The organism is Lentzea sp. NPDC051208 (assembly GCF_040682435.1).
GTDB classification, from domain to species: domain Bacteria; phylum Actinomycetota; class Actinomycetes; order Mycobacteriales; family Pseudonocardiaceae; genus Lentzea; species Lentzea kristufekii.
The window spans coordinates 113,106-228,448 of sequence record NZ_JBFBAW010000015.1; the positions used below are offsets into that span (position 1 = coordinate 113,106).

82 protein-coding genes and 2 pseudogenes (1 of these 84 only partly in view) are annotated in these 115,343 nt (G+C 69.1%); 32 read left to right on the plus strand and 52 right to left on the minus strand.

Translation table 11 applies throughout. The features are described from left to right. The 5 genes in view from AB0M48_RS32265 to AB0M48_RS32285 are tightly spaced (at most 15 nt apart) and all read left to right on the plus strand, a layout consistent with a single transcriptional unit that may run on beyond the window. Positions 1 to 1,066 carry the 3' portion of an FAD-dependent oxidoreductase gene (locus AB0M48_RS32265; protein ID WP_363849173.1) on the plus strand. Its footprint begins 530 nt before the window's first position, so 1,066 of the gene's 1,596 nt are visible here — the last part of the coding sequence; its start codon lies off the left edge, out of view; it ends in the stop codon at positions 1,064 to 1,066. Between the two features lie 15 nt (positions 1,067 to 1,081). Continuing rightward, positions 1,082 to 2,275, plus strand: a complete 1,194-nt coding sequence (locus tag AB0M48_RS32270) for a sugar ABC transporter substrate-binding protein (RefSeq protein WP_363849174.1) — start codon at positions 1,082 to 1,084, stop codon at positions 2,273 to 2,275. Continuing rightward, positions 2,272 to 3,159 (plus strand): sugar ABC transporter permease, encoded by an 888-nt coding sequence (locus AB0M48_RS32275; RefSeq protein WP_363849176.1) that lies wholly within the window; start codon positions 2,272 to 2,274, stop codon positions 3,157 to 3,159. The genes AB0M48_RS32270 and AB0M48_RS32275 overlap by 4 nt, the downstream gene beginning before the upstream one ends. Beyond that, positions 3,149 to 3,967, plus strand: a complete 819-nt coding sequence (locus AB0M48_RS32280) for a carbohydrate ABC transporter permease (RefSeq protein ID WP_363849178.1) — start codon at positions 3,149 to 3,151, stop codon at positions 3,965 to 3,967. The genes AB0M48_RS32275 and AB0M48_RS32280 overlap by 11 nt, the downstream gene beginning before the upstream one ends. Next, on the plus strand, positions 3,964 to 4,854 hold the full coding sequence (locus AB0M48_RS32285; protein WP_363849180.1) for an alpha/beta hydrolase: 891 nt from the start codon (positions 3,964 to 3,966) through the stop codon (positions 4,852 to 4,854). Before AB0M48_RS32280 ends, AB0M48_RS32285 begins: the two co-directional genes overlap by 4 nt. Here the strand turns inward: AB0M48_RS32285 and AB0M48_RS32290 are convergent. The 5 genes from AB0M48_RS32290 to AB0M48_RS32310 form a co-directional block, all read right to left on the minus strand. Further along, the gene (locus tag AB0M48_RS32290; protein ID WP_363849182.1) at positions 4,845 to 5,909 is read right to left on the minus strand and encodes a family 2 encapsulin nanocompartment cargo protein terpene cyclase; all 1,065 of its coding nucleotides are present in this window, start codon (positions 5,907 to 5,909) and stop codon (positions 4,845 to 4,847) included. The genes AB0M48_RS32285 and AB0M48_RS32290 overlap by 10 nt on opposite strands. Further along, positions 5,909 to 6,763, minus strand: a complete 855-nt coding sequence (locus AB0M48_RS32295; RefSeq protein ID WP_363849184.1) for a geranyl diphosphate 2-C-methyltransferase — start codon at positions 6,761 to 6,763, stop codon at positions 5,909 to 5,911. The genes AB0M48_RS32290 and AB0M48_RS32295 overlap by 1 nt, the downstream gene beginning before the upstream one ends. Before the next feature lie 245 nt (positions 6,764 to 7,008). Continuing rightward, positions 7,009 to 7,788, minus strand: coding sequence for an ion transporter (locus tag AB0M48_RS32300; protein WP_363849186.1), 780 nt, complete (start codon positions 7,786 to 7,788; stop codon positions 7,009 to 7,011). A 60-nt stretch (positions 7,789 to 7,848) separates the two neighbouring features. Next, positions 7,849 to 8,769, minus strand: a complete 921-nt coding sequence (gene zapE, locus AB0M48_RS32305) for a cell division protein ZapE (protein ID WP_363849188.1) — start codon at positions 8,767 to 8,769, stop codon at positions 7,849 to 7,851. A 280-nt stretch (positions 8,770 to 9,049) separates the two neighbouring features. Beyond that, on the minus strand, positions 9,050 to 9,226 hold the full coding sequence (locus AB0M48_RS32310; protein ID WP_363849190.1) for a hypothetical protein: 177 nt from the start codon (positions 9,224 to 9,226) through the stop codon (positions 9,050 to 9,052). Between the two features lie 232 nt (positions 9,227 to 9,458). Here AB0M48_RS32310 and AB0M48_RS32315 point away from each other — a divergent pair, with 232 nt between their 5' ends. Further along, positions 9,459 to 9,668: a hypothetical protein gene (locus AB0M48_RS32315; protein ID WP_363849191.1), complete on the plus strand. Its 210-nt coding sequence runs from the start codon at positions 9,459 to 9,461 to the stop codon at positions 9,666 to 9,668. Between the two features lie 119 nt (positions 9,669 to 9,787). On the opposite strand, the gene AB0M48_RS32320 is transcribed toward AB0M48_RS32315, so the two are convergent. The 12 genes from AB0M48_RS32320 to AB0M48_RS32375 all read right to left on the minus strand — a co-directional run bounded on the left by AB0M48_RS32320 (position 9,788) and on the right by AB0M48_RS32375 (position 29,080). After that, positions 9,788 to 11,056: a cytochrome P450 gene (locus AB0M48_RS32320; RefSeq protein WP_363849193.1), complete on the minus strand. Its 1,269-nt coding sequence runs from the start codon at positions 11,054 to 11,056 to the stop codon at positions 9,788 to 9,790. 238 nt (positions 11,057 to 11,294) lie between these two features. Beyond that, positions 11,295 to 13,259: an FAD-dependent oxidoreductase gene (locus AB0M48_RS32325; protein ID WP_363849195.1), complete on the minus strand. Its 1,965-nt coding sequence runs from the start codon at positions 13,257 to 13,259 to the stop codon at positions 11,295 to 11,297. Beyond that, positions 13,256 to 14,221 (minus strand): thioesterase domain-containing protein, encoded by a 966-nt coding sequence (locus AB0M48_RS32330; protein WP_363849197.1) that lies wholly within the window; start codon positions 14,219 to 14,221, stop codon positions 13,256 to 13,258. The genes AB0M48_RS32325 and AB0M48_RS32330 overlap by 4 nt, the downstream gene beginning before the upstream one ends. A gap of 25 nt (positions 14,222 to 14,246) precedes the next feature. Then, the gene (locus AB0M48_RS32335) at positions 14,247 to 17,567 is read right to left on the minus strand and encodes an amino acid adenylation domain-containing protein (protein WP_363849199.1); all 3,321 of its coding nucleotides are present in this window, start codon (positions 17,565 to 17,567) and stop codon (positions 14,247 to 14,249) included. 5 nt (positions 17,568 to 17,572) lie between these two features. Beyond that, entirely contained in the window at positions 17,573 to 22,372 is a 4,800-nt protein-coding gene (locus tag AB0M48_RS32340) for an acyltransferase domain-containing protein (RefSeq protein ID WP_363849200.1), read from the minus strand. Between the two features lie 224 nt (positions 22,373 to 22,596). Further along, positions 22,597 to 22,824: a hypothetical protein gene (locus AB0M48_RS32345; RefSeq protein ID WP_363849202.1), complete on the minus strand. Its 228-nt coding sequence runs from the start codon at positions 22,822 to 22,824 to the stop codon at positions 22,597 to 22,599. A 935-nt stretch (positions 22,825 to 23,759) separates the two neighbouring features. Next, complete coding sequence (locus tag AB0M48_RS32350; protein ID WP_363849204.1) at positions 23,760 to 24,449, minus strand: transposase; 690 nt, start codon at positions 24,447 to 24,449, stop codon at positions 23,760 to 23,762. Positions 24,450 to 24,468: 19 nt separating this feature from the next. Further along, positions 24,469 to 25,485 carry an LLM class F420-dependent oxidoreductase gene (locus tag AB0M48_RS32355; protein ID WP_363849205.1) on the minus strand — a complete coding sequence of 339 codons (1,017 nt, stop codon included), beginning with the start codon at positions 25,483 to 25,485 and terminating at the stop codon, positions 24,469 to 24,471. A 48-nt stretch (positions 25,486 to 25,533) separates the two neighbouring features. Further along, positions 25,534 to 26,145, minus strand: a complete 612-nt coding sequence (locus tag AB0M48_RS32360; protein WP_363849207.1) for a GNAT family N-acetyltransferase — start codon at positions 26,143 to 26,145, stop codon at positions 25,534 to 25,536. Between the two features lie 49 nt (positions 26,146 to 26,194). Next, positions 26,195 to 27,043, minus strand: coding sequence for a polysaccharide deacetylase (locus AB0M48_RS32365; protein WP_363849209.1), 849 nt, complete (start codon positions 27,041 to 27,043; stop codon positions 26,195 to 26,197). A gap of 782 nt (positions 27,044 to 27,825) precedes the next feature. Then, positions 27,826 to 28,578: an IclR family transcriptional regulator gene (locus AB0M48_RS32370; RefSeq protein ID WP_363849211.1), complete on the minus strand. Its 753-nt coding sequence runs from the start codon at positions 28,576 to 28,578 to the stop codon at positions 27,826 to 27,828. A gap of 334 nt (positions 28,579 to 28,912) precedes the next feature. Further along, positions 28,913 to 29,080, minus strand: coding sequence for a hypothetical protein (locus AB0M48_RS32375; RefSeq protein WP_363849213.1), 168 nt, complete (start codon positions 29,078 to 29,080; stop codon positions 28,913 to 28,915). A 1,120-nt stretch (positions 29,081 to 30,200) separates the two neighbouring features. On the opposite strand from AB0M48_RS32375, the gene AB0M48_RS32380 reads away from it, so the two are divergent. Both AB0M48_RS32380 and AB0M48_RS32385 read left to right on the plus strand, forming a co-directional pair. Continuing rightward, on the plus strand, positions 30,201 to 31,541 hold the full coding sequence (locus tag AB0M48_RS32380) for a nucleotide disphospho-sugar-binding domain-containing protein (protein ID WP_363849215.1): 1,341 nt from the start codon (positions 30,201 to 30,203) through the stop codon (positions 31,539 to 31,541). A 207-nt stretch (positions 31,542 to 31,748) separates the two neighbouring features. Continuing rightward, complete coding sequence (locus AB0M48_RS32385; protein WP_363849217.1) at positions 31,749 to 32,933, plus strand: hypothetical protein; 1,185 nt, start codon at positions 31,749 to 31,751, stop codon at positions 32,931 to 32,933. 390 nt (positions 32,934 to 33,323) lie between these two features. On the opposite strand, the gene AB0M48_RS32390 is transcribed toward AB0M48_RS32385, so the two are convergent. The 10 genes from AB0M48_RS32390 to AB0M48_RS32435 all read right to left on the minus strand — a co-directional run bounded on the left by AB0M48_RS32390 (position 33,324) and on the right by AB0M48_RS32435 (position 43,288). Continuing rightward, positions 33,324 to 33,671 (minus strand): leucine zipper domain-containing protein, encoded by a 348-nt coding sequence (locus tag AB0M48_RS32390; RefSeq protein WP_363849219.1) that lies wholly within the window; start codon positions 33,669 to 33,671, stop codon positions 33,324 to 33,326. A 115-nt stretch (positions 33,672 to 33,786) separates the two neighbouring features. Next, positions 33,787 to 35,268, minus strand: a complete 1,482-nt coding sequence (locus AB0M48_RS32395) for a multicopper oxidase domain-containing protein (protein WP_363849220.1) — start codon at positions 35,266 to 35,268, stop codon at positions 33,787 to 33,789. After that, on the minus strand, positions 35,177 to 35,824 hold the full coding sequence (locus AB0M48_RS32400) for a hypothetical protein (protein WP_363849222.1): 648 nt from the start codon (positions 35,822 to 35,824) through the stop codon (positions 35,177 to 35,179). The genes AB0M48_RS32395 and AB0M48_RS32400 overlap by 92 nt, the downstream gene beginning before the upstream one ends. A gap of 30 nt (positions 35,825 to 35,854) precedes the next feature. Further along, positions 35,855 to 36,757 (minus strand): nuclear transport factor 2 family protein, encoded by a 903-nt coding sequence (locus AB0M48_RS32405; protein ID WP_363849224.1) that lies wholly within the window; start codon positions 36,755 to 36,757, stop codon positions 35,855 to 35,857. 170 nt (positions 36,758 to 36,927) lie between these two features. After that, positions 36,928 to 37,962, minus strand: a complete 1,035-nt coding sequence (locus tag AB0M48_RS32410; protein WP_363849226.1) for an alcohol dehydrogenase catalytic domain-containing protein — start codon at positions 37,960 to 37,962, stop codon at positions 36,928 to 36,930. Then, positions 37,959 to 40,211 carry an SDR family NAD(P)-dependent oxidoreductase gene (locus AB0M48_RS32415; RefSeq protein ID WP_363849227.1) on the minus strand — a complete coding sequence of 751 codons (2,253 nt, stop codon included), beginning with the start codon at positions 40,209 to 40,211 and terminating at the stop codon, positions 37,959 to 37,961. The genes AB0M48_RS32410 and AB0M48_RS32415 overlap by 4 nt, the downstream gene beginning before the upstream one ends. Further along, positions 40,208 to 40,333 carry a hypothetical protein gene (locus AB0M48_RS32420; protein ID WP_363849229.1) on the minus strand — a complete coding sequence of 42 codons (126 nt, stop codon included), beginning with the start codon at positions 40,331 to 40,333 and terminating at the stop codon, positions 40,208 to 40,210. Before AB0M48_RS32420 ends, AB0M48_RS32415 begins: the two co-directional genes overlap by 4 nt. Further along, entirely contained in the window at positions 40,330 to 41,016 is a 687-nt protein-coding gene (locus AB0M48_RS32425; protein WP_363849230.1) for an O-methyltransferase, read from the minus strand. Before AB0M48_RS32425 ends, AB0M48_RS32420 begins: the two co-directional genes overlap by 4 nt. Beyond that, positions 41,013 to 41,780, minus strand: coding sequence for an L-tyrosine 3-hydroxylase (locus AB0M48_RS32430; protein WP_363849232.1), 768 nt, complete (start codon positions 41,778 to 41,780; stop codon positions 41,013 to 41,015). Before AB0M48_RS32430 ends, AB0M48_RS32425 begins: the two co-directional genes overlap by 4 nt. Beyond that, positions 41,777 to 43,288 carry an aromatic amino acid ammonia-lyase gene (locus AB0M48_RS32435; RefSeq protein ID WP_363849233.1) on the minus strand — a complete coding sequence of 504 codons (1,512 nt, stop codon included), beginning with the start codon at positions 43,286 to 43,288 and terminating at the stop codon, positions 41,777 to 41,779. The genes AB0M48_RS32430 and AB0M48_RS32435 overlap by 4 nt, the downstream gene beginning before the upstream one ends. 807 nt (positions 43,289 to 44,095) lie before the next feature. On the opposite strand from AB0M48_RS32435, the pseudogene AB0M48_RS32440 reads away from it, so the two are divergent. Together AB0M48_RS32440 and AB0M48_RS32445 are read left to right on the plus strand one after the other, a co-directional pair. Next, a pseudogene (locus AB0M48_RS32440) lies at positions 44,096 to 44,251 on the plus strand (aromatic amino acid lyase); the annotation flags it as partial. Positions 44,252 to 44,576: 325 nt separating this feature from the next. Then, complete coding sequence (locus tag AB0M48_RS32445; protein WP_363849235.1) at positions 44,577 to 44,786, plus strand: aldo/keto reductase; 210 nt, start codon at positions 44,577 to 44,579, stop codon at positions 44,784 to 44,786. Positions 44,787 to 44,967: 181 nt separating this feature from the next. On the opposite strand, the gene AB0M48_RS32450 is transcribed toward AB0M48_RS32445, so the two are convergent. The 4 genes from AB0M48_RS32450 to AB0M48_RS32465 all read right to left on the minus strand — a co-directional run bounded on the left by AB0M48_RS32450 (position 44,968) and on the right by AB0M48_RS32465 (position 57,586). Beyond that, a complete protein-coding gene (locus AB0M48_RS32450; RefSeq protein WP_363849237.1) occupies positions 44,968 to 50,169 on the minus strand; it encodes a type I polyketide synthase in 5,202 nt (1,733 codons plus the stop codon). Positions 50,170 to 50,309: 140 nt separating this feature from the next. Beyond that, a complete protein-coding gene (locus AB0M48_RS32455) occupies positions 50,310 to 55,889 on the minus strand; it encodes an SDR family oxidoreductase (RefSeq protein ID WP_363849238.1) in 5,580 nt (1,859 codons plus the stop codon). Then, the gene (locus tag AB0M48_RS32460; RefSeq protein WP_363849240.1) at positions 55,886 to 57,358 is read right to left on the minus strand and encodes an acyltransferase domain-containing protein; all 1,473 of its coding nucleotides are present in this window, start codon (positions 57,356 to 57,358) and stop codon (positions 55,886 to 55,888) included. Before AB0M48_RS32460 ends, AB0M48_RS32455 begins: the two co-directional genes overlap by 4 nt. 9 nt (positions 57,359 to 57,367) lie before the next feature. Further along, positions 57,368 to 57,586, minus strand: coding sequence for a hypothetical protein (locus tag AB0M48_RS32465; protein WP_363849241.1), 219 nt, complete (start codon positions 57,584 to 57,586; stop codon positions 57,368 to 57,370). 1,054 nt (positions 57,587 to 58,640) lie between these two features. Here AB0M48_RS32465 and AB0M48_RS32470 point away from each other — a divergent pair. From AB0M48_RS32470 to AB0M48_RS32490, 5 genes are all read left to right on the plus strand, one after another. Beyond that, positions 58,641 to 61,532, plus strand: a complete 2,892-nt coding sequence (locus AB0M48_RS32470) for a BREX system ATP-binding domain-containing protein (RefSeq protein WP_363849243.1) — start codon at positions 58,641 to 58,643, stop codon at positions 61,530 to 61,532. 290 nt (positions 61,533 to 61,822) lie between these two features. Then, complete coding sequence (locus AB0M48_RS32475; protein ID WP_363849245.1) at positions 61,823 to 62,302, plus strand: hypothetical protein; 480 nt, start codon at positions 61,823 to 61,825, stop codon at positions 62,300 to 62,302. Positions 62,303 to 62,319: 17 nt separating this feature from the next. After that, the gene (locus tag AB0M48_RS32480; protein ID WP_363849247.1) at positions 62,320 to 62,487 is read left to right on the plus strand and encodes a helix-turn-helix transcriptional regulator; all 168 of its coding nucleotides are present in this window, start codon (positions 62,320 to 62,322) and stop codon (positions 62,485 to 62,487) included. Positions 62,488 to 62,616: 129 nt separating this feature from the next. Then, complete coding sequence (locus tag AB0M48_RS32485; RefSeq protein ID WP_363849248.1) at positions 62,617 to 63,315, plus strand: helix-turn-helix domain-containing protein; 699 nt, start codon at positions 62,617 to 62,619, stop codon at positions 63,313 to 63,315. A gap of 117 nt (positions 63,316 to 63,432) precedes the next feature. Continuing rightward, positions 63,433 to 64,212, plus strand: a complete 780-nt coding sequence (locus AB0M48_RS32490; RefSeq protein ID WP_363849250.1) for a helix-turn-helix domain-containing protein — start codon at positions 63,433 to 63,435, stop codon at positions 64,210 to 64,212. A 10-nt stretch (positions 64,213 to 64,222) separates the two neighbouring features. On the opposite strand, the gene AB0M48_RS32495 is transcribed toward AB0M48_RS32490, so the two are convergent. The 3 genes from AB0M48_RS32495 to AB0M48_RS32505 are packed head-to-tail and all read right to left on the minus strand — an operon-like array spanning position 64,223 to position 75,551. Further along, entirely contained in the window at positions 64,223 to 65,140 is a 918-nt protein-coding gene (locus AB0M48_RS32495) for an acyltransferase domain-containing protein (RefSeq protein WP_363849252.1), read from the minus strand. Next, positions 65,137 to 70,401: an SDR family NAD(P)-dependent oxidoreductase gene (locus AB0M48_RS32500; RefSeq protein ID WP_363849254.1), complete on the minus strand. Its 5,265-nt coding sequence runs from the start codon at positions 70,399 to 70,401 to the stop codon at positions 65,137 to 65,139. Before AB0M48_RS32500 ends, AB0M48_RS32495 begins: the two co-directional genes overlap by 4 nt. After that, positions 70,401 to 75,551, minus strand: a complete 5,151-nt coding sequence (locus AB0M48_RS32505; RefSeq protein ID WP_363849256.1) for a type I polyketide synthase — start codon at positions 75,549 to 75,551, stop codon at positions 70,401 to 70,403. The genes AB0M48_RS32500 and AB0M48_RS32505 overlap by 1 nt, the downstream gene beginning before the upstream one ends. Before the next feature lie 369 nt (positions 75,552 to 75,920). On the opposite strand from AB0M48_RS32505, the gene AB0M48_RS32510 reads away from it, so the two are divergent. Next, the gene (locus tag AB0M48_RS32510; RefSeq protein ID WP_363849257.1) at positions 75,921 to 83,402 is read left to right on the plus strand and encodes a type I polyketide synthase; all 7,482 of its coding nucleotides are present in this window, start codon (positions 75,921 to 75,923) and stop codon (positions 83,400 to 83,402) included. A 211-nt stretch (positions 83,403 to 83,613) separates the two neighbouring features. Here AB0M48_RS32510 and AB0M48_RS32515 read toward each other — a convergent pair whose 3' ends face one another. Both AB0M48_RS32515 and AB0M48_RS32520 read right to left on the minus strand, forming a co-directional pair. Next, positions 83,614 to 83,916 (minus strand): molybdopterin cofactor-binding domain-containing protein, encoded by a 303-nt coding sequence (locus AB0M48_RS32515; RefSeq protein WP_363849332.1) that lies wholly within the window; start codon positions 83,914 to 83,916, stop codon positions 83,614 to 83,616. After that, entirely contained in the window at positions 83,862 to 84,308 is a 447-nt protein-coding gene (locus AB0M48_RS32520) for a molybdopterin cofactor-binding domain-containing protein (protein ID WP_363849258.1), read from the minus strand. The genes AB0M48_RS32515 and AB0M48_RS32520 overlap by 55 nt, the downstream gene beginning before the upstream one ends. Before the next feature lie 172 nt (positions 84,309 to 84,480). On the opposite strand from AB0M48_RS32520, the gene AB0M48_RS32525 reads away from it, so the two are divergent. Continuing rightward, positions 84,481 to 84,681, plus strand: a complete 201-nt coding sequence (locus AB0M48_RS32525; RefSeq protein WP_363849259.1) for a hypothetical protein — start codon at positions 84,481 to 84,483, stop codon at positions 84,679 to 84,681. A 185-nt stretch (positions 84,682 to 84,866) separates the two neighbouring features. On the opposite strand, the gene AB0M48_RS32530 is transcribed toward AB0M48_RS32525, so the two are convergent. The 5 genes from AB0M48_RS32530 to AB0M48_RS32550 all read right to left on the minus strand — a co-directional run bounded on the left by AB0M48_RS32530 (position 84,867) and on the right by AB0M48_RS32550 (position 89,782). Then, positions 84,867 to 85,637: an alpha/beta fold hydrolase gene (locus tag AB0M48_RS32530; protein WP_363849261.1), complete on the minus strand. Its 771-nt coding sequence runs from the start codon at positions 85,635 to 85,637 to the stop codon at positions 84,867 to 84,869. Positions 85,638 to 85,815: 178 nt separating this feature from the next. Continuing rightward, positions 85,816 to 86,262 carry a polyketide synthase gene (locus AB0M48_RS32535; RefSeq protein ID WP_363849263.1) on the minus strand — a complete coding sequence of 149 codons (447 nt, stop codon included), beginning with the start codon at positions 86,260 to 86,262 and terminating at the stop codon, positions 85,816 to 85,818. A gap of 142 nt (positions 86,263 to 86,404) precedes the next feature. Next, positions 86,405 to 87,049 carry a hypothetical protein gene (locus AB0M48_RS32540; protein ID WP_363849265.1) on the minus strand — a complete coding sequence of 215 codons (645 nt, stop codon included), beginning with the start codon at positions 87,047 to 87,049 and terminating at the stop codon, positions 86,405 to 86,407. Continuing rightward, complete coding sequence (locus AB0M48_RS32545; protein WP_363849267.1) at positions 87,046 to 88,269, minus strand: 2-isopropylmalate synthase; 1,224 nt, start codon at positions 88,267 to 88,269, stop codon at positions 87,046 to 87,048. The genes AB0M48_RS32540 and AB0M48_RS32545 overlap by 4 nt, the downstream gene beginning before the upstream one ends. 1,390 nt (positions 88,270 to 89,659) lie before the next feature. Beyond that, positions 89,660 to 89,782 carry a hypothetical protein gene (locus AB0M48_RS32550; protein WP_363849342.1) on the minus strand — a complete coding sequence of 41 codons (123 nt, stop codon included), beginning with the start codon at positions 89,780 to 89,782 and terminating at the stop codon, positions 89,660 to 89,662. On the opposite strand from AB0M48_RS32550, the gene AB0M48_RS32555 reads away from it, so the two are divergent. Beyond that, complete coding sequence (locus tag AB0M48_RS32555) at positions 89,730 to 90,863, plus strand: glycosyltransferase (protein ID WP_363849334.1); 1,134 nt, start codon at positions 89,730 to 89,732, stop codon at positions 90,861 to 90,863. The genes AB0M48_RS32550 and AB0M48_RS32555 overlap by 53 nt on opposite strands. A 126-nt stretch (positions 90,864 to 90,989) precedes the next feature. On the opposite strand, the gene AB0M48_RS32560 is transcribed toward AB0M48_RS32555, so the two are convergent. The 3 genes from AB0M48_RS32560 to AB0M48_RS32570 form a co-directional block, all read right to left on the minus strand. Then, entirely contained in the window at positions 90,990 to 91,256 is a 267-nt protein-coding gene (locus AB0M48_RS32560) for a hypothetical protein (RefSeq protein WP_363849269.1), read from the minus strand. Positions 91,257 to 91,493: 237 nt separating this feature from the next. Beyond that, positions 91,494 to 92,969: an aldehyde dehydrogenase family protein gene (locus AB0M48_RS32565; RefSeq protein ID WP_363849271.1), complete on the minus strand. Its 1,476-nt coding sequence runs from the start codon at positions 92,967 to 92,969 to the stop codon at positions 91,494 to 91,496. Between the two features lie 484 nt (positions 92,970 to 93,453). Continuing rightward, the gene (locus AB0M48_RS32570) at positions 93,454 to 93,843 is read right to left on the minus strand and encodes a cytochrome P450 (RefSeq protein WP_363849273.1); all 390 of its coding nucleotides are present in this window, start codon (positions 93,841 to 93,843) and stop codon (positions 93,454 to 93,456) included. Between the two features lie 20 nt (positions 93,844 to 93,863). On the opposite strand from AB0M48_RS32570, the gene AB0M48_RS32575 reads away from it, so the two are divergent. Next, entirely contained in the window at positions 93,864 to 94,070 is a 207-nt protein-coding gene (locus tag AB0M48_RS32575; protein WP_363849275.1) for a hypothetical protein, read from the plus strand. Positions 94,071 to 94,435: 365 nt separating this feature from the next. On the opposite strand, the gene AB0M48_RS32580 is transcribed toward AB0M48_RS32575, so the two are convergent. After that, complete coding sequence (locus tag AB0M48_RS32580; protein WP_363849277.1) at positions 94,436 to 95,449, minus strand: hypothetical protein; 1,014 nt, start codon at positions 95,447 to 95,449, stop codon at positions 94,436 to 94,438. A 263-nt stretch (positions 95,450 to 95,712) separates the two neighbouring features. Between AB0M48_RS32580 and AB0M48_RS32585 the strand changes: the two genes are divergently transcribed. From AB0M48_RS32585 to AB0M48_RS32595, 3 genes and pseudogenes are all read left to right on the plus strand, one after another. Then, on the plus strand, positions 95,713 to 95,871 hold the full coding sequence (locus AB0M48_RS32585) for a hypothetical protein (RefSeq protein WP_363849279.1): 159 nt from the start codon (positions 95,713 to 95,715) through the stop codon (positions 95,869 to 95,871). Between the two features lie 526 nt (positions 95,872 to 96,397). Continuing rightward, positions 96,398 to 96,610, plus strand: a pseudogene (locus AB0M48_RS32590) (Scr1 family TA system antitoxin-like transcriptional regulator); the annotation flags it as partial. 20 nt (positions 96,611 to 96,630) lie between these two features. Beyond that, a complete protein-coding gene (locus tag AB0M48_RS32595) occupies positions 96,631 to 96,825 on the plus strand; it encodes a hypothetical protein (protein ID WP_363849280.1) in 195 nt (64 codons plus the stop codon). 107 nt (positions 96,826 to 96,932) lie between these two features. Here AB0M48_RS32595 and AB0M48_RS32600 read toward each other — a convergent pair whose 3' ends face one another. Then, positions 96,933 to 97,184 carry a hypothetical protein gene (locus AB0M48_RS32600; protein WP_363849282.1) on the minus strand — a complete coding sequence of 84 codons (252 nt, stop codon included), beginning with the start codon at positions 97,182 to 97,184 and terminating at the stop codon, positions 96,933 to 96,935. Positions 97,185 to 97,284: 100 nt separating this feature from the next. Between AB0M48_RS32600 and AB0M48_RS32605 the strand changes: the two genes are divergently transcribed. The 3 genes from AB0M48_RS32605 (at position 97,285) to AB0M48_RS32615 (ending at position 99,817) form a co-directional block, all read left to right on the plus strand. Beyond that, complete coding sequence (locus AB0M48_RS32605) at positions 97,285 to 98,226, plus strand: pirin family protein (protein ID WP_363849283.1); 942 nt, start codon at positions 97,285 to 97,287, stop codon at positions 98,224 to 98,226. A 317-nt stretch (positions 98,227 to 98,543) separates the two neighbouring features. Next, entirely contained in the window at positions 98,544 to 98,945 is a 402-nt protein-coding gene (locus tag AB0M48_RS32610) for an SsgA family sporulation/cell division regulator (protein ID WP_319985033.1), read from the plus strand. A 62-nt stretch (positions 98,946 to 99,007) separates the two neighbouring features. After that, positions 99,008 to 99,817 (plus strand): helix-turn-helix transcriptional regulator, encoded by an 810-nt coding sequence (locus AB0M48_RS32615; RefSeq protein WP_363849285.1) that lies wholly within the window; start codon positions 99,008 to 99,010, stop codon positions 99,815 to 99,817. On the opposite strand, the gene AB0M48_RS32620 is transcribed toward AB0M48_RS32615, so the two are convergent. The 5 genes from AB0M48_RS32620 to AB0M48_RS32640 form a co-directional block, all read right to left on the minus strand. Beyond that, positions 99,811 to 100,743, minus strand: a complete 933-nt coding sequence (locus tag AB0M48_RS32620) for a glycoside hydrolase family 6 protein (RefSeq protein ID WP_363849286.1) — start codon at positions 100,741 to 100,743, stop codon at positions 99,811 to 99,813. The two genes, AB0M48_RS32615 and AB0M48_RS32620, sit on opposite strands and share 7 nt — an antisense overlap. A gap of 237 nt (positions 100,744 to 100,980) precedes the next feature. Next, positions 100,981 to 101,277, minus strand: a complete 297-nt coding sequence (locus tag AB0M48_RS32625; protein ID WP_363849288.1) for a hypothetical protein — start codon at positions 101,275 to 101,277, stop codon at positions 100,981 to 100,983. Position 101,278: 1 nt separating this feature from the next. After that, positions 101,279 to 102,877 (minus strand): glycerol-3-phosphate dehydrogenase/oxidase, encoded by a 1,599-nt coding sequence (locus tag AB0M48_RS32630; protein WP_363849336.1) that lies wholly within the window; start codon positions 102,875 to 102,877, stop codon positions 101,279 to 101,281. 38 nt (positions 102,878 to 102,915) lie between these two features. Continuing rightward, positions 102,916 to 104,433, minus strand: a complete 1,518-nt coding sequence (glpK, locus tag AB0M48_RS32635) for a glycerol kinase GlpK (protein ID WP_363849290.1) — start codon at positions 104,431 to 104,433, stop codon at positions 102,916 to 102,918. A 27-nt stretch (positions 104,434 to 104,460) separates the two neighbouring features. Continuing rightward, positions 104,461 to 105,216 carry an MIP/aquaporin family protein gene (locus AB0M48_RS32640; protein ID WP_090064073.1) on the minus strand — a complete coding sequence of 252 codons (756 nt, stop codon included), beginning with the start codon at positions 105,214 to 105,216 and terminating at the stop codon, positions 104,461 to 104,463. 243 nt (positions 105,217 to 105,459) lie between these two features. On the opposite strand from AB0M48_RS32640, the gene AB0M48_RS32645 reads away from it, so the two are divergent. Next, entirely contained in the window at positions 105,460 to 106,224 is a 765-nt protein-coding gene (locus AB0M48_RS32645) for an IclR family transcriptional regulator (RefSeq protein ID WP_319985039.1), read from the plus strand. A 25-nt stretch (positions 106,225 to 106,249) separates the two neighbouring features. Beyond that, on the plus strand, positions 106,250 to 107,743 hold the full coding sequence (gene glpK, locus AB0M48_RS32650; protein WP_363849338.1) for a glycerol kinase GlpK: 1,494 nt from the start codon (positions 106,250 to 106,252) through the stop codon (positions 107,741 to 107,743). Here glpK (AB0M48_RS32650) and AB0M48_RS32655 read toward each other — a convergent pair. Continuing rightward, on the minus strand, positions 107,740 to 109,116 hold the full coding sequence (locus tag AB0M48_RS32655; RefSeq protein WP_363849340.1) for an aminopeptidase P family protein: 1,377 nt from the start codon (positions 109,114 to 109,116) through the stop codon (positions 107,740 to 107,742). The two genes, glpK (AB0M48_RS32650) and AB0M48_RS32655, sit on opposite strands and share 4 nt — an antisense overlap. Before the next feature lie 595 nt (positions 109,117 to 109,711). Here AB0M48_RS32655 and AB0M48_RS32660 point away from each other — a divergent pair. The 5 genes from AB0M48_RS32660 (at position 109,712) to AB0M48_RS32680 (ending at position 115,048) form a co-directional block, all read left to right on the plus strand. Next, positions 109,712 to 110,302, plus strand: a complete 591-nt coding sequence (locus AB0M48_RS32660) for a hypothetical protein (protein WP_363849292.1) — start codon at positions 109,712 to 109,714, stop codon at positions 110,300 to 110,302. Then, the gene (locus AB0M48_RS32665) at positions 110,256 to 111,200 is read left to right on the plus strand and encodes a LysR family transcriptional regulator (protein WP_363849294.1); all 945 of its coding nucleotides are present in this window, start codon (positions 110,256 to 110,258) and stop codon (positions 111,198 to 111,200) included. Before AB0M48_RS32660 ends, AB0M48_RS32665 begins: the two co-directional genes overlap by 47 nt. 820 nt (positions 111,201 to 112,020) lie before the next feature. Continuing rightward, positions 112,021 to 112,848: an SDR family oxidoreductase gene (locus tag AB0M48_RS32670; RefSeq protein ID WP_363849295.1), complete on the plus strand. Its 828-nt coding sequence runs from the start codon at positions 112,021 to 112,023 to the stop codon at positions 112,846 to 112,848. Then, positions 112,845 to 113,816 (plus strand): aldo/keto reductase, encoded by a 972-nt coding sequence (locus AB0M48_RS32675; RefSeq protein WP_363849297.1) that lies wholly within the window; start codon positions 112,845 to 112,847, stop codon positions 113,814 to 113,816. Before AB0M48_RS32670 ends, AB0M48_RS32675 begins: the two co-directional genes overlap by 4 nt. Before the next feature lie 8 nt (positions 113,817 to 113,824). Continuing rightward, the gene (locus tag AB0M48_RS32680; protein ID WP_363849299.1) at positions 113,825 to 115,048 is read left to right on the plus strand and encodes a cytochrome P450; all 1,224 of its coding nucleotides are present in this window, start codon (positions 113,825 to 113,827) and stop codon (positions 115,046 to 115,048) included. The last annotated feature ends 295 nt before the right edge of the window (positions 115,049 to 115,343 follow it).

The window sequence follows — 115,343 nt, forward strand, 5'->3', positions numbered from 1 at the left end:
CACCGAGTACGTGACGGGCTTCGAGTCCACCCTGGAGACCGGCGAGCCCAGCGCGCCCGAGACCGCCCAGCCGGCGAACATGCAGGCGATGTCGGTGTGCTTCGCGATCGACCACGTCGACGGCGACCACACCATCGACAAGCCCGAGCGGTACGACTTCTGGCGCGAGTACCAGCCCTCCTACTGGGGCGACCGGATGCTGTCGTTCCGCTCCCCCGACCCGCGCACGCTGACCATCGCCGAGCGCACGTTCACCCCGAACCCGGACGACGACCCGCTGTCGGTGCTCTCCGACCAGCGGCTCAGCGCGGGTGACAGCAACCTGTGGACGTTCCGCCGCATCGCCGCGCGCCGCAACTTCGTCGAAGGCGCCTACGACAGCGACATCTGCCTGGTCAACTGGCCGATGATCGACTACTTCGAGTCGCCGGTGATCGACGTGCCGGACGCGGAGAAGCACGTCGCGGCGGCGCGGGAGCTGTCGAAGTCGGTGCTGTACTGGCTGCAGACCGAGGCACCGCGCGCGGACGGCGGCACGGGCTTCCCCGGCCTGCGGCTGCGCGGCGACGTCACCGGCAGCGCGGACGGCCTGGCCCAGGCGCCCTACATCCGCGAGTCACGGCGGATGAGGACCGAGTACACGATCGTCGAGCAGGACCTCTCACTCGCCGTGCGCGGCGACAAGGGCGCCGTGCAGCACGCCGACGCCGTGGGTGTCGGCATGTACCGCATCGACCTGCACCCCTCCACCGGCGGCGACAACTACCTCGACGTCGCCAGCTGCCCGTTCGAGATCCCGCTCGGCGCGCTCATCCCCCAGCGCGTCGAGAACCTGCTCCCGGCGGGCAAGAACATCGGCACCACCCACATCACCAACGGTTCCCATCGGCTGCACCCGGTCGAGTGGAACGTCGGCGAGGTCGCGGGCGCGCTCGCGGACTTCTGCCTGGCGCACCGAGTCACCCCTCGCGCGGTGCGCAACACCCCCGGCCTGCTCGCGGACTTCCAGCACCGGCTGGAACGCGACGGGGTCGAGCTCCGCTGGCCGGACGTGTCCGGTTACTAGTCCAGGGAGACAACGATGTCCCGCCTCACCGCTCTGATCGTCGCCGCACTGCTGGCCCTCACCGCCTGCGGCGGTTCCTCCGCGCAGTCCGGCCCCAAGTCGCTGCGCATGACCGTGTGGACCGCCAACGAGGCGCATCTCAAGCTGCTCAACGAGATCGCGTCCGAGTACAAGGCGTCGCACCCGGACGTCACCGAGATCAAGTTCGACTCGATCCCGGCCGACGGCTACACCACCACGCTCACCACCCAGATCGCCGGTGGCAACGCGCCGGACCTGGCGTGGATCCTGGAGGAGTCCGCACCGGACTTCGTCTCCTCCGGCGCGCTCGCGCCGATCAAGGCGAAGGTGGAGAAGGCCGACGAGCTCGTGCCGTCCGCCATCAAGCTGTGGGAGAAGGACGGCGAGCTCTACGCGTACCCGTTCTCCACCTCCCCGTTCGGGCTGTTCGTCAACACCGACCTGGTCGAGGAGCTGCCGAAGACCTGGGAGCAGGCGGTCGCGGCTTCCGCGGGCAAGAACCTCGTGCTGCCGGACTTCAAGTACCAGAACTGGGCGGTGCTCTCGGCGATCTGGCGCGGCTGGGGCGCGAACGCGTGGAGCGAGGACGGCAGGACGTGCGGCTTCTCCAGCCAGGAGATGAAGGACGCCATGACGTTCGTCCACAAGGCGATCTTCACGGACAAGGCGATCCCCGGACCCGGCACGACCGTGGACTTCTTCGCGGGCAACGCGGCCATGGCCGTCAGCCAGATCTCGCGGGCGGGCGCGCTGAAGGACGCCAAGTTCGGCTGGACGCTGCTGCCGCTGCCGCAGGGCCCGAAGGGTGACTACGCGGTGATCGGCCAGGCCGGCGTCGGCGTGCTGAAGCGGTCGAAGAACGCCGACGCCGCCGCGGACTTCCTGGGCTTCTTCACCAACGCGGCCAACTCCGCGAAGCTCGCCCAGTTCTTCCCGCCGGTCCGCCAGTCGCTGCTCAACGCCGAGACCCTGGCCAAGAGCAACCCGCTGATCAAGCCGGAGCAGCTGCAGTCGGTCGTGATCGACGGCATCAGCAAGGGCGTGGTGAAGCCCAGCCACCAGGGCCAGGAGGAGCTGAACCAGACGATCCGCGCGGCGCTCGACCCGTTGTGGAAGCCGGACGCGAACGTCGGCCAGGTGCTCGACGGCGTGTGCGCGAAGATCAAGCCGCTGCTGGAGCGCCCGTGACGTTCTGGACGTATCGCAGGCGCGACAACCTGGTCGGCTACCTGTTCGTCGCGCCTGCTCTGCTCGGCAGCCTCGCGTTCGTGCTCATCCCGCTGGGCATGGTCGGCTGGTACAGCCTCAACGAGTGGAACGTGCTCGGCGGGACGTTCGAGTTCATCGGCGGTGAGAACTACGCGCGGCTTCTCGCCGACGAGAAGCTGCGTGACTCGCTCGTCGCCACGGCCTGGTTCGCCGCCGGGCTGGTGGTGCTGAACCTGTCACTCGCCCTGCTGCTCGCCGTGCTGCTCAACCAGAAGCTGCGCGGCACCACGCTGTTCCGCACGTTGTTCTTCTCCCCCGTGCTGGTGTCGCTGGTGGCGTGGACGCTGGTCTGGCAGCTCATGCTGCAGCCGGAGGGCAGCGTGAACGGGCTGCTCGGCGTCTTCGGCGTCGACGGGCCGAACTGGCTGCGGGGCGAGACGACCGCGATGGTGTCGGTGGTCGTCGTGCAAGTGGTCAAGAACGTCGGGCTGAACATGGTGCTGTTCCTCGCGGCGCTGCAAGGTGTCCCGGCGCCGCTGTACGAGGCCGCGAAGATCGACGGCGCGGGCGCGTGGAGGCGGTTCCGGAGCATCACGATCCCGTTGATCAGCCCGACGATCCTGCTCACGTCGATCATCACGATCGTCGGCTCGTTGCAGGTGTTCGCGCAGATCGCGGTGCTCACCCAGGGCGGGCCGGGCACGTCCACGACCGTGTTGATCTACTACCTGTACCAGCAGGCGTTCCAGTTCCACCACTTCGGCTACGGCGCGACGATCTCGGTGCTGCTGTTCGTCATCGTCGCCGCCCTTACGTCGCTGCAGTGGCAGATGCGCCGGAAGTGGGTGCTCCATGAGTCGTAAGGTCGCCCTCTACGGGTTGCTGTGCCTGCTGTGCGTGCCGTTCGTGTTCCCGACGTGGTGGATGGTCACCTCGTCGATGAAACCGATCAGCGAGATCTTCTCCGAGTCGCTGCTGCCTTCGGAGTGGACGTTCTCCACGTACGAGACGGTGTTCAGGATGCAGCCCTTCGGGCAGCAGTACTGGAACAGCCTCTACATCGCGGTGGTCGTCACGGCCGGCACGATGGCCGTCGCGGCGCTCGCGGGCTACGCGTTCGCGCGCATCCGGTTCCCCGGCCAGAACGTGCTGTTCGTGGTGGTGCTGACCGGCCTGCTCATCCCGAGCGAGGTCACGATCGTCCCGTTGTTCCAGCTGTTCCAGTCGCTCGGGATGACGAACACGCACTGGCCGCTGATCATCGTGCCGATCTTCGGGGCGCCGTGCGTGCTGGCGATCTTCATCATGCGCCAGTTCTTCATCGCGCTCCCGCCGGAACTGGAGGAGGCCGCCCGCATGGACGGCCTGGGCCGCGCCGGAATCTTCTACCGGATCGCCCTGCCGCTGTCGCGGCCCGCGCTCGGGGCGGTCGCGATCTTCACGTTCCTGCACTCGTGGAACCTGTACCTGGAACCGATCGTGTACCTGTCCACACCGGACATGTTCACGCTCCCGCAGGCGCTGACCCAGTTCGTGGACATCTACGGCGGTCCGATGTGGAACGTCCAGCTGGCCGCCGCGACGATGACGGCCGTGCCGATCCTGGTGGTGTTCGTGGTGGCACAGCGGCAGTTCATCGAGGGTCTCGCGCACACGGGCGTGAAGGGGTGATCGATCCGGAGATCGCGGCGGTGGCCGACCTCTCCCGGCCACCGCTGACGCCGGACCGGATCGCGGAGCGGCGTTCGAACGGACGGTTCGCCACCGACGCCGAGCTGACGCGGGGCGGCACGGTGACGTTCAGCGAGCAGGACGCGGACGGCGTGCTCGTGCTGGTCCTGCACCCGGCCGGTCCGCCCGGTCCGCCCGTCCTGCACGTCCACGGCGGCGGGATGGTCGCGGGCACCCGCCGGTCGGATCTGCACGTGCTGGCGGAGTGGGTGTCGGAGCTCGGCGTCACGCTGGTCTCCCCCGAGTACCGGCTGGCGCCCGAGCACCCGCACCCGGCGCCGGTGCAGGACTGCTACCGGACGCTGACGTGGATGGCACGCAACGGTCTCGCCGCGCCGATCGTCGCCAGCACGTCCGCGGGCGGCGGGCTGGCGGCGGCGGTGACGCTCATGGCCCGCGACTTCGGCGGCCCGGCCGTCCGCGGCCAGCTGCTGATGAGCCCGATGCTCGACGACAGGTGCGAAACCCCGTCCAGCCACCAGTTCCTCGACGGCACCACCTGGGTGCGCACCTCGAACATCACCGGCTGGACGGCGTTGCTCGGCGACGCGCGGGGCGGGCCGGACGTGTCGCCGTTCGCCGCTCCGGCTCGCGCGGCCGTCCTCTCCGGCCTGCCGCCGACCTACGTCGACGTCGGCTCGGTGGACGTGTTCCGCGACGAGGCCGTCGGCTACGCGTCACGGATCTGGCAGGCGGGCGGAGACGCGGAGCTGCACGTGTGGCCGGGTGGCTGCCACGGCTTCGACCAGCTGGCACCGGAAGCGGCGTTGTCGCGCCGTGCCCGAGCCACGCGGATGGCGTGGCTCAGGCGGACGCTCTACCTGTAGCGCGGATGGGTGGTGTGCCATTCGAAGCCGCCGCCCATCCAGGCCTTGGTGGCCTTCAGGAACCGGTGCAGCTCCACCGACGGCACCGCGAGCAACGCCTTGTGCCCCGCCTCGAAGTCGCGCACCAGCTGGTTGTGCAGCTCCACGGTCCGTGCGGTGGCCTCGGCGATCGAGCACTCACGGTCCGCAGCGATCTGCAGCACCATGTTGCAGACCGGCTTCTCGTCGGCGGCGTCCTTCTCCAGCGACACGAGGTCGTTCACCATCACCGACGCCGTGCCCGCGGACGTGAGCAGCTGGCGCACGCGCGGGTCGTAGTACAGCGGCGCGGGCAGTTCGTAGCCGCCGACGGCGTCGATCAGCGTCATCGACGTGTAGAAGGTGTCGTGCTGCCTCGTCGCGAGGTACTGCCAGGCGGGCGGGTAGTCGCCGGTGTGCCGCCAGGCCGCGTACGCGCCCCACGACACGAACATCGCGAAGGTCGAGTAGCAGACCCGTTGCACCACTGTCGCCGTGCTTCGGGAGGCGAGGTGCGCGATGCCCGAGCGGAGGCCGACGAGGACCGGATCCGACGAGATCCTCTCCTCCAGGTCCAGGGTGAACTCGGCGGCGGGCGCGACCGGGTCCATCGCGGCCATCGCCAACGCCAGGCGCGGCGGCAGTTCGGCCGGGATCGCGCCCATCTCGGTGTCGTCCGCGTACAGGTCGTCGGCGGCCCACCACGCCGCGTTCAACCTCGCCGCGATCAGCAGCTGGTCGACGTCGTCGGTGTCGACGTGGGTCAGCACGGCGAGCCGGCCGAACATGCCGCCCAGGAACCGTTCCGGCTCCTCGAACCCGCACTCCTCCGCCCATGCGACGAGGCGTTCGTCCACCGCGGCCGCCAGCACGGCGTCCTCGCGTTCGAGCACCGGCACGTACAGCGGTGGCGCGGTGCCGTCACCCCAGGGGCGTTCCGCGTAGCCGGGTTCCGGCGCCAGTGCGACGGCCTCGGGCCGCCCGAGCCGGGCAGCGGAGGTGCCCAGCCCGGACGGCCCGGTGAGGAGGTCCTTCATCAGATGCGGTCCGCGACGATCAGCAGGTAGTGGAAGCTGCCTTCCTTGTAGGCGGTCAGGAACGGTTCCTCCACGCCGGTCGCGACCGACGACTGGGCGCGCAGCTCCCAGTACGGGATGGTGTCCGGCGTCAGGTCGACCACGCTGATCGGCACGAACCCGTTGTCCGCCAGCGCCCTGAAGTACTCGCTGCGCGGGTGGATGTTGCAGATGTAGTGCTGGTCGATCTGGCTGACGGCGCGCGACCGCAGGCCCGTCAGGTCGTTCGAGCAGCCGGTGATGCAGACGTACCGGCCGCCGGGCGCGATCAGGCGCGCGAACTCGCCGTACAGCTGCTGGAGGTCCACGTACATCGTGGTCTCGTTGGTCCAGATGCCGTTGAACGAGCCGGTCTCGAAGCCGGTGTCGAGCATGTTCTTGAAGTGGAACCGGACCTGGTCGGCGACACCGCGCTCGACGGCCTGGTTGTTGGCGAAGGCGACCTGCTCCTCGGAGATGCTGACGCCGTCGATCCGGGCGCCGAACCGGGCGTTGGCCATGAAGCTCGTGCCACCGCGGCCGGAGCCGCCGTCCATCAGGTGGCCGCCGACGGGGACGTCGCCGAACGCGTCGAGCAGCACCTCGGCCTGCGCGGTCTCCAGCCGGTGCATCTCGGCGATCATCACCTGGTCGCGCACCTCGGCGGGCGCCTCCAGCACCGCCGGGTCGTACTGGCCGAGCCCGTAGTGGTGGTGGTAGAGCCCGTCCACCTCACCGAGCTTGATGTTGACCGGGTCCTTCTCCTTGTTCCAGTACTCCGCGACGGAACGCTGGTAGTCGGTGCGCAGAACCGGCTTCACAGTGGGGCTCGCCATGACCTGAGTGGCTCCTGTTCGTTGGAACGCTCACTGCCGAACAGCATCTGACCTTTGCAGCTGATGGACCAATCGGCGATCCGCCGTTCAGGCTTGGTTCGGACACGAACGGGTACGCCAGACGTCGCGTTCCGGTAGGTCTCTTAACCCGTGCAAGCAGGTCGTCGACCCCACTTTCGAGGGTTTCCACGACCGACCGGATGACAGGACGAGTGAGAATTCCACACCACCTGGACGAAACCCCATCAGGCGTTCTGACGCATCGACCGGACTTCCTCCCGCAGCGCCCTGACTTCCTGCAGCAGCAGGTCGTCGTGGGACGCGGAACGGGGTGCGGGCAGCTGCTGCACGTCCGGCTCCATCGCGCTGCAGACCACGGCGATGAACAGGTTGAGCATGGTGAACGTGCCGACCATCAGGTAGCAGAGGAAGAAGATCCACGCGAGCGGCTGGTGCTCCATCAGGTCGCGCATGACGTCCGACCAGCCGTCGCCCGTGGTGATCTGGAACAGCGTCAGCAGCGTCGGCCCCAGGCCGGCGAACCGCGGGTCGCCGGAGTCGCCGAACAGGTTGCTCGCGATCACGCCACCGATGTACAGCAGCAGCATCAGCAGGCCGGTGAGCGAGATCAGGCCGGGTACGGACCTCACCAGCGCGGTCACGACCCTGCGCATGCTGGGCACCATCGCCACGAGCCGCAGCGCCCGCAGGATCCGCAGGGACCGCAGCACGCTGAGCGGCCCCGCGGCCGGCAGCAGCGCCACCGTCACGATGACGAAGTCGAACACGTTCCAGGGGTCGCGGAAGAACCGCCAGCCGAACGCGTAAAGCCGGGCGGAGATCTCGGCCACGAAGACGGCGAGCGCCAGGTGGTCGATGGCGCCGAGGAGGTCACCGTGCTCCGCGACGATCGAAGGTGAGGTCTCGGCTCCCAGGGTGGCCGCGTTCACCACGATCACGCCAATGATCATCCACTGGAACCGTGTGCTCTCGACGACCTCGCCGATGCGTGCGCGCAACGTCATGCCTGACTACTCCTTGCCGGGGGGACAAGGGCACTATCGGCCCGCAGGACCCCCAGCTGATCACCCGGTGGTGTTGATCAGCTCCAGCCTGCTGGCGGTGCGGGCGAGGTCACGCACCTCGCCACCGATGATCTCGCCGAGCAGGTGGTCACTCACGAGTGTCAGCCTGAGGTCCTCGTCCACCAACACGTCCACGACGTTCGCGAACCGCTGCCGGGCCTCTCCGTCGCGGGTCCGCAGCCGCGGCACGTCGACGATGACCCAGTCGTCGAAGCGTTCCGCGAGCACCAGGTAGTCCTGCGTCGAGGTCGGCTTCTCGCACAGGTCGCCGAAGTCGAACCAGATCTTCGTGCCGTCGGTCCCGAGCGCGGTGATGGCACGGCCGTTGACGTCGAGGGTGACCGGTGTGGCCGGCAGCGGGGCCGCCGTGACGATCTCGCCGGTCTCGAACCGCGACCGCGGGGCGCCGCGCCGGTGCCGGTAGTCGTGGGGGCCGTCGAGCTCCACGACGTCCATGAGCTCCTTGACCAGCGCGATGCCGGGCAGGAAGTGGTCGTGGTGCAGCGGGTTCGGCAGCAGGCCGTCCGGCGGGTAGTTGGAGGTGGCGATGATCATCACCTTGCGGTCTTGGAGCGCCTCCAACAGCCGTGTCATCAACATGGCGTCGCCGACGTCGTGCACGTGCAGCTCGTCGAACGCCAGCACCTTCGCCCGCCCGACCAGCTCCCGCACCGCCTTGGCGACGGCGCCGCGCTCGTGCAGCCGTGCGGAGATCCTCCGGTGCAACTCCCGGAAGAACGCGTGGAAGTGCACCCGCTTCTTCGGCTCCGGGAGCACGTCGAACAGCGCGTCCGCCAGGAAGCTCTTGCCGCGGCCGACCGGCCCGTGCAGGTAGACACCTCTGCGCCGCTCGCCGAGTTCCTCCAGGCGCGCGACGGCTTCCAGCTGTGCGGCGTCGAGCCGGTACCCCCGGCTCGACACGTGTTCACGAAGATCCACTGTTCCCCCAGGCCAGCTTACGATCGGGCCCGTGAGCAATGTCGAGGCCGAGCCCGCAGAAGTGACGTGCACCTCCACTGCGGCGGTGTGGAGGCGTTGACTCCGCGCGACGTCCCCCACGGTCCGGACGACGTCACCATGGACGTGGCCCCGCACCCGCACACGGTCCTGCGGACCGTCAGAAGTCTTGTCCGAAACGGCGGGAATCTGAGGTTGATGAGGGGAGCTTTCATAAACCTGAGGTTTATGAAAGCTCCCCTCATCAACCTGGTGCGAGGTGCTTGGGATGGTGGGACAGAACTTCTGGCCAGGTGCTTGGTCCGTACAACGCGTAGGACAGCTCGAAGGTGGCCCAGCCGTAAGGGCGCCAGTTCTCGACGTCGACCTCCGTGAGCCGGGTGGCGACCGCCGACAGCGGTTCGTTCGGCCGCGTGGTCACGGTCGCGTAGGCGCCTCACCGCAGCAGATCGAACCTTGGTTCTCGTAGAGCACGTTGTCCTCGGTCGACGTGGCCGCGGCCTGGCGGCCACACGAAGAGGATCGGCCGGCAACGCGACCCGACGCTCCCAGTACTTCACTGCGATTCTCTTCGATCGGGCCGGTTCCAGCAGCCGAGCACGCAGACCTGGTCGCGGGACGACGCCCGGTTCGCGGTCACGGCGGAAGGTCCAGTGCGTCTCGACATCGCCGAGGCCGATTCGCTCGGCCTCGGCGCGGACCTCGATCACCGCGACGGCACGCTGGTGCACGAGACCCAGGACCGCAGCTGCGGGGCAACGAGTGGGACGACTGGTGGGAAGACCCGCCAGAGTCCTGGAGATGCGCGTGGCAGGACACCCGCCAAGGTCGCCCTGTCCGTCTCCTTCGGACATTCGATGTGACTGCCCGAACCCTGCTTCTGCGATGCGCAGGCGGCCCCCCGTGCGGGACCGCCTCCTGCACGACCGTGGTCACGACCGCTATGACCGCCGTAGCTCCCGCGCGCTCCGCTCCGGCCAGCCTACTGGGCAGAACGGTCCGGTTGGTCGCGTGCGCCGTGCTGGCTCAGACCGGGGGCCGGGTTGTCCACCCACAGCCGCACGGGGCCGCGGAAGCACGCGTTCTCGTGATATCGCACGGCTTCGTCGTCCGCCAGCCGGAGATGTGGCAGGCGTGCCGTCAGCTCCTCCAGCATGACCCGCATCTCCAGCCGAGCCAGCGGAGCACCGAAGCAAGCGTGGATTCCCCTGCCGAAAGTGAGGTGCTGCTGGGAGTTGGACCGGTGGACGTCGAACTGGTCCGGGTCGGGAAACCGCACCGGGTCGTGATTCGCGGAACCGATGAGGAGGAGGAGCTTGGCGCCCGCCGGGACGTCGACCCCGCCGATGTTGACCTGCCTGGTGGTGATCTTGCGCCAGGTGTGCAGGCTCGGGTCGAAGCGCAGACCCTCCTCGACCGCGTTCGGGATCAGCAAGGGGTCGGCGCAGATCGCCTCCCACTGTTCTCGGTGCGTGAGCAGCCGCTGCACCGTGCTCGATGACGCGTTGGTCGTGGTCTCGTGGCCGGCGAAGCTCACCGCGTGGATGACGTTGACGATCTCCTCGACCGACAAAGCGGTGGGATCCGCGAGGTGCGAGCGGAGCAGATCACTGGTGAAGTCGTCCTGCAGATCTTCCTTGCGCGCAGCAACGAAGTCCGTGCAGTACCGCCAGTATTCGACCATTCTTCCCGCGATCCTGACCTGCTCGTCCGCCGTGGACCGTCCCCAGGTGAAGGCCATGCGGTTGAGGGCGAGGGCCTTGAGCGCTTCCGAATCCGACTCGGGGAAGCCGATCAAGCTGAACACGATCTTGGCGGGCAGCGGTGCCGTCAACTCGTGCACCAGGTCGAACCGTGATCTCGAGACGGCACCGTCGAGCAGTTCGGTGGTGTAGCCGCGGATGATCGGTTCGAGTCCTGCAACCCTCCGGGCGGAGAACGCCTTGACGTTGAACGCACGGACCCTGGTGTGCTTGGGCGGGTCACAGTTCGAGACGGTCGGGGTGGCGTGGAACCCGGCGTCGAGGATCTCCTTCGCTTCCTTCGCGAGCGGGTAGAAGGGAACCTGGGTGATCGCACCAGAGAAGCTCTCATGATCTGTGAGGATCCGTTTGACGTCCTCGTGCCTGGTCACCGGCCACATGTCGAGTTGCGGCTCGTAGAAGACCGGGCCTTCCTCGCGCAGGGTGGCGAGGGCCGGGTACGGGTCTGCGATGTACTCGGGAGCCAGCGGATCGAATCGCCCTTGCACAGGGCAACGGCCCCTGCTGCTGTCCAGCATCTCATCTCCACGAAATTCGACGAAGTGAACCGGAAGCCCAGAGGAACAACCTGCTTCTTCGGCGGCTTCCGACACGAACTCTGATCAGAAATCAGCTTCTCCGCTGAAGTGCCGGACAGCCTGATGGTTCGCCCAACCGCAATTGTCGGTCACGCAGCCACATGGCGGCTGATGGCCGGCCGGACCAGGGTGTTGACGGGGCCCGTCCTCACAGTCGCTCACCGAGCATTTCGGCCTCCCGAATCGACGTGAGCATGGTCCCCGGCGCATACGCGTCCCCGATGAGGTGGACGGGTACTCCCCTCGCCGACAACGGACGCGACAGCTCGTCGACCGGCTGGCGGGGAGTCGACCAGGTGAACAGGGCCACATCATCGATCTCGGTGAGCTGGCCGGTGAAGACGTTCGCACAGCGCAGCACATGGTCCTTGTACAGCAACGGTTCGGTCGACAACTCGATGCGCACGCCCGCCTCGTGCAGTCGCCGGTAGACGCCCAGGCGGCTCACGTACGGCACCGCGTCGCCCAGGGACGTCCTGGGCGTCATGAGCACCACGTCGCGGTAACGCCGCGCCAAGAGGTCGGCCACCGCGTAAGTCCCGGCCGAGTGGTCGAAATCGAACAGCACCGCTGTGCCGCCGTCAGCTCCGATGTCATCGCGGACCAGGTAGTCCCGCACGCTGACGCCCTCCTCGCTGTGGGCGCCAAGGGTGGGCGGTCGCATCATGTGCGCTCCGGTGGCGAGGACGACGACGTCGGGACCAGTCGCGAGTACCATCTCCTCCGTCACGTGCGCACCTTGCTCGACGCGCACGCCGTTGCGCTCCACCGACCACCGCTGGTGCTTCAGAGCGGCGGCGATGTCAGCCCGTCCCGGCAACAGCGACTCCACCCTCGCCTTACCGCCGAGGTGTGGTCCGGCCAGCAAGGTCACCTGGTGCCCCTGTTCGGACGCCGCCGCGGCGGCCTGGAGGCCTGCCACACCGGCGCCGACCACGGTGACCGCGCGTTTCCTCGTCGACTTGCGGACCAGGCGGGCGGCTTCACCATCGGTTCCGAGGTCCGGGTTGACCACACAAGCGATCGTGCGGCCACTGGTGACCTCTGCCCAGCAGACGTTGCAGTAGATGCACGGCCGCACCTCTCGCTCGCGGCCCGCCCGCACCTTGGCCGGGAACCCGGGATCGGCCACCAGCAGGCGTCCCAGGCCGACCAGGTCGCCGATCCCGCCCCGGACCACGGCCTCGGCTTCGGCGGCAGAGGTGACGCGGCCGAACGCCAGGACCGGGAGGCTCACCGCTGCCCTGAGATCCCGCTGGATCCCGAGATACGGACCAGGCGGGTAGTGCATGTCGGGCACGTGGTCGCCGAAGCTGAGCGAAGAGTTGCCCTGGCCGAACGCGAGGTAGTCCGGCGGTGTCTCCTGGCTCACCCGATTCGCGATGCGGGCCGACTCCTCCGCGGTGATGCCTCCCTCGACCAACTCGTCACCCGGCATCTTCAAGCCCAGCAGGAAGTCCGTCCCGCACACGGACCGGATGCCGGCCAGGACCTCGCGCAGGAACCTGGTCCGCCCGTCCAGGTCGCCGCCGTACTCGTCCTGTCTGGTGTTCGACCACGGCGACAGGAACTGCGTGATCAGGTGACCGTGCGCCGCGTGCACCTCGACGCCGGAGAATCCCGCACGCTGCAGGACAGCGGCAGAAGCCACGAACGCCTCGACGAGCATCCGGACCTCCGGCGTGGACATCACGTGCGGAACCGTCCAGCTGTAGGGGTCCGGCAGGGGCGACACCCCGATCGAACTGTCCGCCACAGGACCTCGCACCTGCTGCCTGCCCGAGTGCAGGAGCTGACCGACCATCCGGCAGTCGTGCTCCTCGACCGCGGCTGCGATGCGCCCGAACCCCGTGAGGTTGGCGGGTTCGTACGCCGCGAGACCCGTCTGCGGGGGCACTGAGCTCGGGTGGACGAACAGCCCCTCGGAGACCACCATCGCCGAACCACCGGCCGCGCGCTCGGCGTAGAAGGTGACCGTGCGATCAGTCACCAGCCCCTGACGCGCGTAGTTGTTCATGATCGCCGGGAACACGATCCGGTTCTTCAACCGTGCGTTGCCCACCTTCAGCGGAGAGAACAGGTGTGGATATCGGTCCTGTCCCCCGGTGGTCACGCCCGGATGCCTTCGCCCGCCGCGGAGACGATTTCGCGCAGCTCGCGGCCGATCTTGCCGATGTCCGGCTCGGCCCCGTCGAACAGCGCGCCGCCGTCGGCGTCCACGAAGATGGTGTTGATCTGGTCGCGGTGGATCGACCGCAGAGGTGCGGCGTAAGGCGACATCGCGTGGATCGCGGTCTCCTGCCGGCTGGCCTCGCCGACGGCGAGGATCGTGATGCTGCCGTCAAAACCGCTCGGGGGGTCGTAGGTGAGCATCGCCGAGAGGTTCGCCTTGTAAATGGCCATCCGGTTGCGAAAGACATCGAGGTCCATCCCGGACAGCAGGTCGTGCTCGTCGACGTAACGCACGACGAACTCGACCTGTGCGTCTTCGTCGAGGTCGTTCAACTCGTCCCACGGCAGGTCGATCCGCACCGCCAGCAGGCGTTCGATGATGTAGACGTAGTCCATGATCGCCCGCTGCTGCAACGAGGCGTCGTCGACCGGCAACTCCTTCCAGGGGCGGTTGAAGTTCGGCATCAGGTGCAGGACGAGGCCAGTCCGCTCTCCCTGCTCGTGGAGCTGGCGGGCCGTCTCGTACGCCGGCAGTCCGCCCATGCAGTTCCCCGCGACGTAGTAAGGGCCCTCCGGCTGGACGCGGCGCATCTGGCGGATGCCGTGCGCGGCCAACTCCGCGACCGTGCGGTAAGGCGCCTGCTCACCTTCCATGCCGGGAGTCTGCAACGCGTACACGCCCCAGGCCTCGGGGATGTGCGGCAGGTAGTTGTTCATGTAACTCACGCTGCCGTCCGTGGCCGGGTAGATGAACAGGATCGGGCCACCCTCCCGCAGCACCTTGACGTTCGACCCCTCCAGGTTGAGCAGCCGGTCGTTCCCGATGTTCTTGTTCTCCAGCAGCCGCAACAGCGCCAGCCGCTTGGTGTCGGACAGCTGGTGGAGCCGGTCGGTCGTGTTCATCACTGTCTCCTGGTTCGCTGGTTCGTCAGTTGAGGCCGTCGAGCAGGCGGGCGACTTCCTCGTCGGACATCGACTCGAGCTGGTCAAGTGCCGCGCTGATGGCGAGGTCGTCCTGCACGCCGCGAGTCAGGTCGTCGTCGATCCGCGCGGCGAGTGCCGTCACCGTGGGGTTCACGAAGAGGTTCTGCAGCTCCACCCGCACGCCGAAGCGCTCCTCGACCTGGAACAGCGCCCTGGTGGCCAGCAAGGAGTGCCCGCCCAGGTCGAAGAAGCTGTCGTGCCTGCCGACGCCGGTCCGGCCGAGGAGGTCGCCGTAGATCTTCGCGACGAACGTCTCGGTCTCGCCGACCGGCGGTTCGTACGGGGTGTCGGCCGGAGCCGACTCGGGGACGAGCAAGGAAAGCGCCTTGCGGTCGATCTTGCCGTTAGGAGTCATCGGGAGGATCGTGTGCATGACGAAGCGCTGCGGCACCATGTAAGCGGGAAGGACGGGAGCGAGCAGGTCACGTAGCTGACCCGCGGACACGGTGTCGCCGTCATGCGCGGCCACGTGGGCTACGAGCACGCCGTCCGCTGCAAGGATGACTGCGGCGTCGACGACTGCGGGGTGCCGGCGCAGCGCGTGTTCGACCTCGGCGGCCTCGACGCGGTGACCACGCACCTTGAGTTGCTGGTCGGTCCTGCCCAAGAAGGTCAGGGTGCCGTCTGCCAGCTCGCGGACCAGGTCACCGGTGCGGTAGACGCGCTCAGGCGCATCGGCCACCTCTGCCAGGTCCGCGAATCGCCGCTCGGTCTCCTCCGGCCGGTTCAGGTAGCCGTTCGCGACGCCCTCACCCGCGATGCACAGCTCGCCCGGCACTCCGGGTGGCACGAGCAGGCCGCGTCCGTTGACGACGTAGAACCGGGTGTTCTCGATCGGCTCGCCGATGCGGACCGGATCAGTCGCGTCGACCTTCCAGCGGGCGGACCAGATCGTCGTCTCGGTTGGCCCGTAGAGGTTCCACACCTCCTTGCACCCGCCCAGAAGCTGGTCGGCAAGGTCGCGGCTCATGGCTTCCCCGCCGCACAGCGCGGTGAGCCGGGAGAGCCCCTCCCAGCCGGAGTCGAACAGCATCCGCCACGTGGAAGGGGTCGCCTGCATGATCGTGGCACCACTGGTGTCCAGCAGATCGGCCAGGCGAGCCGGATCCGTCGCCTCCTCCAGGGTGGCGACGACGACCGTCGCACCGGTGACCAGCGGGAGCAGGAGCTCCAGCAGCGAGATGTCGAACGACAGGCTGGTCACCGCGAGGAACACGTCGTCCTGCCGGATCCCCGGCTTCACCGCCATCGCGTGCAGCAGGTTCAGCAGGTTGTCGTGCCTCACCTCGACACCCTTGGGCCGGCCCGTCGACCCGGACGTGTGCAGCACGTAGGCGGGACTGCTGGAGGCGGGCGGCTCAAGTGGCCTGTCCGGCGTCGCGCCCGGTGACCCGTCGGCCGGCAGCGGTTGGACATGTTCGGGCAGGCAGGCGGCGACGTCCGATCGTGTGATCGCCAGGGACATCCCGGTGTCCTCGACGATCCAGGCCATCCGCTCGTCGGGCAGGTCGGTGGCCAGCGGAACGAAGACCGCGCCCGCGCGCACCGCCGCCAGCACTGCCACCACCATTTCGGGGCCGCGTTCCAAGAAGATCCCGACTCGCCGGTCACGGCCTCCCGCGGCATCGATTCGACACGCCAATGCCGATACCGCGCGGTTGAGCTCCGCGTAGCTGAGCTCACGGCCGTCGCAGATGACGGCGATGCGCTCGGGGCCGGACTCGGCCCATGCCGCCACGAGCCGGTCGACCGTCGTGTCCCGTACGTGGTCCGACGCGGTGCTGTTGCGCATGCGGAGGTTTCGGCGCTCCAGCTCGGACATCAGGGAGACATCGCCGATCGGAAGGTCTGGGGAGCCGATCAGCGACGCGGCAAGATGCTGCCAACGACGAGCCATGGCCTCGATCGTCGATTGCTCGAACAGTGCCGTGTCGTAGTAGAAGCTCCCCAGCAATCCCCGTTCGTCGACACCGGGGTGGAAGTGCAGTTCGAGGTCGAACTGGACGCTGCCGGTGTCGAACGGGCGCAGCTCAGCCGTGGCATCGGGCAGCCTCAGCGGGTGGAACGCGTCCTGGAAGGCGAAGAACGCCTGGAACAGCGGGCTGCGGCTGAGGTCCCGGCTTCCAGCCACCTCGCTCACCAGCTTCTCGTACGAGTAGTTCTGGTGGTCCCAGGCATCAGCGCACACGGCGGCGGTCCTGCGCACCAGCTCGCGGAAACTCAGCTCGGGTGACAGGCCGACACGCAACACCAGGGTGCTGACGAAGCATCCGGCGGTCCGCTCGAATTCCGGGTCCAGCCGGTTGGCGTACGGCGTGCCGATCGAGATGTCCTCGCGCTCGGTGGAGTGCCACAGCAGCACGAGGTAGACGGCGAGCAGCGTGGCGAACCGGGTCGCCGCTTCCTCTTTGCCGAACTCCGTCAGCCGGGCGGTCAGCTCTGGTCGCAGGACGAAGTCGACCCGCGCGCCGACGTGGCCGCGCTGGGGCGGGCGTGGGTGGTCCAGCGGCAGTTCCAGCGGGGTGTTCCCCGACAACGCACCCACCCAGTGGTCCAAGTTCCTGGCGGAAGCGGGGCTGGCGGCATGTGTGCGTTCCCACTCGGCGTAGTCGGTGTAGTCCAAGCCCACGACCGCGGCGGGATCGTTCTCGCCATTGAGGATCTGAGCGATCTCCCGCACGACGAGCCCGGTGGTCCACCCGTCGGCGATCAGGTGGTGCAGGGTCAGCCCCCACACGTGTTCCTGTGCCCCGGTCCGCACGAGCATCGAACGCATCAACGGGCCACGAGCGAGGTCGAACGGCGCGATCAGGGCGGCCCGCAATTCCCGGTCGACCTCCTCGCGAGTGGCGCCGAGGAGATCGGCACTCCTCAGCACGGGTTTCGACTCCGGCTCGATGAACTGGACCGGTACTCCCCCGATCTCCTCGAAGGTCGCCCGCAGACCGGGGTGGCGGTGCCAGACGGTCTCCAGTGCGGTGGCGAGCCCCGACGCGTCGACCGGACCCTCGATCCGGTAGGTGACGGTGAACGTGTACGCCACTCCCGTCGGGTCGAGCCTGTTGAGGAACCAGATGCGATCCTGCACACCGGTCAGTCGACAGGCCGAGCGCCCGCCGAGCAGGTCCAGGAGCTCGGACTTGCGCTCTTTCACCGCATCCCGCTCGGCGGGATCGAGGGTTCCCGGAGCCGCCCGCAGTCGCAGCCGGTCTCCGGCCGGCGTCAGCTGCACGCCCCGCCTCAGGAGTTCCACCAGTGAGGTCATCGCGTTCACAGCTCCATCAAGTCCATCGATCCCACGACCGTCGCGGCGCCGGGCGCTGTCTGGCCGGTGCCCATCAACGCCTGTGCCTCAGCCGCGAGCGCGGAGATTCCGTGCGCCCGCAACACTCGGGAGACCGGGAGCGCCACGGTCAGATCACGCAGCACCAGGTTGTGAAGTTCCATCGCCATCAAGGAAGTCATGCCCAGCTTGCTGAGCTGGACGTCCCGCTGGATCTCGTCCTGCCGCAGGCGCAGCACCCACGCCACCCGGTTGGCCAGCCGGTCCTCGAACGCCGCACCGTCGTCGGCGCTACCCGCAGCCTCCTGGTGGACGACTTCTTCCGGCTCGGAGTACGAGCCCTCGTCGACTGCGCTCGCGATCTTCCGTCGAGCGCCAGGGGCACGGTCGAGCCAGTACCGTTCACGCTGCCAGGGATAGGTGGGCAGCGGGACCGTACGGCCACCGGCGGGCTGCACACGATCCCAGTCGATCTCCCACCCCGACGTGTACAGCGCCGCAACGGCCTCCAGCAGGCCCGTCCGCTCACCCCGCTTCTTGTGCGCCCTGGCGATCGTGGTGGCCGTCGCACCGACCGAGTGCAGCGTCGCGTCGATCGCCGGGCCGAGCACGGCGTGCGGGCTGATCTCCAGGAACACCTGGTTTCCTTGCTCGGCGAGCAGAGCGACGGCCGGCCCGAACATCACCGGTTCACGCAGGTTCCGCAACCAGTACGACGTCCCCAGCTCCTCGCCCGCGCGCATCGTGCCGGTGACGCTGGAGCAGAACGGCACCGAGGACGCGGAGGGCCAGACTCCGCGCAGTCCGGCGCGGAGTTCGCCGAGCAGCGGCTCCACCTGGCTGCTGTGCCCGGCCACGTCGACGACCATGCGCCGTGCGAACACCTTCGTGCGCTCGAGCTCGCTCAGCACCTCTTCGACCGCCTCGGGATCGCCTGCCAGCAGCGTCGAGGACGGACTGTTGCTCGCTGCGATCTCGATCCGGCCGTCCCATCGGCTGACGAGCTTCCGCGCCTCCTGGAGGCCGAGCTCGACCAGCGCCATCCCGCCCTGCCCGCGGATCGACGCGAGGAGCGCGCTCCGGCGGCAGATCACCAGTGCGGCGTCATCGAGGGACAGTGCGCCGGCAGCATGTGCCGCCGCGATCTCACCCATGCTCTGACCCACGACCGCGTCCGGTTCGACGCCCCAGGACCTCCACAGGGCTGTCAGCGCGACCTCCATCGCGAACAGGGCGGGCTGTACCTCCTCGATCAGCGCGATGTCCGCTTTTCCGCTCTCCCGCCGCAAGAACTCGAGGACGGAGAACCCGCTGATCCGTCGGATGGCCGCATCGCAGTCCTCGAGTGCGTCCCTGAACACCGGCTCCGTCGCGGCGAGCTCCAGGCCCATCCCCGACCACGCGGCGCCGTGCCCGGGGAAGACGAACACGACGGACGGTTTTTTCCACGTCGGAGCCAACGGCCGTGCTGCGGCTCCTTCGAGTGCATCGGCCAGTTCGGTCCGCGAAGCACCCACGACGGCCAGTCGTCGCGCGTGCGAAGAGCGACGGGCTGCCGTGTAGCCGATGTCCCCGAGGTCCGCGGCGGTCCGCACGACCTCGGCGAGTTCGGCGGCTCCCTCGGTGAGTGCGACCGGAGTGTGCGCGGACAGGGGCAGGACCACTGGCTCCTGCTCTTGTCCATCCAGTGCGTGCTGGTGTTCCCCAGGCTCTCGACCGGCCCGAGAGTGCACACGTGACCAATTCACGTCCTGCCCCTGGCAGTAGAGGCGGCCCAGGGAGTCGAGCAGCACCGGGCGGCTCGGCTCAGCGCGCCGGGCGGACGGCAGCACGTGACCTTCACGACCGGCCTCCGCCAGGCACTGCGTCACGTTGTGCACGAGGAGCGGATGCGGGTTCACGTCGATGAATTCGCGGTGCCCGTCGGCGACGAGCAGCCGCACCACCTCCGCGAAGAGGACCGGCTCGCGCAGGTTGTCACACCAGTAGTCGGCGTCCAGTTCGTTGCCGGCCAGCAGCTGGCCGGCAACCGTGGAGTAGAAGGGAATGACACCGAGATGTGGACGCACGCCGCTCAGCGCCGATCGCAGCTCGGGCAGCAGAGGATCCATCTGTGGTGAGTGCGACGCGTAGTCCACCTGGATCGGCCGCAGGGTGATCCCTGACCGCGCGAGTTCGGACGAGAGGTCCTGCATCGCGTCAGCCGCTCCGGAGATCACCGTTGCTTCGGGACCGCTGCTGACGGCGATCGAGATCTCGTCCGCGTGATTCTCGATCAACCGGCGAGCCTGCTCGGCCGGCAGCTCGATCACGGCCATCGTGCCCGACCCGGAAGCGGCGCTGTGCACGATCGTGCTGCGGACGCAGACGATCCGCACCGCGTCCTCCAGGCTCAGGCACCCCGCCACGTGGGCTGCCGCGATTTCGCCCAGGCTCTGCCCCACGACGGCACCGGGATGCACTCCCCAGGAGCGCCACAGACCGGCGAGGGCGACCTGCACGGCGAAGATCGCCGGCTGCACCAGCCGCAGATCCTCCAGCCAGGCTGGATCGTCTGCGAGCAGCACGTCCAAAACCGACACGTCGAGATAGGAGCGCATCGCGCGGTCGCAGCGCCGCAACGAGGCCAGGAAGGCCGGCTCAGGCAGCAGGTCCCTACCCATGCCGAGCCACTGCGATCCCTGACCGGCGAACATGAACACCGGCCTGCCGCGATCCGCTTCCACCAGGCCGGCAACCGTGCCGGGCAGGGGATGGCCGTCGAGGTGCGCGGTGAGCCGCCTCGCCAGATCGGCGTGGTCCTCCGCGGTGATCGCCAGCCGCCGCCTCTCCGCGACTCCCCGGGCCACGGCATCGGAGCGGAGCGCCGGCATCGTCGCACCGGATCGCCCGCACGCCGCGAGCAGCTCTGTCGCCGCAGCGCGAAGCCCGTCCTCGTCACCGGCCGAGAGTGGCACCAGGTGCGGCCCGCCCGTGCCTGCTTCCTGAAGGACGACGTGGCAGTTGGTACCGCCGAAACCGAAGGCGCTCACCCCGGCGAGCCCGGGACGGTTCCGCCGTGGCCACGGCGTGCGTTCCGAAGCGACCCGCAACCGCAGGCTGCCGAAGTCGATGTGCGGGTTCGGGGTCTCGAAGTGCAGGCTCGCCGGGATGGAACGGTTGCACAGTGACAGGACGGTTTTGATGAAGCCCGCCATCCCCGCAGCCGCTTCGAGGTGACCGATGTTGGTCTTCGCCGAGCCGAGCACCAGTGGACGGTCGGCCGGGCGCCCTGCCCCGAGCACCGTACCCAGCGCTCCCGCCTCGATCGGGTCGCCGAGCATCGTCCCGGTGCCGTGCGCCTCGACGTAGTCGACGTCCGCGGGGTCGATCCCGGCGTTGGCGTAGGCGTCGCGCAGGACATCCACCTGCGCGGCCGGGCTGGGTGCGGTCATGCCGTTGCTGAAGCCGTCGTTGTTGATCGCACTACCCCGGATGACGCAGTAGACGGGATTGCCGTCGGCCAGTGCGCGGGACAACGGTTTGAGCACCACCACGCCACCGCCCTCACCCCGCACGTACCCGTTCGCCCTGCTGTCGAACGCCTTGCACCGCCCATCCGGCGCCATCGCGCCGAACCGCTCCATCGCCACCATGCTGTCCAGCGCGAGGATCAGGTTGACCCCGCCGGCCAGTGCGAGAGACGACTCGCCGAGCAGGAGGCTCTGCCGTGCCTGGTGGATGGCGACCAACGCGGACGAACAAGCGGTGTTCAGGGTGATGGCGGGTCCGCGCAGCCCGAGGAAGTAGGAGACCCTGGCGGGGATGATGCTGAGGTCCTGACCCGTCGCGGTGTGCTGCGTGATCCCAGCGATGTCACCCGCGGCCAACTGGGCGTAGTCGTGCCACATGGCTCCGAAGAAAACGCCGGTCCGGGTGTCGCGGAGGCTGTGGGGCGCGATACCCGCGTCGTCGAGCGCCTCCCACGACAGTTCCATCGCCAGCCGCTGCTGCGGGTCCATCTCGGCCGCCTCACGCGGTGAGATGCCGAAAAACTGCGGATCGAAACCATCGACCTGGTCCAGAAAACCACCACGCCAGCTGTCGGCACGGCCGTCCACCGCAGAGGTCTCGACCTGAGCTGTGTCGGCGTGCCAACGCCGCGGCGGCGCGCTGGTGATGGCGTCCACCCCGTTCGACAGCAGCGACCAGTAGGCGTCGAGGTCACCGGCCCCTGGGAACCGGCAGGACATGCCGACAACGGCGATGGGGTCGTCGGGGCCGGTGCCGTGCGTGGCCGGAGCCGGAGCCGGGCGCGGCTCCTCAGGCAGCACCGCGCCGCTCACCGCCTGGGCAAGTGATCTGATGGTGGGGTTTTCCCACATCATCGTGGGTCGAAGCTGCCTGCCCAGTTCCGCCCCGAGATCCGCCAAAAGGCGGACCATGCGCACCGAATCGAGCAGGTATCGATTGAACCGTTCGTCCACGTCGACAAAGCGAGCAGGAGTGCCTGTGAGCTCCGAAAGACGTTCCTTGAGCCACTCTTCGACCGCAGTGGCGGAAAATTCCAAGTCGAACGACATCGCTTGCTTCCTTAACTCTCGATGAGTCGCAGACACTTCCCCACGTGATCCACACTGGAAGTGGATCATGCTCCGGTCAACGAACCGTCCCGAGGACCGGAACGCGGCAGTGCGATTCAAGACATCGTTCCGACCGGCGGTGAGCGCGATTGGCAGTTCCGCCGAAACCGCGTCCTCGTCCAGACCCGGCACACGGTTATCTGTCAGAAGAGGCGATTCGGACAAGCAGTCGCCTTCAGACGGGACCGGAGGCCTGCCACGTGCGCAGGCGGACGCAGAGTTCCACCAGATGGTCGTGGGGTGGAATTCGATCACGCCGGGTCACGGAGGGCCTTCACGCGACCTCGTCGTTTGAGCTCCCGCGATGATCGGGCTCGCCAATCGACGTTCACGTGATGCCAGAAGGGAGTCCGCTACCGACCTAGGGGCACGCAAAATCTCGGATCGACCTACAGCTTCCAGTTGGAGTTCTGCGAGCTCCGCCAGCAGGAGAAAACACCACATCGCTCATCCGGTTTTTCCGGAGGCAGGCACATCGCGCAGTGTGCTTCTCCCGCAGTGCCCGAGAAGTGCCACAGCGCGGCCCACAAACCCGACATGTGCGTCAGGCGGTTCCGCGAGGCCGTGGCGTTGGCGAGGAAGAACGGTTTCACCATCCGCCCGTCGTCGCGGATCAACACGACCTCCTAACGCACGATCTTCGAATCCCCGGCGCTCTCCACGCCGGGCAGCACATCGATCTGCAAATGCACTTCCGTGATCGGGAGTTGCGCCGATCTCTTGTCCTGCCGTCCTGCATCAGGGTGGCGAGGTGAGCGGTGGTCTGGTGGCGGACGGCGCGTTTGTCGCAGCGCGTGGCGACCGCACGGTGGCGTTTGAGCCGGTTGATGCCGCACTCCACTGCGTGACGCTGTTTGCAGGTCTCGGGTCGAAGGCGGGTGGCCGGCCGCCTTCGACCCCTTGGTCTTGCGGTGGGCGTCCTGGTGGGCCTTGGTCGGGATGGTCGCCTTGATCCCGTGGCGGCGCAGGTATTCCCCGGTTGGCTTTCGCGATGTGAGCCTTGTCCGCCAGTACACGATCCGGGCGGGTGCGGACCCGACCACCGGTCAGCCGCGGCACCTGGATGCCCTGCAGGACCGGGATGAACTGCGGGCTGCCGTGACGGTGCCTGACGGTCAGCACGATCGACAACGGCTTTTGCGCCGTTCAGTGGGGTTGCGCTCCTTGCGCCGCGCCAGCACGACCAGCGCGAAAAGCGCTCGCTCGTGGACGATGGCGTCAACCTTCCTGGCTGAAGCTCACCAAAGGAAGGCCCGGTGTCATCGTGGCGACAACGAGATCACCGTGCCCGGACGAACGCACCGCGGCATCGGCACCAGCGTGCCTGCCGGGATCGTCACGCACCCGGCCGTCGCGGCGCCATTGGTGCCAGCACGAAGGACGCGCTACCCCCGCCAGGAACGCGTTGCTCGTTCACACCCATCACCAAGGCGCAGTCGTACACCGCGCCTTGTCCAGCGAGGTTCTCCGACCTGCTCTCGTTCAACGGACACGTCCCCCGCGTACATCGCTGGTGCGTGTTGTGGTCAGGACTGTCGACATCACTGACCCATTAATCCGAACTGTCAGCGCGGAAGGACGACACCCCCAGCACAAGGATCGGCCTGCCTGCCGAGGGCAGGTCGAGGGAGTGGCCAGTTCTTGCGCATGAACGCCCCTGCAGTCCGCGGGTGCGCATCAGCCGCTCGACCCGCTTGCGGAACATCTGGATTTCCCGGCGGCGCGGCGTGACGTGCACCCGCGGGCTGCCGCATGTGCCACCGGAGATGGTGTGGATGTCTACGACCTCGGCGACCAGCTCTTCGTCCTGACGCTGCCGCGGCGAGCGGTCTGCCTGGCGTTGGACCCAGCCGCGGTAGGTGGAGGAGCGATGCCGAGGCCCGAGAGGTTGGGCTCGACCCCGAAGCGATCGCGAAGCTGCGTGACGAGCTTCACGACCATCGCCGGGCCGGGTCGATGTCCGAGGCGAAAATGCGCTCGCGGCCTTGGGCATCTCGTTGACGTGCTTGAGTTCCGCGTTCTCCCGCCGCAACCGACGCAGTTCCTCCGGCTCGCTGGTGGTGGGTCTGTCGTCGCGCTCGCCACGGCATGCCTCGTTCCGCCGGATCCAGTTGCGCAGTGCTTCGTGATGCACCCCGAGCTGCTCCGCCCGCCGACGGATCACCGGCTTCGGATCCGACTCCCGATGCAGCCGGGCCGCACGAGCACTCAGCTCGTCGGCGTACTTCTTCGGTGCCACCACGGACGACTTCCTTCAGGTCCTATCGGACCGTGCTCGGATGTCTCCGAGCTACCGGGGGAACCTCACACCTCATTGCCGCTGCGATGCCAGGCGGTCCCAGGCTCCTGACGTGGCCGACAGGGTCGTCGCCGGTCGGGACCAACGCGATGATCGGTGTCGACAGGCCGTTGTCTACATAGGACTGAATCCGATCGCGGCAGGCTTCAGGCGCGCCGTGCACGATCAGGTCGTCCACCACCTCGTCGGGAATCATCTCCAGCGCCTCGCGCCGGTCACCACGGTTCCAGGCGTCGTGCATCGGCTTGAGCGCCTCGCCGCGGCCAAGCCAGTCTTGGAACGCGGCGTAGGCGGGCACAGTCAGGTACTCCGCGACGAGTCGCCGGCCGAGCCGATGCGCCAGCGCCCTGTCCGCGGTGGGACAGACGAGGATCCGGGCGGCCAGCTCGACGCTCTGGCCGACTTCGTCACGTATTTGACGCACGTCACCGGGAGCGAGCCAGTTGGTGATCACACCATCGGCCTCCTTCGCGGCCAGTCGCAGCATTTCCGGCCTCAACGCGGCGAGCGCGATGCGGGGCGGCGGATCGACCGCGTTCTCCAAGCGGAAACCACTGACGGAGAACGTCTCGTACGTCTCGGTCACCTTCTCACCGCCCAACGCGGACCGCAGGAACAGCAGCGTGTCCCGGACCCTGCGGAGCGGGGTGGTGTACTCGGCGGCGTTCCACCGCTGCACGATCACCCGCGACGACGCGCCGATCCCCAACACGAACCGGCCGGGGGCCAGTCCCGCAAGGGTCGCCGCGTTCATCGCCAGGAGCGCCGGACCACGGGTGTACACGGATGCCACCGCGGTGCCCAGCCGCAGCTGCTCCGTCCACTGAGAGGCCAGCGCCAGAGGGGCGAAGGCGTCGGTGCCCGCCTTCTCGGATGTCCAGATGTCGGTGTACCCGAGGTCCGGTAGCTCCTCGACGATCTTCCGGTGGAGCGCGAGAGGCACCCCGGGCAAAGGAATGGTGATTCCCCACCGGCTCATAGGACCTCCTGGAGTTCCGCCGCCGGCCAGTCCGTGCACTCGTCGCCCTCAGGACTCCGCGGCGCGCTTGCTCGCCTGCGGCCGCCAGATCGGGTACAGCGACGGACCGCCTCGCAAGCTGATCGGCTCGCCCAGCCGCACCTGCCCGAGCCGCTCGTACAAAGCCAGGTTGCGCAGGCAACTGGCTTCGCCGTACACGCCCGCGTCCGCACCGTCAGCGAGGGCGAACTGAGCCTTCTTGAGCCTGGTCCCGAGCCCTTTGCCCTGCCACCCCGGGACTGTCGAGAGGAAAGTGCCGTAGAGGTGCGGCGGTACATCTCGTGGATGGTTGTCGTTGAGCAGGTTCACGAAAGCCACTGCCCGCTCAGCCTGGTCACCCAGCCGTTCCGTCAGCTGCCTGACGACGTCGGCGTGGTCCTCCTCGGTGGGCAGCACGCCCGGCGGGTAGAACAGCGAGACGGCGCTGAAGTCCTCCATCTCGAGCGCGAGGCCGCCACCAGCGAACGTCGATTCCACGATGACGGTGAAGAACTCCCGATTGGCGTCCGTGCGGCGTTCCGGGTCGGGGAAGATCCAGGAAAAGACGGGGTCGTCGTAGAAGGCTCGGGTGTAGACGTCGACCAGGGATTCGGCCTGGTCCTCGTGAACCGTGTTGATCATCGGCACGGTGCTCGGTCCTCTCGGTTCGCGACGAAGGCTCGGGGAGTCATCACTTTGCTGAAGGGGAACGGTCTGCCGCCGCGTGTTGCGCGACCTCGGCGTGGGTGGCCCACCAGACTCCGGTTCGGGCAGCGATGTGCGCCAGGAGCTCGTCGAGCACCCTGATACGTGAACGGTGCCCGATGATGTGCGGATGGAGCGCCAAGGTGAACAAGCCGCCTTCGGCGTAGGCGGCGTCGAACTCGTCCTGCCATATCCGCACCACTTCACGCGGTGCCAAGACCTGCTTTCCCAGGGCGTCATCAGGAAAGTAGGGGGCGTCGTCCCTGATCCAGGACACCGGGATCTCGGTCACCCCGGTCGCCTCACCCCGGTGCAGGAGCTCGTAGGGCTGGTCGTCGGCCATCAGGGAGGAGTCGTATTCGAGTCCGAGTTCCCTGATGATCGGCAGCGTGTGCACGGTGAAGTCCCAGTACGGCGTGCGCAGACCCACCGGCCTGACACCGGTAGCCGCCTCGAGCCCGTCCGCGCTGCGCAGAGCCAGCTCCCGTTCCTGGTCCGCGGTCAGCTCGCCGCATTTCTCGTGGATCCAGCCGTGCAGCCCGATCTCATGCCCGTCAGCTCGTACCGCGGCGAGCCCGGCGGGATCGAGCGCGGTGGAGACGACCGGGTAGAAGAACGTCGCGGGTACGGAATGCCGGCGGAGTGTCTCGAGAACTCGAGGCAGGCCGACACGCGCACCGTACTGGCCTTGCGACAGAAAGCCGGGTCCCGTCTCACCACGGGAAAGGGGAAGCGTCTCGTTGTCGACGTCGACCGAGATCGCGACGGCCACTCTCGCGTTCTGCGGCCAATTCTCCGGGGCCAGCCGGGTTCCCGCGTTCGTCTCGTCCACCATGGATCGCCAGTGCGCTTCCGACCACTCCCAAGGCGGAGAACCGGGGTTCGACATTTTACAGAACCTTTCCTGCTCAGGCAGCAAGAGCATCTACGAGCCCCAACAGACTTTCGTCCGCCGGAACGGTCATGCGCAATCCAGGGCTCGGCCGGACTGATCACTACCATTGACGCGATGAGCTGAGCAGGCGAACTACGCCTTCTCGACAGCGCCACACGGCCTCGGTTCCACGAGCAACTCCATCAAGCTTCTCGCGTTCACCCACATGCCATTTCCGAAACTTAGAAGGATGCCTCGGCCAGCGTTTTGGCCCGCACTCAGGTGCCTCACACTAGTTTGGGCGGCAATGAGCGCCAACGAGTCGTTCCAGCGTGCGGAACTCGCTTCCTGGAATTCACCCAGCTGCTTGCGCGGAATCTCCGCCGCATGCGAATGCGGGTGAAAGCATGCATCGTCACAAGCCGCACGGCGTCGCTGATCCCGCACACCAACGTACTGACGGGGCCGGAGCGGCAAGAAGACCTGTCTCCCCATGTCCGAGCCAGGGCAGCTACCCCGCCCCGTCACCTGACACATGTCTCCGGCCCTGAGCGACCAACCTGTTCTCGATGTGTTGCGCCGAGTCTGGCATCACGCACAGCGGCCCGGAATTTCTGGCAGAGTGAGCGCCGGGCACGCCGAGGGATTCGGATGGCCGCTCAAGGGATCAAGGTTTCTTGACGGTTCTGACTGATCGCACAGGTGGTTCGAAAGACGAATTCCACACCTGAATACCAGTACCGTCACGTCGCGACAGATCGAAGTCGTGAATCCCGCACACCTAGTGCGGCATGGTGCGCGAGCCGCCGGAGTTGTGGAGCCACCGCTCGCACGTCGAACCTGACGGAGGGACCGACCACTGTGATCACGACCGGCGGCGCAGTTCCGGAATCGCGCAGTGCGACAGCCAGGCTCGTCACCCCGAGCCGCCATTCGTCGATGTCCGCCGCAACGCCGCTCGCCTGCGCCGATACCAGTTCCCGCTGGAGCCGGCCCCTGTCCGTGATGGTGAGCTCCGTGTAGCGGTGAAGCTCAAGATCTTGTTCTGCCTGGGTCCACGCGTGCGCCAGGAGCAGCTTGCCCGCAGCCGTGCAGTGCAGAGGCAGCGTGTCGCCGAGGTGAGTCGCGAACCCCGCAGTCCGGCTGCCGCACACCCGCTTGACGACACGCGCGGCGCCTCCCGCACGGACGACCAGCAGAACCGGGTGCTTGACCGTTTCGTGAAGGTCGGTCAGATAAGGGAGGACGCGGTCGTAGAGCCCGGCCTCGACGTCCGCGCCGGACGCCGACAACCCCGCAACCTTGACCGTCAACTCGTAGCGCCCGGCAGCGGTCTTGACGAAACCCTCATCACACAGAAAGCCCAGCATCCGATGTGTGGTCGACTTCGGCAGACCCGCCTTCCGCGCCAGCTCGGCAACGCCGACCTCGCCCTGACAGAGACTGAAGGCCTCCAGAACGGCGAGCACCTTCGCCGCAGCGGCCTTGCCCGCCACGGTGTCTCCATCCGGCTGGCGGGTATCGCCTCCGGGCTGCGAACCCGTGCAGGACGTGCTGGTCGACAACACCGCCACCACCCCTCACCACCTCCTCGACGCGACCTGCGGAGGAGCAGTCACGACGGTATGGAATCTGGCCACGACGAACCTGCGGAACTCCGCAATCACCGGACCGCGCTCCACAGTGCGGTTTTCCGCAATCACCGCGATAGACCCAGGAGCGGCGTCACCCGAATGGGTGACCTCACCGGCGTGCAGGACAGCGAGGATCAAAACTCAATCTGCGGCGCAGCAACGATTTCTGGGAATGAATTCCACATTCTCACTCGCCTCAATTTTCGCAACGCTTTGCGGCGATCGAGCGGAGCGCGAACTTGACAAGGGCTTGCGTCACCAGGGATTTCAGCCGTGATTTTCCATCGCGCTGACGCAGAGCGCCGGTCGGCACGGAGAAGAACTCACTGCAGCCTGACCGGGTCACCGCACCGACGATCTTCACACTCAATTGAATCAGCGGGTGATCCGTCAGCCAGTCCCGATATCAGGCGCCTCGCACCTCCGGCAGCGCTCTGGCCTTCATCACCGCCCGCACCGCGGTCTTCCATCGGGCCCGGCCCCACCGGCGGCAAGCACCACAGATCGGACTGGGATCTCCCTGCAGTGCTGACACGGTGGCCGTCGTCGACGTTCCCCTGCGTCGTGCACGCCCTGACACGAGCTGGGCAGCGGCCCGCTCGCCAAAAGAGAACAAAGACGCACTCGCCACCGGCTGATCACCGACGTGCACTGACCTGCGGGGCCGACGACCACGCTGTTCCACAGGGCGGAATGACGCCTTGTTCACCACCGACGCGACAGCGATATTTCGAACACAGCACACTCTCGAAGGAGTTCTGTGAACCAGCAAAGCGCCAACCCGGTATTCCTCTTCGCCGGCCACGGCGGTTGTCTTCCGGGTGGCCTGCACGAGTTCGCGGACGACTTCGCGGGACTGCCTGCGCACTGGAGCAGATCAACGCAGCGTCCGCGGCCGTAGTCGGACCCGAGTTGGCCGAGTCGCTCACCGACCGCACAGCTCCGACGCTCCGACGCCTGGTCGAAGACGAGTTCGCCGCTCTCGCGGCCTCCAGGTGTCCTTCGCTCGAAGACGGGGTCTGGGCTGATCATCGAGCGCGATGAGGCACTGCGCGGAGCAGGTCCGCCGAACGGCGGCATGGTCGCCCTGCGCACCCCCCTGTGCTGGGCCGACGGGTCGTGCGGCCGGCGGATGTACGCGAAGTGCCGGCATGTCACCTCGTGCGCCCGGTCGCGTTCCTGGATTCACTGATGACGCTCGGAACGGCTGGTGCTGCTCCCCCTCTGAGGCCCGAACTCGCGTTTCTCGCTGTCGCAACGCAATGAGCGCTGAGGCCTGACCGGGTCGGGCGTTGGAGTTCGAAAGGACGCGGTAGATCATTCCGACAAGTGGAACGTCTAATGGACCGATCGCCATCGGCCCCGTTGAATAGCCGTAGCCATCGGCGATGACAGACTTCTCCAACGCCGAATCTCGCTTCTGGCCTTGCTGACGATATTGACGATCGATCTTCTCTTCACAATGCACCTCTGGAGGTCAAGGTATGACGCGCGTGGTCATGGCAGCGATTCCCTTTCCGGGGCACGTGAACCCGCTGCGCCCCATCGCTGCGCACCTGGTGGCCAAGGGGTATGACGTCACCTTCGTCACCGGTACCAATCTGCGCGACGCGGTCCTCAGCACGGGTGCCACCTTCCATCCGCTCAAGGGGCACGCCGACTACGACGGCCCGAACGTGTACCAGTCCTTCCCGCAGCTCACCTCGGCCGCACCCGGGGTCGATCAGATCGCCGTCTACCTCACCGAGGTACTGGCCAAGCCCATGCGGGAGCAGCACGAGGCCATCCAGGAAGTCCTGGCGCAACAACCGGACACGCCCACGGTCGTGCTGCACGAGATGTACTTCAACGGGCTGTGGCCCATCCAGCTGGGCGCGCCGGGCATCCGGCCCGCGCAGGTGATCGGTCTCGGTGTCACGGTACTTCCGCTGTACAGCGTGGACACGGCGCCTTTCGGCATGGGTCTGCTGCCCGACGCATCACCAAGCGGACGGGAGCGCAACGCTCGGCTCAACGCGGAGGTGCGCGCGGCGTTCTCCTCCGCGCAACGCCTCGCCGAGCAACTGGTCCGCGACTGCGGTGGCACCGGCACACTGCCCTCCTACTTCGACGCCCAGGTCGTGGTAGCCGACGAATGCCTGCACCTGTCCATCCCCTCCATGGAGTACCCGCGCAGCGACCTTCCGGATTCGGTTCGGTTCGTGGGCGTGCCTTGGGAGGAGGACCACCAGGACGTGCCACTGCCGCATTGGTGGGATGACGTGCTCAACGCCGAAAAGGTGGTTCTCGTTTCGCAGGGCACGGTCAGCAATGACGACTACTCGGAGCTGATGCTGCCCACGATCGAGGCTCTGGCCGGCCAGGACTGTCTCGTGATCGCCACCACCGGCGGCCGTCCGGTGAGCGACCTCGGTGATCTCCCGGACAACGTGCGCGCCGCCGAGTACATCCCGTACACGCAGCTGCTCCCGCATGTCGACGTGTTCGTCAGCAACGGCGGATTCGGCGGGATGCAGATGGCTCTCAGCCGTGGTGTGCCACTCGTTCTGGCGGGCGAGACTGAAGAGAAGAAGGATTCCACCGCGCACGCCGCGTGGACCGGCGCGGCCATCAACCTCGCGACGGGCAGGCCGCGCGCCTCTGACATCGGTGGCGCGGTACGCGAGGTGCTGCGCGATGACGCCTACCGCGCCGCCGCGCGACGGCTGCAAGCCGAGTACGCGGAGTACGACGCGCTTCGCATCATCACCGGCATCGTCGAAACGACTGGTGACACACCGGCGTCGCAAGGAACCCGCGCGATCGGCGACCTTCTTCACTCCTGAAGTGCGGACTCGGGAAACTCCTCGCAGAACTGGCGCGACAGGTGAAAACTGCCTCGAGGAACACAAAGCCGAGGTGAAGCACCCCAACCGTCCGCACGACCGGGAACCGGACCGAGGCACCCGACGGGCCGGACGATCTGGCCGCTCGATGACTCAGCGTGCTCGGCGGCCGAGTTCGCCGAGCACAGCGACCTTCCCGCAACTCAGATGAAGCACCTCTCCCAACTCTCGGCAGAACGGCATGTGAAGATGCACATTTCGCGCACCAGCGAGCGTCAGCGGCGGGACTTGCTAGCGGAATTGCTTTCTGACGACAAAGAGCTGATCGCGGCATTGGAGACGACGCTCACAGGAAGCGACGTGGTGGGCAATGTCGAGAACTTCGTCGGTGCCGTACCCGTACCTCTCGGGCTTTGCGGCCCCGTCCTGGTCAACGGACAACACGCCGTGGGCGAGTTCGTGGTTCCCATGGCAACGCTCGAGGGCACCTTGGTGGCCTCTTACAGCCGCGGCGCGAAAATGCTCAAAGCGTCGGGTGGCTGCGAAGTCGTCGTGACGGCCGACCGCTTCCTGCGGGGCATCCACTACCGAGTGGAGACCCTCCGCGAAGCGCAAGACCTGGTGACGTGGTGTCGAGCCCGGGAGCAGGTGCTCCTCGCCCTGGCGGAGAGCACCAGCGGTCATCTGCGTGCGCAGCGGTTCAGCTACGAACACGTCGGCTGCACCGTGCTGGTTTCAGTCGAATTCACCACCGGTGACGCAATGGGCAGCAACATGGCAAGCAAAGGGATAGCCGCGGTGTCGGAGCACATCGTTCAACACAGCGGCATCGAACTGGAAGAGTTCCTGCCGTACCCGGAGGACAAGAAACCCATTCCGGCACGCCTGAAAGGCAAGGCGGTGACGGCCCGGGCAGTTCTCTCGGCAGACGTCGTGGCGTCTCAGGGGCGAACGGATGTGCTGCGACTGGATCGATACATCCAGGCTTACCGGAGCACGCTGGCACTGCACGGCAGCTCGTCGCTCAACATCCACGTCGTCAACGGCATGGCAAGCCTGTTCCAGGCGTTCGGGCAGGACATGGCCTACCTGGGTGAGTGCGCGAAAGGAATCGTGGACTCCCGCGTGACAAGCAGTGGCGACTTGGAGATCTCCCTGACGCTGCCCACGCTCATCGTGGGAACGGTCGGTGGCGGAACGGGTCTGCCGGCCTTTCAGGCGACGCTGGGCATGGTCGGCTGCGTCGGCACCGGCAAGGTGGTCAAACTCGCCGAGATCATCGCTGCGGTGTTGCTGTCCGGCGAAGTCGGTTGCGCGGTCGCCCAATGCGCGAGCGAGTTCGTCTCCGCGCACGAGTCCCTTGGGCGCAACAATCCGGACGAGTTGAACTGAGCTTTCTCGCTCATTTCGTGCGTGCCCGGGACCACTGGTGACTGAGCACGGCTGATCGGTGGGTGGCTGTCGAGTGCGGTGTGACCGCGTTCCGCGTTGTAGTGATCAAGCCACTGCAGCGGTGCGGGTGCCGTTGTCGAAGCAGATCTCGCGGTAGACCCCTCGCTGTTCAAGCGCTCCACTTCGCCGTTCTGTCAGAGGGCGGATGTGGCTTGGTGGTCTTGTGGCGGGCGCCGACCACCGCACCGGCAGCGGCGAAGCACAGGAGATCGGGTAGTTCTCGGTCAGGACAGGTGAACGCGCGGAACGCCCTGCTCGGCGAACCAGGCGGCTGTGCGGAGCGGGAAACCCGCGCAGGTGCGGCCACGTTCGTCGGCGAGGATCTCGGGCCTAGGCCAGCCCGGAGTGGTCGTTGACCGCGGCGTGCCGTGCCGGTACCGGTGAGACCGTGCGGGCGGGTACGCCGGTGCGGGCAGGGCCACAGCGCGGCTGTGTTCGCGCCGCCACGACCCGTTCGTCCAGTTCGGCGGATGTGTGGAACGGCATGCGGTGCGGCCGGCTCGATCGATCGGCCAAGCCCGCTGGGCCCTCCTCACGGAGTCGGCGCACCCAGCGATGCGCGCCCTGCCGTGAGACACCGAGTTCGCCGGCCCAGTGCGCACCCGGTCTGGCAGCGGCGATCCGTGACACCAGGACCAGGCGTTCGTGGACGGTCAGGCGGGCGTTGGTGTGTTCCAACGAGGCCTCCGGGTGCGGTGGTGACCGACTTCGCAGTCACCACCGCACCCGGAGGCCTCACCCATGATCACGGCCACACACCGTCACCAACGTGTCAGCCCCGCGCCCGGCCTCCTCATCGGCGTGGCACGACTTCGAACTGGCCCATCATCGAGTGGGTCGCGTGGTCGAGGAAATGGCAGTGGAACGGATAACGACCGAGGTGGGAGTCGAACGTGGCCTGGATGCGGACGACGTCTCCGGGGAACAGGCGGACGGTGTCCTTCGGGTACGAGTCGTAGGCGGGCTCGGGCTTGCCGTTCCGGTCGAGGACTCTGAACTGCACGAGATGCAGGTGCACCGAGTGCTGGATGCCGAGAGCGGCGTCGTCGTTCACGATCTCCCAGATCTCGGTCGAGCCGTGCTCGATCGTCGCGTCCACGCGATCCGGGTCGAATCCCTTGTCGTTGATGACGAACTGGCCCTTCGCGAGATCGAGCCGCAGGACGAATCGCCGGGTCTTCGTGGCCCGTCCTCGCAGCGGGTTGTTCGCCGGCCATCCCGGAATCTCTCCCCGCACCAGCGGAATCCGTGTACGGGACCAGCTGGGGATGGCGATCTCCGGCTTGGACCACGAACCCTTGCCGCCGACCCGGAACTGCAGGATGTCCCGCTTGTTCTCGGAGAGGGCCGCCACGTTCTGCAGCGCGATGGCGGTGCCCGGCGGAACCGACCGGAAGTCCACCAGGACCTCGGCACGCTCCGCCGGCCAGACGTCGATCTCCTGCCGTACGGCGGGCACGCGCAGGAAGCCGCCGTCGGACGCGATCTGCAGGAAAGGCGCTCCGGTGGAGAGCCGGAACTTGAACATCTCCAGGTTCGAGCCGTTGATCAACCTGAGGCGGTACAGCTTCCGCTTGACCTCGAAGTAGGGCTGTGGCCGCCCGTTGACGAGAACCGTCGGCCGGTTCATGAAGTCGTCAGGTACGAAGACGAGCTGGCCCTTGCTGTCGAACTTCGCGTCCCTGAGCATCAGGGGGACGTCGTATTCGCCACTGGGCAACGGAAGTACCGCGTCCACGGGATCCGACAGCAGATACGCGCCGGAAAGGCCGCGGTAGACCCGTTCGCCTTCGAGATGATGCGTGTGGTCGTGGTACCAGAGCGTGGCGGCCCGCTGGTCGTTCGGATACCGGTACACCCTGGACTGGCCGGGTGCGATCGGGTCCATCGGATGCCCGTCACTCGACGCCGGGACGTCAGCGCCGTGCAGGTGCACCGTGGCAGGGCCGGGCAAGCCGTTGAACTGCCTGATCACCACGGCGCGACCACGCTGGGCGCGGATAGTGGGGCCGGGAAAACCCCCGTTGAAGGTCAGTGTCCTGGTCCGGATGCCGGGGAGGACCTCCAGTTCGGTCTCCGCGATCCGCATGTCGTAGAAATCGGTGTCCGCCGTGCTTCGCGTGGGCTTCAGCACCGGGGGGATCGACAACGGCAGCGAGAACGGCTGCACCTCCGGCGGGTCGTCAGAGAACGCGGACGCCAACTGTTTCGTCGGAAAGATCAGGGCCGCGCCGACGACGGAACCGAGTTTGATCGCATCTCTTCTGTTCAGCACGTCGATCACCTTCGGGGAATCGGGAGGCGAGCCGCAGGTGCAGGACGACCGCGGCCAGCAGGGAGAGTACGAACGAGTACTGCAACACGGTGATCGCCGCGGACATCGTGTTACCCCGCGAAATCGCGTTGCCGACGGTGAGCGCCGCCAGGGGGATCGTCACCGAGGCGCTGAGGACGGCCGACGTCGCCGCGAAGACCAGCACAGCGGTGATGCGCCCCGCCGTCGCCCACCGCCGGGTAGCGACCATGGCGAGCAGCACGCTCGCCATGGTCGCGTGCGCGGCGAGCATTGTGATGCCGGCGAAGTTGGGGACGGCGCACGCCACGATCGCAGGGGGCGGGGTGAGCGTCCCATCCGCTCCGGCGTGGTGTCCGGCATCGGCCGGAAGGAGAGACAGCGACCGCGGTCTCACGTCCAAATAGGACGACCAGTCCCGGATCTGCCATGCCATGACCGCCGCGAGGGCGATCGCGAGCAGGACCAGTGGGGTCGTGGGCCAGGAACCGCCCTGCGACGACGGGGACGCGGGCCGGACTGCGAGCTTTTCTTGCACAGAGCCACCTTCCCGCCCGCGTCCTCCGGATCAGTACATCGTGTTCGGGTTGGCCGAAGTCGGCGGAGTGGGCTCGATGACCACCCAGTGTTCCAGCAGTTTTCCGTCTCGGACGCGGTACAGGTCGGCGCCGACGCCGTTGTCCATGTCGAAGAGGTTCTCCAGGTGGACGAAGACCGCGACCAGGTCGCCCTCGGCGACGACGGTCTTCACGTTCGCGCGGTAGTCCGGCCGCGCGGCGAACGCGTCGTGGATGAACTGCTGCAGCGCTCCGGACCCGTTCGGGACGTTCGGGAAGTGCTGGTAGTAGGGGTTGTCCCCGATGTAGCGGTCCAGCGCCTGGAGGCGGAGCTCGTCATCGGGCTGGTTGACGATCTCGGCGAAGGCGGCTCGGGCGACGTGTTCGCTTTCGGCGTCCGTGGCGAACGGCAGCGACTTGGAGATCCTGGGCGAGCTGAGCGTGGAGAACATGTCGTTGCCCGTGCCCGGTGGCCGGACGGCCTCGTTGACTTCCCAGTGCTCGGCGATCTTGCCCTTGTCGAGGCGGAAGAGGTTGATCTTGGCGACACCCGCGTCGCCGGCCTTTCCGACGAAGTGGCTGTGTGTCACGACCAGGTCGTTCTGGGCGATGGTCCGCTTCACGGTGTAGCGGAGGTCCGGATTCTGGTTGCGCAGGCCCGCGTGGTACGCGCGGAACGCGGCCCGGCCGTCGGCGATCGCGGGGTAGTGCTGGATGAGGTCGGGGCGCACCACCTTGTCGAGGTGTCCGAGGTCCCCGCGGTTCAGCGCGGTGTAGAAGCCGAGGACGATCGCCCTGTTCACCCTTTCCTTCGGGGAGGCGATCGACTCGAACGCGCCCTGCTGGTGGGCCGGTGCGGCGGTGACGGCCGGGCTGACGGCGGCGATCACCGTGACGGAGAGGATGATCGGCACGACCACACGTGAGCGGGTTCGGGATCGGTAAGTCCTTTTTGGCATCTGACTCCTCGATTTCTGCGATTGTCGAAAATGTGGCTGTGCTTGACAGACGGCAGCTCTCGGCGTGCTAGGCCCTATCCCGCAGGTCCATTCGACTGTCGCGGGCGCGGCTTGCGGGACACGCCCTACAGCCGCACGAGCACCTTGGTGGCCGTGCGCGCGGCCATCTCCTCGTAGCCGGACACGATGCCGTCCAGGGTCACCGTCCTGTCGAAGATCGAACCGGGATCGAGCGTGCCGGCCAGTACCCGTTCGACGAGTTCGGGAAGGTAGGCGCGGACCGGCGTGAGCCCGCCGGTGAGGGTGATGCCGCGGAGGAAGACCGGGGTCACGTCGCCGAGCGGCGGGCTGCCCATGACGCAAACGGTGCCGCCGGCCCGGCACAGCGCGAAAGCCGTGTTCTGCGTCTGGGGACCGCCACCGCACTCCACCACCACGTCGGCGCCGAGCCCCTGCGTGGCGGCGTGAACGAAATCGATGGACTCGGCGACGCCTTCGGGTCCTCGGGCACGGAAGGTGTCGGTCGCACCGAAGTCACGGCCTTTGCTCAACCGCGTTTCGTGCCTGCCCACGAGGATGATCCGTCCGGCGCCCGCTTCCCGGGCCGCGAGCACGGTGCAGATTCCGATCGGCCCGTCACCGAGGACGGCGACCGACGAGCCCGGCTCGACCCCGCCCGTCCGGACGGCGTGGAAGCCGGTCGCCATCGTGTCGGTGAGGGCGAGGAGCGAGGACAGCCGCTCGTCGTTCTGGTCCACCGGCACCGCCACCAGGTTGGCGTCGGCGAAGGGTACGCGGACCGCTTCAGCCTGTGCGCCGTCACCGTCCACACCGAACATACCGCCCGCGGCGCAGGCATTGTGCACACCGGCCTGACACGCGGAGCAGGTTCCGTCGGCGAAGTTGAACGGCGCGACGACCATCGTCCCGCGGCGGAGCGTGGAGACCTCGTTGCCGATGTCTTCGACCACGCCGACGAATTCGTGACCGCAGCGAGGGCCGGTGACCGGACCGGGAAGTCCGTTGTAGCCGTGCAGATCCGTGCCGCAGATCCCGGCGACGACAACGCGGACGATCGCGTCACCGGGCGCTTGCAGCACCGCGTCGGGAACCGTTTCCACGGTCAACTCGTGCTTTCCGTGCAAGATTGCGGCCTTCATGAGGACACCTCTCGTTGGCCCGATCTGATCGAATCCGGTCGGACGGACGCGGAAAGCCGGACTCGCGGCAGCACGTCCTCCGTCCGGACGCACCGGCCGGTCGAGTGGTCCGCTGCGCCCGTGACGATGCTGACCAGCGCGGCCGCCGAGTCCTCGGCGGCCGTGAGACGTCCGGACTGCCGGGCCTTCACCGTCCACGCCAGGATGTCGTCTTCCCAGCGGTTGCCCGTCCGGCCGCGGTCCAGGTGGGACCGGGTCATCCCGGTGTCGACCAGGCCCGGGTCGAACGCCACCGCCACCCGCGCGGAGCCGGCCAGTTCGCCGGCCAGACTCGCGGTCACCGAGATCAACCCCGCCTTGGTGGCCGCGTAGGCGCTGGCGTGCGGCCAGCCGACCGTGCCCGCCCGGCTCACCACGTTCACCACGCGCCCGGTGAGTGCGGGCAGCACCGCCCGCGTCACCCGCACCGATCCGAAGAGCCCGACTTCGAAGGCCCGCCGCCACTCCGCCTCGTTCACAGTCCACAATGGACCTATCGGACCGGGAACACCCGCGTTGTTCACCAGCACGTCGAGGCCACCCAACTCGGCCACGACCTGGTCGACTCCGCGAGTCACCGAATCGTCGTCCGTCACGTCGAGGCGCACCCAGGTCGCGGTTCCACCGGCTCGCCGGATTCCGTCGACGGTCTCCACCAGGGCGTTCCGGTCGCGGCCGGCGACGGCGACGGACAGCCCGGCGGCGGCCAGCGCCTCCGCGAACGACCGTCCCAGCCCGCGGCCGCCGCCGGTGACCAGTACCCGCAGCGCCGGGGGCCGTACCCGCTTGCCGGTCGAGGAGCGCGGGATCGCCCGCACCCGCTCGATGGCCCGCACCCGTTTGTGCGGTGCGACGCGGTCAGCGACGTAGGCGGTGATCTCCGCGAGGGGGACCGGCTCGGCCAGCACGACATAAGCCTTCGGGATTTCCCCGGCGACCGGGTCGGGCACGCCCGCGACGCAGGCCTCGGCCACCGCGGGGTGGCCGGTGATCACCTCCTCCAGCTCGACCGGCGAAACCTGGTGTCCCTTGTACTTGATCAGCGTCTTCGCCCGGCCGGTGATCCGCAGGAAGCCGTGCGCGTCCCGGCTCACCAGGTCGCCGGTGCGCAGCCAGCCGTCCGCGTCCGCCGACGCGCGGGCGATCTGCGGTCCGCGCAGCCACAACTCGCCCGACTCCGCCTCGTCGCCGCCGGTGAACCGCACCTCCGTGCCCGGGACGAGCACGCCGGTGGAGCCGGGCGGGACCTCGACGCCGTCCGGGCTGAAGCTCACGCACCCCGCCTCGGTCATCCCGAAGCCTTGCACCACCGGGACACCGAGGACCGCGGCGCAGCGGTCGGCGTCCACCGAGGGCAGCGGCGCACCACCGGAGACGACCAGCCGCAGCGACGGCAGCGGCTCCCCGGCCGCGCCGAGCTCGGTCACCACGCTCGGCACCAGGTACGCCAGTGACACGCCGTACTCGGTGACGTCGCGGGTGAAGTCCGCGGCCGAGAACGGGGTCGCGCCGATGACCAGGGTGGCGCCCGCCCGCAGCGCCGGGTTCATCGCCATCTGCATTCCGTAGATGTGCCGCAGCGGCGGCACCGACAGGACGACGTCGTCGCCACGCACCCGGTGCAGGTGGGCGATCTGCCCGAGGTTGGCGGTCAGGTTGCGGTGCGACACCGGCACGAGCTTCGGCGCGCCCTGCGTGCCGCTGGAGCTCATCAGCACCGCCGTCCGGTCACCCCCGCGCGGAGACAGCGGCCGCGGTGGAGTGGCGACCGCCTCGTCCCACGACGTGCCGCTCGGTGTACGGGGGCCGACGCAGACGGTCGGCAGCGCAACCTCCGGCGGTCCGAGGGTCGTTTCCGCGATCAGAGCCTTCCCACCGACTCCGTCGATCGCGGTGCGCCACCGCTCGGCGGTGTCGCGCGGGTCGAGCGCGAGCACCACCGCACCGGCCGCGAGGATTCCGTGGTACGCGACCACGAACTCGGCGCTGTTCTCGGCCAGCACCACCACGGTGTCGTCATCGCCGACCCCCGACCGGCGCAACCAGGCCGCGAGCCCGGCGACGGCCGCGCGCAGCCGTCCGTACGTCCATTCGACACGCCCGCCCCGCGAGCGGTCCACCACCGCGACCCGGTCATCGTCCGCGGCGCCCGGCCGCAGGACGTAGTCACCGAGGTGCGCGTCGGCGGGTACCTCCCAGGCCACTGTCACGGGCACACCGGCACTTCGACGGCTTCCCGACCGGCCATCGCCGCGAAGCCCGCACCGACGTCGCCGAGCAGCACGGTGCGCTCGAACAGCGGCGACGGGTCGATCAGCTGCGCAGCCCTCACCGCTCCCCCAGGCCTTTCTTGCGGGCCAGGCTGAGCCCGTCCGCGACCGTCAGCAACACCGACTCGACGCGGTCGTCGTTGCGCACGTGTTCGTTGAACTCGCGGATGGCTCGGGCGTTGCCTTCCGCGTCGGGTGAGGCCGCCTCGCCGGCGTAGAGCACGTTGTCGGCCACGATCAAGCCGTTGGGGCGCAGCCGGGGCACGAGTTCTTCCCAGTAGGTGAGGTAGCCGACCTTGTCGGCGTCGAGGAAGGCCAGGTCGATGAACGGCTCCTCGGGAAGGCCGCGAAGGGTTTCGGCGGCGGGCCCGAGCAGTGGTTCCACCCGCTCGGCAACACCGGCGCGAGTCCAGGCGGCGGTGGCGATACCGGCCCAGCGATCGGTCACGTCACAGGTGATCACCCGACCGGCCGGACCCACGCCCTCGGCCAGCGCCAGCGTCGAGTACCCGGTGAACGTTCCCACTTCGACCGCGACGCGGGCGCCGGTCAGCCGGGCCAGCAACGTGAGCAGCGCACCCTGTTCCGGAGGCACCTGCATTTCGGCCACCTGGCCGAGGGCGATCGTGGCGTCGATCAGTTCTCGCTGGACCTCGGTGAACGGTGGGAGCTGACTCCGGACGTAGTCGAGAACCTGCGGGGTGAGCAGCACCGCCTTGTCGGGCTGTTCCGCTGTTGTCGTCATGCGTTGGCTCCGTCCGCGAGAGCCGCCTCGGCGATCGGGACGAGGCGGGCGATGTGCATCGACAGGTCGGTCTGGAAGTGGTTCACCGCGTCGCGGTCGTAGGTCGCGCGCACCGGCCGCGCCGCGAGGTCCGCCAGCAGCACCGCCACCCGCGCCCGAAGGGCCGCGGCGAAGACGTGCGCGCAGACCGGGGCCCGGTCGACGAGGAAGAAGTCGTCGAGCAGCGCCTGCTCGTCCTCGGTGGGCGCCAGTTGGACGTCCCGCCCGGCGTCGCGCAGGAGCGACCCGCCGACCGGCACGAGCCGGGCGGCCACCGTCATGTGCACGAGGCGGTTGAACTTCACCGCCGCCTTCAGCGCCGACCTGGGGGCCGGCCGCGCTTCGGCGAGCAGCGCGGCGGCGTGGCGGTGGTCGCGCGCCCACGTCCCGCTCATCGCCGGGTGCCGCGCCGCCATTCGGGGCCGGATGACCGAGCGGTAGACCTCGGGGCTGCAGCTACCCGAGTAGAGCAGCAACGCCGAGTAGGTGTCGTGCAGGACCGCGGCCTCGTCGAGGTCGCCGCGGCCGAGCGCGGCCGAAAGCAGCCGCCACACGCAGAAGGCGCCGTGGTGCCCCAGCAACCAGCGGTACCAGGCGATCTCGGTCTCGCTGTCGAGCGGCGGCGGGCCGACGGGTTCGTCGATGTCACCGGCGTGCCACGCACATGGGTCGAACGGGTTTTGCGGCAACGGAACGGTGAGTCGGGGCAGCGGCGAGACGCTCACGACACCACCTCCGCGACGTACTCGTCCAGCACATCGGCAGCCACGCGGATGTCCTCGTCGAGCGGGCGGTCGTGGGTGATCGGCGCAACCCGCTCGGCCAGCGCCGCGACCAGGGACGCGCAGTGCGGCGCGGTTGGTTCGCGATCGCCGATGTGGGCGGCCTGGCGCACCGCGACGCCAAGGCAGCCGTGCAGCAGCCGCAGGAGACGAGCCTGCTCGTAGGCGGTCAGCGCGGCTTGAGTGCCGAACGGGACGACGTCCTGGTTGTGCAGGTTGGTGGGTATGCTCTGCATCGCCGCGGGCATGCACGCCCGGCGCATCGCCACGACGACCGACGTCGCCAGCACCTGCAAGCCCTGGATCGCGTGCTGCTTGCCCGGCTCGGCCGCGAGCATCGGGGGCCGCCCGCCGTTGCGGCCGGGGTCCACCAGCAGGTCGACCTGCCGCTCGGCGAGGTTGCCGACCTGGGTCATCGCCGAGGACAGCAGGTCGGCGGCAAAGGCGGCGGGCTGGCCGAAGAAGTTCCCGCCGTGCGCGACGAGGTCTTCGTCCGGGAAGAACAGGGGGTTGTCGCTGACCCCGCGAAGGTCGCCGGCGACGGTCCGGGCCGACCACCCGGCCGCCGACCGGGCGGCGCCGAGCAGCTGCGGCGTGCACCGGATGCTGTAGGGCTCCTGCAGTGGCCGCCCCGCCACCGGCGTGGTTCCTTCGAGCCACCACGACAGCTCACGGCCGGCCGCTTCGGCCTCGGGGTGACCGAACGCCTCGAGCAGGGACGGCGCCAGGAACGCGGGCGCCGCACCGAGAAGGTCGGCCAGTGCCGCCGTCAGCGCGACCGCGACTTTCAGGGAGCGTTGTGCCGAAAGCACGGCGAGACCGGCGGCCGCCGTCGTCACCGACGTACCGTTGACCAGCGCCAGCGCGTCCCGGCCGTCCAGCTCGAGCGGGGTCAGGCCCGCCGCGCGCAGGGCGTCGGTGGCGGGCATCCGGTCGCCGTCGAAGTAGGCGTACCCGTGTCCGCGCAGGCTCTGGACGGCGTGCGCCAGGGGAACCAGGTCCCCGCTGGCTCCGACCGAGCCCCAGGTCGGGATGGCGGGAGCGAAGCCGGTGGCGAGCATCCGGCCCAGCGCGTCCACTGTGGACAGAGACGCGCCGGACAAGCCCCGGGCCAGGGACCGCGCGCGCACGAGCACCGACGCGCGGGCGACGGGGATCGGCAGGTCGGGCCCCTGACCGACGGTGAGGTGCTGCAGCACGTTGTCGCACTGCGCGGTGCTGCTTTCCCGGCCGTCGAAGACGACTAGGGGGCCGAACCCCGTGGTGGCGCCGTACACCGGGCGTTCACTCCGTGCCAGCGTCGCCTCGACGAAGCCCCGTCCGCGCTCGATGTCCGCGACGACGCTTGCGGACAACGAGATCCGGATCGGCCGGGCTGCGACCTCCAAGTGGGTCAACTCCACGGGAGCCGAAAGATCGAGGGTGGTGGTCGTGGAATCGATCGGGCTCATCGTGTCATCGCCCCTAATTCGGCCGAAGTGGATGTGAAGCTCGTCATCAGCCAGGTCAGCGGTCCGTCCGAAGTGGCCGCGCTGTTCACCGGAGTTCGGACTGCCGGCAGCGAGCCGACGGACAGCCGTCCGGCCGGCGTCCTTTCCCTTGGAACGCAACCTCGACCTGTCCGCGTAACAGTTTTCGCCGCAAGTATGTAGCGGTGAAACCGTCGCACAACCGAGCGTTCCCCCTGTCGGAACGATGACGCCGACCGCCACCCGATCGGCTCAAGGCACGGACGAACGGCGTCCACCCCACGACCGCAAGCTTTCAACGCGAACTCGCTGTCCACAAGCGACTGTCAGGGCCAGCGGGACGAGCCTGGGAACGGTGGTTTTTGGCGTGACTGCAGATGTGCGCAGCGCTAGGCCGTGTCCACAGGTCGGTTGATCTCCGCGATCCCGGCGCGGTCGACCGCACGCCGGTCCGGCGTGGCGGGCAGCTACCTGGTGCTGGACGTGCTCGGTCCCCTGCCGCCGACCGCTCGGTCGAGGCCTCTGTCACTTGTGGACTTGTGGTTGCCCGCTGGCGTGTGCGGCAGGCGGGAACTCAGACGCCACAGGTGTCCCGAGAGCTGGAACGCCTTCAAGCGCGGGGCCGTCCCGGTGAGTGGAACGACGCGGGCACCGCACCCGTTCGCTGCTTGAATTCCTGGCGCACAGGGCGACGCGGGTCCGTCCACACCCCAGCCATCGCCCGGGACGACGACTTCGACCAGCGCGTGAGCCGCGGGTCCAGTTCGTGCAGGCCACGCTGCCGGGGGTAAGCAGGTCTACGGCGCGACGACGGGGTTGGGCCCGCTGGTCACCTTCGACGGCAGCGAGGAGCAGAGCGACAACGCCCTGCAGCACCTCACCGCCGGGCAGGGGCGTGAGCTGCCGCCCGAGGTCGTGCGCGCGACGATGCTCGTGCGCACCTGGTCGCTGGCGCGGCGTCTCCGGCATCTCACCGTCAGCGCTCGACGCGCTCTAGACCTGCACGGCAACGGCCGCGCACTGGCCGGTGACACGAGGACGGACGCCGCCGGCGCGCTGGTCGCGGCCGGGCTCGCCGTGGCGTCACTGCGGCGGTTTCACCAGATCGGGGTGCTGCTCACCGCGGCGCTGGCCGACCTGCCGGGTGCCGAACCGGCCTTCCTGGTCCCCCAAATGCTCAACGCGTACGGCCACCCCGAGGCCGCAGCCGTCGGCGCCACACTGCGAGCGCACCCGGAGGGGACGAGGCCGACCGGCGACCGGCTCCCAGGTGGCTCTGGCGTGGGTGGCGGGACAGCCCGGCATCACCGCGCCGATCCTGGGAGTGACCAACCCACACCACCTCACCGACGCGATCGCCGCCTTCGACCTCGAGCTGAGTTCCGCGGAACAGGTCCAGCTCACCGAGCACCACACCCCACGCTTCGCCGCTGGCGTCTACCGGTCGCGCACGGAAGCGGCGCCCAAGACGCCGTCCTGAGTCCGGCACGGCGGCAAGTCTCGGACATCCTCCTGCCCCGAGGGATCCAGCAGGATCCCCCGGGGCGGTCCACATCTCGGCCACCGCCACGTCGGTGCACCACTCCAGCACGAGCGCCGCCTGAACTGGACGACGAGCAGGTTCCGCGGATTTCAGCGCTCGTGGTGCGAGTACCGGGAAACTAACGCGCCGCCATCGTGACGAGGTAGCGCGTCAGAGCCGCCGGCGTGGGGTGGGTCCAGAGGATGCCGGCGGATAGCTCGATTCCGGTGCCTTGCTGCAGCTTTCCCCGGATGGCGATGCCCATGACCGAGTCCAGGCCGATGTCCGAGAACGGTCGTTCGGGTTCGATCCGGTGCTCCGGCACACCGGTTTCAGCCGCCACCACGCTCTGGATCACGGCCATCGCCGCGTCGAACACCTCGTCCGCGGGCAGGTCGCGCAGGAGGGTGACCGACTCCGTCGTCGTTCCCCCGCCCGGCTCGCCGTTCTGGGGATCACGAACGTGTTCGAACAGCGCGCGACGTCCTCCCTGCGGCGGCGTGGTCGGCCTGACCACCAGTGCGTACCCGTCATCGGTGGTGTGCAGGCAGTTCCACACGCGCAGCGCCTCGGACGGGGTGATGTCACCGAAGCCTTGGGCCTCCATGCTTTGCAGTCCGTCGGCGGTGAGCTTGCCCATGCCGGTGTCGCGCCACACCGTCCAGGCGATCGAGGTGGTGTTCCCGCCGCGGTGCCGCCGGTGTGCGGCCAGGCCGTCCAGGAACGAGTTGGCCGCGGCGTAGGCCGTGCAGCCGGGCAGCACGACCAGCGGTGCGGTGGAGGAGAACAGCACCATCTCGTCGATGCTGCCCGGCGGGAACAGCTCGTGCAGAACCAACGCCCCGAGCACCTTGGCGTGCAACGTCTCCCGGATCGACTCCTCGTCCAGGTCGTCCACCAGGCGGCCGTGCACCGCTCCGGCCGTGTGGACCACGCCCCGGATGGGCGGCATGCGCAGGAAGTCGGGTGTCAGCATCGCTCGGGCGGCGTCGGCGTCGGTCACGTCGAGGGCGAGCGGGAGAACGTTCACCCCCTGGCTCTCGAGCTCCTCGACCACGCCGATCGCGTGCCGGGTCGCCTCGTCGTGCCCTTCGTCCCATGTGGACCGTGGAGGCAGTCCCCGCCTGCTGGTCAGGACCAGCCGGCGGGCACCCCGGGAAGAGAGGTGACGCGCCGCCTCCAGGCCGAGTGCTCCGAGACCACCGGTCACCACGTAGGTGGCGTCAGGCCGCAGGGGCACCGGCGGGGTGTGACCCCGGTCCGGGCGGGGCACGATGCGACCGGCGAGCAGCTCACCGTTCTGGATCACCAGCCAGTCCTCCGCAGGGGATTCGTTGAGGACTCGCGCCACCAGCTCGAACGCGGCGTCGTCGTCACGTCCCTCCAGTTCCAGCACGCCACCGCGCAGCTCCGGGTGTTCGGAGGCGATCACCCGTGCAGCTCCCCACAGCGGTCGATGCGTGAGACCTGAAGAAATGTTGCAGGCCAACGCTTCCCGGGTGAGGACCCACAACCTGGTCCCCAGCCGGTCAGCCTCGACCACGGCCTGGGTCACGCGGGCGAGGTCGGCCAGGTGGTGGACGGTCGCGTCGTACTCGTGTCCCGGTCCGGAGAACGGGGCCAGGTACACCACGTGATGTGGTTCGTCGCCCGCGGGCAGCGAGATGTCCTGTGCGGCTTTGACGAGGGTGCACTTCAGGCCGGCCCGCACGAGGTGCTCCGCGAGCCGTTCCGCGGTCACCGAGGGTTCGGTCGAGACCAGCGTGACCGTGGCCGCAGGTGTCTCGACGGCCCGGACTTCGAGTGGCTGCCAGGACAGCCCGTGCAGGAAGATCCTCGGGTCGGCGAGCAACGTCTGGTCCGCGTCGAGCACGCCGAACCGGAGTCCGGTGACTCTGGCAGCCGACTGCCCGTCGGCCCCTCGCAGGTCCAGGTCGATGGTGTCGGCGGTGCCGCTGCGCAGGCGTGCGACCAGGTGGGCCGAGGACGGGGCAGGACCGGTCCACTCGACCGACTCGACGGAAGCGGGCATGCGGTGGATGCCCTGCCGGGCGAGCGGTAGCGAGGACAAGGTGGTGGCGGCATCGAGGACCACCGCCCAGTGGGGTGCGCGGCCAGGCGTCGACACGGTCGCGTGCACCACGTCGTCGTCGTGCCGGAGGTGATCCACCTGCCAGTCGAAGGCCAGACCGGACACCCCGAGGGGCCGCAGCAGCTCGAGCACCCCATCAGCTCCAATGGGAAGCATCGGGAGTACCGAGTCTTCGGCCACCTCGACCGAGTCGGCGCGCAGCGTGCCGACTCCACCGTCGCGAGCGGAGGTGTGCGTGGTCCAGGTCGTCTCCTCGGACGCCTCCTCCAGGCGGGAGGAGAGCACCGCCCTGCCGTCCTGGCACACGACCTGAACGGCGCGGTTCTGCTCGGCCGGCAGAGGTGTGCGCAGGACGACGTCGCGGAGATGACGCGGCCTGTCTGCTTCGCCCGTCATCGCGTCGGCGAGCGTGCCGAACAGCACGGAGGCAGGAACGATGTCCACGCCGTGCACGGTGTGCGGAGCGTCGTACGGCCTGTTCTCAGGCGAGAGGTTCGTCTGCCACACCGCCGAGGGCGGCGTGGTGGCCGCCGTCAGCCGGGAACCGAGCAAGGTGAAGGCCCCCGGGTCGTGGCCTCCTGCGCCCCGGTCCGCCGGTGCCTCGGGAAGCCAGTACCGGTTGTGCTGCCACGCCGTGCGCGGCAACGCGACCGCTACCGAGCGGGGCCAGTGGGCCCGCCAGTCGACCCGGACTCCGGCACAGTGCAGCCTGCCCAGCTGTTCGGTCATCTCCGCGAGCACCGGCTGCTCACGACGCAACGAGTGCGCCGTGGTGACCGCCGGCACGGACAGCGATTCCGCGATCTGGGCGATGTTGTGCACGACAACGGGGTGCGGCGAGATCTCCAGGAAGTGGTGGTGTCCATCTTGGACCGCGGCTTCCACACCTGCCGCGAACCGCACCGGGCGCCTGAGGTTCTGCTGCCAGTAGCCGGCATCCCGCAGTGCGTCGGAACGCGGGTCGTCCAGAATCGTGCCGTACAGCCTCAAAGACGGTGAGCTGATCGACAGCCCGTGCACAGCGGCGCCGAGGTCGTCGAGGAGTTCGTCCATGTGGGAGCTGTGGAAGGCGACGTCGGAGGCCACCCGGCGAACCACGCGGCCCTCGGCGGCCAGCACGGTCGTGTACTCCTGCACCGCGGCCACGTCGCCGGCCAGCACGGACCACCCGCGGGCCGGTTCGATCGCCGCTGTCAGGCCGGTCTTGCCTGCGAGCCGTTCCTCCAGCTCGTCGAACGGCACGTCGAGCAGGACCATGGCACCGCGGCCCGCGACGGTCTTGATCAGGTTCGCGCGCCGGCAGGCGAACCGGGCGCCGTCTTCCGCGCTCCACACACCCGCGGTCACCGCCGCGGCGATCTCGCCCATCGAGTGACCGAGTGCCGCCACCGGCTCGACGCCCCAGGACCGCCACACCTCGGCTAGACCCAGGTGCATGGCGAACAACGTCGCCTGAACACGGTCGGTCCGGGTGCAGTCCCCCTCTTCGAGTTCGTTGATCAGCGAGTACCCGGCCTCTTCGCGGAAGATCGGGTCGAGCCGCTCGCACAGGGCCGCGAACGGCTTGCTCGAGCGGAGCAGCTCACGTCCCATGCCCGCCCACTGCGAACCGTGCCCGGAGAAGACGAACACCGGCCCCGCAGCCTGGTCGGTCGCCCGGCCGTGCACGACTCCCGGCACCTTTCCGGTCGCGGACCACGCACGGAGGCGATTGACCGCCTCACCGCGATCGGCGGCGACCACGGCGGTCCGCCACGGCAGGTGCGACCTGTGCAACGCCAGCGTGGCCGCCACCGCACTGACGTCCTGATCACCCGCCTCCAGCGCGTCCGCGAGCCTGCTCACCGTCGGAGCGAGCGCCTCCTGGGTGGCAGCGGACAGCACGAGCAGGGACGGGTCGTCGGTAACGCCCCGCTCGACTTCCGGTTGCAGCGGGTCACCTTCCGCCAGGCAGACGTGCGCGATGGTGCCCCCGTACCCGAAGCTCGACACGCCGGCCAGCTTCGGTTTGCCGGCGACCTCGGGCCAGGCCGTCGGCTCGGCCACCACCCTGATCGACTGCTCTGCCTCGACCTCCGCGTTGATGCCGTCGCGCGCTCCGACCGTGGGCGGCAGGACACCGGCACGCATGGCCAGCACCGTCTTGATGATGCCGACCACTCCGGCACCCGCCTCGAGGTGCCCCACGTTGCCCTTCACCGACCCGACGAGCAGAGGCGAGTCCGGCGCCCTGCCGGCTCCGAAGACCGCTGCGGCCGCGGCCGCCTCCGTCGGATCACCGAGGGGCGTACCGGTGCCGTGCGCTTCCAGGTAGTCCACAGAGGACGGATCGATGCCGGCCTGGGCGTAGACGGAGCGGAGCATCTCCTGCTGCGCGATGCCGTTGGGCGCCATGATCCCGTTGGTGCGACCGTCCTGCCGGACCGCACTCGCGCGAACGACAGCCAGAACGTTGTCGCCGTCGCGCCGGGCGTGGTCCAGCCTCTTGAGCACCACCACGCCCGCACCCTCACCTCGCCCGTAACCGTCGGCCGAAGCGGAGAACGGCTTGCTCCTCCCGTCGGCCGACAACGCTCCCGACGCTCCCAGCGACAGAGTTTGCGCGGGTGCGGCGATCAGGTTCACCCCGCCCGCGATCACGACGTCGCACTCGCCGGAGAGCAGTGCCTGCCGTCCGAAGTGGATCGCCGCGAGCGAGGACGAACACGCGGAGTCCAGCGCCAGGCTGGGCCCGTGCAGGTCGAGGAAGTACGAGACCCGGTTCGCGACGGCGCAGTAAGCCCCGCCGATGCTGCTCCACGGGCCGATCCGCTCGGGATCGCTCAGCAGCATCTGCCCGTACTCACCACCGCCCACGCCGATCAGCACGGCAGCGTTGCTGCCGGCGAGCGACAAAGGCGGAATTCCGGCGTGTTCGAGTGCTTCCCACACGACTTCCAGCACAAGACGCTGCTGCGGGTCCATCAGAACCGCTTCTTTGGGTGTGATGCCGAAGAACTCGGCGTCGAAGTCCGCGGCGTTCTCCAGGTAGGCGGCGCGGCTGATTGCTCGGTTCACCGCGGCGACGGCCGCGGGACCGTGTGCCGGGTACGACGACCACCGATCGTCGGGAAGGTTCCCGACCTCACTGCGTGCCGCGATCAAGCCGGCCCAGAAGTCCGCCGGTTCGCAGATGCCACCAGCCAACCTCATGCCCAAACCCACGACCGCGACGTCGTTGTCGGGGTTGCCAACGTTCAAACGCGTCATTGCTACCTCACAGTTTTCGGTCGGGCCGCCCACTTGTCACGGAATCTCCCAGCCGGATCCGGGAGCCCGGCCGCAGCGCGGATGCGGCCGGGCCATGAGGACGAACGCGGCCCCGACCACGGCGATCGGGACCGTCACGCTCAGCTGGTGTCGCCGACGTCGAACGTCTCGCAACCGGAGATGCGGATGAGGACCCGGCCGTCCGCGCTCACCGCCTCCTCGACGTTCGCGTCGTCGACGTGGATGAGCAGGATGCCGTCCGGGTTGGACTTGCTCACCGCCGCGTCACTGCCCGTCGTGAAGAACTCGACGCGGTCGATGAAGCGGGGTACCGCGACCAGGTGGACGCCGTTGCCGTCGGTGCGCAGCAACCGGGTCCGGGCCAGTGCGTCCAGCATCACCGTGGGAACCGGCGGGTTCTCCAGGAGCGCGTGGTCGGCTTCGGTCGCGGGCGGGACCAGCACCCAGCGGGAACTGGTGCCGTCCGGACCTTCCCTGCCGTCGGTGCTCGCCTGGTAGACCCCGCGCAGGACGACGGCGCTGTCATCGCGGTAGTAGGGGTCCTCCGACGGCCGGTCGGTGACGACGTTCCTGGCGAGCGGGGGAACCGGGAGGGCACCCAGCACCACGTCGCACGCGAAGTGCTGGCGGTCCGCGCGCAGCACCCGGCCACGCCGGTCCACCACGTCGCTGGTGATCCGGACGTGCACGCGGTCAGGGCCGTCCGGCCGCGCCGTCACCCGGTAGGGGTTGCCCGGCCCGGCCTTCGGCGCGACGAACGCCGAGAACCGCAGGTTCTCCAGGGTGCGGACGGGCAGGCCGGGCACCACCGCGGTCGCCGCTTCCGCCGCGATGGTGGCCAGACCGGTGCCGTGCATGGTCGGTTTGCCGTTCACCGTGTGGTCGACCAGGAAACCCGCGGTGCGTTCGCCGAGGTCCAGCAGCCACTGGGTGGTGCCGCGCGTGATGCGGTGCGGGGTGCCGAGCATCCACCGGGTGCGTTCCGGCACCGGGTGCACGAAGCCGGGGAACTGCTCGCCGAACGTCGCGCGTTCCTTCGCGTTGAGGAACGCCACCAGCGGCTGGGCCACCGCCGGCGTGCTCAGCTCGGCGGCCAGGTGCCGCACGCCCTCGGCCGGGGCGAGCGGAGCCATAATCCCCGCTCGTTCGTTGTTGCCCTGCATCAGTTCCGACCCGCCCATGCCGATCTCCGCCCAGATGGGCCAGATCAGCGTGCGCTCGTCCGCGCCGCGGACCAGCGCCGCCTGGCGGGCCGCGCCGTGGAGGAAGTCGTTGCCGGGCGCGTAGTCGGTCTCGCCGGGCAGGCCCACGAGGCCGGCCACCGAGCCGAAGTTGCACCACCGGGCGGGCTGGGCGGTGCCGAACGCGGCCTTGAGGTTGCGGTACCCGTCGACCTTGACCCCGCGGATGTGCCGCAGCCCGTCGACCGTCAGCCGGGAGATGTCGCCGCCGTTGTGCAGGCCGGCCCCGTGCACGAGCAGGTCGACCTCCGGGGTGACCTGCCGGATCGTCTCGACGGCCGAGCGGACCGCCTCGGCGTCGGTGAGGTCGCAGGTCAGGTAGTCGACCGCGTCCTCGCCGCAGAGCGCGCGCAGTTCCCGCAGGTTCCGCTGCGATTCACGGGCGTTGAGCAGGCGGTCGAACCGGGCCATGACCTCTCGCACCGAGGCACCGGGGGTGCGGGCGCGCTCGGACTTGAGGAACTCCGCCCGCAGGCCCGGGAGCTGCTCGTCGCCCGCGTACAGCAGGTCCTCCGGCACGTCCTGCAGCCGTGACGAGCCCAGCAGCCACAACCGCAACGGCGTCCGGGAGGCGAGTTCCTTGGCGCAGGCCGCCGTGATCCCCCGCGCACCGCCGGTGACCACGACCACCGAACCCGGCCGCAGCGGCGACACGTTCGAGGTCAGGTCGAGCGGAGCGGGCACCAGCTTGGTGCGCAGCCGCACACCGTCGTGGTGGATCACCGCCGGGTAGCCGCGGTAGCCGGCCAGTTCCCGGTTCAGGGTGTCCCAGTCAGCGGTCTCCGAGCTGATCACCACGGCCAGCCGCGCCCCGCGGAGGTCCCAGGCGAGGCTGCTGACGATGCCGGTGAACAGGCCGGCGGAGGAGTGCGGGACACCGCTGCGCAGCTCGTCGACGAGGTGCACGCCGAGCGAGCCACCGGCGTCGATGCGGTCGCGGCAGGACTTCGCCGCGAGGAACAGCGCTTCGTGCGCGCGGAGGGTCCCCTCCGGAACGGCCTCGCCGGGCGCCGACCCACCGGTGGAGGCGAAGAGGCGGACGTGGCTGAACCGTCCCGCGCCCGTCGCGGCGTCGGGGAACTGTGCTTCGACCGGTGCGGTCTCGTCCAGCACGTGGACGTGGGCACCGGACTCGCGCACCTGTGCGGGCACCGACTCCTCACATCCGGGCTGCACGACGACGAGCCAGTCCGGCCCGGGAGCGGTGGTCCACTCGGCGTTGGCAGCGGGTTCCTCGACATAGGTGCAGACGTAGCGCTCGTTGCGCGGCGCCGACCGGGTGGGCCGGTGTGGTGTCAGCACGATCCCGGGCGCCGAAGTGCCGGCAGCGATCACCTGGGGCTTCTCCCCCAGCCGGGCGAGCTCGCCGATGAGGTCGCACGCGCCGTTGGCGCCGAGGTAGTCCAGCGGCCGTGGGGCTCGGGCTCCGGCGTCGCCGGTGGCGACCGAGACCTGGCAGAGCACGGGCCACCCGGCGGCCGCCGCGGTGCTCTCCCGCGCCAGGGCGAACAGGAAGGCACCCTCGCCGAGAGGACCGCGACCGAGCAGGGTGCGCAGTTCGTCGGTGCTGTTGCCGTTCAGGCTGAGCACGAGCGCCAGGTCCAGCGCTCCTCCGCGGAGGTGCCGCACCGCCGTCTGGACCGCGTGCGCGGTGGCGTCCGGCCCGGCGTCGGCGAGCTGCACCGCACCGTTGAGGTTGTAGCGGTTGGCGATGCGCGAAGCGATGACGTTGCCCATCAGACCGGGCTGGGTGTCCGGGGTGGACTCGGGGGTTCCTGCCCTCACCGCGCGACCGACGGCTTGCGCGGCCTGCGTAAACTCGCCCGCGTCGAGCTCACCCGGCGCCACGGCGAGCAGGTCGTCGGCGTAGCAGCGCAGCGCCGACTGGTACCAGGACAGGGTCGGTCCGTAGTGCGCGGCGATGACGCCGGTGGTCTCCTCGCGGCCCTCCCACAGTTGCCCGTGTTCGGCCAGGAAGCGCTCGGCCACGTCCAGCGCCATCAGCTGGGTGCGGTCGATGGCGTCCGACACCGCGGCGGGCAGCCTGCTCACCTTCCACTCCGGCGCCGGGTAGGGCATCGGGAAGCCGGCGTCGTCAGCGGGTGCACGCCCCTCGCTCAGGCGCGCCGCGACGTCGGCCGAGGTCGGTGCGCCCGGCAGGTGGGCGCTCCACGCGACCAGGACGATGCGCTCGTCCTTCGCCGCCGGTCGCGAGGCGGGCACGGGCTCACCCGGACCGGGCTCGTCACGCAGCAGCAGGTGCCCGTTGGTCCCGCCGAACCCGAACCCGGAGACACCGACCAGGCGCGGTCCGGCGGGCAGCGGCGTGTCCTGCGTGGGGACGGTGACGTGCTTCGCGGTCGCCGCCGCGCCGGGTTGTGGCCGCTGCGCGGGGATCACACCGTGGCGCAGGGCGAGCAGCGCGTGGATCACCGACACCGCGCCCGCGGCCCACCCCGTGTGCCCGATCAGCGACTTGTTGCTGGTGCACAGCACCTCCCGGCCGGCCGCCGACTGGTTCAGCGCGGCGAGCTCGACCTCGTCGCCGGCCCTGGTGCCGGTACCGTGCCCGACCACCCAGATCGGCGCGCGCTCCTGCTCGTTCCCGGCGCGTGCGATCGCCAGTTCCTGCCCGCGGCGGTTGGGGGCGGCGATGGCTTTGCCCCGGCCGTCGGCCGCGGCTCCGAACCCGGCCAGCACCCCGAGCACGCGCTGGCCGGCGCGCCGAGCGTCACCCAGCCGTCGAAGCGCCACCACTGCCGCACCGTCGGAGAACAGCGTGCCGTCCGCGGAACCGTCGAACGCGTTGACCGCTCCCCGGTGGCTGAGTCCGCCGAGCTTGCTGAACAGCACGTTGAACCGCGGGGTGACCATGAAGTAGCCCCCGCACAGCGCCAGGTCGGTGCTGCCTTCCTGGAGAGCGGCCACGCCCAGGTCGATGGCGTAGAGCGACGAGGAGCACGCGGTGTCCACGATCGTCACGGGCGTGGTGTCCGGCAGCAGGCCGCGCACCGCGTTGTGGACGACCCCGTCCGGCAGGTGGTTCTCGGGGCTGCCCGCGGCCAGCCGGTAGCGCTCCCGCAGCAGGGAGCGCAGCCGTTCCGCGTCCGGGCCCGCGGGCGTAGGCCAAGCCTCGGCCAGCATGCGGGCGTACCCCTCGACCACCATCGCCTGCTCGAAGTGCTGATCGCCGTCGGAGCAGGCGCCGATGAACAGCGAGGAGCGGGACGACGGCCCGTCCGGCAACGCCTGCTCCAGGGCGTGGCGCAGCCAGGACGACGAGAGGCTGGCGTCGGGAGCGACGTCCTCGTGCCGTCCCATCCGGACGAATCCCGCGGTGCGCGCATACGTGCGGTCGCGGTCGCCCGGATCGGCGGCCCAGAAGGTGTCCAGCGGGTAGCGGTCCCCCGGTTCGCTGAACGCGGGCTCACCGGCGCGCAGCAGTTCCCAGAACTGCTCGGGCGACTCCGCGCCGGGAACGACCAGCCCCATCCCGACGACGGCGATGGCACCGTCGTCATCCGCGCTGTCAGGGGTGCGTTCGGCCGCACGATCAGCGGTGCGGGCGGGCGCAGGATCAGCGGTGTGGGCGGGCGCTCCGTGGACCGGCACACCAGAAGCGCTGGGCTCGACGACATCCGCGGACGGCCGGACGGCGTCGCCCCACGTGCCCCCGGCGCGGATCAGCGCGCCGCCCAACCGGATCCCGCCGTCGTTGACGACGTTCTCCCCCGTGATCCACGACGCGTCCGGCGAGGCGAGGAAGGCCACCAGCTTCGCGTGTTCCTCGACCGTGCCCAGCCGACCGAGCGGGGTGCCCGCGACCGTCGCCTCCAGGACCTCTTCGCTGCGGGGGAACAACTCCACCGTCTTGCTGACCAGCATTCCGGCGGAAGCCATGTTCACCCGGATGCCGTGCGGCCCGAACTCCACGGCGAGGTACTTCGTCAGCTGCTCGAGCGCTCCCTTGCACACCGCCACGCAGCTGTAGTTGTCGATGACGACACTGGTGCCGATCGAACCCAGGTTCACGATCGCGCCGCCGCGTTCCTTCATGAGAGGGAAGGCGGCACGGCAACAACGGCGCGGGCCGTGCACGTTCGTGTCGATCGCCCTTTCCCAGTCGCGATCGGTGAGCACGTGACCGGGCTCGAACACTCCGCGCGCGGCGTTGTTGACCAGCACGTCGAGCCGGCCGTGCCGACGCGCGACGTCGGCGAACATCTCCTCGACCGCGTCCTGCTTGGCCACGCTCGCCCGCAGGTGCTCCGCGGAACCGCCCTCCGCGAGGATGTCCGCCACGGTCTGCCGAGCGGCGTCGATGTCGTGGAACCAGTTCACGATCACATGGCCGCCACCTCGCGCCAGCTCTCGCGCAATGGCCCGGCCCTGCCCCTTCGAGCCTCCGGTCACCAGGCAGATCCGGTCGGTGAAAGCACCGGCACGTGGACTGTTCACACCTTCACCCGCCCAGCTCCGAGCTCGGTGAGCAGGCTGGCGATCGACTCCAGGGTGGTGTAGTCGGTGATCCGGATGTGGTCGGCCTCGGGGAGGTCGTACTTCTGGCGGGCCCGCTGGAGCAGCTCGGTCTGCCGGATGGAGTCGATGCCCAGGTCCGCCTCGAGTTCGATGTCGGCTTCGAACACTTCCTCGGGATAGCCGACAGCGGAGGCGTAAAGGGTGCGCAGCTCGTCCACCAGTCCCGGAACGTCCGCGGCCGCGGGCGGTGAAGGTTCAGCCGGGTCGGGTGCCGTCGTGGGGACGGGAACAACGGGCACCACGGTCTGCTCCACCTGCTGCATGCCCGATCGGGCATGCTCGACCGGCGACGCGTCCGTTCCGGCGCTCGCGACCGGCGATCCGTTCGCCCCGGCGCTCGCGACCGGCGACGCGTCCGACCCGGCCTCCGCGCTGGAGGACGTGGCAAATGCGCTGCGCAGTTCGTCGAGGGTCCGGCGCTGCCGCAACGGCGCCGCGGTCCGCGCCCCGGGCAGGCACGCGTTCACGAGGTCGGTCAGGGCGGCGCGGGCACCGCACTCGAGGAAGTGAGTGAACCCGTCACCCCGCACCGACACCAGGGCCGGCAAGAAGCCGACCTCTCGTTCGAGGTGACTGGTCAAGATCTCGCGGCTGTCCTGCTCGGTCTCGACGTAACGGCCCAGCACCGGCGAGTACATCGGCACCCGCGGAGCCCGTACCCGGACCTCGGCCACCTCCGCCTCGAACAACCGGTTCGCCTCCCCCAACAGCCGATTGTGGAACGGATACGGGACACGCAGGCGCGTCGCCTCGATCCCGAGCAGGCCGGCCAGCGCCGTCAACCGGTCCAGCGACTCGTGCGGGCCCGAGACCACGACCTGGTCGTACCCGTTGTGGGCCGCGACCGTCAGGCCGCGGTCAGCAAGGGAGCCGACGACGGCCCTCGCCCGCTGCCGTCCGACGTGAAGCGCGACCATTCCCCCCTCGGTGTCGCGCGAAGCGCGCAGCGCGCGGTCACGCGCGATCACGAGCCGGACCCCGTCCGCCAGGTCGAGCGCTCCCGCGGCGGTCAACGCCGCGAACTCGCCGAAGCTGTGGCCGATCACGAGGCTCGGTGTGACTCCGGCGAGCTCACGGGCCAGGTCCAGAACCGCCAGCTCGGTGGCGAAGATGGTCAGGCTCAACGCAGGGACGTCACTGGCCAGCAGCGTGTCCAAGGTCGGCGCGTCCGCGCTCTCCAGCAGCGCCGAGATCGTGGGGCCGCCGTGCCGGAGCGAGATCGCGTCCACCTGACCGACAACAGCCGGCAGGGGACGGCCGGCGCACACACGCGAAAGGCAGCCGGGCAGGTACCCACCCTGCCCTGGGAACAGGAAGACCGGCTCGGATGACGAACAAGACACGATGATGATCCTTACGGTGGAGCGGAGGAACGGGTTTCGGAGCACCGGAGATGGTCAGGGCCGGCTCCGGGCGAAGCCGGAACATCGCTTGGTCGACAGAATGTCAGTGGTGCGCGTGCCGCCACGATCACGCGTTCCGGCTGGCGGATCGAACTCATTCGCGCTGTCGGCGCCGAGCCCTCTCTTCACGAGCGGCCGGCGTCGCGTGGCGAGAACACCGACGAAGGTCCTGACGACCGAACGCACCTGGCGAAAATCAGTGATCCCGTCCATTGTTGCCAATCTGTTCCCGTCGTCTCGGACGTCCGCACGCCGCCCTTTCACCGCGCCGGTGAATTCGGTGTGCACTACCGGTGAAGCCGATTCGAACTCGATGTTCGTCGCACCGAAGAAGCTCCTCGAGCCGAGGTGGCGAACTCGTCCACACCGGCCAGGTCGATCCTGGGCCGCATCAGCACTCGCACGTCACCGACACTCTCCACCACCGCCAACCACATTTCGCCTGGCGCAACAGAATGGCGAGGACGGACCGGCCCGCAGCCTTCTACCGCACCCGCTGGACGACACCCACGAGTCATCCGCCGGCAATTCCTCGGAAGGTGCGACCACCTTCCGACTGGGACGTGAACGAGGCTAAACAGTTTCGCGCCGACTGAACTGCGGAAGTCCGCAGGCCAGTCACCGGAACCGGGACGGCGCGGCGGCCAGCAAGAGGCTGCGGGCGCTTACCAGCGACAACGACACAGCGACACCGCCACCCGGAGGTGAACGGGCAGCCCACCCACCACGAAAGAGTGATGCAGATCGCCGATCGCCGATCAAGACACTACGGTTGTCCACAGCGCAGACCCGCTCCACTGGTGGTCACACCCGCCGACCACTTCATGCCGCGACCGACCAGCCGATCAGGCTGCTGAAGCGCCTTCCGCTGTCACATCCACACCGATTAACGAGCAGCGGCCACACCCAAGACACACTTTAGGAAACAATGTTTACGGTGCGTGCCCGCGCTAATCGTGCGTGCGTGCGACCCAGTCGTATGGACCCGTGCGACTCCGTGCCCGATTTTTGCCCAGTCGGGGGCACCTCGCGGCCGCGTGTGACAAATCTCTGCGTGACTTGCACTCAGGCGCGACGTTGTCGACGGCCCGAACGGACACCCCACCCTCCTCACCTGCAGATTCAACGACGACAAGTGTTTTTGAGGGCGAGGGGTCGAGAACTTGACCGGATGGGTACCCATAACGTGGAATCAATAGGAAGCCGATATGAACCGAATTGAGACAACAACCACCCGAATGGCTTAGTTGACAACTACGGAGCGATAATGGTCGCGGACGCCTACCAACATCCGGGCAGCAGTGCCACCCTCGTGGGCCGCGGTGCGGAGTTGGAACGCATCATCGATGCTCTCGAATCGGCGAAGGGCGCGACACCCTCCACGCTCCTGGTGGAGGGCACACCCGGTATCGGCAAGACCGCCCTCTTGGACGTGGCGTGCGAGCTCGCCCACGAGCGCGGCTTCGTGGTCTGCCGTGCGAAAGCCTCGCTGATGGAGCGGGAAATGCCCTTCGCCGTCGTCCAGCAGCTCTTCGACCACCTGCGCGACGAGCTGCCCCACTGCCGGAACGGCAAAGCCACACCGCACGAGTACGACCTCATCGCGGGGCACCTCACCGCCGAGGTGGACGACTTCGACGAGCTCCAGGTCCACCGGGCGATTCGGGATCTTTACCGTCTCACGGCCGAGTTCGCACAGTGCGCACCGCTCTGTCTGGTCATCGACGACGTGCAATGGACGGACGTGCCGTCGTTGCGCTGGCTGAACTACCTCGTCCACCGCGTCGTCAAGCTCCCGATCGTGATGCTGATGACCCGCACACCCGGGATCCGGCCGACCGATTCCCTGCTGATCGCGGAGCTGGAGATCTACGCCGAGCGCATGAAGCTCGCGTTCTTCACCGCGCAGAACGTCGTGTTGCTCACCGAGCGAATGCTCGGGCGAACGCCGGATGAGAAGTTCGCCCAGGCCTTCCTCGACGCCACCGGCGGCTGCCCCACGGTGACGCGTCACATCCTGGGGGTGATGCGGGAGCGATCGATACCGCCGGACGAGAACGTCGCGAACGACCTGCTCCGCCCCGAATGCGAGAAACTCGGCCAGTCGCTGCTCGCACGGCTCAACCGCCAGTCACCCGAACTCGTCGAGCTCGCCAAGGCGATCGCGGTCGTGGAGCCGGCCGACCTGACCCTCCTGACCGCCGTCATGGACATCAGCAACGGCGAGGCCGCCGATCGAGTGCAGCAGTTGGAAGGGATGGGGGTGCTCACACCGGAGGGCGAACTGACGTTCGCGCACCGGGTGATCAAGAACACGATCGAGAGCGCGATCGGATACCGGGAGCGCGAGGAGCTGCACGCCGAGGCCGCGCGGTTCCTGCACCACACGCGGGCACCCGCTCTTCTCGTGGCACGCCATGTCCTGCGAACGCCCTCCCGGTTGGGGGCTTGGGCGGTGCAGGCCCTGCGCACCGCCGCCGACACCGTGATCGCCGAGGGCGATGCCCGCTTCGGTGCACAGCTCCTCGCCAGGGCTCTTGACGAGGAGCTCTCCGTCACGCAGAGGAAGGACCTGCTGCTGCGGCTCGGCCTGGCCGAGACCTACTTCGACCCGCGGATGGCCGTGGTGCACCTCGAGGAGGGGATGATCGGGCTGGACGATCCGGAGGAGATCCTCGCGGCCGCTTGCCAGCTCGCGGAGATCCTCTACTTCGACGGTGCGTACGACAGTGCGAGCGAGGTGCTGCACCGGACCATTACCGAGATCGGACCGAAGATCCCCGCAGCTGTCGACGTGGTGCGCCTGCTGGAACGGATCACCGTGCCGTCCCGTGACCCGAGGGCCGTGCAGGTGGACTTGCGCCGGTTCGACGAGCAGGAGTGGCGCCGCGGTGACGAGCACGGCCGAAGGCTGGCGGGGCTGATCGCCGAAGACACCAGCAACCGGGGCGTCGACCTGGCGCAGTGCCGCAAGGCCGCGCTCGCGGCGCTGTCCGGCGGTACGACCGCCATATTGCAGCACCCGCAACGGATGTTCGGAGTGCTCAACGCCCTCCTTCGCGCCGATGAGGCGGAGCTCGCGGTGCGCCACTGCGACGAGATCCTGCTCGAAGCTCATCGGCAAGGGCTGACGTTGATCGTCCTGCTCGGTCACTCGCTCCGATCGCGGGCGCACCACCACCGAGGGTCCTTCACAGAGGCGGCTGCGGACGCGGAACTCGCGTTGTCCGCGGCGCGAACCGCGAAGCTCCCCGCTGACCACTTGGGACACGTCTACGCCGTCGACGCCTGGGTTCGCGCTCAGCTGGCGCTCGGCCACCTCGACGCGACGGAGAAGGCGCTTCAGCCGTTCGGCAGGTCCAGAGAACTGCCACTGAGTTGGCACCACACCGCTCTGTTGCACGCCAGGGGCGCTTTGCGCATGGAGCTCGGTGACTGCGAGGGAGCGCTCGCCGACCAGCTCGAGTGCGGTGAGCGGTTCCTGGCCTGGGGCCGGGGCAGTCCGGCGGTGCGCCCCTGGCGGTCCTTCGCGGCGCTGGCACACTTCCGGCTCGGACAGCCAAAGCCCGCTCTCGACCTGGCGCTGCAGGAGCTGAAGCTGGCGCGGGAGTGGGGTGCGCCGACCGTGATCGGTCGTGCGCTGCTGACCGTGGGCATCGTGACCGGCGGCGCCGCCGCTGCCCCGTGGCTGAACGAGGCCGACTCGGTGCTGCGCCGGTCGTCCGCGCGGATGCTGCGCGCACAGGTACTGCTGGAACTCGCTGCCACGCGGTGGGAGAAAGGCCAACGCGAAGCCGCCCGGCAACACCTCGCGGAAGCGAAGGCACTGGGCCAGCAGTGCGGCGTCATCGTGGAACCGGGAAAGCGGCTCGCCGGCTCGACCTCTGACGGCAGACCACGCACACCGGTCCCGCACCCAGTCGAACCGACGCACGTCGTGCCACCTGCCCCTCGACTCGGCGCGCTCGCGCTGACACCGCACGAGTGCCGCGTCGCCACTTTGGTGCTCGAAGGGAACTCGAACGACGAGGTCGGGCACAAGCTGAACGTCTCGCGGCGCACCGTCGAGTTCCACCTCACGAACATCTACCGCAAGCTGGGCGTACGTCGGCGAACCCAGCTGTCCTCCGCACTGGCGGGCTTCATCCCGCGGAGGTGACGTCTCCAGGAAGCGGGCACACCGGGCACTGCGGTTCTCCCGCAGTGCCCGGAACTTGCCACAGCGCGGCCCACGAGCCCGACATGTGCGTCCACAGGCGCAATTCCCCGGCTCGGAGAGCCGACGTTCTTCCGGAACCCGGCGTGACGCATCGGAGAACACCGGTCAGGCTCCTGCAGCCTCGTCGTTGCGGTGTCGTTCACCGCGGCGAGGCCCGGCACCGCCGCGGAGTCCGCGCCGCAGGACATCCGCGATGGTCCCCAGCTGCTCACCGGGAAGAAGTGTGGGGCATGGGCAGTCCGGCTGTGCGTCCCTGGCGCTCTCACGCGGCGCTGGCCAGGCTCCGGCTCGGACAACGTCAGCCCGCGCTCGATCTGGCACTGCAGGATCTCGAACTGGCACGCGAGTGGGGCGCGCCGACCGTCATCGGCCGCGCGCTGCTGACCGTGGGCATCGTGACCGGTGGTACGGCCGCCGCTCCGTGGCTGACCGAGGCCGATTCACTGCTGAGGAAGTCGCCAGCGCGGATGCTGCACGCACAAGTGCTGCTGGAACTCGCGATCACACGATGGGAGAAGGGACAGCGCGACGCCGCACAGCGACACCTCGCAGAGGCGAGAATGCTCGGCGAGCAGTGCGGGGTCGTCGTGGAGCCGGGAGAACGACTCGCGGCCATGGCGACCGGCATCCCGCAGGTAGCCCAAGTCCCGCAGTCCTCGGAGCCGACGAAGGTCGTGCCGTCCGATCCCGGACCGACGCGCTCTCTCTGACACCACACGAGTACCGCGTGGCCGGCCTGGTAATCGAAGGGAACTCGAACGACGAGATCGCGCACAAGTTGAACGTCTCCCGCCGCACGATCGAGTTCCACCTCACGAACATCTACCGCAAGCTCGGGGTGCGCCGCCGAACCCAGCTGTCCTCCGCACTCGCGGGTTTCGTCTCGCGGACGTGACCCTGTCGGGCAGAGCACACCGCACACTGCGGTTCTCCGCAGTGCCCGGTGCCTCGTTCTGGCGCACAGTGGTTCTTGCCACCGGCCGCTCAGCATGCCGACAAGCCACGTGCCGCAGGAGGAGAACCTTTGTCCAGTGCGGAGGCCGTGCACGGTCGCCCGGTCAAGAAGGCTTTTGAGCTCATCGAGCTGTTGTCCGGGTCGGGGAGAAGGACTCTCGCAGAACTGGCGCGCGCGTCCGGTCTGCCGAAGTCCTCCCTGCACCGGATGATGGACGCGTTGACCGAGTCGGGCCTCGTCCGGCGCACGTCGGGCGGGTACGAGCTCGGCGACGGCCTGTTCGACCTGATCGACGACAGCGCGCGGGCACGGGTCGACCGCGCGCTGAAGACCACGCTGACTCCGCACATCCTCGATCTGAGGGAGATGACGGGCGGTGTCGTCAGCACTGGAATCCTGTCAGGACCGCACGTCCGGCAGATCGACGTGCAGTACGACATGCGACACCTGCACCTCGGGCAACGTGTGCCCACGATGCTTCCCGTGCACTGCACCGCGATAGGCCGCGCCCTGCGATCCCGCAACCCGGACGCCGTAGTGGTCGCGAACGGCGAGCTGTACGACGGCGTGATCTGCATCGCTGCTTCCCTGGCCGCCGACCACCGCCTCCCCCGCATGGCGATCGGTGTCTGGGGACCGGCGAAGACGCTCAACGTGGACTTCACCGTTGCCGCCCTCAAGCGCACCGTCCGCACCATGCGTTCCGCCCTGCTGCGCTGCTCTCGTTCGAGCGCATCCGTACTCGCTGATCTGGCACGGGCGAACTGATCCGCTCGCTGCATCCGCACCTCTCCGGCGGGCCGGCGAACGGCCGTTTCAGGCCGGACGACGGCGGTGTGCCGAACGGAGCATTCCCGCAGTGCCCAATCGAATGGAGCCGTGTTCGTGGATCCGCTGTCAGAGGCCCGGAACGCACCAGGTGGTCCTCTGCGCAAGGCTCTCGCGTTGATCGAGGAGCTCGCCGGCGCCGATCGTGCGATTTCGCTGTCCGACCTCGCCCGGCGTTGTGGACAGCCCAAGTCGTCTGTCCACCGCGTGCTCGGTGTGCTGGCCGACCTGAACCTCGTGACCCCCTCCGAGGGCGGCTTCGTGCTCGGTGACCACCTCTTCGACATCACCCAGCGCAGCGAGCAGGCGAGGGCCGAACGACTGCGCCGCCTCTTCAAACCCCTCCTGATCGAGTTGCAGGACCGCACCCGCGGCGTCGTCGCCCTGGGTGTCCTCAGCGGGACCCAGGTTCGCTACGTCGAGCTGCTCTACCGCCATGACCTGACCGAGTACGTGCAACGCCAGCCGCTGCTGCACCCGGCGGCGAGCACGGCCACTGGACGGGCCCTGCTCGCGTTCAGGCCCGACCTCCCCGAGCGCATCGGCGAGTTCGCGGCGACGGCAAGCGCCCGCCCGGAGCAGCTGATGCTCGACCTGCGCACCGTGCGCGAGCGAGACATGGCGATCGTGACCAAGGACGCGGCGCACGGTGGTTCCGCGATGGCCGTGCCGGTGCGCATCGGCGGCCAGATGCCCTACGTGGCGATCGGCGTCGCCTGCCCCGGACAGCTCGACCTCCCGCGTACGACCATCGCGCTGCGCAGGGTCGCCACCATGGCGGCCGCCTTGGCCACCACGCGACTCACCGGCATGACGAGTGATCGAGGAGCGAGCTGAGCACCGCGCGTCAGGCCACACCGGTCAGGACACGTGGTTCTTCGGCCTGAGCGGAACGCACCAGGTTCGTCAGCACGGCCTTCGCCCCGCACTCCACATAGACGTGGTGTCCCTGTGCTGACAACGTCCGCAGGGCATCGAGGAATCCGACCGGACTCACCAGGTGCCGGGCGAGGACCGCGCGGACGTCCGCCGGCCGTTCGACCCGCCGTCCCAGCACCGGTGAGTGGACGGGGGTTCGCGGCGCGTGACAGGTGACCGTGTCGACCACCGCGGCGAACAGCGAGGCGGCCTCGTCCAGCATCGCGTTGTGGAACGGGTAGGGCACGTGCAGCCCGGTCGCTTCGACGTTCGTCGCGGCGGCGAGATCTTCCAAACGCCGCAACGTCTCGAACGGACCTGACACGACGACCTGGTCCGCGCCGTTGTCGACCGCGAGCACGCCGCCGTGGCCGGCCAGCCCCTCGAGCAGGAGGCCGGCACGCTGTCGCCCGGTGCGCAGCTCGACCATGCCGCCTTTGGGCGCACCGGACTTCAGCAACGCCTCGTCCCGCGCGACGACCAGGCGGACGCCGTCCTCCAGCGACAGGCATCCGGCTGCGACGAGAGCGGCGAACTCGCCGGAACCGTGGCCCATCAGCAACGCCGGCGACAGACCCCAGCAGCGGGTGTAGATGTCGTGCACGCACATCTCGGTCGCGAACATCGCCAGGTGGAGCCTGCCCGGATCGTCGTCGACGAGGCTTCGCAGCGTCGGCGCCGCGCGGTCGGTGAGCAGGTCGGCGATACCGGGCCCGCCCGTGGCGCTGGAGGCGGCGTCGATCCGCTCCAGCACCGACGGGAGCCCCGCGAAGTCGTCCGTGAACTCGCACAGTCCGCCCGGCAGGTAGCCGCCGTGGCCGGGGAAGAGGAACACCGGCCGGGTCATGAGGTCCCACCCTGCTGCCGCAGCATGGACTCGATGTCGTCCTCAGGCGTCAGGTAGCGGCCTGACAACGCATCCGCCGTTCCGGAAGCCAGCAACACCAGCATCTCCGCAGCACGCTCTGGTGAGGCGAACCGCCCCTGGTCGCGCTGCTCGCTCAGCCAGTCGCGCATCTGGTCGCCCCACCTGTCACCGGTGGGCCCGAGGTCCATGGCCTGCTTCGTGATGCCCAGGTCGACCAGGCCGGGGTGGTAGCTGAACACCGAGACGCCGGTGCCGAGCAGCTCCGGGCCCAGGTTGTCCGCCACCTTGATCACGGCGGCCTTCGACACCGAGTAGGACGACGCGCTGGGCCAGCGGTGCCTGCCCGCGGAGCTGACGATGTTGACGATGCGGCCCGCACCCCGCTCGACCATGCCGGGCAGCACGGAACGGCAGACCTTCAGGGTGCCGCGCAGGTTGACCTCCATGGCGCGCCACCACTCGTCCTCGTCGGTCTCCCACAACGGCCCCACCGGGCCTGCGACACCGGCGTTGTTGACCAGCACGTCCACCGAGCCGAACGTCTCGACGGCCCGGCGCACCACGGAGGCCACACCGGCCTCGTCCATGATGTCCGCGGTGTCGTGGACGACCTCGGCACCCAGCAGCCGCGCGGACTCCACGACCTCGGCCAGTGCCGCGCCGTTCCGCCCGGTCAGCACGAGGTTCGCGCCGGCGGACGCCACCGTCTCGGCGAACAACCGGCCCAGGCCACCGGTCGCACCGGTGATCAGGACGGTTTTGCCCGCCATCGACGTCGGAGCCGGCGTGGAGGCGGTGACGGTCGAAGTCGCCTCGCACCGGGTGCGCAGGTACTTGGCCAGGCTCTGCGGCGTCGGGTGGTCGAAGAGAGTCGCCAACGGGATCGAGATGCCGGAGGCCCGCTCCAGCTCGTTCCTCAGTTCCAGCGCGGTGAGCGAGTTCAACCCCATCTGGAGCAAGGCGACGTCCGGCGACACGTCCTCGACGCGGTGGCCGAGCGCATCGGCGACCATGTCCGTGATCGCCGCGATGAGGTCGCCGTCGCCGAGACCGCTCAACCTGGGCTCGCTCGTGGTGACGCGGGCACGGGCCGAAGTGGACTCGCTGGCGGGCCGCGCGGACGCACCGGCCGGAGCCAGCCGCACCGGCAGGAGAACCGCCTCAGCGGACCCCAGCGCGTTGTCGAAGGCCGACAGAGCGTCCTCGGTCGCCAACGGGAGCACACCGCCGCGGGCGAGACGTCGCAGATCCACGTCGTTCAGATGAGCACCGAGCGCCCCCTGCTCTGCCCACAGCCCCCACGCGAGCGAGATGCCCGGCAGTCCGGCCGTGCGCCTGCGGCGGACGAGGGCGTCCACGCACGCGTTGGCCGCGGCGTAGTTCGCCTGGCCGGCGGTCCCCCACCAGCCCGCTGCGGAGGAGCAGACGACGAACCAGTCCAGGTCGTGGTCGCGGGTCAACTCGTCGAGGGCCGACACCGCGTCCACCTTCGAGGACAGCACCCGTTCGAAGTCCTCCGCGGTGAGACGCTCGAACACCGCGTCGGACGTCGTTCCGGCCGCGTGCACGACACCGCGCAGGTCCGAGATGCACTTGAGCAGCACGGCGACCTGGTCGCGATCACCGGCGTCACAGGCCTCGACGGCCACGGAGGCGCCCAGATCGCGCAGTTCCGCGGCGATCGCCCGCATCTCGGGTGACTCCGCACCGCGACGGCTGACCAGCACGAGCCGGTCGACCCCGTGGTTCCGGACAGCGTGCCGAGCCAGCGTGGAGCCGACGACGCCACCGGCACCGGTGACCAGCAGGGTGCCACCCCGCCACGCCGGCACCGGACTGGCCGCCGCCTTGCGGAGCTGCGGGACGAACGGCCGGCCGTTCCTCACCACGACCTGGCGGTCGTCGGCGAGCACGACGTCCCCGTCGGTGTCGACCAACTGGATCCGGCCGGGGTGCTCGGTCTGCACGGACCGCAACAGGCCCCAGACCGCGCTGCGCACCGGGTCGCTCTCGACCTCGCTGCTCACCAGGACCAGCGGGTCGTCGTTCTCGTTCAGCCACCGCCGTGTGAAAGCACTGATCTCTTCCAGCGCCGAACGCACTCGGCCGGGCACGGAACTGCCCTCCGCGGCGGATGACACGACGTCGTCCAGTCGCACGAAGGAGGCCGCGGGGACCGGGGTCGCCGGTACCCACTCGACCTGGTGCAGCACGTCGTTCGCGGCGAGGCTGACCGGCCGCGCGACCAACTCGTCCGCCGTGAACACGGGCTTGCCCCTGGTGTCCCAGGCGGACACCGACACCGAATCGGCACCGGTCTTCGTCATCCGCACGCGAAGCGCCGTGGCGCCGGGGGTGTGCACCTGCGCACCCTTCCACGCGAACGGCAGCCGCGTGCCCGCGGTGTCCGCCAGCAGGTAGCCGACGGCAAGTGGGTGCAGCGCCGCGTCGAGCAGCGCCGGGTGCAGCACGTGCTCCCCCGCGGCGACGGGCAGGCGCACGTCGACGAACAGCTCGTCGTCCTTGTGCCACAACCCTTCGAGGCCGCGGAAGGCAGGACCGTAGACCAGGCCGCGATCGGCCAGCCGGTCGTGCAGCTCCGCGATCTCGACCTGCTCGGCACCGGCGGGGGGCCATTCCGCCAGCGCGGCGGGAGCCTCCGCCGGCGTCGTCACCCTGGCGCGGGCGTGCTCGGTCCACGGCGACTTGCCGGAAGCCCGCGCGGACACCACGACAGAGCTCTCACCCCGATCATCCACTGTGGACACGTGCAGCTGCACCTCTGCCGGTGCGACGACAGGAGCGGCGAAGACGATCTCCTCGATCCGCTCGGCTCCCGTCCGCAGGACCATGTCCAGCAACGCGGTGCCGGGCACCACGACCTCACCGCCCACCTCGTGGTCGGCGAGCCAGCTCTGGCGTCCTGGCGACACGTGGCTGGTGTGCACGCTGCCACCGGTCGCGAGGTCGACGACCGAGGTCTGCGACGCGGCGTTGGTGGCTGCGCCGCTGTCGATCCAGTAGCGGCGCCGCTGGAAGGCGTAGGTGGGCAACGGAACCGTGGTTCCCGAGCCGGCGAATGCGGCGACCAGATCGACCTCAGCACCCGCGACGACGAGCGCCCCCACTGCCGACAACAGGCTTTCGCGGTCGGGGCAGGCCGCTCCGAGCTCCAACCGGGTGGCGGCCGCGTCCTCGGCTGCGGCCGTCCACCCCGCCGCGCTGGTGACATCGCGCGCCAGTGGGAACTGAGGCCGTTCGTAGGACAAGCTTTCGCCCTTGCTCAACGCGGTGACGTGCCGCACCGCGTCCGGCAGGGACAGGAGACCGGCCACGTGCGCGGCGACGAGCTCGCCGGCGCCTTCGCCGTGCACCACGTCCGGCTTCACTCCCCAGGAGCGGACCAGCCGGAACTGCGCCACCTGCAACGCGAACAGCGCGGCGGGTCCGGTCGCCCGCTGGAGCTCCTCCCGCGGCTGACCGAACGCCTGGCAGACCTCGTCGAACGCCTGCGCGAACACAGGATGCGCGTCGTAGAGGTCGCGTCCGATCGCGGAAGGCGCCGCGCCGGAGAAGATCAACTGCAGCGGAGCGGATCCGGCGGCGCCAGTGGTGACCCCGGCCTTCTCCTCCCCCGCAGCGACGGCGTCCAGGCCGGCGAGCTGCCCGCCCCGCACGAGCGCACGGTGCTTGAACCGCGTTCGCCTCGCCAGCGACACGGCCACATCGCCTGGGTGCAGCTCGGGATGGCGCATCAGGTGTTCGCGCAGACGCGCGGCCTGAAGTCGCAGTGCCTCAGCGGTTTCCGCGGACAGGACCCAGGGTGTCGACACGCGCTCGAACGGCGGCACCGGATCGGCAGCCGGTGCCTCCTCCAACACGACGTGTGCGTTGGCGCCGCTGATCGCGAACGCCGACACACCGGCGCGGCGGGGTTCGTCGCCGCGCGGCCACGCGGTCGCCTCGGTGACCAGGCGCACCGGACTGGTGGACCAGTCGATGAGCGGGGTGGGCTTGCTGATGTGCAGGGTGCGGGGCAGCACGCCGTGGCGCATGGCCTGCACCGTCTTGATCACGCCTGCCACCCCGGCCGCGGCCTGGGTGTGGCCGAAGTTGGACTTCAGCGACCCGAGCCACATCGGCCTGTCCCGGTCGCCTCCGTACACCGCGTCGAGCGCCTGGACCTCGATGGAGTCGCCCAGCGGCGTGCCGGTGCCGTGCGCCTCCACCGCGTCGATCTGGTCGCTGGTCAGCCCGGCGGACGCCAGGGCCGACCGGATGACCCGCTGCTGGGCGGGACCGCTCGGTGCGGTGAGCCCGCTGCTGGCGCCGTCGGAGTTCATCGCGGAACCGCGGACCACCGCGAGCACCGGGTGCCCGTTCGCCTGCGCGTCGGAGAGTCGTTCGAGCAGGAGCATTCCCGCACCTTCGCCCCACGCCACACCGTCCGCGTCAGCCGAGAACGGCTTGCAGCGGCCATCCGGCGACAGCGCGCGCTGCCGGCTGAACTCGGTGAACGAGCCCGGCGTGGCCATCACGGTCACGCCACCGGCGAGCGCCATCGAGCACTCGCCCGACCGCAACGCCTTGGCGGCCAGGTGCAGCGTCACGAGCGAGGACGAGCACGCGGTGTCGACGGTGAACGTCGGCCCCTCGAAGCCGAGCAGGTAGGAGATGCGCCCGGAGGCGACGCTGCCCGCGATGCCGATCGTGAGCTGACCTTCGACGTTGGACGGCGCGAGGTGCGACGGCGGCCCGTAGTCGTGGTACATCTCGCCCACGAACACGCCGACCTCACTGCCGCGCAACGCACGCGGGTCCAGGCCGCCGTGCTCCAGCGCCTCCCAGGAGGTCTCCAGCAGCAGCCGCTGCTGGGGATCCATCGCCAGCGCCTCCTTCGGCGCGATGCCGAAGAACGGTGCGTCGAAGTCGGCGACGCCGTCGAGGAAGCCACCTCGCCGGGTGTAGCTGTGACCGGACTTCGAGGGATCCGGGTCGTACAGCGACTCGAGGTCCCAGCCGCGGTCCTCGGGGAACTCGCTGGTGGCGTCGCGCTCGTCCATGAGGGCCCGCCAGAGGTCCTCGGGAGACCGGACGCCACCGGCGTAGCGGCACGCCATGCCGACGATGGCGATCGGTTCCTCCGCACGGTTCTTGACCGCGCGGAGTTCCTCCCTCGTCTCGAACAGGTCGACGGCCAGCTTCTTGACCGCGGACCGGAGCTTGTCGTCGTTGCTCATCAGGAAACTCCGAATTCGCGGTCGAGGAATGCCAGCAGTTCGTCGTCGGTGGACGACTCGAGGTCGTCGGCCAGGGAGCGCGCCGCGGCCGCTTCTTCCACGACCGGTTCGGTGAGGTCGGCGCACAGCGTGCCGACCAGGTGCTCCGCCAGCGCCTTCGGCGACGAGTAGTCGAAGAGGGCCGTGGCGGGCAGCTTCAGCTTCGTCGCGGAGTTGAGGCGGTTGCGCAGTTCCAGCGCGGTGAGCGAGTCGAACCCGATCTCCATGAAGCCGCGCTGCGGTTCCACCGAGCCCGGCGTCGTGTGGCCGAGCACGGCACTGACGTGCTCGCGAACCACCGCCAGCACGATGTCGACGCGGTCCTCGGCGGGAGCCGCTGCCAGGGTCGCGGCCAGATCGGCGCGGTCAGCCGCCACCGGCTTGGCCGCCTTCGCCGGTCTGGTGCGGACGAAGCCGCGCAGCACCGGGGCCGCCGTTCCGTCCTGCGGCACCGAGAACCGGGCCGGCACCAGGACCGCGGCGTCCGAGGCGACGGCGTCGTCGAACAGCCCCAGCCCTTCCTCGCCGCTGATCGGCACGACACCGAGGCGCAGCAACCGGTTCCGGTCGACGTCGCTCAGCCGGGCGGCCATGCCGCCGTCCTGCTCCGTGCCGGCCCACGGTCCCCAGGCCAGCGACGTCGCGGGCAGTCCTGCCCCGTGACGCAGGTGTGCCAGCGCGTCGAGGAACGTGTTCGCCGCCGCGTACGCCGCCTGTCCCGGCAGGCCGAGCAGGCCGGACGCCGAGGAGAACAGCACGAACGAGCGCAGGTCGCTGTCCTTGGTCAGCTCGTGCAGATACCAGGCGGCGTCGACCTTGGGACGCAGCACGGCGTCGACGCGCTCGGGCGTCAGGTCGCTGACGACACCGTCGTCGACGACGCCCGCCGCGTGCACTACCGCGGTGAGCGGGTGTTCCGCCGGGATCGCGGCCAGCACACCCGCCAGCGCGTCACGGTCGGCGGCGTCGCAGGCCGCGAAGGTCGCGGTGGCACCGAGTTCGGCGAGCTGGGCCTTCAGCTCGGCCGCACCGTCCGCGGCCTCGCCGCGCCTGCTCAGCAGGAGCAGGTGCCGGGCGTCGTGCCGCACCACGAGGTGGCGGGCCAGCAGACGCCCGAGGCCGCCGGAGCCACCGGTGATGAGGACGGTGCCCTCGGGGTCGAGGACCGTCCGGCCGGTACCGGGGTGGGCGTTGGTCAGCCGGGGCACGTGAACTCGTCCGTCGCGCACCGCCAGCTGCGGCTCGCCGGTGGCGACCGCGGCGGGAAGCACCCGCTGGAACGCCTCGTCGTCGGCACCGTCGACCAGCACGAAGCGGCCGGGGTGCTCAGACTGGGCGGACCTGATCAGTCCCCACACCGAAGCCGCGGCGACGTCCACCTGCTCGGTGAACACCGCGTCGGTGGTGTGCAGGACGATTGAGCCGTCTGTCTCCTGCACGGTGCGCAGTGCGTGGTGCAGCACCTCGTGTGCCTCGGCGACGGGATCGGTGCCCGTCGTGCTGATCCGCACCACCGGCGGGACGTCACCGGCGGCGCCGGTCGGCACGGGCTGCCAGTCGAGCTGGTGCAGCAGACCGCCTCGGGTGGAGGTGGACGCCCGCAGCTGCTCCGACGACACCGGGCGCAGGGTGATCGAGTCGACCGTCGCGACCGGGTTGCCCTCGGGATCGGTGATGTCGATGGCCATCGTGTCCGTGCCCTGCTGGGTCAGTCGCACGCGCACCGACTTGACGCCGGTGCTGTGCAGCGTGACGCCGGACCAGGCGAACGGAACGCGCACCTGGTGCTCGGAGCCCGGCTCGGAGCCGACCGCGGCGAGCTGCAGCGTGGCGTCGAGCAACGCGGGGTGGATGCCGTAGGTGCTCAGGTCCGCGCCTTCATGCAGGGAGACCTCGGCGTACCGGACGCCGTCGCCCTGCCAGCCGGCCCTGATGCCGGTGAAGTACGGCCCGTAGCCGAGACCAGCCTCGGCCAGCCGCTCGTAGAACCCTTCGATCGGGATGACCTCGGCGGCGGCCGGCGGCCACTTGACGTCGATCGGCCTCGGGGATGCGCCGTCGGCTGCGAGAGCACCCGTGGCGTGGTGGATCCACTCACCGTGCGCTTCGTCGGTGAACCGGGAGTGGACGGTGAAGGCGCGCAGACCGGCCTCGTCGGCGGGCTCGACCACCAGCCGCAGCTGGCGGACGCGGCCCGGTTCGCCGGAGACGAACACGTGGTGGTTGATCTCGTCGATGCGGTTGTACCCGAGCTGACGCGCGGCCCACAGGGTCATGTCGACGAACGTGGTGCCGGGCAGGATCGGCTTGCCGTGCACGCAGTGGTCCGGCAACCAGTTCGGGATGTCGATGGCCAGCACACCGGTGAACACGGTCGTGCCGTCCGGCAGCTCGACGATGCTGCGCACCAGCGGGTGGTCGGACGCGTCCTGGCCGAAGGTGGTGGCCGCACCGGCGGGTGCCTGCGCGGCGGACCAGAAGCGCTGGTGCTGGAACTGGTAGACGGGAAGGCCCTGCGGCGCTGCGGAACGCGCCGGGAAGAGCCGGTCCCACGCCACGTCGTGGCCGTTCGCGTGGATCTGGGCCAGCGCCGCGATCACGCTGACGTCCTCGGTGTGCCCCGGCATGCCGGTGGCGATGACGGTGCCGTCCGTGGCGGCTGCGGCAAGCGGCATCAGCACAGCGCTCGGACCGATCTCCACGAAGGTCGTGACACCGTCGTCGGCGAGCTGCCGGACGCTGTCGTAGAACCGCACGGCGCCGCGGGCGTGGCCGACCCAGTAGCGCGGGTCCGCCAGGTCCGCGGCCGTGACGGGACGGCCGGTGACGTTGGAGACCAGCGGGATGACCGGGGCGGAGTGCTCGATGGTGCGCAGGACGTTCGCGAACTCGTCGAGCACGGGCTCCATCAGCGGCGAGTGGAAGGCGTGACTGACCTTCAGCCGGGTCATCCGGCGGCCGTCGGCGCGGTACTTCTCCTCCAGGCGTGCCACCGCGTCCTCGGCACCGGAGAGCACGATCGAGCGCTCACCGTTGATCGCGGCGATCGAGACCTGGTCCTCCAGACCGGTCAGGTCGATGTCGTCCTCGCCGGCCTGCACGGCGAGCATCGCACCGCCGGTGGGCAGGGACTGCATGAGCCGCGCACGAGCGGATACGAGCTTGCAGGCGTCGGTCAGCGACAGCACGCCAGCCACGTGGGCAGCGGTGATCTCGCCGATCGAGTGGCCCATGACGTGGTCGGGGACCACGCCGAAGTCTTCGAGCAGCCGGTGGAGGGCGGTCTCGAACGCGAAGAGCGCGGGCTGGGTGAAGCCGGTCCGGTTCAGCATTTCGGCGTCGTCGCCGAACATCACGGCCTTGACGTCGACGTCGAGCTGTCCGCAGACCTCGTCGAGCGCCTTGGCGAAGACGGGGAACCTCTCGTAGAGGCCGGCGCCCATGCCCAGGCGCTGAGAGCCCTGTCCGGAGAACAGGAACGCGAGCTTGCCGTCACGGCCGGCCGGCACGAGGCGTGCCAGTTTGTCCACGGCCTCCTCGCTGGTGGCGGCCGCGAAGCCTGCCCGGCGGGCGAAGTGCGTTCGCGTGGTGGCCAGCGCGGCGGCGATGTCGGTGAGCCCGGTCTCGGGGTGGCCGGTCAGGAACGCGCGCAGCTCGTCCGCCTGCGCCCGGAGCGCTTCGTCGGTCTTGGCCGACAGGACGAACGGCACGGCGGGAAGCGTCGTCTCCGTGGTGGACGGCGTCTGCTCGGGCGCCTCTTCGAGGATCAGGTGGGCGTTGGTGCCGCTGATGCCGAAGGACGACACGCCTGCGCGCCGGGGCCGGTCCGTCCGGGGCCAGGACACGTTGCCGGTCAGCAACGAGACCCCTGACCAGTCGACGTCCGGCGTCGGCCGGTCGACGTGCAGCGTGCGGGGAAGCTCGCTGTTGCGCAGTGCCTGCACCATCTTGATGACGCCACCGACGCCCGCGGCGGCCTGCGAGTGGCCGATGTTGGACTTGAGCGAGCCCAGCCACAGCGGGTGCTCGCGGCGCTTGCCGTAGGTGGCTGCGAGGGCGCGCGCCTCGATCGGGTCACCGAGCGTGGTGCCCGTGCCGTGCGCTTCCACCACGTCCACGTCCGCCGTGGTCAGCCTGGCGTTCGCGCACGCCTGGCGGATCACCGCTTCCTGGGCGGGACCGCTGGGCGCGGTGAGTCCGTTGCTGGCGCCGTCGGAGTTGATCGCGGAACCGCGGACGACCGCGTGCACGAAGTGGCCGTTGGCGATGGCGTCGCTGAGCCGCTCCAGCACCACGACTCCGACGCCCTCGCTCCACCCGGTGCCGTCGGCGGCTGCGGCGAAGGACTTGCACCGGCCGTCGGCCGCGAGGCCGCGCTGCCGGCTGAACTCGACGAAGGTGCCCGGCGTGGAGATCACCGTGGCGCCACCGGCCAGTGCGAGCCCGCATTCGCCGGAGCGCAGGGAGTTCGCGGCTTCGTGGATGGCGACCAGGGACGAGGAACAGGCGGTGTCGATCGTGAGGGCCGGACCGCGCAGGCCGAGCGTGTAGGCGATGCGACCGGACGCGACACTGGTGGCGTTGCCGGTGAGCAGATACCCCTCGGTCTCCCGCACCCCTCGCAGCAGCGACTCGTAGTCGTTGTGCACCACGCCCACGAACACGCCGGTCTCGCTGCCGCGCAGCCTCTGGGGAACGAGGCCCGACCGTTCGAGCGCCTCCCAGGCGACCTCGACCAGCAGCCTCTGCTGGGGGTCCATCCCGAGGGCCTCGCGGGGGCTGATGCCGAAGAAGTCGGCGTCGAAGCCGGCCGCGTCGGCCAGGAAGCCACCACTGCGGGTGCTGGTCGTGCCGGGCGTCTGGCCGTCCGGGTCGTAGCCGACGTCCCACCCGCGGTCGGAGGGGAACTCGCTGATCGCGTCACGGCCCTCGCGCACGAGGTCCCACAGGGCCTCCGGGCTCGCGACGTCACCGGGGTAGCGGCAGGCCATGCCGATGATCGCGATGGGCTCGTGGTTGCGATCCTCGGCGGCCTTGAGCTGTTCGCGCGCCTGCCGGAGGTTGGTCGTCGCTCGCTTGAGGTAGTCGCGGAGCTTGTTCTCGTCGGTCATCGGATGTCACCTTCTTCTGCTCGAACTGCGCTTCGTGAAACCCGAACGGGTCCGAGAGGACGAGGTCCGCGGTCCCGGCGTCACTGCGGCTGCGCTCGCGAGGGCGCTTCCGATCGATTTGAGCGGCATCACATTCCGCAGTGACTCGGCAGGGGGTGTGCCTCAAGGAAGTTAGAAGCTCCACGCTCTCCGCCCGAAGCGAGCGTTCCGTTTTCCGGTACACCTGCGGTGAGACGCCCGACACAGCGGAATCCAATTCAGCAGCCGAGTGACGAAGTTCCGAAAACCGGAACAGTCGTTCGCCATTGCGGCGCACTGTGGTCTTTCATCGATTCACACCGCTGACGACAGATCCACGGGGGTCAATTGATGAACGCCGGTCAGCTCTACCCGCGCGCAGCCATCGCCGTTGTGGGGATGGCGTGCCGAGCACCCGGCGCTCGCGATCTCCAGGACTTCTGGCGGCTGCTCCGGTCCGGTGAGGACGCCATCTCCGCCGTGCCGTCAGATCGCTGGGACACCGGAACCGCGCCGCAGGACGCGCGGCTCGGCGGCTTCGTGGACGACGTCGCGGATTTCGACGCCGAGTTCTTCGGAATCTCACCGCGTGAGGCCGCCGCGATGGATCCCCAGCAGCGCCTCGTCCTCGAGCTCTCCTGGACGGCGCTGGAGGACGCGGGCATCGTGCCCGCGACGCTGAGCGGCAGGAACGTCGGTGTGTTCGTCGGCGCGCTGCGCGACGACTACGCGATCCTCAGCCACACGGACGAGAGCACCATTTCCGGCACCACCATGACCGGAACCCAGCGCGCCGTCATCGCCAACCGCGTCTCCTACACGCTGGGCCTGCGCGGTCCCAGCATGACGGTCGACACCGCCCAGTCCTCCTCCCTGGTCGCGGTGCACCTGGCCGCCACCAGCGTGCGCGCCGGGGAGTCCGAACTCGCCATCGTCGCGGGGGTGAACCTGAACCTGCTGCGCGCCGGTGCTGTCACCGCGTCGCGGTTCGGCGGGCTGTCCGACGACGGACGGTGCTTCACCTTCGATGAACGCGCCAACGGCTTCGTGCGTGGTGAGGGCGCTGGTGTGGTGGTGCTGAAGCCGCTGGAGCGTGCGCTCGCGGACGGCGACCTGGTGCACTGCGTGCTCCTGGGCGGCGCGGTCAACAACGACGGCTCCACCGTCGGGCTCACGGTGCCCAGTGCCGAAGCCCAGGCCGAGGTCGTGCGCGCGGCCTGTGCCGACGCCGGCGTGGCGCCCACCGACCTCCAGTACGTCGAACTGCACGGCTCGGGCACCCCGGTCGGTGACCCGCTGGAGGCGACGGCGCTGGGCGCGGTCCGCGCCGGGGCCGGACCTCTGCTCGTCGGCTCCGTCAAGACCAACATCGGTCACCTCGAAGGCGCCGGCGGCATCCTCGGTCTCATCAAGACCGCGCTGAGCCTGGAGCACGGGGTGATCCCGCCCAGCCTCAACCACGACCGCCCCAACCCGGCCATCCCGCTCACCGAACTCGGCCTGCGCATGGTCACCACCACGGAACTCTGGCCGGAAGCCGGCGCACGCCTCGCTGGCGTCAGCTCGTTCGGCATGGGCGGGACGAACTGCCACGTCGTTCTCGCCTCGGCCCCCACGCCCGCTCCGCCCGGACAGTCCGACGAGCAGGTCGACGCCGTCCCGGTCCTGCTGTCGGGCCGGACGGAGCAGGCCCTGCGCGTCCAGGCCTCCCAGCTCGCCTCCTTCCTCGACGCCACACCGGACGTCGGCCTCGCCGACATCGCCCGCGCCGCCGCCACCACCCGCACGTCCTTCCGGAACCGCGCCGTCACGATCGCCGCCACCCGTGAGGACCTGCTGCGGTCGCTGCACGCGGTCGCGGACGGGCTGCCCGACGGGCGGACGGTCGAGGGACAGGCCCGCACGCCCGGCAGGACGGTCTTCGTCTTCCCCGGCCAGGGGTCCCAGTGGGCCGGCATGGCGGCCGCACTCCTGGAGTCCTCGCCCGTGTTCCGCGCCAGGATCGACGAGTGCGCGGGGGCGCTGGCGCCGTTCACGGACTGGTCGCTGCACGACGTCCTGCGGGACGGAGAAGGACTCGACCGCGTCGACGTGGTCCAACCGGCGCTCTTCGCGGTCATGGTGTCGCTCGCCGCACTGTGGCAGTCCCTCGGCGTGTGTCCCGACGCGGTCGTGGGCCACTCCCAGGGCGAGATCGCCGCTGCCTGCGTGGCGGGTGCTCTGACCCTCGAGGACGCGGCGAAGATCGTCGCTCTGCGGTCCCGCGCTCTCACGGTGCTGGCCGGTACCGGCACGATGGCCGTGGTGGCGCTGCCCGAGGCTGAGGTCCGCTCACGACTCACCGAACGGCTCGAGGTCGCCGCGCTCAACAGCCCGACCTCCACCGTCGTGTGCGGCCCCATCGAGGACGTCGAGGCCTTCGTGGCGGCGTGCCGTCACGAAGGCGGCCGGGCGCGCCGGATCGACGTCGACTACGCATCTCACTGCGCCGCAGTGGAAGCGGTGCGGGAGCAGCTGCTGCACGACCTGAGTGACATCACTGCGCGCGAACCGGAGATCGCGTTCTACTCCACCGTCACCGGGGAGCTGGTCTCGCGTTCGCTGGATGCCGGCTACTGGTACGACAACCTGCGCCGGCCCGTTCTGCTGGCTCCCACCGTCGCGACCTTGCTCGACGAAGGCCACTCGGTCTTCGTCGAGATCAGCCCGCACCCGGTCCTCACCGGTGCGGTGGCGGAGACCGCGGAGGCGGTCGGCGCCGAGCCGGTCGTCGCCGAGACCCTCCGCCGCGACGACGGGGGCTGGGTACGCGTGCTCAGCTCCGCAGCTTCGTTGCACACCAACGGAATCGCGGTCGACTGGCAGCAGGCACTCCCCTCGGGGGCCAGACTGCGGTTGCCCACCTACCCGTTCCAGCGACGTTCGTTCTGGCTCCAGAACTCCGGTGCCCGCCCGGCACCGTCAGCCCCCGCAACGGTCATGGTGGAGCACGACGAGGTCGTTCCCGAGAAGCCCTCGACGAACGGACGACAGCTGCTCAGGCTCGTCCGGGCGCACACCGCGATCGTTCTCGGGCATGCGGACGCTGCCGCCGTCGACCCGGACCTGACCTTCAAGGAAATGGGTCTGGACTCGCGCATGGCCGTCGAACTCCGCGGCCGGCTCAACGACGCCACCGGCGCGAAGCTGCCTTCCGGAGCGGTCTACGACCACCCGAGTCCCTCCCAGCTGGCCGACGCTCTGCGCGTCCGGCTGAGCGGCGACAGCGCTCCCGCCACCACGGCACCCGTCACCGAGAAGGCCCAGGACGACGACCCGGTCGCCATCGTCGCGATGGCCTGCCGGCTGCCCGGTGCCGACTCCCCGGAGCAGCTGTGGCAGCTGCTGCTCGAGGGAGCCGACCTGACGAGCGAACTCCCGGACGACCGCGGCTGGAACCTGGACCACCCGGTGCGGATCGCCACGGCCCGCGGCGGTTTCCTGCACGGTGCGGGCGACTTCGACGCCGAGCTGTTCGGCATCTCGCCCCGTGAGGCCGCCGCGATGGATCCCCAGCAGCGACTGCTGCTGGAACTGGCCTGGGAGGTCTTCGAACGGGCCGGCCTCGACGCGTCGTCGTTGCGCGGCAGCCGGACCGGCGTCTTCGCCGGGATGATGGCGCAGGACTACGGGCCGCGCATGCACGCCCCGTCCGAGGAGCTGGCCGGTCACCTGCTGACCGGTGGCGCCGCGAGCGTGGCCTCGGGCCGCATCTCCTACACCTTCGGGCTGCGAGGTCCTGCCATCACCCTGGACACCGCGTGCTCCTCCTCGCTGGTGGCCGTGCACACGGCCGCGCGGTCGATCCAGGCCGGCGAGTGCACACTCGCCCTCGCCGGTGGCGCGACGGTCATGGCCACCCCTGGCATGTTCGTGGAGTTCGAGAAGCAGGGTGGACTCGCCCCGGACGGCCGTTGCAAGCCGTTCTCCGCGAACGCCGACGGCACCGCGTGGGGTGAAGGTGCCGGCCTGATGCTGTTGGAGCGGCTCTCTGAGGCGCGACGCAACGGGCACCCGGTGCTCGCCGTGCTCCGCGGCAGCGCCATCAACTCCGACGGCGCCAGCAACGGTCTGACCGCGCCCAACGGCCGCGCACAGGTCGAGGTCGTCCGAGAGGCGCTGTCCGCTGCCGGGCTCTCCGCGAGCGACGTCGACGCGGTGGAGGCCCACGGCACCGGCACGGTGCTGGGCGACCCCATCGAGGCGCAGGCGTTGCTGGAGACCTACGGCGGTGCCCGGTCGGCCGAGAACCCGGTGTGGCTGGGGTCGCTGAAGTCGAACATCGGCCACGCCCAGGCGGCGGCCGGTGTCGCGGGCATGATCAAGATGGTGCTGGCCATGCGGAACGGCGTGCTTCCCCAGACGCTGCACGCATCGGAATCGACGGGACACGTCGACTGGTCCTCCGGTGCCCTGCGACTCCTCGACGAGGCGAAGCCGTGGCCCGCTGGCGCATCGCCGCGCCGTGCGGCTGTTTCGGCGTTCGGCATCAGCGGCACCAACGCCCACGTCATCATCGAAGAAGCAGACACCGCACCCGCGGTGTCCGTTGTGGACGCTCCGGCGATCACCGCCTGGCCGGTGTCTGCCGCGACCCCGGCCGCGCTGCGGGCCCAGGCGACACAGCTGCACGAGTTCGCGAGCCGCCGGACCGACCTCTCCCCCGCTGTCATCGGCGCGGCGCTCGCACACAACAGGACGGCCCTGCGGGAACGCGCTGTCGTTCTGGGCGAGGGCACGACCGAGCTCCTGCCGGCGCTGACCGCGCTCGGCTCCGGCCGGCCGGCCGACGGCGTGGTGCGCGGTCACACCACCACCGGTAGCACCGCGTTCCTGTTCTCCGGACAGGGAAGTCAGCGGATCGGCATGGGCGTCGCACTGGCCGAGGCGTACCCGGTGTTCGCCGATGCGCTGAAGGAGTGCTTCGCGCACCTCGACCCGGACCTGCCGCGGATCATCGCGGAGGACCCGGACCGGTTGAACCAGACGGAGTTCGCACAGCCTGCCCTGTTCGCCATCGAAGTCGCGCTCCACCGCCTGCTGGACGACTGGGGCGTGACCCCCGACTTCCTCGCCGGCCACTCGATCGGTGAGATCGCGGTGGCGCACGTCGCCGGAGTGCTGTCCCTGCCGGACGCCTGTCGTCTGGTCACCGCACGCGGCCGGCTCATGCAGGCGCTGCCCACCGGCGGCGTCATGGTCGCGGTGCGAGCCGCGGAGGCAGACGTCGCTCCCCTGCTCGACGGCGACGTGGCGATCGCGGCGATCAACGGCCCCGAGTCCCTGGTGCTGTCCGGCGCCGAGGACGCGGTTCTCGCCGTGGCGCGGCACTTCGGTTCGACGAAGCGCCTTGCCGTGAGCCACGCGTTCCACTCCCCGCTGATGACGCCGATGCTCGACGAGTTCCGGCGCGTCGCAAGCGAACTGACCTACTCCCCCGCACGCGTCCCGATCGTGTCCACGGTGACCGGTCAACTGATCACCGAGGACGATCTGCGCTCGGCGGAGTACTGGGTGCGGCACGCCGCGAACGCGGTGCGTTTCCACGACGCCGTCACGACTCTGGCCGCCGAGGGCGTTCGCACGTTCCTGGAGCTGGGCCCTGACGCGGTGCTCACCGCGCTCGGCTCCGCAGGCCTGGCGTCGGCGGACGAGTGCCTGTTCGCGCCACTGCTGCGCCGCGAACGCCCGGAAGCCCGCACGGCCGTCGCGGCGCTCGCTGTCGCTCACGTTCGCGGGCTCGAAGTGGACTGGGCGCGCGTGTGCGGCGTTGCGCGGACGCCGTCGATCGACTTGCCGACGTATCCCTTCCAGCGCGAGCGCTACTGGGCGGAGGCGGTCCAGCAGAACGCTGCCGTTCCTGCCACGCGGGACTGGCGCTACCAGGTCGCCTGGAACTCCCTTCCCGCCGTCTCCACCGCACGGCCCGCGGGTACCTGGCTGGTCGTGGCTCACCTCGGCCACGGCCAGGCCTGGGTGCGCGCGCTGGCCGCCGGGTTGGTCGCCTGCGGCGCGCGGGTCCACCAACTGCTCGTCGACGACCACCACGACCTCGCCGCACGGCTGCGTGCGATCGGTCGCGTCGACGGGACCATCTCCCTGCTCGGCCTGGCCGAGCACCAGGAGTCGGGTGTCTCCACCGGCCTCAGCTCGACGTTGGCGCTCCTCAACGCGGTCGGCGACCTGCACGCTCCTCTCTGGCTCCTCACCGAGCAGGCGATGGGCACCTCGGCAGACGACCCGGTGCGCAACCCCGTGCAGGCACAGGTGTGGGGCCTGGGCCAGGTGGCGGCGCTGGAACAGCCCGAGTTTTGGGGCGGTCTCGTAGACCTGCCCGCCACCCCCGGTGCCGGTGCGGTCGACCGCCTGCTCGCCGTGCTGGCCGGACCGGCCGGCGAGGACCAGTTCGCGGTGCGCGATGCGGACGTACTGGTACGACGGGTCGTTCCCGCTCCGCAGCTGCGCCAGGATCCTGCCCGCCGTTGGCGCCCCGAAGGCACCGTCCTCATCACCGGCGGCACCGGTGCTCTCGGCGCACACCTGACCCGCTGGCTGGCGGCTGAAGGTGCCGAGCACGTCGTGCTGGCCAGCAGGCGAGGTGCGGCGCAGGAAGCGTTGCACGCGGACCTCGCCGCGCAGGGCGTCCGTCTGACGTCCGCAGCGTGCGACGTCACCGACAGCACCGCGGTCAAGGAGCTGATCTTCTCACTCGCGGCTGAAGGACAACCGGTGCGCACCGTGGTGCACGCGGCCGGGGTGAACGTGACCCAGCCGCTGACCGAGACGTCCGAGTCGGACCTCGCCACCGTGCTCGCGGCCAAGGTCGCAGGCGCTCAGGTGGTGGAGGACCTGCTCGTCACCGGTCAGATCGAGGAGGCGGTCCTGTTCTCCTCCGCCGCGGGAGTGTGGGGCGGCAACGGCCAGGGCGCGTACGCCGCGGCCAACGCCTGTCTCGACGCACTGGCCGATCGCCTGCGCTCGCAGGGACATCGTGCGACCTCGATCGCATGGGGCATGTGGGCCGGCGACGGTATGGGCGCGGACGACACGCTCGCGTCCAAGCTCGGCCGTTCCGGCATGCGCGCGCTGGCACCGGAACTGGCGCTGCAAGCCTTGCACGAGGCGCTCTCCGCCGATGAGTCGGCGTTGACCGTCGCGGACCTCGACCGCGACAAGTTCGCGTCGCTGTTCTCCTCCGCGCGCGAACGCCGCCTCTTCGACGAGTTCGTGGTCACGTCCGAAGTGGACTTCGCCGGTGATGTGACTCTGCGACAAGAACTGGCGGCCCTGCCCGCGGACAAGCGCCGCGGTCGCCTGCTGGATCTGGTGAAGAGCGAGGCCGCGGCCGTCCGGGGTCAGAACGACCCACAGGCGATCCCGTCCGACCAGGCGTTGCGCGATCTCGGCTTCGACTCGCTCATGTCGGTCGAGCTGCGCACCAGGCTCGCCGCAGCGACCGGCCTGACGCTGTCCAGGACTCTCGTGTTCGAGCACCCGAACGCCGAGGCGCTCGCCCGTCACCTGCACGAGGAACTGCGCGGTGAGGACGAGGACGTCCTGGCTGTCCTGAACCGGCTCGAGCCGGCGATGACCGCCGATCCCGATCTCGTGCCGGACGTGATCGAGCACCTGCAGCGGTTGCTCGCCCGTCTCGGCGGGCAGGAGCCCGCCTCGCCGGGCATCGAACTCGACGGCGCCACCGATGAGGAGCTCTTCGACCTCATCGACGGTGAGCTGCGGTTCGGCTCCTCCGCGAACAGCCGGGTGTCCGAAGAGGAGCCCGGTGGTCTGTGACTACCTCCTCGCGAACGGGGCCTGACTGTTCGCGAGCTACGAACACGGCTGGGCGTGCAGGCAAAGCCTGCACGCCCAGCCGTGTTCGGCCGGACAATCACCGGTACTGCTCGAAAAGTCATCACTGAAGCTCAAGCTGCATATCGGTACTCGTTGATCACCCCATCTGGGATCCGCTTGCGGACGGGGCCGACAGCCGGAGCCGTCAAGGTCATGCGCCGATCTGGGGTTCTCGAACGTCTGGCGGTAGCTGGTCGCGGCCCTTGCCGATGTCGTGTGCTGTGACCACCCGCGTCACCCGGACCGAGCCCAGTCGCGAGTGGACGCGGACTTCCGCGAACACGACGCCGTAGGACAAGCCTGGGAGGTTCGGCCCACTGCCCGTCGCCTCAACCGGCTCACCGGCCCTGCTCACCACAGTGCGGTAGCTGTCCCGGCGTTGGTGGTTCCGGGCGTGGATCAGGTGACCGTGCCTGGTTTCGACCTCGTCGCCGGGACACCGGACAACGGGGATCGTTCGTCGGCCACAGCCAGCCGCACGACCGCGTCCCGTGCGGCTCTGGCCGCTCGGTCCACCGGGCCGCTGACGCTGGCGATCGTGGCCGACGCGGCCGACAGACCGGCGGCGGGCAGTGCTGTGTCGCCGATGTGCGCCTGGATGACGTCGAGTGGCACGCCCATGGCGTCAGCGACGATCTGGCTGATGATCGTGCCGGTGCCGATGTCCTGGGTGGCTGTGCGGAGCACGACTTCGCAATCGAGACCGACCGTGACCCGGGGCAGTGGACGGCATGGCACCGAACGTGTGCATCTCGCTGGCCATCCCCCACCGGACGTACTCGTCGCCGTCCTTCGTCGCGCCGGCTTGCGCTTGCGCTGCGACCACCCGAACGCCTGGGAGGCCATGTCGTAGCACTTGAGCAGGTGCTTGCTGCCGAACCGCCGCCGGTCTCCCGGTAGAACTCGGTGTGGTTGCGCCTGCGCAGTTCCAGTGGGTCCATGTCCAGCGCCCAGCCGAGTTCGTCGAGAGCGGTTTCCAGTCCGAGTTTCCTGTGGGTGTTCGAGGACCTGGTGGAGGGTGCCGACTTCGATCTGCCGGCCGGCCGCGCCGGGTTCGAGTACGCGTTTCCCGGTACCGGGATGGCGGGACCCGCTGCCGATCCCGAAGCCTTCTCACCCGGAGCTGACGTTCAAGCGGGTGACGACCGACGAACAGCTGCTGGTGTACGCGGACATCAACTCACGCGCGGTCACCCGCAAGGCGTTGCACGAGGCGTGACGCGCGACCGGAATCACGCGTGCGACGCTGCACGCCACAACCGCCGGAGCGCCGGTCTACCCCCGGATCGGTTTCGAGGCGACCTCGTCGATGCGGTTCTACGCGCTGAAGAGCTGGCCGTCCCTGGCCGGCCGAGCACTTGCCGTGACCATGAACAGCCTCAGCCGCCACCGCGGATCGGTCGGTCAGAGGTCTCGGGCGCGGCGAAGCCCGACGCTGCCGCGGAGTTCGCGCCGCACGAGGTCCGCGACCGTCCCCCACTGGCTCGCCGGGAAGAAGTGGCCCCCTGGCAACTCCTCCAGGGTGAAGGACCCGGTGGTGTACCGCGTCCACCCGCCCACGTTCGGCACGGACACGATCGGGTCGTCGGTGCCGGCGAGAGCGGTGATCGGCGCGGTGATCGGCGGGGCGGGCGCGCATCGATAGGTCTCGATCGCCCGGTAGTCGTTGCGCACGACGGGTAGCACCATCGCGCGGAGCTCCGCGTTCCGCAGCACGCCCGGTTCGACGCCGCCCAGCGACTCGATCTTCGTGATCAGGTCGTCGTCGGACATGAGGTGCGCGCCCGCGTCGCGTTGCAGATGTGGTGCCGCTCTGCCGGACACGAACAGGTGCGGGACTGGGGTGGACGCTGCCTGCAGCCGTCGCGCCACCTCGAACGCCACTACCGCGCCCATGCTGTGTCCGAACAGCGCCAGCGGCCGGCTGGTGTCCAGAGCGGCGAACACCTGGTCCGCCAGCACGTGCAGGTCGTCCACCGGCCGGTCGCGGAGGCGGTCCAGGCGGCCCGGGTACTGGACGGAGGACACCCGCACCTCGCCGGCGAGTTCCGCGCTGAGCCTGCTGAACCACCCGGCGGAGCCGCCCGCGTACGAGAAGCACACCAGGTGTGGAGCTTCCTCGGGCGCGGCGTGGAACTTCCTCAACCAGCGGTCGCCCTGGGCGACGTTCGCCATGTTCTTCCTCTTCCGATCGGTTCGCCATGACGCCGAAGCGGTTGCCCTCGGACAAGTCCATCTCAGTTGGCAGGGACGTGCCAAGCCCCTGAGCGCCGGGAATGCCCAGACCGCGCGGGTGGCGCGGTCCGGGCATCCGATCAGCCGCCGAGCAGACGGCTGAGGTCGTCCTCCGGCGTCAGGTAGCTGCCGGGCTCTGCGCGAGCGTGGCGTAGTCGGAACCGAACGCGCCCATGAACACACCGACCGGGTGCTCGTGCAAAGCGCCCGGGACGACGCCGGCGTTCTCCAGCGCCTCCCACGCCAGCTCCAGCGCGAGCCGCTGCTGCGGGTCCATGTCCGCCGCTTCACGCGGAGAGATCCCGAAGAACGCCGCGTCGAACCGGTCGACCTCGTCGAGATAGCCGCCCCAGCGGGAGTTCGCTCGGCCGGGCCGCGACAGGTCCGCGTCGTACAGGGTGTTCGCGTCCCACCGCGCGGGCGTGGTCTCGGTGATCGCACCTGCACCGGTGACGAGCAGGTCCCAGAAGGCGTCCGGGTTCGCCGCCCGGGGCAGGCGGCAGGACAGTCCGGTGACGGCGATTCCATCCCGCGCAGCGGCAGCAGCGTGTTCGGGCGTGATCATGTGCAACTGAGTTCCTTCGATCGGCGGTGAAGTCGTGCGGAGGTGAAGTCCTGGCGCGGTTCGGTCATCGACCCCTGCCACAACCAGGACCCACCGCCTGAAATGCCACCCGCGAAATGAGAACGCTGCTGCATTGCTCAGATCAGGATTCGACGTAACGGGAGCGGAGGTTGCCCAGGTAGACGGTGGCGTCGCGGTGCGGGTGGTCCTGAGCACCGCGGCGGTGCAGGTCGAGGCTGCCGTCGGGGTGCAGGCGCAACGTGGTGGTGGCTCGCCGGACAGGCTCCGCCCTGCCCCTGTCCGCGAGGTCCAGCACGGGCGTGCCAGGCGGGAACATCTCGAGGGCGTCGGCGGTCGAGGCCACCGGCTGGTGGCCGGTGCGGTTCGCGCTGCTCACGTAGAGGACCGGGAACGAGTCCAGCACCGGGCGCACCGGGGGCCAGCGGGCGCCGAACAGCAACGCCCAGCCGTCCTTGGTGGCAGGTGTCAGCCAGCCGGGAACGCTGACCGACATCGGCACGAGGAGGGTCACGTGCTCGTCGGCGAGCAGCCGGAGGGCCATCTCGGCCGCGGCCGGATCGAGCGTCGTCGCCGAGATGATCTCGGTGAGGACGTCACGGCCGTGCGCCCACACCGCGACAGCCTGGCCGACCGGACGGCCCTTGGCGGCGTTGACCGCGGCCGGGGTCGTGGCGGTGACGACATGCGTCAGCGGAGCCGGGTTCGGCAGCACCACCGCCTCGCCCCGGCCCAGGGCATCGCGCACGCCCTCGATGCCGACGATCACCGCTGCACAGCTCCGGCACGCATTCCGTCGAGGTAGTGGGCGAACGCCTGGTCGTCCACCACCGCGTGGCCCTGCTGGTAGGCACGGGACTTGACCCACGACATCGCCGTGCGCGCCCCGGTGACGTCCAGGTCGTGACCCAGACGGGCGGCGACGGCGGTGACGACACGAGCGCTGGCCAGGTGGGTCAGCACGATGCTCGGGGTGATACCGAGCTGCTCCGGGTCGAAGGGCTGGAACAGCTCCGGGTGCACGAACGGGGTCCCGGTGGAAATCGTGCCGACACCGGTACCCACCACCGGGGTGGTCACACCCAGCGGCACACCGATCTCCTCGGCCACCGCCTGGGCCAGCACGGGCAGCCGGGTCAGGTCCGGGGGCGTGCACCACAGGTCAGCGTCGCCGCCGAACAGCCTCTTCGCCCGGTCGGCCCGATACGCCAGCAGGAACAGCACCTGTTCGGTGGCCACCAGGCCAGAGCGCTCCGCAACGCCCAACCACGAGGACGACACCACGCGCACACCGCTTTGCAGTGCCGCCAGCGTGTTGGCCAGGCCCAGACCGAGGTCGTTGTGCGCATGCGAGGCGAGCACGACACCTTCGGACCGCGCAGCCGTGAACATGGCTCCCGCGTCGGCAGGCAACTGGTCGCCGACCGTGTCCGCCAGGAACACCACACCCGCTCCCGCAGCGGTCAGCTCACGCGCAGCGTCCGCGAGCAGACCGTGATCGGCACGGGAAGCGTCAGCCAGGCACACGTCCACCGCGACCCCGGCACCCAGTGAGTCGGTCACCAGCGCGGCACCGGCACGCACGGCCTCCGCAGCGGGCCGGTGCATCATGACCTGCGACATCGCCTCCGACGCCGGAACCACCAGCATCACCCGCGCATGCGCCACGCCCTGCACGGAAGCGATCGCCTGCCGCACGTCGACGGCCGTGCCCCGGCACACCGCGGCAGGACTCACCACGCCCTCAGCCTCCACCGCGACCCGGCGCACGGCCTCGAACTCCTCCTTGCACACCGCGGGGAAACCGGCGGCGAACACCACGTGCCGAGGACCATCCTCGCCGAAGATCGCACCCTGCTCACATGCCAGGCGCACCCGGAACTCCGTACTCATCAGAGTCTTTCCCTGCGCCCCGTCCCGCGCCGACTCCTCCCAGAGCACGACCTTGCCGGCCAACGCCGACTCCCGCACCACATCCGACTCAGCCATCACTACCCACCGTCGCCAATCTGTTCTCGTCAACTCTGATGCCCACACCACTGCGTCGCCGCATTCGCTGGGCGAACCCGGTCCGTCTCCTGGTGGAGCTGATTCTGCGTGGATGTCCGTCGCGGAGCTCTTCACATCCATGCGGCGAATTCTCTGGGTGTCGGCGCCTCGATCTTGAAGCGGATCGACCACCCGCACACCACGGAAAACCGCAACGACAAAACACCCGTCGAGACTGAACTGCGGCATCATCGACGAGTACAGCGTTTCACCTGGTACGCGACAGAACGGCGAGGACAGGATGACTTGCGGCGTCCTCGCCGCAAGTCTCGACCACGCCAGCCGCATCGCCCGGCAGAACGGCTGAGCACACCACTCGCGAGTCGTCCGCCGCGGCAACTCCTCAGAGGTGCGGCCACCCTTCGAACGGTGGCGTCACAATGCTAACCAGTTCTGCGTTGGCCCCACTGCGGAAGTCCGCAGTACCAAAGGTGAAACTCCGACGCCCGCGGTGATGACCGCGAGGACATGCCCTCCCGCCGGCGGCGGTGACGTCGAGAAACTCTCACCGGAAGACCAATGGACAGCCTCACTCCAGCTACGAAAGCGTGACCCGGATCGCAGATCGACGAGCAAGGCGCTGCGGTTGTCCACGGCGTCGGCAGGTCGCGTCGCTGAATGGATCGATCCCCGATCGCCTATGTTGCGGCACGGCGCATCGACCAGGCTGCCGAAACACCCGGCTAGCCGCGAGGAAGTGGCAGCCGCGTCACCGGAATGCGGTGTCCAAAGACGAGTCGACCGCGCAGAGCACCGCTTCGCCGAGCAGGGCTGGAATCGCGACGGGCGGTACCAGGGTGGGCCAGGTAGCGCCGGTTCCCCGATTGGCTCCTGCGACCTTTCGTAGACGCAGCACCGTCGTCAGTGCGACGACAGACACTCGGAACACGTTCCGAGTGTCGGAACACCGGCTTGTCCCAGGATGACCGACTCGCCAGACTGTCCAGAAGGGCGCTCCGGAAAGTATCTGGAACGTAGGATGAGCATGCTCTTTCATTCCCACGGAGCGACAGTCCGAGTGACAATGCGCTCTGCCTGACCCGTCAGCTGCTCACGCCCGGGGCTTGACGGCCTGAGCATGTGATTTCCACCCAAGTGAATCACGGTCCGCAGCGGTCGCCGGTACTTCCCCGTCTTGCCATTGCGAGCCCCCAGTGTGCGGATCGGTCGCAGGCGGTAGTCAGGGCTTCGGTCCGGAGCGGGAGAAACGCCACCTCACCACCCCGACGACGCTGCCTCCTGCCGACAGATCCAGTTCACGCCCGTGCTGACGCGACCACTGCAATCGGTGACCTCGTCAGTCACTGGGCTCCGCCCCAGCAGGCGGTCATCACGATCGGAGCGTGACCTTGCGAATTCTCTTCACCGTCGCGAATTCACCGTCCCACATCCGGGCTCTGGTGCCGATCGCCAGGGCTGCCGAGGCTTCAGGACACACGGTCAGGATCGCCACCGCCGCGACCTCCGCCGAGGACATCACCGCCTACGGGTTCGATCATCTACCGGCGGGTCTCGACATCCTGGAGCTCGTAGCGCGGACGCTGAAGGAATCCGGTACGACGTTCGCAGAACTCACGGCGATGGAGAGGACAGTGGACTTCTTCATCGGCCCTCCGGCCGAGGCGATGGCCACCGACATCATCAACTCGGAGTGGAATCCCGATGTCATCGTCCGCAGCACGCTCGAGTTCGGTGGCGTGCTCGCCGCCGAAGTGCTGGGCGTGCCGCACGCCTCCGTCGCGATCGGTGGCGCGATCAACGTGATCTCGCCACCTGCCACGCTCGCGCCGCTGATGGCCCCGCTCCGCGCTTCGTTCGGCCTGCCGCCCGATCCCAGCGGGGAGGCGAACTTCAGCCATCTGCACGCTTGCCTGATGCCCGAGACTTACGATCCAGCAGAGGCCGGCGTACCCCGCTCCAAGTTCTACCGGCACGAGAACCCCGGAAGGCGGGGCGATGCCATGCCGCCTGTTCTGGCACAGTTGCCCACCGACAAGCCGTGGGTGTTCGCGAGCTTGGGCACGCTGGCCGCGTTCGCGTCGGACGGCCTCTCGCTGCTCGAATCCGTCATCACGGCCATGGCGCGACTGGACTGCGTCGCGGTGGTCAGCACAGGACGCGGCGTGGAACACGAAGCGTTCGGCCCTCTGCCGTCCACTGTGGTCCTGGTGGAGTCGGTTCCCCAGCCGCTTCTGCTGGAGTGCTGCGATCTCTTCGTCACACACGCCGGTCAGAACAGCGTCCGTGAAGCGATGCGATGTGGCGTTCCGCTCGTCTGTATGCCCATGTTCTCAGAACAGCCGTACAACGCACGCAGGTGCGCGGAAGCCGGCGTCGGCGAGCAACTGCACACAGAAGCAGTGACGGCGGACGACGTTCTGGCCGCCTGCCGGAAAGTTCTGGAGGACCCGCGATACCGGAGCAACGCTCGGCGGATCCACCGTGACATGCTCGCCCTGCCGCCACTCGAGACGTTCGTCGCTGACCTCCAGTCGTTGGTGAGAGGCGAAAGCGCCCGTTCGAACGGTCACTAGCCGAGCTCGAGTTTCAACCTGTTCGGCGGGGTCGGAGGTCGCTGGACCTGGTCTTCCTGCCGCGTATGACTTCTTGTTCGTCTGTGCTGGTGGCGGTGTGAACGTCATCGCGCGCTGCGTGACAGGTCAGTTGTGGCCGCAGGTCGCGAGACCCCCTGCGGATGCGTGATGGGCTGAGCCGTTGGGCCGGAAGGGTTTCTCCCAGGGACGGCGCAGATCGATGGTGAGGTCGCGGGCGAGGCGGAGCCGGGTGTAGGCGGTGAGCAGCAGCCAGGTCCAGCGGTCGGCGGCCTCGGGTGAGCGCAGTTCGGGTGTTCGCGTGATCGTAGGACCTACGCTGACATCCCACGTGATCCGCCCTGCCGCATCGGCCAGGGCTTGCAGCGTGATCAAGATTCGCTGCCGGACACCGAACCGCTGTCCCGCCACGGTGCGCCGTGAGGTGGCCCGTACGTGGTCAACGGCCCGTGGATGAGCGTCGGGTGGCTTGCTCGACGAGCTGGGTGGACGCGGTCTGTGAGTGGCATCCCCTGGGGAGGAGCGTTCAAGGGGTGCCACCCGCAGACCGCTGGAGTGCGCCGGCTGCTCGCTGACCACTGACGGTTGGCCAGGCTGCCGTGCCGCCAGGCCTCAGTAGGGGTATTGGGCGCGGCCCCGGTTGACCGAGACCCACTTCAGCGTCGTGAACGCGTCCAGGCTCCAGTCGCCGTTCATGCGGCCGAGCCCGGACTGCTTCTCACCGCCGAACGGGACGTTCGCCTCGTCGGCGATGGTCGAGTCGTTGACGTGGATCATGCCGGTGTGGAGGCGCCTGGCCAGCTCGACACCCTTGTCGAGGTCGCTGGTGTGGACCGCGCCCGACAGGCCGAAGCGGGTATCGTTGGCGATCACCACCGCCTCGTCCTCGGTGTCGAACGGTACCAGGCACGCGACCGGGCCGAACAGCTCCTCCTGCATCACCGACATCTCGGGCGTGACGCCGGTCAGCACGGTGGGGTGGAAGAGCGTGCCGTCCACCTCGCCACGCAGCAGCACCTCGGCGCCCTCGGCGATGCCCTGTTCGACCTGCTCGGCCAGCCGGTCGGCCTGCCGCTGGTTGATCAGCGGGCCGAGGACGGTGTCCGGGTCGCGCGGGTCGCCGACCGGCAGGGACGCGGCCTTCGCGACGTACCGGGAGGCGAACTCTTCGAACACCTCGCGGTGTACAAGGACCCGGTTGGCCGACATGCACACCTGGCCCTGGTGGGTGAAGCGGCTGAACACGGCCGCGTTCACCGCCACGTCGAGGTCGGCGTCCGCCAGGACGATGAGCGCGCTGTTGCCGCCCAGCTCCAGGATCGGCTTCTTGAAGTTGCGGATCGCCACCTCGGCGACGTGCCGCCCCACCTCGGCCGAGCCGGTGAACGAGATGACCCGCGGCAAGGGGTGCTCGACGAAGGCGTCACCGATCACCGGGATCTCCGTGATCACGACGTTGAGCAGGCCGGCAGGCAGGCGGGCCGCCTCGAAGACCTCCGCGATCAGCGTGCCGCCGACGATCGGGGTGTCCTCGTGCGGCTTGAGCACTACACCGTTACCCGCCGCGAGCGCGGGCGCGACGGACTTCATGCCGAGGAAGAACGGGAAGTTGAACGGGCTGATGACCCCGACGACGCCGACCGGCTCCCGGTACACCCGGTTCTCCCGATCGGGGTTGGGGGACGGCAGGATCCGTGCGTCCATGCGCAGCGGGAAGGTGGCGCTCTCCTTGAGCATGTCCAGCACGAGGCCGATCTCGAAGTGTGCCTTGAGCCGCGTGCCGCCGAGCTCGTCGATGATGATGTCGACGATCTCCGGCGTGTGGTCCTCGACGTAGGAGACCGCCCGCTCGAACACTGCCCGCTTGTCCTGGGGGCTCACCCTGTCCCACTCGGACCTGGCGCCCTGGGCGGCCCGGTATGCCTCGTCGACGTCCGCGATGCTCGCGCAGTTGAACTCCGCGATCGTCGACCCGTCGAACGGGTTGCGGTCCACCAGAACCTCGTCCATCGAACCGGTGCGCCATTCACCGCCGATGAACTGCTTGTGGCGCCTGGTGTTCTGTTTGCTGTCGCGAGTGTTGTCCATGAGGTCTCCACGTCTCGGTGTGCCGGGTGTTGTGGTGGCTTGCAGGGGCTTCGGGAGTGGTGCGGCGCCAGCCGGGGGAAGCGCCGGCGCCGCACCACCGGGTTGCTCGTCTGCGCTGTGGACCGAGGCGGGCTGGTCCGAGCCGCGGCTGAAGGAAATGGCCGCACAGGCCAGCGGGAGGATGGTCTTGCACCGATTACGCAGATCCTGGCGAAGCTGGGTCCTCGGCGGTGCTGGTGCTGAGCACCCAGCCTGTGTGCGTGTGTTCCAAGTGGACGAGCGGCGCCGGCTGGTCGTGCACCGTGCACGTGACGGCGCGGCGGACGCCGTTCGTGTCGGCGGTGGCGACGGACGGGCTCGCGATGGGCGCGTGTCAGGCAGCCATCGTGGCGACGACCACCTCGAGAGCGTTCTTGCGGAACATGAGGATTCCCTCCTTCCGGTGTCAGCGGGGGCTTGGGGTTCTCGGGCCGGGTTCGCGCGGTCACGTGCTCCACGTCCAGGCGTTGGGGCCGGCGGGCAACAGGTGCGGAACCTGTGGCAGCGGCTCGGGAGGACCGATCCGGTGAAGATCGGCAAGCCGAAGGAGGAGCGTGTGGATCACGATGAGCGCTTCGAGCCGCGCCAGGTACCGGTCGGGGCATTCGCGGGCGCCGTGCCCGAACGCCAGGTGTCCCGAAGCACCGCGTGCTCTGCGCGCCGCGTCGAGCTGGTGCGGGTCGGCGAAGACGTCATGGTTTCGGTTCGCGGCCGCGAAGTTGACGCGATCAGCGTGCCCGTCGGCACCTCGTGTGAACGGAGGCGGGTGGACCAGGTGGTGATCCGCACAAGACCGGTGTGCGTGGTGTGGACACGCATCGTTTCCGCGAAGCACCGGCGAATGAGGTGGTGCCGTTGCGGTTTGCGCTGACGATCCGCGCCGCTTCCGCCGCTGTCCAGGAGCTCCAGACCACGCTCCAGCCGACCGGCGGCGCGTACGTCGAACATCGCCTCAAGTGTGTGGCGGCGTCGTGCAGCGTGCGTGCAGCCGGCACCTGGCTGTCGACCTGGGCCAAGTGGTCGATGGCGGGCTGCAACAGCTCGTCGACCGCGTCGCAGTAGCGGCGAACCCGGTCCGCGTCTTCGACTGGGTAGCGGCAGGGCACACCGAGACATCGGGCAACCTCGATGAAGACCCCATCACCGAGACCTGGTGTGATGACCCCGCGGTCCGGCCACACCAGGTTCGGCCGCAACAGCACAGCGGCCACCACCGTCCGGGAGCTGGCCGCGACGACCACCTGGCTGGGCTCGACCTGGTGCCGGTGTGCGATCCACTCAACACGTCCGGCGGTCAGCGCTGCCGAGTGGCGGTGGGCGCGCGTCGAGCGATGTCGGCGCCGCTGTCCGCACCGAGTCGGTTGTGGACCAGTTCGCTCGCGGAGTCCTTACCGGCGGGCGCGTTCTGATGGCGATCGGGGCGGTGATCATGACCGCGACCCGGTTCCCGAGCAGGGCGAGCCACGTCCCATCAGCCAGTCCGTGCGCTGGAACCGCTTCGTGAGGTCGGCGCGGGGCTGAGTGGGGTTCGCGACACGCAGGTGCTCGGCGACCGCGTCCACGCCGTGGAGACTCTCGAGCGCCGCACGCCCCCGTTGCTCAGCGATCGGGAGCAGTTCGGGGAGCCTGGGGTTGTCGCAGAGCACCGAGGGCTGCGACCGGAACTCGTAAACGCGGCCGATGGGCTCCGTCAGGCTCAGGTTCTGCACGGTGTGCGCGTACTCGCGCCCGGCCGGGATGGGAAGAAGGTCGCCGGAGTACTGCACGGCGTCGTGTTCGAGCTGCTCCCCGTGAAGGGTGAGCGCCCCCTCCGCGGGGCATTCGGTGGGCAGCACGAGGACGTGGGTCTCGGGGTGGTGGTGGGGGTGAGCGAGGAAGGCGCCGGGCACGTCCAGTCCGCCGACGGAGAGACGCATCCCAGGCGTGTTGCCGCCAGGTTCTCCGTCGACGAGCGGCCGAATGCGATGGCCTTGCGGGGTGACGACGGGGGCGACTGACTCGAATGGGACCACGGCGCAGCGGCCGGGTGCGGGCGTCCAGTTCTCCCAGTGCTCGCGGGCGGCGTCGGCCTTGGCCGCAGCCTGATCGTCAAGATCCGGTCGGGCCAGGTTGCCGACGAGCAGGCTGCTGGTGGAGCGCACCACGTAGCCGGTGGCGCCTACGTGCTCGGACAGGACGTCAACGACGTAGGGAGTCCCCCGTGGGATCGTCAACAGGTCCCCTGGCCACTGGACGGACCAGAAGCGCAGGTTTTCGCCGTGGTAGGTGAGGACTGGGCCGCCGGCGGTGAACAGCAGGACCGTGTCGCCGTCCGGGTGCTGCTGCGCGTCGCTGCGGAAGTTCGCCGGGAGCTCCAGCCCGCCGGCGGCCAGGGAGAATCCGGGCACGGTGCCGTTGGCGCGGCCGTCGACGAGGACACGGATCTCCCTCCACCTGGACACGGGCCTGGGTGCGACGGACTTGAACGGGATCGGACGAATGGGGGCCTGCAGCGGCCGGACTGCGTCTGTCCTGTGTGGAGTGATCATCGTGGTCGGGTCCTCTCACGAGCCCTGTGCCGCGTTCTGCCGGCAGGAGTCGCTGTCCGGGGGAGATCAGGTGGCGACTCATCGGGGAACCGCTCACCCGACCAGCACGCAACGCGTGGCGGGAACTGGTTGCGGCGTCGGTGGTTGTGTCGGACGGTGCCGCCGGCTGTCCCGAGATGAGCTGGAAGTCGGTCGGCTTCAAGTGGGTGGACCAGTTGCCGTCCGCGCGCGGCGTTGATGTCCGCGTTGATGCGGACGACGGTGTCGTCGTGGAGGTGGAGGGTGAGCTGGCGGCTGCCGCAGCAGCACACTTCGCGCCGCAGTCTCGGCCGTGAAGGTGACGAGGTGCTGTGCCGGGCGCTCGCGGATACGCGTAGCACCACGTTCGTCGTGACAAGGGGCCAACGAAGACTTGTCCCGAGCCGACGAAAGACTGCTCTGAACGCGTCCTCGAAGCACACCGACTACGTGTACCCAGCGATGATCGCGTCTGCAACCGTCCGTTCCGCAAGCCGGAACAGGACCAAATCCTGACGTAACGCGACCGTCCCAACGCGACTCGACTGAGAACCTCTTCGTCAGGACGCCACCATCCAGAGGTTGCGGAAAACCTGGTCACTCCGACCATGGCGTTGGGCATGTCCACAAGGTGCCTGCGCTTGAGTGGCGATTCGTCTCGTCGCAGGCAACGCACCGCGGCCCTGAGGTCGATCCGGCAGACGGAAGCGACCACCTTCGACCCCGCCGAGGACTTGCCTCTTCCGACCGCCGGGGCGCTCGGCTTCGCGTCGCGCCACAGACACTGTGCCGGCCATCTTCCCGCTCGCCGACTACACAACAGCGACGACGCAGTAGGACGACCTGACCGAAGCCGCGCGGCTCGCGCGCGTCAGAGAGGCGTGGACAACCCGATCCAAGCCCATCGCCGTCGAGGCGGTGTTCCCGGAGGCGGTGCTACAACAGGGCGTGGGCAGTAGGCCCGTGCTGAGGGCACTACTGCTCCACCTCATGGAGGTGAGCGAACTGCCGAAGGTGAGCCTCCGGGTGCCGCCGCACTCGGCCACGGCCTGTCCCACCACGAACTGCTCGTTCACTTGGACGAGCAGTTCGCACCGTCGGCACAACGACGTCTGCACACGGAAACGTTCCTGCGCGCCGAGTACGTCGAAACGCACGCTCAGGTCGAGAAGATGGCGGATCGGTTCTCCGTGTCGCGGGCGTTGGCACTCGACGAAGGCGCGTCGCCAGGTCTGATCGCCGGGGCTGTCGTGTCCTTTTCACAACAGTGACTTCCCGAGCTCCAGCAGCGGCTCGGCAAGGTCAGGAGGATCACCCTTGTCCATGCGCCGCAGTAGCCGACAAACCACGTAGAGCTGAGCGAGGCGCCCTGCATCGCTCAGGAGCACGTCCTGGAAGACCGCACGGACCCGCTCAGCCGCGGCAGGCACCAGGGAGGCGTACACAGCAGCGTCGCCGCACAGTCCCAGCAGGACCTCCCGGACTCCCACTCACCGAGGTCGGTGATCCCGCCGCCCGCGACCCACCAGTACGCGACGAGGGCCAGGCCGGCCCACAGCAGTCCGGCGGTTCGCCACGCAGCCCGGAGCCCGGAGCCGAGCGGACGTCCTCGGCTTGCGGACGGGCTCATGCGCTCCTCCTTCGTTCTCGCCCGTCCCATGCTCGGCACCGAGCCTGAACGCCCCGTCCGAGCGAGCTGTGATTCAGCTGAACCGCATACGATCCCGGGCGTGAGCAATGTCGAGGCCGAGCCCGCAGAAGTGACGTGCACCTCCATCCCCGGCGGCGTGGAAGTCCTGTCCCCGCGCGACGTCCCCTTGGGCGGCCCGCGAGCGATGTCGGTGCGCCGAACCCTGCCTCAGAAGCAACGGTCGTTCATCGGCGCGTGGTGCTTCTGCGACCACTACGGCCCGGACGACGTCACCATGGATGTGGCCCCGCACCCGCACACGGGCCTGCAGACCGTGAGCTGGCTGTTCACCGGCGAGATCGAGCACCGCGACAGCCTCGGCGTGCACGCGCTCGTCCGCCCCGGCGAGCTCAACCTCATGACCGGCGGCCGCGGCATCTGCCACTCCGAGCAGTCCACCGCCTCGTCCTCGGTCCTGCACGGCGTCCAGCTCTGGCTCGCCCTGCCCGACGCCCACCGCGACGCGCCACGCGACTTCCAGCACTACGCCCCGCCGACGGTGGAGGTGGACGGCGCCTCGGTGCGCGTGTTCCTCGGCTCGCTGGCGGATTCGACGTCACCGGTGCGGACCTTCACGCCGTTGCTCGGCGCTGAGATCGTGCTGCCCGCGGGAGCGTCACTGACCTTGGACGTGGCGCCGTCGTTCGAGCACGGCGTCCTGCTCGACACCGGCGACGTGACGCTGGGCGAGACCGCGCTCCAGCCCGGCGACCTCGGCTACGTCGGCACCGGACGTTCGACGCTGGCGCTCTCTTCGGCGGACGGCGCACGGGTGGTGCTGCTGGGTGGCGTGCCGTTCGGCGAGGAGATCGTCATGTGGTGGAACTTCGTCGGGCGCACGCACGACGAGATCGCCGCGTTCCGGGAGGAGTGGCAGGCGGAGACCGACCGGTTCGGCCGGGTCGAGGGCTACCCCGGTGCCCGCCTGCCGGCGCCGCCGCTGCCCGGCGGACGGCTCCGGCCGCGCGGCAACCCGGCCTGACCGGACATCACTTTGCGTGCCGAATTAGCTACGGAAAGCACTTCCGGCTTTAACTGGAATTAAGGTTCCCGAGCTCACGCCGTCCCAACATCCGGGTCGCGAGCCGCCCGTCTCAAGTCGTGATCCCGTCCACAGATGACCGAACCCGACCAGGCCGAACAACACTGAAGGCCTGGTCAGCACATGTACGCGGTCTCGTCTCAACCCGCGGTCGCTGCTGCATGTGAAAAGTCATACTTGAGGACCATTGAAAATCGCGTTCCGATCGATTTTCCTGATCGAGGCATCCACGGAGGCTGCCGGACGTCTAAGGGGGCATGAGGAACGTGACACGAGTGGGCGCCGACTCGACATTCGCCTTCATCGCTCCGTCCGGGCGCCCTCTGCCCGTCGACGTCGAGCTCGGCTACCGCGCCGACGACCCGCACGCCGTGACCATGACGTTCCGCATGGGACGCCAGGAGACCGTGTGGCTCGTGAGCCGGGACCTGCTGGCCGACGGGTTGATCACCACCAGCGGCGCGGGTGACGTGCGGCTGCGGCCCCACAACTCCACGACCGCCGTGCTCGAACTGCGGTCCGACGTGTCGCACGCCGTGTTCCACGTGCGGTCGTCCGAGCTGCAGGAGTTCCTCAACTCCACCTACGACGTGGTCGCCCCGGGCTGCGAGAACGACTACGTCGACTTCGACGCGGAACTGCGCAAGCTGATCGACTAGCACGCGTTTTCACCCGAACGAGCCCGTATCATGGAGTAGTTCCAACCCATACGTTCGAAGTCGTGACAGTGACGACTTCCACCGCGTACAGCAGGGATCTGGGCGACGAACTGCGCCGGCTCCGGCAGAGGTTCACCGGCCTGAGGGGCCGCGCGATGGCGCTGCAGCTCGGCTGGGATCCGAGCAAGGTCTCCAACCTCGAGCACGGCAAGATCCGGGGCAGCGACATCGACCTCGCGCAGTACCTCACGGTCTGCGGCAAGGACATCGACTACTTCGAGGACTTCCTCCGCCGCTACCACAACGCCTTCGACCAGTACCTCGCGCAGATGCCGGACAACACCCGCACCCTCGCGATGACGGAGGCGATGGCCACCGGCATCACGGCCTACGACGTCCTGACCGTGAACAGCCTCCTGCAGACGCCGAACTACGCGCGCGCCCTGCAGGCCGCCACCGGGCAGGCGGCTGAGGACCTGGACAGGCAGGCGGTCATGCGCCGCCCCAACGGCCCCAAGTGCGTCTTCTACCTGCACGAGCTGGCGCTGCGGATGCGGCTCGGCACCAGGCAGGTCATGGAGGAGCAGTACGTGTGGCTGCTGGCGAACTCCGCCATCATCCGCGTCGTGCCGGAAGAGGCGGCCACAGCGGCGTTCCAGTCGACGTGCACGCTGTTCGAGTTCGAGAAGGCGCCACCGCTCGTCTACGCGGAATCCGGCCTGGCCAAGGTCTTCGCCCAGGGCGAGGCCGCCGTCGAGCGCGGCCGCAGGCTCTTCGACCTGCTCGACGAGATCGCCCTGGACGAGAACCAGACGCGGCGCAAGCTCGCGGAGTACCGCGGGCCCACACCTCTGCGCGCGCTGGCTCAGTAGCCGTACACGAGGTCGAACGCGAGCTGCGGGTCGAACTTGCCGGCGTCGACGCCCGGTGCCTTGCCGCACCGCCCGTCCGAGTCGCCGGGGACCTTGACCCACAACAACATCTCCGCACCGCCACCGGTGCGCGCGGGCGTGCCGAGCTTGCGCCCACCGGGGTTGCACCACTCACCGTTGTGGCCGTTGCCGTTGCGGCTGGTGTCGATCACGTACGGCTTGGTGTACCCGGGCAGCGAACCGCTGATCGAGTTCCCGTACGCCGTCGAGGCCGCGGTGGTGTGGTAGTTCGACACGTTGATCGAGAACCCGCGGACGTTGCGCACACCGGCCGAGTCCAGGCGGCCGGCCATGGTCGCGGCCGGCACCCACTGCGCGTTGCCGGCGTCGAGGTAGGCCCACGTGTTGGGCGCCTTGGCCTTGAACTGCTCGGTGGCGTACTTGATCATCGCCGTCCGCTCGGCGACCTTGCCGCTGTCCATGCACCCGAAGTCGGCCAGCGAGTCCGGCTCGATCACCACGACGGCCGGCCGCGTGCCGATCGCCGAAGCGAAGGAGGAGATCCAGGCCCGGTAAGCCTCAGGCGTCCCCGCGCCGCCGCCGGAGTGGCCACCGCACGCGTCGCGGCCGGGGATGTTGTAGGCGACCAGCACGGGCAGCTTGGTGCCGGTCTTGTTCACGTAACCGCTGACAGCGGTCTTGATGTCACCGCTCCAGGCGCCGAACCAGCGGGCGATCGGCTTGGTCGAGATGTTCGCCTTGATCGCGGCCTGGCGCCCGTCGCCCGCGTGGTCGCGCACCCACACGGCGGGGTTGGAGTCGGGGTCGACGTAGAAGCCGTCGGTCAGGCTGACGGGGCTGGCGGCGTGCGCGGCCGGGGCCGTGACGACGACGGCCAGCAGGGCCAGCGCGAGTGCTCTGATCATGGCTTCGAGCCTCGCGCAGGCCGCCTAAGGGGCGGTAAGTCGAGGTTGAAACGGCAGGCAGCTGCGTGCGGCGGCCGTCACGGCGCGAGCAATCCGGCCCGCACCGGCAGCAGCGGCGCGGCGAGAGGGTGAGGCGCCTGGCCTGCAACGGCAGACATCGGTCCTCCGCCACGGCAGACACCAGCCAACAGTCACAGGCCAGCAACCCGGCCCGCTACCGCAGACAGCGGCCAGCAGTCACGGCGCCAGCAACCCGGCCTGCAACGGCAGCAACGGCGCGGCCACCCGAGCCAGCGGCCCGCTCCGCACCACTCCCCCACCCGGCCCGGCGAACGGCGCGGCCGGGTCCACCGAGTCGGGCAGGCGGGCCCACACGGCCCACCTCCCGTCCCAGGCCTGGATCACGTCGAGGTGCCCGCCGGGGAGGAACCGGGCCAGGTGCACCCCTGCGACCTGCCCGGTGTTCCCCAGCAGCGGGAGCAGCCGGAAGCCGCCCTCCCGCCGCAACCTCTCGATCAGCTCCGCGCTGTCCATCTCATCTCGCCGCCAACTCCGTGTCAGCCCGATAGGTCTCCACCGCTGCATCACGTTCGGCCGGGGACCACCCCAGCGGGCCGGCGATCAGATCGGCGACCTCGCCCGCGACCGACGCGCCGAAGTCCAGGTGTTCCATCGAGATCCGGGTCCGCCGGGCGAGCACGTCCTCGAGTCCCAGCGCGCCCTCGTGCGTGACGGCGTACACGATCTCCGCCGCCAGGTAGCCCGCCACGGGTGAGGCCAGCGACGAGTCCTGCGCGATCATCGCCAGCACGTCGGACACGGCCGAGCCGTAGCGGCGCAGCAGACGCTCCACAGTGGACGTGGGCAGGCCGGACTCCGCAGCGACCCGAGTCCGGTCCGCCCACAGCTCTTGGAAACCGACGGCGCCGCACAACGGCAGCCGCTCGGTCAGTGAAGGTGCGACGCCGCGGCCCAGTCCGGCGACGGCCGCGTTCACGACGTCCGCCGCCATCACGCGGTAGGTCGTGTACTTGCCGCCCGCGATCACGAAGAAGCCCGGTTCGGGCTCTGCTACGGCGTGCTCTCGGGAGAGCTTCGACGTGTCGCTCGACGCTCCGGCGAGCAACGGCCGCAGGCCGGCGTACGTGCCGACGACGTCGTCCACCGACAAGGGGGACCGGAGCACGGCGTTGACGTGGTCGAGGATGTAGGTGACGTCGTCGGCGGTGGCGGACACGTCCTCGGGCGCACCGGAGTACGGCGTGTCCGTGGTGCCGATGATCCAGTAGGCGCCCCAGGGGATCACGAACAGCACCGACTTCTCGGTCTGCGTGATCAGTCCGCCGTCGAGCTGGATCTTCGACCGCTCCACCAGCACGTGCACGCCCTTGGACATCCGCACCTGGAACGGCGGCGTGCCGGGCGACATCGAGTTCAGCGAGTCGGTCCACACACCGGTCGCGCTGATCACCCGCCGGGCCCGCACGACGTGCGTCACGCCGGTGAGCTCGTCGCGCACCGAAGCACCGGAGACCCGGCCCTCCGAACGCAACAGCGACGTGACCCGAGCGCGCGAGACGACCGTCGCACCGTGCTGGGCGGCCGTGCGCACCAGCGTCGCCACGAGCCGCGCGTCGTCCATCTGCGCGTCGTAGTAGCGAATGGCGCCGGCGAAGGCGGAGGAGTCCACCGACGGACCGACCGAAGCCATCTTGCGGCGGGAGAGGTGCCGGTGCATCGGCACGGCCCCGGCGCCCCCGATCGAGTCGTACAGCAGCACGCCCGCGCCGACGTAGGCGCGTTCCCACTGCTTCTTCAGCGGGAAGAGGAACGGCACCGGCCGCACCAGGTGCGGTGCGAGCCGGCGCAGCAACAACCCACGTTCCTTCAGAGCTTCCCGGACCAGCTTGAACTCCAGCTGCTCCAGGTACCGCAGCCCGCCGTGGACGAGCTTGCTGGACCGGCTCGACGTGCCCGCCGCCCAGTCGTCGGCCTCGACCAGGGCGACGGAGAGGCCGCGGGACGCCGCGTCGAGAGCAGCGCCCGCGCCGACCACCCCGCCTCCGACGACGAGGACGTCGAACTCCGTGCTGCCCAACGCTTCGAGCGAACGGGCACGGCGAGCCGGATCCAGCTTTGCGAACAACTTCTTCAGCTCCCTAAAGAAAGAAGTCAGCGGACGTCGGCGTCGACCCAGTCGAACGACTTGGTGACGGCCTTCTTCCAGTTGCGGTACTCGCGCTCGCGCTCGCCGGAGTCGAGCTCCGGCGTCCAGCGCTTGTCCTCGGCCCAGTTGGCGCGCAGCTCGTCGAGCCCGGACCAGTAGCCGACGGCCAGACCGGCGGCGTACGCGGCACCGAGTGCGGTCGTCTCGGCGACGACGGGACGCACGACCGGCACGTCCAGCACGTCCGCCTGGAACTGCATCAGCAGCTCGTTCGCGACCATGCCGCCGTCGACCTTCAGCTCGGTCAGCGGCACACCGGAGTCGGCGTTCATCGCGTCCAGCACCTCGCGGGTCTGGAACGCCGTCGCCTCCAGCACGGCCCGCGCCAGGTGACCCTTGTTGACGAACCGGGTCAGGCCGACGACGGCACCGCGGGCGTCCGCCCGCCAGTACGGCGCGAACAGACCGGAGAACGCCGGCACGAAGTACGCGCCACCGTTGTCGTCCACCGTCTTGGCCAGCGTCTCGATCTCCGCGGCCGAGCTGATGATGCCGAGGTTGTCGCGCAGCCACTGCACCAGCGAGCCCGTGACGGCGATGGAGCCTTCCAACGCGTAGACGGGAGCCTCGTCGCCGATCTTGTAGCAGACGGTCGTGAGCAGACCGTTCTTCGAGGCGACCTTCTCGGTACCGGTGTTGAGCAGCATGAAGTTGCCGGTGCCGTAGGTGTTCTTCGCGGTGCCGGGCTCGTAGCAGACCTGGCCGAACGTCGCGGCCTGCTGGTCGCCGAGGATGCCCGCGATCGGCACGCCCTTGAGCACGCCGCCGGGGCCGCCGGTGCCGTAGACCTCGGAGGAGGAACGGATCTCGGGCAGCATGGACAGCGGGATGCCCATGTCGGCGGCGATCTCCGCGTCCCACTGCAGCGTGTCGAGGTCCATCAGCATGGTCCGCGACGCGTTGGTGACGTCGGTCGCGTGCACACCGCCGTTGGGGCCGCCGGTGAGGTTCCACAGCGTCCACGTGTCGGTGTTGCCGAACAGCAGGTCGCCGGCCTCGGCGCGCTCGCGGGCGCCCTCGACGTTGTCGAGGATCCAGCGGATCTTGGGGCCGGAGAAGTAGGTGGCCAGCGGCAGGCCGACCTTCGCCTTGTAGCGGTCGGCACCGCCACCGAGGGCGCCGAGCTCCTCGACGATCGCCTGGGTGCGGGTGTCCTGCCAGACGATCGCGTTGTAGACCGGTTCGCCGGTGTTCTTGTCCCACACCACCGCGGTCTCGCGCTGGTTGGTGATGCCCACGGCGGCGAGGTCACCGGTGTTCAGGTCGGCCGTGGACAGTGCCTGGCCGATCACGAACCGGGTGTTCTCGGAGATCTCCACCGGGTTGTGCTCGACCCAGCCGGCGCGGGGGAAGATCTGCTCGTGCTCCTTCTGACCCACGGCGACGATGGAGCCGCTGTGGTCGAAGATGATCGCCCGCGTGCTGGTCGTGCCCTGGTCGACGGCGAGAACGTACTGCGTCATCGAAACTGTCCTTTCCGGATGGTCAGATCAGAACGCGAGCGAGGCGATGACACCGGCGAGCGCGCCGCCGATGATCGGGCCCACGACCGGCACCCAGGAGTAGCTCCAGTCGGAGTCCTTCTTGCCCACCGCTTCACCGTCGGTGCCCTTGTAGGACAGGGGAAGCAGCGCGTGGGCGATGCGCGGGCCGAGGTCGCGGGCGGGGTTGATCGCGTAGCCGGTGGGACCACCGAGAGAGGCACCGATGCCGACGACGAGCATGGCCACGGCCAGCGGGCCGAGCTGGGTCGGCGTCTTGCCGAGCGCGAGGACCACGAAGACCAGGACGAACGTGCCGATGATCTCGCACACCAGGTTCCAGGTGTAGCTGCGGATCGCCGGGCCGGTGGAGAAGACCGCGAGCTTGAGGCCCTCGTCGGGCGTCTCGTCGAAGTGCGGCTTGTACGCGAGCCACGCGAGCACGGCACCGAGGAACGCGCCGAGCATCTCACCGGCGAAGTAGACGAGCGTCGAGCCCACGCCGACCGGCACACCGGGGGCGAACTCGTCCGCGCCACTGGTGAGGATGCCGATCGTCACGGCGGGGTTGAGGTGCGCGCCCGACTTGTAAGCGATGTAGACACCGGCGAAGACACCGAGGCCCCAGCCGAAGTTGATCAACAGCCACCCGCCGTCGAAACCCTTCGACTTGGCGAGCAGCACGTTGGCCACCACACCCGCACCCAGCAGCAACAAGATGCCCGTACCGAGCACCTCGCTGAGGAACACTGTCCCGAGACCCACGCTGGCCTCCCATTCGTCCTTGAACGGCTGATCACCACGTGGTGATTGACGCGGAACGTAATGAGCCACGTCACGCCTGCTCAACAGGCACGTTTCGACAATGTCGACACCTGTGACCCCCGAAGGTGTGACCGAGTGGTCACGCTGCGCGCAGACAAGGCGTTTCAGGCCTGTTTCCTGGGCTGATGGCCGCCGTAGCTGTTCGACATTGCCGACACGGGTCGTCTCAATTACGTTTCTCGCGTGCCGGGACCCATCCAGTCGATCGAACGCGCCGCAGCCGTGCTGCGGCTTTTGGCGCGTGGCTCCGGCCACCACGGTCTCACGGAGATAGCCGACTCGCTCGGTCTCGCGCGGGGTACCGCGCACGGGATTCTCCGTACGCTGCAACGGGTCGAGTTCGTCGAGCAGGACCACACGACCGGGCGGTACCGGCTCGGCGCCGCGCTGCTGCACCTGGGAACGTCCTACCTCGACGCGAACGAGCTGCGTTCTCGATCGATCAACTGGGCCGACACGCTCGCCGCGCGGTCCGGCCAGGAGGTGCGGATCGGCATGCACCACGACGGCGCCGTGCTCGTCGTGCACCACGTGTTCCGGCCCGATGACTCTGTGCAAACACTCGGCATCGGCGCGATGCTGCCGTTGCACGCCACCGCGCTCGGCAAGGTGCTGCTCGCCTACGACCCGGACCTGTCGGCGGCCGCACGCCGGCGGGAGCTCACGTCGCTGACGCGCAGGACGATCACGCGCACCCAGATGCTGGAGCGCGTGCTGACCGAGGTGCGCGGGCAGGGCTGGGCCGGCGAGGCCGAGGAGTACATGCCGGGCGAGGCGAGCATCGCCGCGCCGATCCGGATCCCCGGCGGCCTGGTGATCGGCGCGATCGGGATCTCGGGTGCCGCGGACCGCCTGTGCGACTCGGCGGGCCGTCCGCGTGCGACGCTGGTGCGTCAGGTCGTGCAGGCCGCCGAGGCGGTCACCACTTCGCTCGTCGACGAGAACTGAAGGGCTCGCCGTGCAACGGTTCGTAATGGCGATCGACCAGGGCACGACGTCGACGCGCTGCATCGTGTTCGACCAGAACGCCCGCCTCGTCGCGGTCGCCCAGCGCGAGCACCGGCAGTACCACCCGCGGCCGGGCTGGGTCGAGCAGGACGCCGTGGAGATCTGGCGCAACGTCGACCGGATCGTGCCGCAGGCGTTGCGGCAGGCCGGGATCACGGCCGACCAGGTGGTCGCGATGGGGATCACGAACCAGCGCGAGACGTTCGTGCTGTGGGACCGGCACACGGGTGTCCCCATCGGACGCGCGATCGTCTGGGAGGACATCCGCACCGAGGACCTCGTCGCCGAGCTCGGGAAGAAGCAGGGCATCGAGGAGGTCCGCGACCGCTGCGGCCTGCCGCTCGCGACGTACTTCTCGGCGCCGTCGCTGCGGTGGATGCTCGACAACGTGGCCGGGCTGCGCGCGAAGGCCGAACGCGGCGACGTCCTGTTCGGCACCATGGACACCTGGCTGATCTGGAACCTCACCGGCGGCGTCAGCGGGGGCCTGCACGTCACGGACGTGACCAACGCGTCGCGGACGATGCTGATGAACCTCTCGACGCGGCAATGGGATCCGATGCTGCTGGAGTTCTTCGGCGTGCCGTCCTCGATGCTGCCGGAGATCCGGCCGTCGACCGAGATCAGCGGCGTCACGACCCGCGTGGTGCCGGGCATCAAGATCGCGGCTGCCCTGGGCGACCAGCACGCGGCCCTGTTCGGGCAGACCTGCTTCGAGAAGGGGTCGATCAAGGGCACGTACGGCACCGGCGGGTTCCTGCTGATGAACACCGGCACCGAGCTGGTGCGGTCGAAGCACGGGCTGCTGACGACGATCGGCTACCAGATCGGCGGCGAACCGGCGTACGCGCTGGAGGGTTCGATCGCCGTGGCCGGGTCGCTGGTGCAGTGGTTCCGCGACAACCTGGGGCTGATCCACAGCGCGCCGGAGATCGAGACCCTGGCGCGCACGGTGAAGGACAACGGCGGCTGCTACATCGTGCCGGCGTTCTCGGGACTCTTCGCGCCGCACTGGCTCTCGCAGGCGCGCGGGCTCGTCGTCGGGCTGACGTCGTACATCAACAAGGGCCACCTGGCGCGGGCCGTGCTGGAGGCGACGGGCTGGCAGACGCGCGAGGTGGTCGACGCGATGAACGCCGACCTCGGCGTGCCGACGCCGGTGTTGAAGGTGGACGGCGGGATGACCGCCGACCACCTGCTCATGCAGTTCATCTCGGACGTGCTGGACATCCCGGTGCAACGGCCACTGGTCGCCGAGACGGTGTCGCTCGGTGCGGCCTACGCGGCCGGTCTGGCCGCCGGGTACTGGCCGGACCTGGAGGGGTTGCGGAGGAACTGGCACCTGGCCGCGCGGTGGAACCCGGCGATGGACGCCCGGCACCGCGAGGACGAGTACGCGAACTGGAAGCGGGCCGTGGAACTCACGTTCGCGTGGGCCCGCTCCACTCCGTCCAGTTAGGAGCGTTGCTTCCGCACCCACGCGGCGACGTCGTCGGTCTCGATCGGCAGCGCGTCGGACAGGACGTCCGCGCCGGTCGAGGTGACGACCAGGTCGTCCTCGATGCGCACGCCGATGCCGCGCAGCTCCGGCGGCAGCGTCTCGTCGTTGGGGTGGAAGTACAGGCCGGGCTCGACCGTGAGCGCCATGCCGCGCTCCAGGATGCCCTGCTGGTAGGTCTCCTGACGGGCGTCGGCGCAGTCGTGCACGTCGAGGCCGAGGAAGTGCCCGGTGCCGCAGACGATGTAGCGGCGGTGGTGCTGGCCGGACGGGTCGAGCGCCTTGTCGACGCTGACCGGCAGCAGGCCCCAGTCGTGCAGGCCCTCGGCGAGCACGCGCATGGCGGTGTGGTGGAACGCGCTGTAGTCGTTGCCCGGCCGCACTTCCGCGAGCGCGGCGACGTGCGACCTCAGCACCAGGTCGTACACCTGGCGCTGCGGCTCGCTGAACTCGCCGCTGACCGGGAACGTCCGGGTGACGTCGGCGGTGTAGAGGGAGTTCATCTCGACGCCGGCGTCGAGCAGCAGCAGGTCGGCGTCGTTCACGCGGCCGTCGCAGCGCGTCCAGTGCAGGACCGGGGCGTGCGGGCCGGCGGCGACGATCGAGGTGTAGCCGGGGCCCTTGCCCTCGGTGCGGGCGCGGCGGTCGAACGTGCCCTGCAGCCAGCGCTCTCCCCCGCCGCGCACGGCCTGGCCGAGCTCCATGGCGACGTCGGCGAAGCCCTTGACCGACGCGTCGACGGCCTGGCGGAGCTGGTCGATCTCCCAGTCGTCCTTGATCCGGCGCAGCTCGGCGAGCACGGTGCGCAGCTCGTCGCTGTGCGAGCCGGTCAGCGCGTCGAGCAGCGGGTCGACGCCCTTGGCGACGAGCGTCTCCGGGTGGCGGCCGCGCAGGGCGTTCGCGAGGTCCTCCAGCGGCCGGGCCGTGATGCCGAGCGCCCGGCCCCACTCCTTCGGGCCGGCGGCGGCGCCGATCCAGAACGGGCTGCGGTCGGCGTCACCGAAGAAGTCGACGCTGTGGGTCTCGCTCGGGACCGGCACGAACAGCGTGGCGTCGTCGCCGCTCAGCACCAGCACGGCGCCCTCGACCTGGCAGCCGGTCAGCCAGACGAAGTCGCTGTCGGCGCGGAACTCGTGGAACGTGTCGTTGGACCGGACGTGCGCGCGCCCGGCGGCCAGCGCGATCCGCTTGCCGGGCAGCGCCGCGGTGAGCCTGGCGCGATGAGCAGCGGCCGCCTGCGCCGTGCCCTGCGGCAGGTCGACGGAGCTGTCCCACTCACCCCAGCCGTCGCGGATGTACGTGCGGAAACCGTCCGCGTCCACCAGTTTCGCCATGTCGCGGCGTGTCCGAGCCAATTCAGGTCCTTCCGGGTCAGTCCTCCGCTCCACCCTTCCCGCAGCCGACGGGGTCCCGCCAATCCCAGATGGCCATAGCTTCGCGCTATAGAAGGCGGGAAGGTGCATCCACCGGACGGCCGCAGCGCTCTTCCTACTGGAGGAGGCATCGCCATGAACCCTCTGACGCTCACCTGTCTCGTGGCCGCCGTCGCGCCCACGACCACGACGAACGCACCTCCGAAACCACCTCGCACCACGACGACGAAGCCGCCACCACCACCGCCGAGACCCCCGGACCGCTGGGTGCTCACGGCCGGCCTGCGCGGGTCGATCGAGCAGCAGGACCGGCAGTTCTTCCCCGCGAACGGGGCCGGATCCAGGGGCAGATGCACGCGTACTTCTTCTGCGAATGGTTCGGCGTGCACTACTCGGTGCTGGGCCTGACCGCGGCGGACTACCTGATCCGCGGCGCGGACGGCATGGTCGTCCCGCTGACCGTGCTGGCGGCCGCGGGCCTGCGGTTGCTGGGGGCCACCGCTTTCCGCACACCGCGCTGGCTCCGCGGACGTGGCGCGTCCGGACGCGGCGGGCCGTGCCGGTGCTGGTGTCACTGGGCCTGGTGCTCGTGCTGGCCGGGCTCGCGGCGCCCGCCCTGTTCCACCGGGCGGCGGGCCTGCCGGATGTGTGCGTGGCGCTGGGCGTGCTCCTGTTCCCCGTGGCGGAGCACCTGCACACGTCGCTGTCCGGCAAGCAGCCCGCCGGCGTCGTGCCGGTGATCCAGTGGACGCTGACCTTCGTGCTCGCGAGCATCGGCCTGTTCTGGGCGGTCAACGACTACTCGGCGGCGGTCGGCGAGGCCGGGGGGTACGAGTACGAGACCAAGCTCCGCACGATGCCGGAGACGGTCGTGTCCAGCACCAGGGACCTCGGGATCCGGGCGCCGGACGTCACCGCGACACCGTGCACCGCGCCGGACTCGGCCTACCGGTTCCGCTACGACGGCCTGGTCCTGGTGCTGCAGCCGGGCGGCCCGAGCTTCCTGCTGCCGAAGGGCTGGACCAGGCTCGACGGCGTCGCCCTGGCGCTGCCGCGCTCGGGCGACGTGCGCCTGCTGACCCCGCGTATAGCCTCGCCCTATGGAACTGGAGATCCGGCACCTCCGGGCGATCTGCGCGATCGGTGACGCGGGCAGCGTGTCCAGGGCGGCCACGCAGCTCGGCATCTCCCAGCCGTCGCTCACCACCCTGCTCCAGCGGGTCGAGCGCATGGTCGGCGGCACGCTCTTCGACCGCGGCCGCTCCGGCACCGTTCCCACTCCGCTCGGCACGCAGATGCTGCAACGGGCCAGGTTGCTGCTGGTGGAGCTGGAGGCGTTCGGCTCGGACACGGCGGGCCGCGGCGGGCCCGTCCGGTTCGGATCAGTGCACATGGAGTGCGTCGCCGCCCTGTACACACGGCTGGAGAAGACGCTCGACGACGTCAAGCTGGTGGTCGACCCGTCCTCCACCGGGCTCGCGCTGGCGCTGGCGAACGGGCACCTCGACGCGGCGGTGATCGCCGTCGACGAGGAGGGCGACCTCGGGCTGCCGCGCGGGATCGCGCAACGGGTCCTGGTGCCGTGGGTACCGGTGTACATCGCCGTTCCCGCTGCTCATCGCCTTGCGGCGCAGTCTGAGGTGGAGCTCGCCGACCTCGCCGGGGAGGCGTGGATCGGGCCGCCGGGTGCCGAGGACGGGTCGCTGACGGCGTTGCGGGCGGCGTGCCGTGCGGTGGGCTTCGTGCCGCGGATCCGCTTCGAGGTGCCGAGCGGGGCGGGGCGGCAGCTGATCGCGGCGGGCAAGGCCGTGCAGCTGGTCGAGCCGACATCGCAGGGCGGTCCGGGGGTCGCGGTGCGGCCGCTGGCCGGGGCACCGATGCGGATGCGGCTGGTGTTCGCGTGGCGGCGGGAGCGGCTGACCTGGAGCCAGGCCAGCAGCGTGTTCGCCGACGTGCTGGGTGCGTACGCCGGCCAGGCCGTGGCCAGTCCGGTGTTCCGACCCTGGTGGGAGGAGCGGGGCGCGGCGCTCACCTCCACCGGGTGAAGCGCGCTCGAAGCACCAGCACGAGGGTGAGCATCTGCTCGGCGAGACGGTCGAACAACGCCGGCTACGGCCACGACTTCAACACGCCCTGCGCGCTCCAGCGAGATGATGTTGCGCCAGGCCCGCGAAGCCGAGTCACCACGGCCTGGTGCACGACTGTTCAAGCCGCAGCGCCAGGGTCCTGCGAAGCATCCTCGCCCTGACCGCCGCGATCTGGCACAACGACAGGACTGACCAGCCCGTCGAACCCTCACTGATCGCCTACGGCCACTGACCTTGGAACCAACCATCCAGACGGGCGGTGGCCGGGCATCACGCCCGGCCGGCGCTACTCACGCTCACTCGGGGAAGTGCTCTCCCCGCACGCGCGTGATCCGGCTCGGCATCAAGGTCCTGAGGTTCAGGGCAGCTCGCGGAGCCAGCCTGGCCGTCGTCGTCGAGCACGTTCTCCCCGCGCGCCAGCGGAGATCCCCGCCTCAACGTGCTGTCCTGGGCGAGATCCTGTCGCGAAACCCAGGTGTTGGACGACCGCGTTCCAGGCAATGGGATGGCGGCTTTGAATTGGCCTGGCACCTATATAACGTGGATCACATCCTTCGGGCGGTCGCGAGATACGCTGCTGGGGCAATAATTTCCTGCCTGAGTTCGACTACGCGCCCCGGCGCGTGGCCACCATTTCGAAGCTCCACTGCAGCGGCGGAAATGGAAGGCGATTTTCAGATACCAGACGAAGGCCACCGTCAGGTCGAACTGGAGGGCGTTCCGCACCATGAAGCCCTCGTTTGCCTGTTCATTCGCCAATAACGGAGGTCACCGGAGCATGCAGGGCTCTACCGTTCTGATCACCGGCGGCGCCAAGGGACTCGGTCGTTTGTTCAGTGAGGCTCTTGGCAGGGAGGGCGCAAGGGTGTTCATCACCGGGCGGGACACCATGGCGATGGACGACACGGTCAAGGCGCTGAGCGCGGACGGAATCGCGATCGAAGCGATTCGGGCCGACGTGGTGGACAGAGCCGCCATGCAGGCCGCCGTTGCGCGGATCGTGGACGTCAGCGGACGCCTGGACGTGCTCGTCAACAATGCCGTCGATCCTGGTCCGGTCGGGCCGACCGCCGATGTCGACTTCGACGCCTGGTGGTACACCCAGCGGGTCAACGTGGCAGGACCGCTGATCGCCGCACAGGCCGCACTGGCGTTTATGAACCGCGTCGGCCGGGGCAGGATCATCAACCTCGTCAGCCCGGCCGGTATTCATCGATGGCCGTATGCCACGGCGTATTCCGTGTCGAAGGCGGCGTTGCTCAAGCTCACTGAAAACCTGGCCGCCGAACTCGGCTCCACCGGCATTACGGTGTTCAGCTACAATCCCGGCTTTGTCGATGCAGGGCTCACCCGTACCGGCATCGAATTCGCGGAAAGCACTGACAATCCCTGGCTGCGCCGGATCGGGCGCTGGGCGGTCAAAGTCCGGGACAATGGCGACTTCACCCCCTTGGAAGTCGCTGTGAGAACGCTTGTTCGCCTGGCGCGCGGCGACGCCGACGCGTGGTCGGGGCGAGTCATCAACGCCGGCGACGACCTCCTTACCGCCGTCTCGGGCGGGGAACGCGTGCCTGCGTCCCCGGCCGATGCCCGGGAGTTCCGATGAGACGGACGCGCCGCCTGGGCGCCAGCCAGCTGACCGTGTCTCCCATCGGACTGGGAACCTCGACCTGGGGCAGCTCGACCGATCCCGCCGACGCGGCGGTCCAGCTGGCCACCTACATCGACGCAGGCGGGAACCTCGTGGACACGGCGGATGTCTACGGCGGTGGTCGCGCCGAGGAAATCATCGGTCGAGTGCTCGCGGGCGGCCTGCCACGTGACTCCGTCGTCCTGGCCACCAAGTCCGCTGCAGTCATCAGTGACGGTAAGCCATCCGCGAATGCTTCCCGCAGTTACCTGCTGGCCGCGCTGGACGCCTCACTCGTTCGACTGCAGACCGATCATGTCGACTTGTGGCAGTTGCACGGGTGGGACCGGCGCGTCCCACTCGAGGAGACGCTCGACGCCATCGACGCTGCGATCAGTGCGGGGAAAGCGCGTCATGCTGGTGTCTGCAACTACGCAGGATGGCAGACTGCGGCTGCGGCCGTGCTCCAGTCCGCGAAGGACAGTAGCCCGCTCACCAGCACGCAGGTCGAGTATTCGCTGCTCGAACGAGGCGTGGAGCGGGAAGTAGTGCCGGCGGCTGAACACCAGGGGTTGGGCATTCTCGCGTGGGCGCCTCTGGGCCGAGGGGTGCTGACCGGAAAGTACCGCTTTGGCGTACCACAAAAGCGTGCCGACAGCCGATTCTTCAAGTGGTACGTGGGAAGACACCTCAATGATCGCGCGGCGAGAATCGTCGATGCCGTCGTCTCCGTCGCCGACGAACTCGACGTGACGCCAGTCGCCGTGTCTCTGGCGTGGGTTCGTGACCGACCAGGTGTGGCGGCCGCGCTGGTAGGCGCACGGAGCAACGATCAGCTCAGGGAATCCTTAGCCAGCGCGGATCTCCGCCTGCCTGAAGTACACCGCCAGCGGCTCAACGAGATATCCCGGCCGTATATCGGCTACCCCGAAGCCAGCATCTGATCACAAAGGTGGCGAAGGCCATGGCAATGGAGCAACGGCCGAAGTATCTCACCACTGCACAATTCACCGCTGATCCCTGCGGTGTGCTTGGCGAGTTGCGCGAGACGACGCCTGCTTCTCTCGTCGAGGTGAACGGCTTCCGGATGTGGGCCGTGACCAGGTATGCGGATGTCCGACGTGTCCTCTCTGATTCCGAAGCATGCAAGGACATCGTTCAGCACCGCAAGAAAATTGTGCCGCAGTCCCTTCTCCGGCCCGAGCGCAGCGCCAGGCTCGCACCTGAGTCGCGACGGAGCTTGCTCGACCGCGACGGTCCCGAGCATCGAAGGCTGCGTAGCCAGCTGGCCGGCGAGTTCAGCACGACGCGGCTAAGCGGCGTGCTGCCGACAATCCAACGTACAGCCAACGCACTGCTCGACCAACTTCCCGCCGGTGAACCGGTCGACCTCGTTGCAGCCTACGCGCGCCCCCTTGCCGCCACAGTACTGGCGGATCTCGTCGGCCTTCCCGAGCACGAACGTGACGAGTTTTCTGACTGGCAGATGTCTATGCTGACCGGTTCCAGCATCGCCGAAGTGGAAGATGGCGCCCGGCGTTTACACGAACTGGCTTTGCGTATGATCGAATTGAAGAGACGTGAACCTGGGGACGACCTGTTCACTCGTTTGCTGCAGATTCATGACGACAAGGACGGAATGGATGCCGAAGAGCTGGCCTCCACGTTCGTGGTGCTGTTGATCGGCGGTTCGGAACCGGCGAGTGCCATCGGCAGTGGTCTCGCGCTGCTGCTCGACCGTCCGCGCCTCGTCACACGCTTGCTAGCTTCACCCGAACTCTTCAGCCAAGCCGTCGAGGAAATCGTACGCTACGAGTCGCCGTTCAAACTGCTTCCCCCGCGGTTCTTCGACAAGCCGGTGACTTTGGACTCCGTAACGATTCCGGCTGGCGAGCTGATCGTGACGGCCCCCGGCGCGGCGTGTCGTGACCCCCGGCAGTTCGCAGACCCGGATGCCTTTGACATTGATCGTGACACGCGCGGACACCTCGGGTTCGGCCACGGTCCGCATCGATGCCTAGGCGCCGAACTGGGCCGCCGGGAAACCGCGACCGCCTTGAGCACTTTCTTCGCTCGATTCCCTCGTACTCGCATCACAGTTCCCACCGACGAGCTCGTCTGGCGTCCGGGTTCGTTCATGCGACGTCTCGACAGCTTGCCGGTGATCCTCGACTGACCGGATGTGCACTTCCAGTTCCGCAGTCACATGGACCCGCCATCGAAGTCGGCGTAGGCCGTGCCCCCGAATCTGGCCCTCTCCGTCGGCTGCCGGACGACCGGCGTGCGACCGAACCGTGTGCATGCGAACACGAACTCCAAGTGGGCGACCCAGCAGACAGCAGGAACTGAATTTCCGCAGCGCCGCCACGGCCGGTTCGCCATCCCGATCCTGCTGGTGGAGAACGCGTTGGCCAACGAGCAGAGGTCAGTGCTGCTGTGCGACGCGCGCGGTGACGCGATCCGGCACAGGC

Bases quoted from the DNA above. Each gene is read 5' to 3' on its own strand.
- AB0M48_RS32270 (WP_363849174.1), top strand. From the start codon at position 1,082: ATGTCCCGCCTCACCGCTCTGATCGTCGCCGCACTGCTGGCCCTCACC.
- AB0M48_RS32280 (WP_363849178.1), top strand. From the start codon at position 3,149: ATGAGTCGTAAGGTCGCCCTCTACGGGTTGCTGTGCCTGCTGTGCGTG.
- AB0M48_RS32290 (WP_363849182.1), bottom strand. From the start codon at position 5,909: ATGAAGGACCTCCTCACCGGGCCGTCCGGGCTGGGCACCTCCGCTGCC.
- AB0M48_RS32295 (WP_363849184.1), bottom strand. From the start codon at position 6,763: ATGGCGAGCCCCACTGTGAAGCCGGTTCTGCGCACCGACTACCAGCGT.
- AB0M48_RS32300 (WP_363849186.1), bottom strand. From the start codon at position 7,788: ATGACGTTGCGCGCACGCATCGGCGAGGTCGTCGAGAGCACACGGTTC.
- AB0M48_RS32330 (WP_363849197.1), bottom strand. From the start codon at position 14,221: ATGAACACGACCGACCGGCTCCACCAGCTGTCCGACACCAAGCGGCTG.
- AB0M48_RS32335 (WP_363849199.1), bottom strand. From the start codon at position 17,567: ATGACCTCACTGGTGGAACTCCTGAGGCGGGGCGTGCAGCTGACGCCG.
- AB0M48_RS32355 (WP_363849205.1), bottom strand. From the start codon at position 25,485: ATGAGCCGGTGGGGAATCACCATTCCTTTGCCCGGGGTGCCTCTCGCG.
- AB0M48_RS32360 (WP_363849207.1), bottom strand. From the start codon at position 26,145: ATGATCAACACGGTTCACGAGGACCAGGCCGAATCCCTGGTCGACGTC.
- AB0M48_RS32365 (WP_363849209.1), bottom strand. From the start codon at position 27,043: ATGGTGGACGAGACGAACGCGGGAACCCGGCTGGCCCCGGAGAATTGG.
- AB0M48_RS32380 (WP_363849215.1), top strand. From the start codon at position 30,201: ATGACGCGCGTGGTCATGGCAGCGATTCCCTTTCCGGGGCACGTGAAC.
- AB0M48_RS32385 (WP_363849217.1), top strand. From the start codon at position 31,749: ATGAAGCACCTCTCCCAACTCTCGGCAGAACGGCATGTGAAGATGCAC.
- AB0M48_RS32410 (WP_363849226.1), bottom strand. From the start codon at position 37,962: ATGAAGGCCGCAATCTTGCACGGAAAGCACGAGTTGACCGTGGAAACG.
- AB0M48_RS32425 (WP_363849230.1), bottom strand. From the start codon at position 41,016: ATGACGACAACAGCGGAACAGCCCGACAAGGCGGTGCTGCTCACCCCG.
- AB0M48_RS32435 (WP_363849233.1), bottom strand. From the start codon at position 43,288: ATGAGCCCGATCGATTCCACGACCACCACCCTCGATCTTTCGGCTCCC.
- AB0M48_RS32450 (WP_363849237.1), bottom strand. From the start codon at position 50,169: ATGACGCGTTTGAACGTTGGCAACCCCGACAACGACGTCGCGGTCGTG.
- AB0M48_RS32465 (WP_363849241.1), bottom strand. From the start codon at position 57,586: ATGGACGGGATCACTGATTTTCGCCAGGTGCGTTCGGTCGTCAGGACC.
- AB0M48_RS32470 (WP_363849243.1), top strand. From the start codon at position 58,641: ATGGTCGCGGACGCCTACCAACATCCGGGCAGCAGTGCCACCCTCGTG.
- AB0M48_RS32475 (WP_363849245.1), top strand. From the start codon at position 61,823: ATGGGCAGTCCGGCTGTGCGTCCCTGGCGCTCTCACGCGGCGCTGGCC.
- AB0M48_RS32495 (WP_363849252.1), bottom strand. From the start codon at position 65,140: ATGACCCGGCCGGTGTTCCTCTTCCCCGGCCACGGCGGCTACCTGCCG.
- AB0M48_RS32500 (WP_363849254.1), bottom strand. From the start codon at position 70,401: ATGAGCAACGACGACAAGCTCCGGTCCGCGGTCAAGAAGCTGGCCGTC.
- AB0M48_RS32505 (WP_363849256.1), bottom strand. From the start codon at position 75,551: ATGACCGACGAGAACAAGCTCCGCGACTACCTCAAGCGAGCGACGACC.
- AB0M48_RS32510 (WP_363849257.1), top strand. From the start codon at position 75,921: ATGAACGCCGGTCAGCTCTACCCGCGCGCAGCCATCGCCGTTGTGGGG.
- AB0M48_RS32520 (WP_363849258.1), bottom strand. From the start codon at position 84,308: ATGGCCTCCCAGGCGTTCGGGTGGTCGCAGCGCAAGCGCAAGCCGGCG.
- AB0M48_RS32530 (WP_363849261.1), bottom strand. From the start codon at position 85,637: ATGGCGAACGTCGCCCAGGGCGACCGCTGGTTGAGGAAGTTCCACGCC.
- AB0M48_RS32535 (WP_363849263.1), bottom strand. From the start codon at position 86,262: ATGATCACGCCCGAACACGCTGCTGCCGCTGCGCGGGATGGAATCGCC.
- AB0M48_RS32545 (WP_363849267.1), bottom strand. From the start codon at position 88,269: ATGGCTGAGTCGGATGTGGTGCGGGAGTCGGCGTTGGCCGGCAAGGTC.
- AB0M48_RS32565 (WP_363849271.1), bottom strand. From the start codon at position 92,969: ATGGACAACACTCGCGACAGCAAACAGAACACCAGGCGCCACAAGCAG.
- AB0M48_RS32585 (WP_363849279.1), top strand. From the start codon at position 95,713: ATGAGCTGGAAGTCGGTCGGCTTCAAGTGGGTGGACCAGTTGCCGTCC.
- AB0M48_RS32600 (WP_363849282.1), bottom strand. From the start codon at position 97,184: ATGAGCCCGTCCGCAAGCCGAGGACGTCCGCTCGGCTCCGGGCTCCGG.
- AB0M48_RS32610 (WP_319985033.1), top strand. From the start codon at position 98,544: ATGAGGAACGTGACACGAGTGGGCGCCGACTCGACATTCGCCTTCATC.
- AB0M48_RS32620 (WP_363849286.1), bottom strand. From the start codon at position 100,743: ATGATCAGAGCACTCGCGCTGGCCCTGCTGGCCGTCGTCGTCACGGCC.
- AB0M48_RS32625 (WP_363849288.1), bottom strand. From the start codon at position 101,277: ATGGACAGCGCGGAGCTGATCGAGAGGTTGCGGCGGGAGGGCGGCTTC.
- glpK (WP_363849290.1), bottom strand. From the start codon at position 104,433: ATGACGCAGTACGTTCTCGCCGTCGACCAGGGCACGACCAGCACGCGG.
- glpK (WP_363849338.1), top strand. From the start codon at position 106,250: ATGGCGATCGACCAGGGCACGACGTCGACGCGCTGCATCGTGTTCGAC.
- AB0M48_RS32655 (WP_363849340.1), bottom strand. From the start codon at position 109,116: ATGGCGAAACTGGTGGACGCGGACGGTTTCCGCACGTACATCCGCGAC.
- AB0M48_RS32665 (WP_363849294.1), top strand. From the start codon at position 110,256: ATGGAACTGGAGATCCGGCACCTCCGGGCGATCTGCGCGATCGGTGAC.
- AB0M48_RS32670 (WP_363849295.1), top strand. From the start codon at position 112,021: ATGCAGGGCTCTACCGTTCTGATCACCGGCGGCGCCAAGGGACTCGGT.
- AB0M48_RS32675 (WP_363849297.1), top strand. From the start codon at position 112,845: ATGAGACGGACGCGCCGCCTGGGCGCCAGCCAGCTGACCGTGTCTCCC.